We start from the raw sequence: 112137 nt of genomic DNA, 5'->3' as shown, positions 1-112137 counted from the left end.
CCTCATTATCTGAAAACGTTTACAAACCAATTATAAAACAAACCGCCCAGCTCAGGAGAGGCGGCGGTTTGCAGTCTTTTATGGCCATTTTTAATTCATTTGTAAGCGTTTCACTCCACACCGCGAAAATTCAGGTTAAAAATTGACACAACCCCCGCGTCAAATGACCGGAATCAGCTCGACGAGCTCGACAGCGTGCGGTTCCAGCGTAAATGTACAGGTCATATAGCGGTTCTCCACATCGATGTGGGTGATATGGCGACCGGGCTCTGATCTCTGCTTGATGTAATGCAGATCCTCCTCGGTCATGATAGACGGTGCACCCATTTCCACCCACACGTCAAAGCTGCTCCCGCTCGACCGGTTCAAGGAACGGCGGACGATTTTATACCTGCCGCTGTCTATTCCATCCAGCTGGAATTCCAGCTTGACGGTTCTCTCGTTTTTGAACCCGCTGTACCGGCTCGTCGGTGTTACGAACGAAGTATCCCCCAGGGCATACAGGTCATCAAAGTGGCAGTAATTGTAGCACAGAATCTGATAGGCATTCGCGCTCTTCGTCACAATATAGCCTTCGCCGCGTTCAATAAGCTGATCCCCCAGCTTGGCCAGCAGCTCGTAGGCATACATAGCCGGCTTCGGAATCCCGTATTGGGCGATCAGACCCAGCCCGCCGTGGAACAACGCAGGGGATGCCGACGTTTCTTCGATATTGTCGCTGAGCACCCAGTAGCCGAAACCCTGAATCCGGTCGAGATTATCGATCAAATTTTTCGCGATATATGCCGCCTTGTACAGCGTATCGTTGGTCAGCTCCCTGTGAAATGCCGTGGAATTGAACTCCGTCAGGTATATCTCGCGGTCCGACAGGCCTTCCTTCTCAAGAAGCTGCTTCTCCCGGGTCAGCATGTCCCGTAAATAATCCGGGTTCGGCGAAATGCCCCGGAACTCCTCCAGCAGGATGCGGTACGGCTCCAGTTTGCGCAGCTCGCTTTGTTCCTCATCCGGCTCGAAAAACCCCTCCAGATTTTCATGCGGATAAAAATGGCATGGGATAAAATCGGGCAGGCAATCCCGCTCCCGGCAAAAGGCAAAAAACCGCTCGCTGAACAAGTTGGAGCGGAGTGTTATAATCCGTCCTGGCGCCCCGATCCGCAGATTCTGCGAAATGTTCTTCATCGTATGGAAAGTCCGGGAATACAACTCGAAGTACTCTTCATCCGTTCCCGGCCAATACACCTCGAGCTCCGGCTCGTTCCAAAATTCGAACATCCAGCTCTCGACCTCCGCCGGTCCGTACCGGTTCATGCAGTGCCGGATAAAGCGGTCAATGAGTTCGCACCAGGTGTCGAGGGACTTTGGCGGGCTTGTATAGCTTCTGCGAAAATAGAGCCCTTTCTCCGGATCGGCCGCGAGCGCCGAGGGCATAAACCCGAGCTCCACAAACGGCTTCAGATGAATGGAGAGCAGAAAATCAAATAATTGGTCGACGAGCCGGAAATTGTAGGCGGGCTGCCCGTCCTCCCTCTCATGGTAAACCATCATGCCGTCATCAAAAATGCCGTGAAAACGCAAAAAGCGAAACGGGCACCGCTCCTGAACGTAACGGAGCTGCCGCTGAACGTCGGCATGAAGCCCTTCCTTGGCTTTGCCGATCGTGATCAAGTTTTTCCACGTATGCGATATCGCCTGAGTCCTCACGGCCGCATCCACCTGGCGGGTGAGCGTTGCCAGCGAATGTACTTCCCTGTCGCCCGGCGATGCGCCCCGCTCCAGGTATTGATTGATAATCCCGAGAGCGCTGGATTGATTGAACTCCATATAATTCGAAGTCGATTTTTCCTTCTTCTTTCCCGGCTCCGGCCGGTACTGTTTCCGATATTCGTTCGGCGTCACATGATATCTGTTCTTGAACGCGGAATAGAACGACTTGGCGTTCGGAAAACCGTGAAACATGGCCAAGTCGGCAATGGGGATTTCCTCTTGGCGCAGCAGATCCTCTACGGCATTTTTTAACCGAATGCTGGTCAGATAAGCCTGAAAATTCAGTCCGATATTTTCGCTGAAAAATTTCGATAAATAAGGCACGGACAGAAACTCCCGGTCCGCTATGGACTGAAGGGTGATGGGCTCACGGTAATGGTTATCGATATACGTAATAATCCGCAGCATCCGGTCCATGTACCGCTCACTGATACCGCCTTCGGACAGCGGGACCTTGAACTGCTTGACCAGGATGGAAAGAACGCCAAGCATTGCAGCCTGCATCTCCAGTTCGTACGTCTCTGTCTGCTTGTATTTGAGCTGGACCATCTCGGCAAGCAGCCGGCGCAGCCGGGAAACGGCATCGCGGGATTCCGGCCCGGACTTACTGGCCTGAAATGCAAAGGAAAAACCCTCAAAACCTGCAATATGTTCTTTCAAATAAGCGGTTGGAATTTGGTAGGTGGCGATAATGTTCATGTCCAGGCCAATGACCTCATGGACATGATGCTGGTTAATCAGCAGCACATCCCCTTCTTTGAGCGTATGGCTGACCGTGTCAATCGAAACCTCAAGCGTTCCCCGCAGCACAAAAATGATCTCAACACTGTTATGCCAGTGGCTGGGCACGTAATTCACGCTGTGCAGGGATACGTCAAACGGAAGGCTGTCATCGATCTCGAGCAGCTCAAAAACTGAATTCGCCATACTTGGGCGGCCTCCTTAACGCATCATTAGACCTAATTATAGCAGATGAACATAGTTCATAAGTATTGCTTGGTTTCAGACTAGGGCAGATGGGTTGTCAAAAGGCCTTGCTGACGGATGCCGATACGATAATTTTCTCATCCTCTGCTGTATAAATTTGTTAATCCCCCCGGTCAACAGCAACTTTTATCCCTATGTAACGTCTGGAATATGTATCCAGATATACAAGAAAGGGTTGAGATTTCGGATGAACCACAAATTTGCGTTGTTTGCCGTGTGTGCGATACTGTGCGGATCGCTCAGCGCCTGTGCCGATTCTTCGGATTCGAATCACGTTGCTACAGGGTCTTCGCCAAGCAGCTCCAGCACTTCCGGGCAGCAGCCTACCGCCGATTCGGCCGGTCAATCCGGGACGGACGGTTCCCCGCAAGCGGCCGTCATTCCGAAAGGAGGCAGGAAGATCTCCGCGGAAAAAGCACTGTACGAAATCTATTCCCGGACAGACATTGGCGATGAGGAAAAAGTTGCTCAAATGATGCGGCAAATTGCGGGGATCAATTGGACGACGTATAACCGGATCAGCGGCCAAAAGTCGCTTGAGACCGTTGAGTATCTCTATAAACAATTGGATAAGATCGAAGCCGGAGATTATCCTAACATCATCAGGGGGGAAAACGGCACGGATGGCGCGCTTACCGAGAGTTATGACGCTATCCTGGCCGAGCTGTACACGCGGGAACCATCCAAGCTCATCGAAGCGCTCGCAGGATTGGAAACTCCATCTCAAATCGAGTCCGTAGTATCCCATCTGGCTTATGGACTAAGTTATCAGGATATCGCCCAGGTCAAGGCGAAATTGGAGCAGTTGAAGCAAACCGGCAGCCTGTCCGAGGGCGAGCGAAAGGTGGCGGATCAATTGCTTGACCGGTTGGATCATCCCTACTAAAAAAGGCCGTATTCCCAAGTAGAAACCGGGAATATGGCCCGTGGAGCTGATACGATGTATGATTTTATACATGCTGAGATTGGTTCTACAGTGAGCATCGTCCCCATCAAAACTCCTCATCGATCAGATCCGCATTCACTGCCATGGCGGCTTTGCTCCCCTGACCTGCGGCAATGATCAGCTGCGAAGGCCCGAAACGGGCGGTATCGCCAGCAGCGTACACACCCTTTACGCTCGTTCTGCCCAGTTCATCCACGGCAATGCCGCCCGCCCCATCGGGCCGGCAGCCCAGCTGCGCCGCGAAGGGAGCCTTCTGTGACCAATGGGGTACGATGAAGCCTCCGGCTCGCGGAATGAAAGCACCTCTATGAAATACAACTTCCGTTAACTGCCCCCCGTCTCCCCTGAACGAATGAATCGGCTCCTCCACAACAGGCAACCCCTTGACTTGGAGCCTTTCCTTTTCCCCGGACGTCAGAACAGGCCTGCCGTTCGTCAGGACGATTAAATCCCGGCTCCAATGGTGAACCGTCTTGACGAAGTGATACAGTCCCGGCTGCTCCGACAGCACAAACAATGGCCGGTCCTGCAGCTCATAGCCGTCGCAATAAACGCAATTAAAGATGCTTTTACCATACAGCGGCTCTAGGCCGGGAATGCGGGGCAGCGTTTCGTGCAGCCCGGTAGCCAGAATCAGCGTTCTGGCCCATACTTCTTCCCGCATCGAAGTGATAACGCGGAAAGCACCGCGGGCCGGATTCACCTCCTGAGCCGTTGCCATGAACCGGCGAACGGTAGGATACCTCCCGATCTCCTCATATGCCAAGCTTCGGAATTGTTCGGGGCCGACACCGTCCCGCGTCAGATAGCCATGCGATACCCGTGTGACCCGGTTTCGCGGCTGGTCATTATCGATCAGCGCCGCCGTCCTGCGGGAGCGCCCAAGCACCAATGCTGCATTCAGTCCGGCGGGTCCTCCGCCGATGATCGCGCAGTCCCATATCATCTTAAGCGAATCGCTCCTTCCCTTTAGGCCGCCTGCCGGATGGTGATCATCCTGCATCAGGTCGCGACATTGCCGCCGGCGTCCTTCGGCTTCCCGCCACGCTCGTCGAACACCCGGATCCAGCGGTACCTGTTCACTTTTACGATCGCAACAAAGCATTTCAGGATTTGATCGCATTTGAGGCACATAAACGTAATCACCGGCGACAGATCAAACACAAACGCACACAGCGCCGAAGCTGGCAGCACAATGAGCCACATGAAAATGAAGTCGTTGTACAGGACGAACTTGGTGTCTCCTCCGCTGCGGACAATGCCGGTCAAGGCAGGCATCTGGTATGCCGTACCGACGACCGTCACCGACAGAATGGTCATGAACTGTAGGGCCAGCGTTTTGGAGCTCTCCGATATTGCATACAGATCGAGGACGACGTCCTTCACAGCAAACAGCAGGACCGCGGTCAGTACGCCGATGATCAAGTACAGCAGCTGCAGCGTTTTGCTGTAGGATATGACCTTTTCCGTATTCCCTTCCCCGATCGTCTTGCCGATGATGACCGCCGTCGCGCTGGCCGATGCATAAGTAACGACCGTGACCAGCTGAAAAATCGTGTTCGCCACGCTGTTGGCGGCGATCGCCGCCTCGCCCATATGCCCGAGGATGGCGGTCTGGGCACCCATCGATACGGCCCACAGCAGGTTGGCCATCAGCACAGGTGATCCGATCCGCAGATACTGCTTAAACAGAGACTTGTCGATGCTGTAAAAATCTTTCAGCCTAAAGCGAATCCGCTGATCGAACTTCTTCACGAAGGTGAGCACGATTACGCATTCGATCACCCTTGCGGTCAGTGTGGCGATGGCCGAACCGCTCACCCCAAGGCGCGGGAAGCCCAGGTGGCCATAAATCAGCAGGTAATTCAGGCACACATTAATGATTAAAGTGGACAGCGAAACGAGAAAGCCGATCCGCACGACCTCGACGCTGCGGAGCGCCGCCAGCAAAATGTTGGTCACCGCAAAAAATATGTACGAAAAACAGATGATCTTTAAATACTTCGCCCCTTCCGCGATCACGTTCTGCTCGTTCGTAAACAGCGACAGGCAGCCGTGCGGGAAGAAAAATACGACCGCCCACATGATCACGCTTACAGCCAGGGCGATCCGCATCCCGATGCTGGAGGCCCGTTTGATGGCGTCTATATTTTTTGCGCCCCAATTTCGGGAGGACAGGATGACCAGCCCTTCAGCCGCGCCCATGACCAGCATATGCAAAATAAACTGGATCTGGTTGGCCAGCGCAACCCCGGACAGCGCGGATTCGCTGTATCCTCCAAGCAGCAGATTATCCGACAAATTGACGCCAAGCGTGATGATATTTTGCAGTCCGATCAGCACGGTTAACCGGATAAACATGCTGTAAAACGACCGTTCACGCATCCATATTCCCATGACTTCTCCTTCTTCGATATGTCGTGTAATAAGCTGATTATATTCTCAGCCAAAAGAAGCGCACAAGGCAGGAAAACGGTGGAAATGTACAGGAAAACCATGCCCGGAATCCTCCCAGCCCGCCATTCCCCCGGATTGCTCACAATACCGCACGTCTACACCGTTCTGCACGAATGACAAAAGCGGGCTCCCATAGAGCCCGCCTTCCATCGGTTTTTCTTTCCGAATTATGCTTGTACTTAACTTACCTGCTTAGCGTCTTCAGGCTCAACGCGGTTCCAGTTCACCCTGTTTTTCTTGCGTAGCGACCAGGTAAGCAGCACGATGATGCCGATGACGACCGAGCCGATATTGACCAGGTACGCGCCGAGCGGAGAGTTGTACTGCACATCGATGAGCGCCGATGAAGACGGAACGACGACGTACCGGACCATTTCGAGCCATGCCACGTGGAAGCCGATGTTCATCCACAGATTGCCTGACAGAATACGGCACATTTGCAGCAGCGTGCCGAAGGCAATCAAGTTGATGATATAGTCTGGCGTAATTTGATCCCATGTGGCAATCCCAGCAGCTACCATGATTGCGGTGAGAGCGACCGGCGCAAGCACGAACAGGGAGACCTGCAGCAGCAGGGCGATCCAGCGCGGGAACCGCGTGTTCAAATTGCGGAACAAATAGCCGCGGAAGGAAATCTCTTCGGGAAAAGCCTCATAGAAAAAAGCGATGGCCGTATTGATCAAAATCGCAAACAACGTAGGCACGGGAAGATGCAAAGCGACGACTTCGAGCCAGCCTAAGGCGCTGCCGATCAGCAGGGAGGCTGCGGTAAGGAGCGCCAGGAAAGCTGCTCCAAGAAGAAAGTACGGCAGGCCGGTCGGCGGAGAACTTAGCCCGAGCCCGCTCCATGGCCGTCTGTCGGCATACCGCCTCAGCAAATAGATCAAGGGCACACTTATGCCTGTGGTTACGACGGCCAGAATCACCTGCAGGCCCAAAGTAGGAAAACCATAAGAGCCTGCAACCGTTGCAGCGGCCACGGCCAGCCCGAGCCCGGCGACAAACGCTAGCCAGCCGAGCACAATGCGCCAGATCAGCTGGATTCTGCCCTCTTGATCACGGAAAAACCGCAAAATGGTCTCTTTGCGGGACATGCCGGTTGATCTGAAAATGGCGGATCCTCCTTTCTAAGTAAACCGTTGTCTGTCAGAATGCTTCTATCTGACATTGATATATATAGTAAGCTCAGGAACGATGTGTTCCTCGTAAGAGACCCATTTTTTCATAGATCAATGCCATTCTGCTAGAAACGTTGCTCCGCTCATAGGCAAACACCTCCTCTGTTCCGGCCGGCAGGTGACGGATGTCTGAAGTTTTGAACTTTTGATGCGAGGCAGACTTGACAGTTAGAATGAAGAACTGGAAACTAGTGGTATAAAAGATTAAATTGTAGGGATCCTATTTAGGGCTTGCTGAACAAGATTCGTTCCATTTACACCCAACGTAAGTCTCTAAACCCAAGCAGTCTGAAAAAATGCAAAAAGAGAACCCGCAGTCGCCGCTCCAGATTCATGACCAGAAACTGAAGGGCGATGACGGTCAAACTGGTTTCGGCGCCACGCGCCCGAATGCGACCTAGGCCCAATTTGCGCTTGCCTTCTCCAAATTTTCCTTCGATCGCATTACGCTGTACAGCGTCCTGGCGCTCTTGCCGACGATCGGCGACTTCACTTTGCTCTTTCGAGGGTCTGCCGAGCTTCGGGCCACTAAGGCGAATCCCTAGCGTTTTGCAATAGTTCAGGTTGTCTCGATTGCGGTAGATTTTATCGGCTAGAATGACGGCGGGATAATACCCGAATCGTTGTTTGTACGCTTCCACCGATGCTTGCAGCGTGGTTGCCTCGTTGAAGCTGTCCCATTGTGCCGTTTCGATCCAGGCGTAACCGTCCACCAGACTGGCGGCGATTTTGGCGCCGAACTCCACGTTCGCTCCAGCTTTGCCTCGAACCATCGGACGTACATGCGGCTGTTCGATACTCACGATGCGATCGGCGACGATATGTGTTTTCTTCTCCATCATTTCGCGCTGCTGACGGTAGAGCTCCGAGATGATCAGAAGCTGGCGATAGTGTCTTTTGCTCAGTTCCGTGAGAGGCGTATACTTCACGAGGGCTTCAATAATCCGCAGATTCCGTCCCACGTAGCCAAGTTGATTTTTGATCGCTTTGCGGATCACCTTGCCCGATGCCTTGCGTTGCTTGGAAACACTCAGGTACGATTTTCTGGCTTTCTCGCGGTACGTGCGCGGCTTCTCCATCGCTCCGACATGGGGACGGTGCAGCACGTCGATGATGTCTTCCAGGATTTCACGGGCATGATTCAGCAGCCCCAAGTCAGTCGGATACTTGATGTCCGCAGGCGCGCATGTCGCATCCAGCATGAGGGTGCCCTTGTTCATGACTTCCGCTGTCGGTGCGGCTGTAGATGGCAGGACGTGTAGCTTTTTCGCCATGTTGCGGGGTTTCTTCGCCACAACAGGGGGCTCCTCGGGAATAGAGAAAGCGTCCCCTACCTCCATGGTGAGCTGCGAGCCGCCCGCGTCGTTGTCATCGTCATCGCGATCTCGCTTGGACGATTTCGGTTTCGCCTCGACCTCTCGCTCTGCTTGCAGCGCGGCTTGGGCGATCCAGTCGTTGACTTCAGCTAGGATTTCCAAGCCGAGCCGTTCCCGAAAATGCGTGAGCAGGGAGTGATGAAACGGCACTTCATCGACATACGCGGTGTAGCCCAAGAAGAACTGTAAATATGGATTTTCCTGGATTTGTAAGGTGGTCTCGCGGTCACTTAAACCAAGGCGCTCCTTGATGATGAGCGAGCCGAGGGCGATACGTGCCGAGTACGCCTTTTGGCCGATGGCTGGGGACTTGAACGAGCTCACATATTTCTCTTCTACTTTGTCCCAAGGGATGATCGCCGCAAGCTGCACCCACCGATTGGTTGGATTTAATTTTCCGCCAAAGGGCAAATAGAAGTTTTCCAACAAGTCTGCCATATCTCGATTCAGCACGAACACTTTCGCTCACTCCATCTGCAAGGTTTTTTACCGATTTTCCGTGTTTTCTTTGCAGATGAATTCGACAAAAGTGTCTCTAAACCCTTGTGAGATAAGGATTTTTTGATTATTCAGCAAGCCCTATTTAGGGATTCTTATAGAGGAGGGTATCATTATGGAGCTTCAGCTATCTGGACAAACCGCGCTTGTCACCGGCTCCACTTCCGGCATCGGCAAGGCGATCGCGTCTTCACTGGCTGCAGAAGGGGCCAAAGTTCTGATTAACGGCCGCCGTGAAGACAAGGTCTACGAAACGATCGAAGAAATCCAGGGGCGGCATGCCGGGGCAGAACTTGTTCCCGCAGTCGCCGATCTGGGGACGGAACAAGGATGCCGCACCTTGATGGAGCAGCATCCGAATGTCGATATCGTGGTGAACAATCTGGGCATTTTTGAGCCGGCCGAATTTTTCGATACCCCGGATGAGGAATGGTTCCGCTTTTTTGAGGTCAACATTATGAGCGGTGTCCGCTTGAGCCGGCATTATCTGAAACGGATGATGCAGCAGGACCGTGGAAGAATTATTTTCATTGCCAGCGAAGCCGCCGTCATGCCTTCGCAGGAGATGGCGCATTACAGCGCCACCAAGACGATGCAGCTGTCGATCTCCCGCAGCCTTGCCGAGCTGACCAAGGGCACAAACGTGACGGTTAATACCGTGATGCCCGGCTCCACCCTGACGGAGGGGGTTGAGACAATGCTCGATACCCTGTATCCTGGCGAGTCGTTAACGATCCGGGAGGCGGAGCAGCGCTTCATGCGGGAAAACCGGCCGACCTCGATCATTCAGCGGTTGATCCGGCCGGAGGAAATTGCTCACCTCGTCACGTTTATCAGCAGCCCCCTCTCCTCTGCGATCAACGGGGCCGCGCTGCGGATCGACGGCGGGTTAGTCCGGAGCGTATTTTAGTGTGAACCTTCAACCGCAAAAAAGTGCCGTTGTCCCTTCCAGAGGGAGACGGCACTTTTCATTATGATGCGGCTGCCCACGCCCAATCTTGATGGGAGCCGCAGTCATTTTATTCAGGGAGGACAATGCCAAAATACTGCCTGAACGCATCCCGCTTCTCTTCCGGTGTCCGGGGAGTGAGAATGCGCACCTCCTTGCCGGCAAAGATCCGGAACTCGTCGCCTGCGACCGTGTTTCGCCCTTCCGGTGTGCGGATAAACACCATCGGACCCTGCCTGAAAATCGATTCCGGAGCATGCTCGCACCAGAACGAGGCCATCACATAATCCCGCGGCAGTTGGGGCTCTTCGGCAAAAGAATAAATGAGCCGCCAATCCTCCCCTTTCCGCTCCATCAGCTGCCAGCCGAAGAACGGATCCCGGTCAAGGCGGTAGCATTCGGTTCCCTGCGGCTGTTCCAGATGCTCCTTGATCAGCACAGGCCTGCCGGGGACATTTCCGCCTACTCCGACATCGCACAAATACCGGGCGCCTTCGGCTTCGACCTGAAGCACATGATGCCTTCGCTTCGGAGGCAGGTTCTCCTCATCGCGCCAAAATCTGGCGAAATAGTGGGTCACGGGAAATCCCAGTTCGCCCAGCAGCCAGCCAAACAGCGCATTGAGCTCAAAGCAGTATCCGCCGCGCCGGCGCACGACGATTTTGTCGTATAGGTCCCGAATGTCAAGCGATAGGGGCACACCGTTTAAAATATCCAAATTTTCATAGGGAACGCTGTAAATATGGCAGTGCTGCAGTTCCGCCAGCGTGTCCGCCCCATTGTCCAGCTTGCCTTGAAATCCGATCCGGTCCAGATAAGCCTGAATTTCCGGCGTCGGCGATGGATGGTTAGTCACAACGAGCTACCTCCCTGCTGTTATAGTGCTGCGCATATCCATGCCGCTTCATGCAAGCATCGGAATATCAGCCATACAGCTAATTTCTATAGCAGAGCTTGGTTCACCTTCTGCTGCTTACGATATTTACTCTGTTCAATACAAAAAAGCGCAGAACTGGAGCATTACGGGGTTGCCCCCACTCCATATTCTGCGCTGTATCGGTTTAGTACTCTATCATGCCCAGCAGGCACTCCTCTTATACCGCCGTGTATCCCCCGTCGACCAGCAAGCTGGCGCCGGTGATGAAGGAAGCATCCTCGCTCGCCAGGAACAGCACGGCTTTGGCGACTTCCTCCGGCTTGCCGAGCCGTCCCATCGGATGAAGGGCGGTCAAATGTGCGGTAATCGCTTCGTCCCTGCCCTGAATGAGCGGCGTGTCGATATATCCCGGGCACACCGCATTGATCCGGATGCCCTTGGCGGCATAATCGGCTGCCATTGACTGGGTCAACAGCTTCACCCCGCCCTTGGCGGACGCATAGGCCGTGACACCCGCCTTGCCTACATGGCTGTGAATGGATCCGCAGTTCACGATCGCCCCGCCCGTGCCTTGGGCCAGCATCTGCTGGACCGCATATTTGTCGCTTAAAAATACACCCGTCAGGTTAATGTCGATCGTCCGCTGCCAGCTGTCCGACGATAACCGGTCCGCCGGTCCGTCCTTGGCGATACCCGCGTTGGCGAACAGGATGTCCAGCTTGCCGAACTTGGCGACCGTTTGCTCGACCATTCGCTGCACCTCGGCTTCTTGCGTCACGTCAGTTCTCACAAACAGCGTATCGTAACCCTGAGCGTTCAGCTCCTCTGAGAGGGTCTGGCCCCTGTCCGAAAAATCGGCGATAACGACTTTCGCCCCTTCGGAGGCAAACATCCGTACCGTCGCTTCCCCAATGCCGCTGGCGCCGCCGGTAACGATCGCTACTTTAGAATCAAATTTCATGATTGAACACGCTCCTATGAATTCACTTTAATGTACAAACTCTTAGATAGTTGCTCCTGAAAAAGTCGATTTTCAAAAATAGTTTCGGGTTGCTGGCTGGGTTGTGAGGGGGAACTTTCCCTAATGATCGGTTTCCATGTTAGTTTTGGAGCATTTTTGCCGCTCTTTGCAGGTTGTGGGTCAGAATCCCGAAGCCGACCCAGCATTTTGAGCCGACAAAGCCCCGATACCTGCTGCGGTTCAAACCGTACTTCCGCTTGAGAAGACTAATCTTCGCTTCTCCAGCTGCACGGTAACGCTGCAAGTCTTTGAACCATAATTCGTTTTCGTACTCGGATCGGGCAATGCCTTTTTTGCCCTTTCGCGGCAAGCTAGCTCGCTTCACACCAAGTTCGGTAATGGCCGTTTCGTTCTTCTTGCTTGAGAAACCGCGGTCGGTCGCTACAGCTTGCGGCGCTTTGCCGAATTGCTTGATATGCGCCTGTACAGCGGGAACGAGCAGTTCATCATCCGAGGGGTTCCCCTCGTAGACAGCGTAGCCGGTCACAAAGCCGCTTTCCGTCTCGTCGATTCGCACCTTGTAGCCGAACTCAGTTCCTTTGGCCAGCTTACCTTTCTTAATCGGTCTTGCTTCCGGGTCAAAGAAACTGACGATCCGATCTGCGATGATTCGATTGCCGGAAACGACCTGTTTGGCTTGTTCCAACAACTTGCCGGTTAGCGTGACCGCCTCGGTCAGTTTGGTTTTACTTTGTCGAAGAGCAGCTTTGCCCTTGTCTTGCAGTTTCTCGATAACGGCTTGCGCCTTGTTCACAACGTTCTCGGCTACTTCGATTACGCTCCCAGTGATCCGGTCAACTTCTTCCCAAGATTCACGGGTGCGGCGACGTAGAACTTTCGCGATGGACAGAATCTTTTCCTTGATTTCTGCCGTACGATCTTCAAAGCCTTGAACAGTGTGGGAGGCGACTTTCCGGATTTTCTGAATCGTTCGAGTGATGACTTTTACGCCATCTTGCAACAGCGTAGCGTCTGTCGGGTGATGGATGTCGGATTCCACAACCGTCGTATCCGTGCGCAATTTGCGGGTTTTCAGAACGGCTTTTTCCTCACACTGCTTTACGAGTGCGGCATTGATGTCTTCGACGATCTTGTCGCCGTAGCGTTTGCGGGCATAGATGAGCGTAGACGGGTCGGGCATCGGTTCGTCGATGGCAAACCGGCAGAACATTCGCCATGTGATGCTGTCACCGACTTCCTTCACGAGTGACTCGTAGCCCAAATTGTATTTATGCTTCAGGACCATAAGACGGATGTACTTTTCAATTGCAAGCGTAGGACGGCCGCTTTTCTTGCCTTTCGGGTGCAACTCAGTAAACGGTTGAAGAAAACGGTCGTCGTCCAGTAATTGATCTATGATTGCAAGCTCGACCGGCAACTTTCTAACAGATTCCGGGAGAATGGCATCCCAGATGGTCAATTGCTCGTCTCGAAGTTTCAACATTTTCTTCACCTCTTGGAAGGATTCCCGAGGGCTTCTGTTGAACTCCTATAGCAAAGGAATTCTTCCCTCGGGGTGTGGAACTTTGTTATCTCGTCAATAACAATTTCCATTTTGAGGTGCTGAATTCCTTTTAATTATGCTCAAAACACCCTGACTTTTTCAGGGGAAACTAGATAGCCGTTGCCCCGCCGTCGATGACAAATTCGGATCCCGTGGAATACGACGACTCGTCCGATGCCAGAAATACCACCAGATTCGCTACTTCCTCCACCGTACCGAAACGGCCCATCGGCGCTACCTTTTTACCAAGTTCGGCTTCGGACATTTGGCTCACCTCCGACGCATAAGCGCCCATGGCGGTGTTGATGTAGGCCGGATGGATCGAGTTGACCCGAACGCCTGCGGCTGCGTATTCGATCGCGGCGTCCTTGGTCATCGTCCGGACCGCACCTTTCGAAGCTCCGTAAGCGATATGGCCGGATGCGCCCGTCAGCCCCGCAATGGAGGATGCGTTAATGACGGAACCACCCTTTTGTTTGGCCATGAGCGGCATCACGTGCTTCATCCCAAGGAAAACGCCGGTCACGTTGATCGCCATCATCCGGTTCCATTCCGACAGTTCGATGTCGGCCAGCGGCTTAATGAAATAAATGCCGGCATTGTTGAACAAAATATCGATGCGGCCAAACTGCTGAACTGCGGCATCCGCTATTTCTTTCCATTCGTCCTCATTGCTGACATCATGACGGAATGCTGCAGCTTCGCCGCCAGCCTGCTTGATTTCCGCAGCCGTCTGCTTGGCGCTGTCCTGATTTATATCGGTAACGACGACTTTGGCACCCTCTTCCGCGAAGCGGAGAGCCGTCGTTTTGCCAATCCCTGCTCCGGCGCCAGTAATCAGTGCGACTTTTCCTTCGAGTCTCATCGGGAATCCCTTCCTTTCGTATCTCACATCATTATGTTAACATGTCTTGAGATTCAGCAAAATTTAAACCTATTGAATTTTGTTTAAGGAAAACTTAAAGATTAAAGGACGATGCTACATGAATACGGAAAAGCTGGAGTACTTGGTGGAGGTGGCGCGGGCAGGTTCGATTTCCAAAGCGGCCGAGCAGCTTCACGTGACGATTTCAGCGGTCAGCCAAGCCATCACCAGTCTGGAATCGGAGTGGGGGATCAGCATTTTTACCAGGTCCAAGTCCGGAGTCACCCTGACTCCCGAAGGCAAAATCATTATCAAAAAAGCGTATGAAACGCTGGAGAAATATGAGGATCTGCTGGAGGCCGCCCGCGGATTTTCGGGTACGGTCAAGGGCCGGCTGCGGGTGGCGACCATACCAAGCCCTATGTCTCTTCTTGAGCGTGTCGTGATCGAGTTCAAAAAGAAGTTTCCAGACGTGAAGCTGGAGATCGTGGAAAAAGGCTCGCAGGATATCATTGACGATGTGATCCAGGACAAAAGCGATCTCGGACTCATCATTTTGTTCAAAAACCGGTTGATCGAACGCACCTGCCTGGCCTTCGAACGGCTGCTCCCCGTGCACATGGTCGCCGGCATCAGCAGCGCGTCGCCGCTCGCCGTGAAGCCCGCGGTCGGTCCTGAAGAATTAAGGCAGCAGACCGTCGTCCTCTATAACGACGATTATGTGAAGTGGTATATGGACGACTTTCAGTCACTTTATGGCCCGGTAGACGTGCTCTTCACCACCAATAACCGGGATCTGATCTTCAGGGCGTGCATGAATCATGGCGCCGTGACCATCGGGCTCAACTTTTCGTTCATGAACGAGCCGGCCTTCCGCAAAGACAATATCGCGATTCTGGACTTCGATCTGCCGGATCACGGCCCTGTCTACCTCGGCGTCATCCAGCGCAAGGAAAAGACCCATTCGCAGGTCTCCCGCCGTTTTATGGAGTGGTTAAAACATGACTTGGAAGCATTAGGGGCATCCATGCAGTCCTAAAAGGGGTTCAACTTGAAGCAAAAGAAAAAACATCACGACATCGCGATGTTTTTTTACGGTTCATATGAGGGATTCATATCGTTCATTCCGATGAACCTCGCCCCTGAATATCCCGCAGATATTCATCCAGGCGGTCCAAACGGTCATCCCACATCGATCGGAAAGACTCAAGCCAGTGGTCCAGCTCTTGAAATGGTTCGGTACGCAGCTTAATGATTCGCCGGTTGGCGGCAGGCTGCACTTCAACGAGGCCGGCCTCGTGAAGAACCCGGACATGCTTGGATGTCTGGGGCTGATTGAGTTCAAGCCGATTCGCGATATCTCCAATGGTCAGGGGGCCGCGGTCGCGAATGAGCTCGATAATATGCAGCCGGTTAGGCTCAGCAAGCGCAGTCAATGTTGTCGTGTTCATCTTCATGCCTCCTGACCAAATACTACCACAAAGGAATATGGAGAGAAAACGAAAATAAAAACAGCCAAAGCAAGGAAATTCCTGCTGTGACTGTTTGCGTTCCAAACAATCTATACAATGGTAAGGGATTGTCTCGCCTTATTTCAAAGGCTTTTAGCGTGACCGATTCTCCGGCTTCATAGGTGCCTCCTCCGGGGAGGACGCTGCGAACCGGTCCACCCTTTCGAAAGGGAGGTGATCGGTAATCAGCTTTCCGTAATATGCGGTCCTTATGATCCCCTCTTCATCGATCAGAAACTCGGCCGGAATGCGGTGGAAATTGGCCCCCTCTTCAGGCGTAAGCGGAAAACCGGCCGCCGCCGCTTCATCTGCCAGTTCATGAACATTCGGCAGCGCTAATGTAGCTTCTGTCTTGGATTCCGACGATTCGACTCCGTACAAACTATAGATGGCGGCATTCGGATCGGCAATGAGCGAAAAAGGCGCCTGCTGCGCGCCTACATACTTGTGCAGGTTCGCTTCCTGCGATTCAAAAAACGCGATGACTTGAAGCCCCTGGCGACGCCAGTCGGGGTACCTCTGAATCATTTGATGAACGCGTAAATTGCACATAGCGCATGCCGCATTACGGAAGAACGACAGCAGCACCTTACTGCCGCGGAATTGGTCCAGCGAAACCGGATCGCCGTGCTGGTCGATCGATTGGAAGAGCGGGGCTTTATCCCCGGTCACCAGCAGGTTAGTCATACGATATTCCTCCTCATGGATCTTCTATGCATGAGATGCATGAACCCACTTTAGCAGGAAGCTCCGGATTCCTCTGTGACCAGGTCACCAAACTCCTCTTCCAGCAGCTTGCGCTGCAAAATACGGACTGTTCCCCGGCTGGTCTCGATCCACCCTTTCCGCTGAAACCGGGCAAGTGCCCTTGTCACGACTTCGCGAACCGAACCGACCTCTTCGGCCAGCTCCTGATGGGTGATCCGCACCGTCGGCGCTTCCCCTGCCGTCATTCGCAGCAGCGCTCCGGCAAGGCGGTTGTCAAGCGGGAGGGTCTGGCGCTGCTGCGTCCGTTCCACCATGCGAAGCATGCCGTCAAGCAGCCCGCCGAACACGGTGGCGCGAATAGACTCGTACTCCTGTACCCAACGCATAAAGCTGCTTTTCCGCACAAACAGCACTTCCACTTCGGTCTCGGCAGTCAGCTCACCGGGATACTCGCGCCCGCTCAGACCGCTCAGCACCAGAAGTGAGCAAATTTCTCCCGCCGTCAGTAGGTTGATGACGGATTCGGAGCCATTTTCGCCGATCACCGTAATCCTCGCAGTTCCACTGAGAAGGAACATACCATATGCCGCCGCATCATCCCGATGGAATATTCGCGATTTGGCGCTAAAACGCCGGATGAACGGCCCGGACTCCCGCCACTCCTCAGGCGAAACCACCGTCAGGCACGGAAATACCTGGATCGGCTTGTCACTCGATTGATGTGATATGCTCATGCGCTATGTTCCTCCCAAATAGGTCAACCCGATAATGACTATAGTATAGAAGATATTCGGCAGCAGCAAAAGCATGACGCAGCCGCATTCACAGGGTTAGCTGGTTCAAGCGACGGCTGGCGGAATTAAAGATAAAAAAACAGCCAAAGCTGAAATGCGATGGCTGGTTGAATAGATAAAACATGTAGGTTGCACTGTTGATCAATCACATCGGCCTGTTGGCCAATTTTTTTCCTTTAAGCATCGATCTGAAGATCAGCCTGAGCAGCGGCGGTACGGCGAAAAAGATAAACAGGGTCCGGAACAGCTGGTAGCAGGTGACAACCGACAGGTCCCCGTTCACTTCCTTGGCGATCAGCGCCATCTGATCCATGCCGCCTGGCGAAAGGCTGAGAAATGATGTTACTTCCGTAATCGCATGAAACTGGGTCAGCAGCACGCTGAGCCCGAGGGAGCATGCGATCAGCACGACACCGCTCAATATGGCGAGCAAAATGATTTTCACTTTGTGCTTCAAATTTTCCGGTTTGAGCAGCAATCCGATATACCCGCCCATCATCAGCTGCGACAAGCTCAGAACCACCGGCGGGAGCGAATATCCCTCATATCCTGATAAATTGAGCAGGATGGTGCCGATCATCGGCCCGAGCAGAAAGGCTGTCGGAAATTTGATCCGCTTGCCAACCAAAGCAAATGCGACGCATACCACCGCGAAAAGCCAGATATGCGGAAACAAGGCGGACCAATCGGCAGACAGCGCCGCAGATGCGGCTCCTGATGCATGCGATCCCGAGGTATGGAACAGCGGGCTGAAGATCAAAAGAGGCACACAGAAAATAATCATGATCAGCCGTGACACCTGAAGGAAGGTCACGACCGTCAAATCGATTCCCTCCACTTCCTCCGCCAGCGTGATCATTTGGCTCAGCCCCCCGGGAATGCTGCCCATCAGCACCGTAGGAAATGGGATTCCCGACAGAAAAGCGATCATAAAGGCGATCGCCGCAGCAACGACCAGCAGCAGCGCCGTAAACAGGACCATCGTCGGCAGCTGATGCCCGATCTGATTCAGCGTGGACAAGGTGAAAGACAATCCCATCGTATAACCGATGATGATCATCCCCGTATTGCGCACCTGCCCCGGCCAAAAGAAAGAAACGCCTTTAAACAGCTTGGAGCCGATCATGACAAAAACCATGGAGCCCAGCAGCCATGGTATCGGCATATGGATCCATTGGAAGATGAATCCGCCGATGACGGCAAACACGCAGGTCACCAAAAACCGCAGCCATTTGTTGTTCCTCAAACGGCTGTTGTTCAAGCTTGCGGTGTCTGTCATTACAGGCTCTCAGTCAGTTCAGCGATTCGCGCCCCGGCATCCCCTTGGTACAGACCGCCATGATAGCAGATGACGTTTTCGATCGGATAGGCTTTGAATTTGGTGATCGACTGCATCGCTTCGTCCATATTCGGCGTCACCGGCGGATTCGGTCCCTGCAGCTCGCCGTTGTTAACGACCATAGCGTCACCGGTAATCAATGTTTTGCTCGGCTCATGATACAAGCTGATATGCCCTGGAGTATGGCCCGGTGTATAAATGACGGTCAGTCCCCCGCCGAAAGGCAGCTTCTCTCCGTCGGCAAGAAGGCGGGTCACATTGGTCACCTTTCCGGAAAAGGTCGCCTCAAAGGCTTCAGCTAATTGGGTCGGCAGCGACTCCAGCAGCCCCTTTTTACGGTCAGCACTAAATTTAATCATTGGCTTGAGTCCGTCGATGTAGGGTTGGTCTTCCGCATGTGCATATACCTCTACGCCCTCTCCCTTAAATTGAGGCAGGCTGCCCACATGGTCGATATCCTGGTGGGTAACAATAATGGAATGAGGGGCGGCAGGATCAATCCCAGCCTGAGACATGAGCTCTACGATTTTTTCGTAGCAGCCCGGCATCCCCGTGTCTACCAATACATAGGAATCCTGATCACGGATGATTACAGGATGAATCACCATTTCCCGATCGCCCATGGAAAGGGACAGTTCCAGCATTTCGATCTGATCCGAAATTTTCATACTTCACGCCAAAGCATCTCGCTTTGGCTCACCTCCTGTCAACTTCAATATCCGCATAAAACTCGCTAGTTCATTATATGACTCCTGAGTTTTTTGTGTCAATTCCTTTGTTGACCCTTGGCGGACATCATGTCAAAATGTGTAGGGGTGGTAAGGATGGAGCAAATCAAAAAGCAGCAGATCATCAATACGGCAATGCGTATTTTTAAAGAAAAAGGATATTTCGCCGCCTCCATGCAGGACATTGCGGAAGCATGCGGCATGGCCAAGGGCAGCATTTATAAAGTGTTTCCTTCGAAAGAGGACCTGTTTACCGGCGTTTTCACCTTCGTTCACCGGACGATGTTCGAGCAAGCCCGGGAGCTGGATCGCTCGCTGCGGCTGGCGGGGGACCCGCCGAAGGAAATTTTGCGGCGCAAGATCGAATTTCAGCTTCAATACATGCTGGAAAACCACTTTTTTACGAGCGAGTTCAAAGAGCTGCCGATCACCGCTAACGAAAACTTCCAGGTGGAATGGAAAAAAAAGCGCGCCGCGTTTCTGACGTGGCACCGCGACTGCTTCTACGAAGCATACGGCGATTCCATCTCCCCCTATCTTGGGGATATCGTGGCCATCTACCGCGGCATGTCGCGGGAATATTTGTCCCATGCCGTCCAAACGGCCATCGCCTGCCCGATGGCGGAACTGGCCCGGTTTTGCGTAGACCGGATGGACGCGGTCATCCGCGACATGATCGATAAGGAGCCGGTCCCAATTCTCAAGGTGTCGAGCGCCTATTTTAACGACATCAATCCGGTAGACCTTCCGACCCGGCGGGCGAACCTGGGTGAGTTTCTGCAGTATTTTGCCCAAAAGGTCCAAGAGCTGCCACAGCCGGAGCGGATTCAGAAAGAGCTGCTGGAAGTGATCGACCTGCTTCGGCGGGAGCTGGAACAGGATAAACCGAACGCGACTTTGGTCCGGGTGTATACGAATTTTCTGGATTCCGTCGACGAGCTGAGACCTTACGTGAGGCAGCTGGGTCTCATGCTGAATCATGCGGCGGAACCGCAAAAAGACAGTCCGGATCAGGCATAAAGGCCTGACGGACTGTCTTTTTTGGTTGTATTGATGACAGGGTCATACTCCTGCAGGCTTGACTCCAATGCCTTCCGCTTCCAGGCGTGCCCGAAGCTCCCTGGCAAAGGTGATGGCATGCTCGCCGTCACCATGAAGGCAGACCGTGTCGGCCTGAATGGTCACCTCCGCTCCGTCCGCGGAAGTTACCGTGCCTTCCTTCACCATGCGGATCACCTGCCGAACCGCCTGATCGGTGTCCGTGATGAGTGCGTGGGGCAGCCTGCGGGGCGTCAGCGTGCCGTCGGGCTGATACGTACGGTCGGCGAATACTTCGCTGGCCGTTGTGAGCGCGTACCTTGCCCCCGCAGCCAGCAGCTCGCTGCCTGCCAGGCCGTAGAGAATCAGGGACTCGTCCGTGCGGCAGACAGCTTCGGCGATTGCATCCGCCAGAGGAGCGGAGACCGCAGCCATGTTGTACAGGGCGCCGTGCGGTTTGACATGATGAAGGCGCCCGCCTTCCTGTTTGGCAATCGCCTGCAGTGCGCCAATTTGGTACGTCACCAAATCCATGGCCTCCTCCGGCGAAATATCCATGTTTCTTCTCCCGAAGCCGGCCAGATCCGGCAAACCGGGATGCGCGCCGATGGCGACCCCGCGGCTTAAAGCCAGCTTCACCGTCTTCCGCATGACCGAAGGATCGCCGGCGTGGTACCCGCAGGCGATGTTGGCGGACGTAATTTCCCCCATCAGCTCTTCGTCGGCCCCGATCCGGTATACGCCGAATCCTTCCCCCATATCGCAGTTCAAGTCAATCCAACCCATCAAGCCATCCGTCCTCCTTTAATTTAAGGGCAATCATCCGGGCAAGCCGCCTTAACCGTATGCCCTGATCCATCCATAATTGTTCCGCTTCCGTCTGACTGATCTCCCTAAAGCGGAGGGTTGAACCGGGCGGTGTCTGCGCAACCACCGGCAGGTCCGCACCGGCAACCTGGGCGATCTTCGGATACCCGCCGAGCGTCTGGCGGTCAGCCATCAGAATGATCGGCTGCCCATCGGACGGTACCTGCACGGTCCCCATCGTCACGCCTTCCGATATGTATTCCTGCAGGCGGTGAAGCTGCAGCCGCGGACCTTCCAGCCGGTACCCCATCCGGTCCGATTGGGGCGTAACCCGGAAATCATGATCAAGCAGCGCGCGCCGGCTCATATCGTCGAAATCGCCGAATTGCGGTCCGCGGACGATCCGGACGTAAGGATGCTCGCTGTAAGCGGGCCTTTCCGAGGCCGGAACCGCCCACCTCACCGCATCAAAAGGCTGCGTTCCCTTTGTGGATGGATGCCGTAACCGGCCTTTGCCGGTCCCGACTGGAATGATGTCCCCTGCCTTCAGCGCCCTACCCTTCATGCCGCCGATCCCGGCACGCATATACGTGCTGCGGCTGCCAAGAACCTCAGGCACATCGATGCCTCCTGCAACAGCCAAATACGTCCGGCAGCCTGCCCTCGGCCCAGTGAATGTGAGTGTACTGCCCTTTCGGACAAAGACGGGTCTCCACATCGGAACCGGTACACCGTCCATCTGCGGCGAAAAATCCCCTCCGGTCAGGGCTACCCACATCTCCCGCTCCATGCGGACGGACATCCCCGACCAGGTCACCTCGATGAGGGCGTCGCCCTCATCGTTGCCCACCAGCCAATTGGCCGTCCGGTGCGCAAATCGGTCCATAGAGCCGGAGACGATGACCCCATACTTGCCGTAGCCTGATCTACCCAAGTCCTGGATCGTCGCCATCAGACCGGGTTTTATGACCGTTATGCTCATGACTGTGCCCCCTTGATCCGCTCGTATTCCGCCGCGTCAATCTGACGGAACCGGATATATTCCCCTCCCCGCAGCAGCGCGGGCGGATCCTGATCCGGCCTGAACAGGGGAAGCGGCGTACGTCCGATGATCTGCCAGCCGCCCGGGGTTTCCACCGGGTATACTCCCGTCTGTGTCCCCGCGATTCCGACCGACCCGGCCGAAATGGCAAGCCGCGGCGACGGTTTACGCGGCGCGGCGATCCGTTCGTCGAGCCCGCCCAAATAAGGGAACCCGGGAGCAAACCCCACCGCATAGACCAAATAGGTCTGAGCTGTATGGATGCGGACCACATCCTGAGTGGTCAGGTTGTTGATGGAGGCGACTTCTTCTAAGTCAGGGCCAAACCCGCCTCCATAGCATACCGGGATGTCGATCACCACCGGCACCGCTTCGGGCGTTCCCTGGATGTCCGCCATATAAGTTTCCAGAAGGGACTGCACATAATCCATCCGGCCGGTCTCGTGCAGCGGTAAATTTAGCTCGAACGGATCATAAAACACGGTCACGCTCGTAAACGCCGGAACGCATTCGACAAACCCTGGAAAGGGATTTGCCTCAATGCGGCGGGTCAGCGCCTGAACCTCACGGTGCAAATCTTCGCTGACCGTGTCGCCAAGGTGCACCACAACCGCCGATTCCCCTAAGGGTACGACCCTGCACGTATCGTTTCGGTTCAAGGAATCCCCTCCTTCTGTATGTATAAATCCTCATCATTTATATGATAGCAGAGTCCGTGCGGTATGCATTCGATTTTTTCTACACGCTGGCACTTCTAACTGAAGACTGAAGACCGACCCTTCAATGCAAAAAAGGCGCCTCAGGATCCCTGAGGCGACCTTGTTGTATCTGAATGCAGGACTGCATCTTGCAATAACCGTCTTGACCGGCTACTCAGCTACAACTTCACCAAGCTTATCCAGCATAATTTTAGTCCCGTGCTCGCGCATCGAGGCTGTATCCAGTCCGTCGAGAAACGCACCATGCTCGGTATATATTAATCTTGTTCCCTGTCCCGACGCCTGGAACTGCACCGACACGACCGAGATGGACATGCGGCTGCCGCCTTGATCCAACGTATACGTATAGACGATCCGCTCGTTCTCTGCAATCTCCTGGTAGACGGCATCAAAGGTAAACACCGGCCCATCCGGAGGCCCGCCGGCATTGACTTCGCGCCCCCCTACCTTAAACTCGAAGCTGTCTGCTTTCGGAAACCAGGCTGACTTCAGTTCGGGATCGGACCAGGCCGAAAATACCTTCGCCGGCGCTGCTTGATACTTGCGTTCAATAACAAATGTTTCGTGAATGACAGATCGTTCGTTATTCATGGTCATGGCCTCCCTGGATTGTTCCTATTCATTGGATCCGGCTCGTTTTCCCCAAGCGCCTCCCCGAGCCGGTCGAGGCTGCGCTCCATGCTTGTCCGTTTTTCCAAAAAGAACTTTTCCTTGCTCTTCTTCATCACTTCAAGCAGTGCGGTAAACTCGTTGACCGTCAACGTTTGGTCATGCTGCAGAAGAGCCGATACGTTTTCCAGCTCCTGCAGGAGCCGCTGCTGCAACCGGATGGTACTTCTCAGGCGGTCCATCTGGATCCGGACAATGTCGAGCGGGCTGAATTCGTTCCCCTCCACGATTTCCTTGACCTCATCCAGCGACAATCCCAGCTCTTTCAGAGACAATATTTGCTGCAATTTGGCCAAATCATGCCCGTTATAGATCCGGTGACCGGATTCGGTATGTCCGGACGGAGAAAACAAACCGATTTGATCGTAGTACCTTAACGTTCGGATCGTCAGTCCCGTCATGGCCGCCAGCTCCCCGACCTTCCACTGCGTGTTCATAATCATCCCCTAGCTTCGCGAAGACTTGTACCGGTAGCTCTAATATAAAACATTACGCAGCGTAAGGTTCAAGGGATTGCAAAAAAAAAATCGAACGGCATCATGTCGTTCGATTTCAATATTCAGCAAACATGGAAAAGAATGCGTGGTATGACTAGGAATGCTAATATGGCTGGAAATATCATTTGCCGAAAGAGCCCGCAAAGTTCCGCAAATCCCCTTAGTATTGCTTATTTCCCGCAGTTTGTTGTTCCTTATCGTCCTGCCGCTATTAGGTGCTATTGTCTTTCTACTATTGTTACTTATGATCATTCGGCGGAGCTGAGTCATGCTTTTGCTTCTTGACAATGATTTTGCTTTTATCCATGCAATTGCCGGGCCGGTTCTTCCCTTACCCTTTTGCTCATTTCTAAAGCTGGCTCTTGCTGATGAACTACTCGTGTATTGCTCGGTGAATTGCTCGGTGAATTGCTCGTGTCTTGCTAGTGTATTGCTGTTAAAATTGCTGGTGAATTGATTGTCGCGCTATATGATACGAGATCTCGCTATTGTCTGCTATGTCCTGCGGTCGCAGATTGCACAATACCATGCCCACCCTGCCTTGCACAACTCGAGCTTCTCATACGGCTCCGGCTATTTTATTCGCTTTCGTCCGTTTCTGTCTTTATTTCTAACACATTCTAACCTTTTTCTTTCCTTGCCCGTTCATGACCATCCGCTTGCCGCAGTGCGGCTCAAGGGTTTGTCCGAACGATAACAATTCTCCCGACTATTCGGGCTGCTCAAAATACTCCACCTTGACGGCATGAGCGATCAGCTTGCGGAAATAAGCCTCATCCGGTAGAGAACACTGGACCCCGGTCCCCTCGAGGTACTCGAGCGTCTGCGGGCATGCGTAGCGGTAATTGGAGTTTTTCGCGCCGTCCCCCTCCAGCTGCGCCATGGCCAGCTCCAGGCCCGCCTGGTCCTTGGCCTGCTTCGGATCGAGAAGCCACTGCTCGTATTCCTTCCAATTGGTCAAGTCGATCGTATAACCGTATGCCTGGAAGAACCGCACCATGTCTCGATAAGATACTGTGACCGGGTTGCAGATATGAAACATCCTTCCGACGGTCGCGTCCTGAAGCGCCAAGGCGGTAATCGCTTCTCCCGCATAATTAATCGGCGTCATATCGACTTCCCAGCGAACATCCGGCGCTTTTTTAAGCAGCAGCATCGCCTTAAGCATGCGGTAAAACGCATTGTTGTCGATGTTATTCTGGAATAAGCCGTTATCCGACCGGCAGGACAAATTGCCTACACGATACACGGAAGCAGCGAGGCCTTCCCGGCCGGCTTGCACGACGAGTTTCTCGGCAGCCAGCTTGCTGTTGGTATAGACGTTCTCGACGTAAGCTTCGTCATAATCGGAGCCGGCCGTGATCGAAGCCCATTGGCCGTTCAGCGCCAAATCTTCCGGAATGCCGAGCGTCGAAATAAAATGGAACCGAACGCCCGGTTTGGACTTAGCCAATGCCAGCAGACGGTTCGTGCTGTCCACGTTGACCCTGGCAAAATAGTCCGCTTCCCCGAAATGCTTGACTTCCGCACCGCAATGGAGGATGGAGTCCAGGCGATCTGCCAGCATGTCCCAAACTTCCCCGCTCAATCCTAAATGCTCCTGTTCCAGATCGCCCTGCACGGCGATGACCCGATTGTCCATCAAACGTTTGACTTCATTCCCGAAGTATCCGACCATCGTCTGTTCCAGCCGGGCGTAAGGCTCCTGCACGCCGGATGGCCGAACGAGACAATAAATCGAAGCTTTCGATTGGCGAAGCAGCTCGTACAGCAGGTGAGAGCCAAGGTAGCCGGTCGCGCCGGTCAGCAAAATATTCTCCTGCGTGTATACCCGCCCTTCGGCAGAATCTTGAGGGTAAAAGCTCAGCGGAAACTCCGCCAAATCCTGCAGCGGAACGTCCTCACCGAATGCCTCCTCGGCTGTGGACGCTTCATGGGCCAGCACTTCGATCCGGCCGGCCAATGCGGCAATCGTCGGGTAGACGAAGAAATCGTTGATCTTCAACTGCGGATAATTCGGCTTGAGCAGCACCAGGATCTCCAATATTTTCAAAGAGTAGCCGCCGATTTCAAAGAAATCGTCGTGGATGCCGATTCTCGTCTGGCCAAGCGCTTTCTCCCAGGCAGCGGCCACTTCCTTTTGAATGGCCGTGACCGGGGCTTCATACGGCGAATCGTCCTCTTCCGGCACGATCTCGAAAGCCGCCAGCTTTTTGCGGTCGATTTTCCCTGTCGGTGACAGCGGCATTTGATCCACGAAGCACATATATTTGGGAACCATATAGCCGGGCACCTTTTGGCCTAAAAATTGGGCGAGGTCCTTGGAAGCAACCGACTGCCCGTCATTTGACGTATAAAAGGCAGCGAGCACTTTGGTTCCGTCCGCTTCGGTTCTTGGAATGACAGCGATATCCTTGACGGACTCATGCTTTGCCAGATTGTCCTCAATCTCTCCGATCTCGATCCGGAAGCCCCGGATTTTTACCTGGGCATCCTTTCTCCCCCGATACTCCACCAGTCCGCTCGGAAGAAGACGGACCATATCGCCCGAACGGTAAAATTTCTTGCCCGACTCCGGCGTAATCGGATCGGTGATGAAGGCTTCCTTCGTTTTTTCGGGCTGGTTCAAATACCCCTTGCCCACGCCGACGGAGCTGATCAGGAGCTCGCCGGTAACTCCGATCGGGCACAGCTCGTCGTGCTCGCTGACAATGTACAATTCATAATTGCTCAGCGGCTTTCCGATACATACTGTCGTCAAATCGTCCGGAACCGGATAATCGACGATATGGGAGGTTGCCACCGCCGTAATCTCGGTAGGACCATAAAGATTGACGATCGGAACCTGCAGCTTTTTCTGCAGCATGCGTACGGCCTCTCCCGACAACGCCTCGCCGCCGACGATGATGCTCTTGATGTTCGCGTATTTGGGCGCATCCTCTTCAGGCAAATGGGCGGCAAGCTGGTTGAAGAAAACGGTCGGCAGAATGGCGACGCGCGTCGCCTGCTGCTCCACCACCGCCGCGGTGAAGGCGTCGATGGAGAAACGCTCCTCATCGGTGAGCAGGTGCAGCCGGCTGCCGCAGGCCAGCGATCCGAAAATATCATAGACCGACGCGTCAAAGCTGAACGTGGAGTACTGAAGAATCACGTCCTCCTCGGTCAGATCCATTTCCCTGCGCGTGGACTCCGCCAAGTTGACGACGCCTTGATGAGCGATCAGGGCTCCTTTCGGCTTGCCTGTGGAACCGGACGTATAAATGATATAGGCCAGATCATCCGGCTCAATGGCAACCGGGGATGCTGCTTCCGGGTAGGAGTCCGCTTGTTCTCCCAATGGGAGAATTTCCGGCTTCCTGTCAAAACCGGCAAGCAGCGTTTCCAGACGGTCCACATATTCAGCATGTGTCAGGATCATCCCGGTTTGCGTGTCAGCAATAATGTAGGCGTTTCTTTCATCCGGATGGGAAGGATCCAGCGGAATGTAAGCCCCGCCTGCCTTAATAACGCCAAGCATGCAAACAATCGTTTCGAGGCTCCGTTTCATGAAAATAGGCACGAACTGCCCTTTTTGCAGCCCTTTGGACAGCAGCATGTTCGCAATCCGGTTGGACTGCCGGTCAAGCTGCTTGTAGGTTAACTGCTGCCCATCTTGAGTGACGGCGATCCGGTCCGGATACTTCGCTACAGTGGAAGCCATCATCCGGACGATCGTCGGCTGTTCCGGAAGGTCCATCTGCGTATCATTCAAAGCAGTATAAGCGGCCCGATCCTCCTCCAGCAGAAAAGGCAGGCGGCTGATTTCCAGATCCGCGTTCCGCAGCGCACCGCGAACGATTTGAGCGTAATGCCTGCTGAACTTGCGCACGGTCTGTTCCCGGAACAGCTGGCGCGCATAGGCGATGCTCATCGTCCAACGACCGGATTTCGCCTGAACGTTCCAGCCCAGCCAAGCAGGGCGGCTTCCATGAACCTCGCCGTACACCGCTTGATAGCCGAGTGGCTGCCCTATCATTTCTTCAAGCTCCTGCAGACTCAAATCCGCAGCGTCCAGCTCTACCAGCTTGGCTTCGATCCGCGCATAGACCTGCCGGAACGTATCCTGTCCGCTGATCGCTGCGCGAAGCGGCAGCAGTTCTCCTTGCCGGCTCACCACGCCAAGCAGCAAATCCTGATCGGCGCTCATCCTGTACAGGAACACCGCGTAACCAGCCAGCCACCAGGCACGAGGGTTGCCCAGCTGGCTCAGTTCAGCAGCCTCTTCCGGTCCCAAGTCCAGTGCTTCCGTGATCCGCAGCAAATCGGGCTGAATTTCCCGCACCGGCTCATCCGTGTAGAGATTGAGTCCGGGCAGAGGAAGCTCGAGTTCCTGGGACCAGTATGCCTTGCTGCGCTCGCTTATCGATGTTGTGTTCAAAATGTTCAGCTCCTTCATGATTACACCCGCAATTTATCGACTAAAGTTTCCAATTGGTCAGCGACCTGGTTCATCTGATTGGCGGAATCATAAATTCTGTCAAAGGAAGCCTGCTGCTCCTGGGCGCTCGTCTTGATCTCGCTGGAAACGGCCGAGTTTTTCTCCGCCAGCTCTGCAAGCTGTTTGATGGAAGCCGTGATTTGCTCGGTTTCGGCAACCATCTGCTGCGTCGCTGCAGAAACCTCCTGAATTTGGCTCGTAACCGAATCGGTCGCGATCATCATGCCTTTAAACAGGGAGCCGGTTTCCTTAACAACCTCAATCCCTTTGGCGACGTTCTGCTCGCCTTCGCTGATGGCCTCGACGGCCAGTGCGGTCTCATCTTGAATGAAGCGGATCAGCTCGATAATTTGCGTGGCGGATCTTCTGGACTCTTCGGACAATTTTTTGACCTCATCGGCCACCACGGCAAATCCCCGGCCTTCCTCGCCGGCCCGCGCCGCTTCGATGCTTGCGTTCAGGGACAGCAGATTGGTCTGGGAAGCAATCTCCGTAATGACCTGGACAATTTGGCCGATTTCCTGGGAACGGACCTGCAGCTTCTCAATAATGTCCACGGAATTTTTAACCGAGTGGTTGATCGAATTCATCTGCTCGATAACCTGCTCAACGTTCTCGTTCCCTTTTTCCGACTGATCCTTCATCTGCATCGAAATGTCCGACAGCTCGGATGTATTGCCGGCAATCGTGTTGACGCCTGACGAAATTTCCTCCAGCGAAACGACGCTCTCCGTGATGGACGTGCTCTGCAGTGCAACCCGCTCGGACATTTGTTCAATATTTTTCGTAATGGCCAACGAGTTTTTGTTATTGTTCTCTACAGCCGAGAACAGGAACTTCGACTGCTCCGCCGACTGCTCCGATACTTTTTTAATCGTCCCTACCAGCTCGTTGATTTGGTTCACCATCGTGTTGAATTTGGCGTTAACCTGCCCAAGCTCATCGTCGCCAGCCTTCAGCTGTACGGTAAAATCGCCTTTACTGAGCTTATCCAGCGCCGTCATTAACGATTTGATCGGGGCAAACGTCCGTCTGTTCGTGTAATACTGCAGCGCCAGTACGATCACCAGCGTAATCAGCAGTGCGAACAGCGTGTTGCGCAGCAGATCATTCTGACCGGTAGAGACCAGGCTGGCATCCACGTCGATGCCCATGTAGGCGAAGATGTTGCCGCCTGCATCCTGGAACGGATACAGGACCGTGATCCATGTACCATAGTTATCTGTATATGCTTTGGTAAACACCAGTTTTTTCGTTTTCAGCATTTCGCGGACGGCATCGGCATGAATTTTAGGCTGCTCGTACAGGTCGCCCAGATGCAAATTATCTTTGGCGAACATTTCCAGCACAGCCGACGGCATCGAAATAATCGAGGTTTGATTGCCTCCTTCGAGCTCCGGCCCGAAAATATACCCTTGGGCAATATTCGGATGCGTACGGGACAGCTCGTCAAAGATACCCGTCAGCTTTTGCTGGACAGCGGCGTTGGGATCCTTAACATCCTTTGCCTGCTCGACATCTTGTACCGATACGCTCTTCACTAGGGCATCCATCGTTTTACCGGAATCCGACTGCAGCTGCTCGGTCAGGACGGTGCCCTGAATATAAAAGCTTGCGCCAATGACGACAGCCCCGGTGATGAAAATATAAAGACTGGTCAGCAGCATACTTCTGCTTACAATACTTAAATTTCTAAACCGCCACTTCTTGAAAAATTGCTGAAACTTGCTCATTCTCGTTTCTCTCCTTTGGTCTATCTCTATTATGTAATCTTGCTGGCAACGATCCATCTGGCCATACTAGAAACGATCTTGGTTTTGTACGAATCACACCTCCCCGTGGTGAAAACAGCATGTTCAGGGCAAAAAAATAGCAACCTATGGGAATGCAAACCACAGCTCACCAATTCATTGCAACTGGCTGACATATCCCGTTCGGAAGTAGTCCCTATAGCTTTGCGTCACTGCTTTTCAGCAGTTTTGCCTATGGATTTTACATGTACATTTTTATAGAAACTAATGAATAATTAGTAACTATAAATTGTTCGTTTTCCAAACCTAGTCTACCATAATTTTCATGGATATTTCCATTCTTTTCAGAAATTAACCTGCATACATCTTCATATCCAAGAGTTGATCCATTTCCGGCGTATAAATTTCGATCGGCCCCTTTGCTTTCGAACAGACCGCGAGCTTATATGGTCCTTCCATAGGGATCAGCATAAACTGATAATTGCGTGCTTGAATGTCGGGACCGCTGTACTCCATTTTTCCGTCGGGACGAACCGTGATCGTAAATGAGCCCAGCGGCTGACTTAATCCTCTGCCGATGCACTTGGTATAGCTTTCTTTGAGCGTCCATATGTCATAAAACCGGTTCAGCCGCTCTTCTTCGGTCAAGTGTTGAAGCGGTTCGAGTTCAGCGGGTGAAAAACATGATTCAGCCATTCCCGGGTTCACAGGGAGCACCTGCTCGACATCCACTCCAAGTTCAGACGGGCCGAGGGCGGCTACCACCCAATCTCCGGAATGGGAAAGATTAAAGTGAATGTCCGGTTCGTCTGCAAAGGCCGGCTTGCCAAATTCGCTGCGTATCCATGGCTTGGAAAAGGCGGCAGCAGGCTTTACTTGGTTCACCGCCCAGCGCACCATGACTTCGCCGAACAGGCTTCTTACTGCATCCCTCCTGTTTCTGATTCGTTGTACTTGTTTGGTTCGTTCGGGAGAGACCCGTTTCATAAAATGATCGAAATGCGCCGCGGAAACGTTCTTGATCCCAAGCATATACAGTCTGATCATCAAGCCCTCCTAAGCACGCAGCTCCATTCGTAATCACCAGGTCCGCTTACAGCAGCTTTTGCTACTAAAATGAAAGGTGCGAAATCTAGTGCATTTTCCCCAATTCATCGATTTGTTTAGGATGAACCTCCTACGAAAAACGAACATCCATTATTACTATTCGGCCAATTTTTCCTATTTTTTAATAGCTTCTAGCATTTGTACACAAATTGATCAACAAATTAGGTACAAACGTCTACACGCGACGCCTCTGGGGACAAGCCTCGCATCCCCTTCAGGCATAAAAAAGCCGGATCCTCGGAAACCAAGAATCCCGCCTTTACCCGTACATCACCGCTGACCCGGGGCAGCTGCGTGGGAATAGCTCTCCTACGAACGAGCCTTTCAACGAAAAAACCGCCCGGCAGCAGCCGGACGGTTGTACTTGATTGTAGCGTATTGTTTTTGGCAGGGCTGAACTTATCCTTCAGCCGTGACAAGCTGGTCGTCGAAATATACCGTTTTGCCGGTACGGGCCGACTCGTAAATGGCCTCCAGAACTTCCGTTACGACCAGCGCCTGTTCCGGTTTGACCATCGGCTCGGTATCGTTCAGAATGCTCTCGATCCAGAGACGGCATTCTCTGCCGGCTTGGCTCTCGGAATTGCCTGCGAAGTAGGCAACCCCGCCTGTCTTCAGCTCCGGCTTCTTCGTATACAGCACGCCAAGGTCCTCACCGTTGATGCGCAGGCCGTCCTTCATGTCCGCGCCGCCTTCCGTACCGGACAGGGAAGCCTGAGCTTCGCCCACGTCAAGCGTGTTGAGCGCCCAGCTCGCTTCCAGAATGACGGTTGCGCCATTCTCCATCGTAATAAAGCCGAACGCAGAGTCTTCCACCTTAAATTCTTCCGCCTTCCATGGGCCAAAAGCGTTGGCAGGGCTTTCCTTGTCGCCAAGCTTGTAGTACACGTTACCTTTGACGCTCTTTACCTTGTAGTTGTCCAGAAGCCAGAGCGTCAGGTCCAGTGCGTGCGTACCGATATCGATCAGTGGTCCGCCTCCCTGCTCCTCCTCGTTCAGGAACACGCCCCATGTCGGCACGGCGCGTCTGCGGATCGCATGCGCTTTCGCAAAGTAAATGTCGCCGAGGTCGCCTCTTTCACAAATTTGCTTGAGGGTCAGGGAATCCGGACGATAGCGGTTGTCATAGCCGATCGTGAGCTTCTTGCCGGTCCGCTTGGCGGTTTCGACCATCGCTCTAGCCTCTTTGGCTGTCTTGGCCATCGGCTTCTCACACATCACGTGTTTGCCTGCTTCGAGGGCGTCGATCGTAATAAAGGAGTGCGATTTGTTCGGTGTGCACACATGCACGACGTCAATGCTCTCATCCTTCAGCAGTTCTTTGTAGTCGGTGTAAATTTTGATCGTATCCTCTTTGCCGATTTTGCGGGCGGACTCGATGGCACGCTCTTCGATGATGTCACAAAACGCCACCAGCTCTACGTTTTTCTGGTTAACCAGGTTCGGGATGTGCTTGCCGTTGGCGATGCCTCCACAACCAACGATTGCTACCTTCAATACTCTATCGGTATTTTGCGCCATGACTCATTCTCCTTTTCATATATAAAATGGAATTGTACCCAAATTACAAAATTTCCCGTAAGTACTTCAGACTCTGACCGATGCTGTCCAGCTGCGGAATTTCATATTCCTCCTGCTCGACCGTAAACCAGTTGACGCCGTACTGCTTGCCTGCAGCCGTAATGGCACGGAAATCCATGATGCCGGAACCGATTTCCGTATTCCGCTTGTCCTCCAGGCTCTTCATATCCTTAATGTGCAGAATGGCGCAGCGCTCTTTGTATTTGTTGATAAAATCCACCGAGCGCAGTCCGGCGTGCTCCGCCCAATATGTATCCAGCTCGATGAACAGATGATCAGGGTCCGTATTGTTCACCAGCAGGTCCAGCCCATATTCGCCATCGAATTTCTCAAATTCAATACCGTGATTGTGGTAACCGAAGCGGATACCGCTCTGCTTGCAGCGTTCGCCGATGCGGTTGAACAGCTCCGCAGTACGCTTGTAACTGTCAGCGCTGTTTCTCATTTCCTCCGGAAGACCGGGACAGATGATGTAAGCGCTATTAATTTCCTGCGAATACTCGATCGTCCGATCCAGGTGATCCGTCAGCTCGGATACGCCGATATGGCTGCCGGCCGCCTGCAGGCCATACTCGTCCAGCGCTTTCTTCAGATCCGAGGCGGAAGTATTGAAATAACCGGCGAATTCGACGCCATCGTAGCCGGTCTCCGCAACCTTCCGGAGCGTCCCGAGAAAATCGGTTCCTGTCAGTTCTTTGATTGAATATAACTGCAATGCCACCTTTTCCATCCTTTGCACCCCTTCCGTTGATACAAAGTAACGATACCAAAATCCCTCGATAAGTTATACAATGAACCTATTCTAATATATTAAATATTTGTCATTGTATAACGGGAGCGTGCGAAAATGACCGAGCCTTATTTTGAGTCGAACCGCCCATCCATCGGGACGATCCACTATCCGTACGAATGCATGATCCATCAAAGCGCCGGCAGCCGCTGGATCGTTCACGCCCACTGGCACATGTATATCGAGATTCTTTATTTTCTCACGGGAAAAGCCAAGGTGTTCCTGGGAGGAGAATCCCATACCCTGAGCAAGGGCGATCTGATCGTGATCCACTCGCATGAAACCCACTCCATCTATGCGCTGGATGGGGAGCCGGTCTCTTATATCGTCATTAAATTCGATCCTGAAATTTTGTACTCGACATCCAGAACCGTATTCGAATCGAAGTACGTGCTGCCGTTTACGATGGCGGAATCGAACAATCAGCGGATGTTCGCCGAGTCCGAAATCAAGGACACGGTCGTCCCGGGCCTGGTTCGCGAAATTTATGACGAATTCACGACCCGGTCTTACGGCTTCGAGCTCGCGGTCCGGACGCTGATCTGCAGGCTCTTCCTGTGGTTTTTGCGCGAATCGAAAAACCTCGGCCTCCATTGGGATGTTGCCCACTCCCTAAAGGAGATGGACATCCAGATGCTGCAGAAAGTGTTCGAGTACATCGACGACAACTACCGCTTTGACATCAACGCCCAGGCCGCCGCGCGGATCTGCAACCTGAGCTACAGCTATTTTTCGCGCCGCTTCAAAGCGATCATGGGCAAGACGTTTACCAATTATTTGAACTATATTCGGATTACCGAGGCGGAGAAGCTGCTCCTGACCACCGAGATGACCATGACGGAAATCGCCCAGGAGACGGGATTTTCGAGCTCAAGCTACTTTATCCAGCAGTTCAAGCAGTACAAGAACATTTCGCCGAGCCAGTTCCGTAAAAAGGTCAGCAGTGAAAATGTTGAAATCCAAAACTCCCTCATCCGCAAAGATATGATATAATAGTCCGGCGCAGCACCCTGCGCTTAATTGAAGAAAATCCGCGCGTTACCGCGCGGGAGAGGTTCGCGAACTCCCTCTATAAAAAACTAAGACTGCCCTCTTTGGCCATAAAGACCGGGCTTGTTTTTTTACGGATCAGTTCAAGAATCCTCTCTCTTCTGCCGGAGTCAGGTGTTTTCCAGCCCTGCCTACCGGACCAAATCATGAAGGAGAGGTTTTTTTATGCTCAAAAACGAAAAAGCGGTCGTCGTGTTCAGCGGCGGCCAAGACAGTACGACCTGCCTGTTCTGGGCGCTCCGGCAGTTCAAGGAAGTCGAAACGGTTACGTTCGACTACGGTCAGCGCCACCGGCTTGAAATCGAATGCGCGCAGTCGATCGCCGCGGAGCTCGGCGTGAAGAACACCGTGCTGGACATGAGCCTGCTCAATCAGCTCGCCCCGAACGCACTGACGCGAAGCGACATTGAAATCACGCAGGAGGAAGGCGAGCTTCCCAGCACGTTCGTGGATGGCCGGAACCATCTGTTCCTGAGCTTCGCCGCCGTGCTGGGCAAGCAATCCGGCGCCAGACATCTGGTCACCGGCGTATGCGAAACGGACTTCAGCGGTTACCCCGACTGCCGGGATGCTTTCGTCAAGTCCCTGAACGTGACGCTGAACCTCGCCATGGACTACGACTTTGTCATCCATACGCCGCTGATGTGGCTCGACAAAGCGGAAACCTGGAAGCTTGCCGACGATCTGGGCGCCTTCCCGTTTGTACGCGAACGCACGCTGACCTGCTATAACGGCATCATCGGCGACGGGTGCGGCAAATGCCCTGCCTGCCGGCTGCGCAAGGCTGGTCTTGACAAGTACCTTCAATCCAAAGCGGAGGCGCTGCAGCCATGACCAAGACTCCCGGCGAATTCCGTATCGTGGATCGGCTGCAAAAGCTGGGGGAAGACATCCAGCCATCCGACCTGCGCTATCATCATAAGAGGGTGCTTGTCAGCAAAGAGTTTACCTTCGACGCCGCGCATCACCTGCATGCCTATGAGGGCAAATGCAAAAACTTGCACGGCCATACGTATAAAGCCGTTTTTGGGATCAGCGCCTTTCCGGACGAGGTCGGCATCACCGCCGATTTCGGCCTGATCAAGCAAATCTGGAAGGAGCGGATCGAACCTTCCTTGGACCACCGCTATTTGAACGAAACGCTGCCTCCGATGAATACGACTGCCGAGAATATAGTCGTTTGGCTGTTTGATCGGATGGAAGATGCGCTTAACTGCGGGGATTACCGAATCGAAGGCGGCCGGACCGAATTCGTCCGTCTGTACGAAACGCCGACGAGTTATGCCGAGGCGAGACGGGAGTGGATGTACGAATGAATATTCCCGTGCTTGAAATTTTCGGCCCAACGGTTCAGGGCGAGGGCATGGTCATCGGCCAGAAGACGATGTTCGTACGCACGGCTGGCTGCGATTACCGCTGCTCCTGGTGCGACTCCGCATTTACATGGGACGGCAGTGCTAAGGCGGACATCCGCCAAATGAGTGCCGCCGACATCTGGGAGGAGCTTCAGCGGATCGGCGGCGAGCGCTTCTCCCACGTCACCCTGTCCGGCGGCAATCCGGCTCTGCTGCCCCAGCTTGGCTCTCTTGTGAGCCTGCTGGAAAGCCACGGGATCCAGATAGCCGTCGAAACCCAGGGCTCCCGCTGGCAGGACTGGCTTGACGACATTCACGAAGTCACACTGTCGCCGAAGCCGCCGAGTTCCGGCATGGAGACTGACTGGGAGATGCTGGACAGCATCGTGACCCGGCTTGCGGCCAGACCAGCCGCTTACGCGTACAGCTTGAAAGTCGTCGTCTTTGACGATGCCGATCTGGCCTATGCGACCAATGTCCATGCCCGGTATCCGCAGGCGCCGATGTATCTTCAGGTCGGCAATCCCGACCTGAAACGGATGGATATCGCGGGCCATGCCGCCGACCTGCTCGCCCGCTATGAGCGGCTCATCGACGCGGTGGTCGCTTCCCCCGAGCTGAACGCGGTCCGCGTGCTGCCCCAGCTTCACGCGCTGGTGTGGGGAAATAAGCGCGGCGTTTGACCAAATCTGCAGCGGCCTTAAGCTCGCAGATTCGGGCGGATGCCAGCTGAAAGCATTTTCCTATTGAACAAATTAGAAACGATCCAGGAGGAATTACGATATGTCTGGAAGACAGCCGCACGAAATGAAGGATTTGACGCTTCTCGGCAACCAGGGGACCAAGTATGTGTTCCAATATGACCCTGAACTGCTCGAGAGCTTTGATAACAAGCATGCCTACCGCGATTATTTCGTTAAATTTAATTTTCCCGAGTTTACCAGCCTGTGCCCGATCACGGGACAACCCGATTTCGCCACGCTTCATATCAGCTACATTCCCGACCAGAAAATGGTTGAGAGCAAGTCGCTGAAGCTGTACCTGTTCAGCTTCCGGAACCATGGAGACTTCCATGAAGACTGCATGAATATTATTATGAACGATCTGATCAAGCTGATGGATCCGCGCTATATTGAGGTATGGGGGAAATTCACGCCGCGGGGCGGCATTTCCATCGATCCGTACTGCAATTACGGACGCCCGGGCACCAAGTATGAGCAGTGGGCGGAGCAGCGCATGATCAACCACGATCTGTATCCGGAGAAAATCGACAATCGTTAAGGCAATAAGCCGACATACGCAGCAGCCGCGGGATTTCCTGCGGCTGCTTTGCGTACACCTGAGCGTTTTCTTTACGCCTCCTCCTTCGGCCAGGCAGCCTCCAGCTGGATCCCGTTGTTATCAAGAAAGATGAAATTGCGAATGAGGCCCTGATCATAAATGTCCGTCATGACAACCTCGAGCTCTTGCAGCCTTTTCCGCAGCTTCATCCCGTCGGTCTCCGAATGCAGGCTAAAGGCTACATGCTGCAGCGCTCCTGGAAGAAACCGGTTCAAGCTGGACGAATTTCTGTCGGCCGCGAGCTGCTTGATCTCTTCAGAGCTCTGGCTGATGACAGCCTCCTCGTATTCAAAGAAATGAATTCCCCAAGACCGGGTATCCCCCGGCTTAATGAAGCAGTGACTTCCTCTTTTCCCGGCAGCAGAGAAAACAGGACCAGCCTCCATGCCAAGCGTGTGGACGTAAAATGCGATCGTTGCGTCAAGATCGGGTGTCACCAATGCCGTATGGTGAAATCCTTGCCAGCGGACATCAGGCGCCGACGATTGAGTTTGAATGTTACTCATCTGATCCATCTCCTTTAACACTTTAATTAGAATTCTAACTATATGAACAAAAAAAGAGGACTCGCTTCCTCTCTTCTATTAGCGGTCCATGCGCTGTACCACTCTGATCAGCAGACTCCTAAGGGATTCATACTCCTCCGTGGTGAACTCCTGTCTGACCGCATGATCGATCCGCTGCGTCAAATGCCGGGTCCGAGCGGCAAGCTCCTTGCCGGGCTCCGTCAGGTAGATTTGCTTGGAGCGCGCGTCTTCCGGATGGTCGCGGCGGTAGACCAGCCCCCGCTTTACCAGCCCGTTGATCAGACTTGTTACGCTGGGACGCTCGATCATCAGGATCGGCTCCATTTCGGACGGTGTAATACCGGGATAATGGTCGATAACTCCGAGGGCACTCCACTGCGTGTGTGTGATGCCGTATGGCTTCAACAGCCCTTCGAGCTCCCTTCTCATCGCGATATAAGCCGTCTTGACCAGGCGTCCTAGCGGGCCTGTGTCCCATTCCCAAACGTTCCCATTTCCTTGCTCGCCACTGACCATGACCAAACCTCCATTTAGTTAGAATTCTAACTACAACTCTAAATCACGCGCATGGATTTGTCAATTTCCCAGTGTCACTTGGGCCATTGTTACATACGCTATGTTAACGACGGATTTGGGAAAGGAGCCCGCCATGCTCGTCTTCATTCTGCCTTCCCTCCACCTGCGCCACGCACAATCAACCGCCTGTTCCGTACAGCAGGAGCTCCCTGATTCGAATGTCGTCGTGCTGGAACATGGCAGCCTCGGTTCCCGGATGAACCAGGAGCTTGCCTCGTACCAGGAGCCCTACTTTCTGACGCTGCACGCGGGGGAGCGGCTGCTCCCGGGTATGGATACCTTCCTGCGCACAGAGCTTTGCTATCTTCCCGAAGCGTCGGCCGGCTGTCTCTTCAGCCCTACAACCCCAGATGAGGGCGGACGCGAACGATTCCAGCAGCCCAGAGGCCCGCTGATCTGGCGAACGGACGCTGTCATGGCACCGCCTTCACCAGGTTTCACGGAAACAGCGCTGCTGCCTTTCGAATCCTACATCCTGTTAGACAAACAATACCAGCTCAACGCCGCTTTTACCTGGACTTCTCCCCGCAATTGTCCGGTGGTTCCGGCTGTCTCCTCCCCGTTACCCTGGCAAAAAAAGCGTGAGGAGTGGGAGCTGCTGCGTCCGCTGCTCGCTGCACCGATCCAGGTTGAGCCAGGGACGGACGCGTCACATAAAGTGCCGCTGGTAACCGTCCTGTTATGTACTTATAATGATGCCGATTATATTCCTTGGGCTGTCCGTTCGGTCATGGCGCAAACGCTGCCCGATTGGGAACTCTTAATCATCGATGACGGGTCGACCGATCATACGGAGCATATCTTGGATTCGCTGTATCCGGACCACCGCATCCGAACCTGCCGGCTGAAGCGCAATTCGGGCAAGGCCCATGCTCTGAATTCGGGATTGTCCATGGCAAAAGGCAGCTGGCTGCTAGAGCTCGATGCCGACGACTGGCTGTCCCCCGACTGCCTGGAACAGTTATACAGCAAAGCTAGCCTGCACAGGCAGGCAGGCGTTATATATGCCGATCACGTTCAATGGGAGGAACGGAAAAACAAGCAGCTGATCTATCAGGGCGTACGTACCGCGATTCATCCTTTCTCTACTGCCCGTGTAATCAAAGCCGGCATTCCCATTGCCCCGCGGATGTTCAATACAGCCAAGCTTAGATCGTTGTCCGGCTGGAACACCGATTCCCCGTTCGGCGGCCGTCTGTACGAAGATATCGAAATCCTCGCCAGAATGTCGGGGTCCGCCGAATTGTTGCGTGTCAATAGGGCACTGTACCATCGGCGAATCCGCCTGCACAGCATTACGCACCGCCATGCAGATCATTACCCGGAATGGCTGAGCTGGATAAACGCCGGGGACAATGGGACTGCACCGAAACCATGATCGTTTACTGAGGCAGGATGCGGACCAGCGCTACGCTGCCCGTGGAAATATTTACGCGCTGCGTCGTTGGGATATAATTAGTACTCACCGTATCCACGGCAAGTATACCGCCTGAAGAAGAAACCAGGGTGCCCTGGATAAACTGATTGGGCTGCAGCACCTCAACGTGTCTGCCAACAAAAACGGCAAGTGCTTCCTCAAAGGTCATATGCTTTCCCTCCTGAATTCACTAAGGTTATGAAACGGCCAGCAAGCTGCGGAACGGAATCAATACGTTGCTTCCATCCGGTTCAAGAACCTGGACATAGTCTTCGCCTATCAGAATCAAGGTGCCGAAAATGGTTCCTACTGGCGTTTCCAGTGTGACTCGCGTATTGATCCGCGGTGTGAGCAAGGCCACGATGCCTGATGGCCCATTACCCGGCGCTGGTTCTGGTCCTGGGGCTGGTCCTGGTCCTGGTGCAGGTCCGGGCCCTGGTGCTGGTCCTGGTGCTGGGCCTGGCGCCGGTCCTGGTGTCGGGCCTGGTGCCGGTCCTGGACCGATGCCCAAGCGGCTGTTCAGGTTGGCAACCTGCTGCTCCAGCTTGCTCACTCGAGCCGAAAGCTCCGCCACGGTACCCGCCACGCTCTCGAACTGCTGTTTTAGTTTCAACAGCCGGTGCTTGATATCATGGATCACTTTCAGAAGCGGCCACGTTCTTTTCCTATGGTGATGCCGCTTCTTTTTGTGATGGACATGTTTTCCGTAATCCTTCGTGTGTTTATTCATGAATACCAATTTCACTTGACCTACCTCCTTTATAGTCACTGGTACAATATGTAGGTAGATAACGATGGGGACCAGGCCAAGTGGAAGTTGATCAAAATGCCCAGCGGTAAGCCTTTACCCGGGCAATTTCCCTAAAAATGATCCTCTCGTATGGTGTTATACCCAAACGTAAGGCAGACCTGGTACATATTTTGTACATAGACAATCGTTTAGGGAGGAGAGTAACGCTTGAACAAACCGATGAACCGATCCAGGAAGGGATCCCGTCCATTGTCTGCCTCCGCGGCCCATAAATCAAAAAGCAATCATTCCGCCAAGCCAAAACATACCCTAGACCCGCATATAACCGCACTTGCTTCAACAGGCAATTCTCTGCCGATGGAGCCTTTTCCAGGGCAGCGCCTTGGGGCGTATTCGCCCCCTCGCTTCCCAAACACCGCTCCTCCTGCAATGGAGCCCATGCAGGATCTTCGAACAGCAAAACCCGGTCCGGATTCGGCGGTACCCTATGACATTATCCGATTTCCCGTTATTGACTGGGAGTTCCGCTGGCAGCGCCCGCAGCAGTTGTCCCGGCAGTTCGCCGCACGAGGTCACCGCGTTTTTTATATAACGACGGACGTCGTCTGCATATCAAAGGAGCACGCCGCCAGGGATGAAGTCTGCCGATATGTCAAATTCAAAAAGGTAGACCGGAATGTATGGCTGGTGACCCTCTGTGCCCATAGACATCTAAACTTGTATCAGGACCAAATGGACAAATTGGATATCCAATATTTGAAATGGTCACTGGAGCATGTCCTTGCCAAATTTGCGGTCACCTCGTATGTATCCATTGTCGACCTTCCGTTTTGGACTCCGCTTGTCACGGCGATGAACCGGCACAACATCATATATGACTGCATGGACGATCATGCCGGGTTTTCGACCAATCATGCCGACGTTATTCATCAGGAAGACCTGCTGATCCAAAAAGCAAATGTGGTGCTTACTTCCTCGCAAGTGCTCCATCAGCGCGTTCGTGAGCTGAATCCCTCATCGATTCTGGTGCGCAACGCTGCCGATGTCAGCCATTTCGCCGGCTGGGCGGGCAGCGCCCCCGCAGAACTCAGCAGCATTACCGGCCCGGTGATCGGCTATTACGGCGCGATCTCGGATTGGTTTGATATCGGTTTGATTGAAACGATGGCCCGGAACAGACCGGAATGGACCTTTGCCTTAATCGGCCATACGTTCGGCTGCAACACCTCCGGGGTGGAACAGCTGCCGAACGTCCTGCTGCTCGGGGAGAAGCCCTATGAGGAGCTTCCCGGCTATCTTCACCGTTTTGACTGCGCGATCATTCCGTTCGTCCAGAACAACTTGACCCAGGCGACAAACCCCGTCAAGCTCTACGAATATTTGGCGGCGGGCAAGCCGGTCGTTTCCACCCCTTTGCCCGAGCTGACCGAAATCGCCGCGGACATGGTGGAGATCGCGGATTCCCCTGCAGCGTTCGAGGCGGCGGTGGAGCGGGCGCTCAGCATCGAGGCTGCTCAGCCGGAAGCCGCGAGAATCCGGCGTAAATTTGCCATGTGCAATACGTGGGGGCATCGATACGAAATGCTGCATCGGGCCATTGTGCAGCATATTTTTCCGAAGGTCAGCATCGTCATCGTGACCCATAACAACTGGTCGTTCACCCGGCAGTGTCTGAACAGCCTGCTTCGGAAAGACGCCTATCCGAACATGGAGATCATTGTAGTCGATAACGGTTCCACCGATCAGACCCGTGTTCAGCTTGCGGCGTTGGCGCAGAAACCGGTGCAGACCGTCTTTTCACCCATCAATCTGGGGTTTGCCGAGGGGAACTCATTGGGAGCAAGCTGTGCCACCGGCGAATATCTGATTCTTCTTAATAACGATACGATCGTTCCCGACTCGACCTGGGTTCCCAAGCTGATCCGGCCGATGCAGGAACACAGCGATATCGCCATGACCGGACCGATGTCCAACCACGTAGGGAATGATCAGGCGCTTGACTTTTTTATCGGTGACCCCGTACAGGGAGCGGATCCCGGCTGGCTGCGGGAGTTTTATGAAAATTACCGCGGACGCATCCGCGAAACCGAACTGCTCGGATTTTTCTGTGTGGCCATCCGGCGCAGCGCATTTGAAGAGATCGGGACGCTGGACCGTCATTACGGCATCGGTATGTTTGAAGACGACGATTACTGTGAACGGGTCAAGCAAGCGGGTTACCGGATGGTGATCGTTGAAGACGCCTTTGTGTACCATCACGGCAGCGCAACGATCAAGAAGCTGAAAAGCCAGGAATATCAATCGCTGTGGGAACGAAACAAGCATTATTATGAAGCAAAGTGGACCAAGTCGTGGCAGCTGCCCAAGGGTCCGTTGAACCCTTTTAACTTGTCCGCAACCCCGGAAGAAGTCCGGGAACAGGCCGATGCTCTCTATCCTGGAGAAAAGTGGGTGCTGCTGCTTGGTGAATTGTCCTGGAGTGACGAACCTGCAAGATGGCAGCAGCTGGTGAAGCAGTTCGCCCAAAGGGACGACTGCACCGTGATTGTCTACACGCTGACATATCTTCAGCATCCAGTCGTTGGCATCCGCAAGGCCGGCCCCCGGCTCTATTTGACCAACCGGATCGATTTGTTCAGCCAGGTCAGCTTCGATTTAGCCGTTTATTGCGGGTCGCAGCAGGTGTTCGAAGAGATTCATGCCGATCGTTATGCGGTGGACAGAAAATGCTACCAGGCTAGTCAATTCGAGCCGCTGGCCGCCAAATTACCGGAAGTTCAGCTGTACGATGAGCCTAAAGCGTCCCAGATCGTTCAGCAGTCACTTGCATGATAGGCCTTTACGTCGATGGCTGAATCATTCGTTTTGAGGCAAAGAGATGTCACGATAAAGCCCTCACCCGGATCCCGGATTATTCCCGGTTCGGCAGTGAGGGCTTCAGTTCTTTTCATGCTTCAAAGGTTTGGAGTGCTCTTACCATTGCCTTTCAGCTGCTCCAAATAGCGCCGAATGACGGACGGATGCTCTCCTTGAAAAGGGACCGTGGCAATTTGGTACTCTTTATGGCTGTAATTCCAATCCGGTTCCCCTACATTGTTCAGCAGATTGACATCTCCTCTGCGGTTGTCGTTATATTTGATCCGCTTGCCAATCGCATAGTGGTAATGGTATACGTTAACGTCGGCCCGCCCGCGCGGAAGGCTCCAAATGCTGGCTCCGCCGGCCGCTTCCAAAGTGCAGTGATGCTTCTCGTCCCGGTAACGGATGCCTTTGCCGGCCCTCCACATCCGGGTGATGTCATTGGACCAGCGCTCATCCCCTGGACTGTTGACCCGAATCGTGTTCGGATCCCTCCAAAAGTTCACAAACGGAAATTGATAGACATCAACGGCGGTGTTTGCCATCAGCTCAGGCAGCAAATCCCGGAACCTGTCGTCCATCATTTCATCGATATCGAGGTTCATAATCCAGTCTCCGGTGGCCTGACCAATCAAAAAGTTCCGCACTTCCGATTCGTTCCAGTCCTCGGTATAGGGAAGACCTGTCTGCGGCATCGTAAACAGCTTGATCGGATACTTTGTCTCCAGCCGGGCAATATGCTCCAGGCTTCCGTCCGTGCTTCCCCCATCCACGATAATGATTTCATCGGCAAAGGCTGCCACGCTCTCCAGATACAAAGGAACAAAGGTCTCTTCGTTCAGGATCGGGACAATGACCGATAATGTCATAGATTCTGCTCCTTCCTTTCCTGTTCATCCCATGCTGCCCTTGTTACGAGGGAACGCCTCACAGTCAGGGCTTACCCGCCTGCTTTTTCCCGAATCAGCTCGTTCATCGACTCCCTGTCTCCGCGAGCAGCTCTGTATCGTTGAAAAAGTCTGTAATTATGCTCATAATGGGGGTTGCCCTGCGGACCTACGAAAGGATGCCAGAAATGGTACATCAGTCCGTCGAGACGGATATGCTCGCCCACCAGTGTATCCATCGTATAAGCAAAAGCCTCGTCCTCCCCGCCCCAGCCGATGAAACGCTCATCGTAACCGCCAATCCGCTCAAATGCGCCCCGGCCGACAATATTTAAGCCCCCGACGAAAAAAGCGGCATGTTCTTCCCTTGTATCCGGTTCGGTTCCCAGGGGCCAAATGGCTTCTCCCTCTATGACCAACCTGGAGACGCGCTGCGTCAGCCGGTTGATCCGGCTGAACGGAATCACCCACCGCCCCTGTTCAATCCAGCGGACTGAATCAGCCACCAGCTGTGGGTCGTAAACGATATCGCCGTCGGCAATGATGAAGATGCTGCCGCTTGCCCGGGACGCCGCCCGGTTAATCGCCCTGGATCTGCTGAAAGGTTCATCCGCGCCGATCTCCCCGATGCAAATGTCCGCCGTGGGCAAAATGTGCTTGTAAAACCGAAGGACAAAGGACAGCGCCTCATCCCTCGGCCCGCCGTCGGGCTGGTATGGAATCAGAACGGACAAATCGTCATGCATCCACATTTCACCTCCGCCTCTGATAGATTAACAGGCTGCCGGTCTATGCTTTTCGAAAAACACCGAGCTCCCGGTATTTCCCCGTGCCGAACGTATCCGCCAGCTTTTCATAATGCTTAAAACCGGTATTCTCCATCAGCATCTTCTTCTCCGTTTCCATGGCATCTCCGGATTCCCAGAAGAGCAAACTGCAGACGCTCCGGTCCAGCTGGGCAAGAAACCGCCTGCAAGCTTCCGGATCTTTCATGATGTGGTAAAAAACGGTCAGCAATAGTCCGATATCGTATTGATGCACGGCTTCAGATTCTTCAAATCGCTCCGTGATGACGGAAAATGCCGTCCGCTCCATCGCGTTCAGCTTGTGAAGGAGGGAATGGTGGTCCGGATCCGGTTCCACCCCGGTGACGTCTGCCCCTTCCCTGACAAAATGCCTGGAATAGTATCCAATGTTGCAGCCGATGTCCAGGACGCTCCGCCCTTTCAGCTTCCCTGTCCCCAAAAACCGGGCAATGTAATCCAGCCTTGTTGGATACGTCTCGTCCCGCTCACTGTGCATACTATAAAACTGTGGATGCAGGATCGGCGTGTAAATCAGCCTTCGCTGCTGGTCCTTCATCGTTTGCTCGACGTCAGCCGCTGCCGCGGAGTGAAGCCAGACCTTATAATCCTGCAGCGGAATTCGGACCGGAATCCTCCGAAAGCCAAGGCAATACAAAAAACAAGCCCTGTGATGTCCGTCCAATACGTTGAAATATCCGGCCGGATTCCATTTCGCTTTGACCGGATGATCGAAAAAAAAGTCCGATCCGCTGCGGAGCTCAGACTGCATATTTTCGTATTCCATCCGTCTTTGAATCAACAGCCCTTTACGGGACATTGGAGGGGTTATTCCCCGAGTTGCATGAATATGCTCATACCAATCCAGGTAAGCATCCGGCGCAGCCCCCGGCTCCCCGGCAAAGTAACGGTACAGTTCCCGGTGCGGAACGAGCCGCATGATGGAGATGTCGGCATACTGAAGATGGTGTTCGTACCAACGGTCAGTAAACGATTTAATCAGATGGTCGGTACGGGCCGATCGAACATCCAATTCGGTGAACAGCAGCTCAACAGGGATTTCAGTAACTACGTAATCTCTGCCGGAACCATGCCCTGTCATATGGCGCTTCCCCCCATTCGGTGTTGATTTTGACCAAAGCCTCTGAGCTTTAACCGTGCGGCTGTGCGCCCCGGAACAAATAAGTGGCAAAGTCACGGTGAATATAATCCTTGAACATGCGCTTGGAAGCGGTCGGATACCGGTCCAGCTCCTCCTCCGTCCAAACGCTGCGATGGGTTTCGTATTCGTTGCCGTATTCGGCGCCCTGCGGCCAATCAGGCCCAATCGGAACGTTCAAGAGCAGGCTGCGGCATTGCTTCAGACAGGCTTCAAGCAGCCAGATCCCGCGCTCCTTCTCAAAATGCTCAAGGACATCGCCCAGAATGATCAGATCATAGGCTCCAAGCTGCCGTTTCATCATCAGTTCATAGGCATCCCCAATATATATATGGTTGTAAAAGTATGGATGATAGTCGTCCACATTTTTCGGAAAAACTTCGACCCCCTCAATCCTCGTCTGCCATTGCTCACGAAAGACGCGCCCCTGCCAGACATCGAGAAATTCCCTGCAGAGCATGCCCCACCGGCCGAACCCGATCCCGATGTCAAGAACGCTGGACGGGGCCGCCTGCCGGATGAGTTCCACGCAATAACACAGGTTCTGCCAGTTGGATGTGCCCATGTGCTCGTCACCTCCTAAATTCCGAACAAGACGTCAAGCCAGCGTTTCACGCCCGCTTCGATGGTCCAGTGCGATTCGATTTCCGCTCTGCACAGAAGCCCGATTGCCCTTAAACGCGATCTTACCTGCAGGCAGCCGTCAATGGCCTGGATAAATGCCCCGGGATCGTCACGGTCCAAAATTAAATGATGCCCGCTGGGATGGGCTGCTTCCTTTACGTATCCGACGTTGGTGGACAGCACCGGTTTGCCGCTGGCAAAAGCCTCAAGCGCCGTCGCTCCGCCCCCTTCATTCGCCGACGTGATCAGAAGCAGGTCAATATCCCGATAGAAGCGCGGCATCTCTTCGTGCGCATATGCTCCTGCCGTTTCAACGAAGCGCACTTCCGGCCGGCCGGCAAAATGACTTTTGATCGGCTCGTACAGAGCCGCATAACGTTTGGATGCCTTTCTCGGATCTCCCGCCCACCCGATGACGAGCGGCCGGCCTTCCTGCTCCAAGGGCTCCCCGTCCGCAGGATCGGGATGGAACAGTGTATGGTCGACAAAGTGTCCGATATGGCGGACGGAAGCAGCCGGTGCCATCGCTGCGAGGCACTCGGTCAGCTTCAGATTCATCGCCCCGATCGAGCCGATGCGGGGAATCACCAGGCGTAAAAAATCGGGATCGGGTTCCGGCTTGTCAGCCCATTCACGGAACGTGTCGTAATTTTTGCTGAAATAATAATAGGAGACCGCAGCGGATGAATCGATCCGGATATGCTTAAAGATAGCAAATGCCGCCAGGCCCAGGCACATGGCGGAGATGCGGGAATATTCCCGGTTCAGCGCCTCGCTGCCCCTGCTCCCGATGCTCTCCTCCAGTTGTTTGGCAGACATGATATCCAGGCAGGGATGATGCTGTTGAATGATCTTGGCCGTCTTGCCCAGGATCCACCAGTCGACATCGTAAATAAGCAGATGCTTTTCGACCGTCCTCGCCTCCTGTCAGGCTTCTGGCCGGAATACAACCCGCCAGCCGCCGCAACTGAATTACGTCCTATACGATCATATTCCAGCGCAGAGCCGCGAGTTACGGGAGGGAGCAAAATATGGGACCGACTCCGCAAAAAAAGGCAGAAACCGCATGGGTTTCTGCCTTTTGCTCATTATTGAAGCAGCTGTTTCATTCTCTGTATGGTCTCGTCATTGTAGGGCAGGTTCACCGTGGCACGAAGATCATAAGAATCCTCCACCTGGAACGTAATATGGCTGAATTCAAGCAGCCCCACGCGCGGATGGTAGATTTTTTTTCGGCCTTCCTTGACGTTCAGCACATCATGCTGGGGCCACCATGTCCTGAATTCCTCGCTTTCCTTGTTCAAATCTTCAATCATCCCGCTCCACCATGGATCCTCAACATTGAGTCCGTATCCCGCACGAAACTGGGCGAGCCGAAGCCGGGCGTTTTTCTCCCAGCCCTCGCCCAGAAGCTCCTTCGTATAGGGAGAAACGAACATTCTCCAAACCGAGTTCCGCTCCCTCACCGTCATCTGCTCATAATCGCCGAACACGAGCCGTGCCGCCCTGTTCCAGCCGACGATATCCCAGCGGGAATTGGCCACAAACGCCGGGTGTTCCCCCTGTTCGTCCAGGAACGTCTGCAGGAGCGGACTGATCGCCATTTCCGGCTGCTGATAGTGAAACGGCAGAAGTCTTGAAGCCAGCAGAAACAGATGCTTCGTTTCATTCTCATCCAGCTGCAGCGCCCTGGCGATGCTCTCGAGCACCTGAGTGGACACAGAGATGTCCCTTCCCTGTTCAAGCCACGTGTACCAATCGACACTCACGCCAGCAAGCAGCGCCACTTCCGCCCGCCGAAGGCCGGGCGTTCTTCGTCTCCCTCCGCCGGGGAGACCTGCCTGTTCCGGAGTCAGACGGGCCCGCCGGGTCTGCAAAAATTCGGCAAGCTGGCTCGTACGCTGATGCGTTGTCTCCATGTAAAGACCCTCCATTTCTATCCGAAGTGGGCAAGATGACCGATACCTAGGAGCACCACTCCTAGGATAAACCGCTCTCTTCATCCCCGTTTCTTCTGAATATACACTATACAACACATCGATGGGTTTGAAAAAGATCATTGGAGGGGTTTATGGAATGAATGGAACATCCATCACGGCCGGGACCAAGCCGGCCAACCAAAAAAACCGGTCTTCCTGGCTGCTTGCTGGGCTGTCCCTCGGCTACTTCATCGTGCTGCTGGACACGACGGTCGTCACGGTCGCACTTCCTGCCATCCGGGATACGCTGGGCGGCGGACTCAGCGGAATGAGCTGGGTAACGGGCGCGTATACGATGGTATTTGCCAGCATGCTGCTGGGCATGGGTTCGCTGGCCGATCGATTGGGGGCAGCCCGTGTTTTCTTGGGCGGGATTGTCTTGTTTATGCTGGCTTCGGTCCTCTGCGCCGTTTCGCCTGCCATCGGCTGGCTGATCGGCTTCCGGGCGCTGCTCGGCGTCGGCGGTGCGGCACTGCTGCCGTCTTCCCTGACGATCATTGCGGAGACCTTTACGGACGCCGCCAGCCGGACCAAGGCGCTCGGCATCTGGGCGGCGGTGTCGGGCTTGGCGCTTTCCGCCGGTCCGATCATCGGCGGCATTCTGGTTGACACCCTGGGGTGGCAGAGCATTTTTCTCCTGAATATCCCGGTAGGCATCCTCAGCTGGCTGTGGACGCGGGCGAACGTGGACTTTTCGGCCCGGAAACCCGCGCCGTCCGGCATGGATCCGGCCGGTCAGCTGGCCGGCCTGCTGGGTGTGGCGGCACTGACGAGCGCTTTTATGGAAAGCGAAGACCTCGGGTGGGGATCACCTGTCATTCTTGTTCTGTTTGCCGCCGCCGCTTTGCTGATCGCCCTGTTCGTCTGGATCGAAAAACGAAGCCATTCGCCGATGCTGCCCCTATCCTTGTTCAAAAGCCGTGTGCTCGTGACCGGATTAACGGTCGGATTGCTTATTAATTTCGGCCTTTCCGGCGTGCTGTTTGTCATGACGCTGTATTTCCAGCAGCTTCATCGTTATTCAGCTATGGGGACGGGCCTTGCATTTCTTGCGCTGACGCTCCCCATGGCGGTGAATCCCATGCTGATGAGCAGGCTGATCAGCAAGTATGGAGCTGCACGCACCATTGGTACAGGATTTCTCCTGGCATGCAGCGGAATGCTGATCCAGGCTCTCCTTCCTGCAGATCCAGGGTATATTCCCACAGGAATTTCGCTGCTGCTGATTGGCTGCGGCATCTCATTCATCCTGCCGCCGCTCGTCTCCGTCGTGATGAGTGCAGCGCCGCAGGGCAAGACGGGAACGGCTTCCGGCGCGCTGAATGCCTTCCGTCAGCTCGGCGCTACGCTGGGAGTGGCGCTGCCCGGCGTCCTCATGGCCGCCGCCCCCGATTTGTCCCATGGCGTCATGAGTTCCTTGCTGCTCACAGGCATTTTGTGCCTGGCTGGAAGCGTGCTCGTTTTCCGCTATATCGGGGGCACATCAACCAGTTCGTCTCGAAACCGCTAATCGTCAAAAAGCGTGCCAGGAATTTTATTCGGTTGGCACGTTTTTTTGCTTGCAGGCCGACGTGGATTGACTTCCTCCATTTCGATATTACAAGCTTGAGGAGGAGGAGGAAGATCCTCTGCTGCAGACATTGGGGACTATCCTTCGTGAGGGTCAAGAGCAAGGCGTTTTCGGGGACTTTCACCTTTCCGTCATGTCCAACATGATTCAAGGCGCGATCGGGGAATATATGCTGAACCCGGCGGGTCATCGGTAGGGTCGACCTGGAGACCTGCAGCAGCGAACTTGTCCGTATCATTCATCGGGCCGTACGGGCGTAAGCAGGCAGGCAGCTTATTCCTCCCATACGTCTTCCAGGGGAAGCCCTTTCTCCTCTCTGGCCGCATCGACGACCGATTGAATAAATGCCGTTTTGGCCCGCGTGTAAGCATTCATCGATTCAGCGCTTCGAGCCGCCTGCATTTTAATGGCTCCGTACTCCTCTACGAGTTCCGGATGGCGGCGCAAATAATCGCGGAGCAGAATTTCATTGCGGGTATGGAATTGTTCATCATAAGGCATCAGATGAACATTGTGCGTCCAGATTCCCTCTGTCGATTTGGCAAATAAATGCCTTCCGCGCATTCCGGTCTCAACATAAGAATAGCTGGCCGGATCCAGCAGGTCTATGTAATAAGCAGCCGGACGAAACGGATTCACGCCGACGAACATATCAACTACTGGCTTGGCCTGCTGGCCGGGAATGGCCGTGCTGCCGACATGCTCGAACACGACCGCATCCAAGCCCGCTAATCCGGACAGCCGTTCTTTCTCCAGGGCAAACACTTCCGCCCATTCCGGCATATAATCCACGATTTCGATTACGCTATCCATCACACACACCTCTTTCGAATGTTTTGCCCCCAACGGCCGGAACTAAGCTGCGGCCGCTTCCGTGCCTTTCCATCATACACACCCTAACCGGCAGTTCCAACCCTGTTTTTCCAGACTAACAGCACAAAAAAAAGCCGCGCATGCGCGCGGCTCGAGCTTATTTGCCCGTTGTTAGGTTCACCGTATTGGAGGCTCCGTCCCACACGACCGAGTAACCGGATATTTCCGACATGTTGCGAAGCGGAAGCATCAGCGAATTCCCCTGGAGCCGGGAGGCGGTGATGTTTACCGTTTTGCCGTTCACGACAGCCTTGCCGGAGAGCGCCTTATGGGTAATCTTGCGATTTCCCGTGTAGACCGTCACCGTTTGAGTACTGGCGTTCCATTCAACCGTCCCGCCCAGCAGCTCGAAGCAGGCGCGAAGCGGAATGTAGATGCGGGAATCGACCATGATCAAATCCTGCTTCAGCTGAGCTTCTTTTCCATTCACTACCAGCTTACCGTCAAACGACTGCACGCCCACTGCATAGCCGTGATTTTGGGCGATTGTTTCAAAACTTTGGCTGGAGGTTGTTATTATAGCCAACGTATGCAGGGGCACCTGCTCGAACAGCCAGTGGATCTCGTCATTGTACATGCGGATGCATCCCGCGCTGACGTACTTTCCGATCGAGTTTTTGTTGCTGTTGCCGTGGATGGCGTACGTCGTCCCCATCGTCCCATTGACATTGAGGCCGATCCAACGGTCACCGAGCGGATTGCGGGGATCGCCTCCCGGGATCTTTTCCTTGTAATAGGGACGGTTTTTAATCTTGTTGACGATTTCAAACGTTCCTTCCGGCGTCAGCTCTGGCGACTTGCCCGTCGCCACCCTGAACTCCTTAACCAACTTTCCGCTGCTAAAATATGCCAGTTTATTCGTCTTTTTATTGACGATAATGAGGTCTTGCGAGGCAATTTTTGCCTCGGCCCCGGCCGGAAACATCCAGCAAAAGGATAGAACTAGAACGAGTGCTGCCGCGGCATAACGGCGATAAAGGCTGCGGACTGACAGTGGCGAACTCCCTCCCTTCAGATGATAAACCCATATTCAATATATGGCGCGGGGGCGATGTCCTACGACCGTCTTATTTCAAGCAAGCGGTTCCAAAATGTTTTGTAAGCGTTTATAATGTTCGTAGAACGGACACATTTTAGGGATTTAAAGGAGTGATGATGCTGCTGCAGTACCATATAGCCGCGATGGGAGGCCGAAAACGATGGCAAAATACCGAATCTTATTAACGTGTTTATTGCTTGTTGCTTTCATGGTTAGCGGATGTTCTAGCGGGTCTTCATCTAATAGCAAAGTGAAAACGCTTACTCTTTGGTACTGGAACCGGAGTCTGGACGATAATTTGATCAACGCGGTCCAGAAGCAGTTTCCGGGAATTCGCATCAACGCCCAAAAAATCGGGGGCGACTTCAAATCCAAGCTGAAAACGACGCTCGCTGCTGGCAGCGGCGGTCCGGATATCGTGGCCTTTAACGACTGGGTCACCGAGCTGTTCCCAAGCGCCGACCGCTTCTACAACCTGTATGATCTCGGAGCGAAGGACATCGAAGGGGACTACCTGGACTGGAAATGGCAGCTTGGGGTTACGCCAAAGGGCGAAATGATCGCCATGCCGATCGACACGGGCCCAACCGCATTGTTTTACCGTGCGGACCTGTTCGAGCAAGCGGGTCTCCCGACTGATCCGGAAGAGGTTCATCAAATGATGGGCACCTGGGAGGACTATTTCGCCGCAGGCGAGAAGCTGCAGAAGGCGCTCGGCGGCAAAGTGAAGCTGCTCGACAACATCGGCCAAGTCTATACCCAGGTCAACGCGCAGTCGGATAAAATTTATTTTGATAAAAATGAAAATTTCATCGGCGAGGATCCTTCCTCTTCCATGAAGAAGGCATGGGACCTGGCGGTCAAAGCCTCCCAAATGGGGCTGCTCGCCAATGCCAGCACGTTCTCCTCCGAGTGGAACGCCGCGATGAACAACGGCAAGATCGCTTCCTTCGTGAGCGCGGTATGGGCGAAGCAAATCCTGATGGACGCGGCCCCGGATACGAAGGGCAAGTGGCGCGTCGCAAGAGCTCCGGGCGGAGACGGCAACAACGGCGGTTCCTTCCTCGCCATTATGAAAACGAGCAAATACCCGAAAGAATCCTTCGAGGTGATGAGCTGGCTCCTGAATCCCGAAAACCAGGTGACCAGCTTCAAGGAACTCAACCTGTTCCCTTCCGCATCCAAGGCGCTCGATTCGGACGTCATGAAGCAGAAAGAGGACTTTTTCGGCGGGCAGGCTACCGGTGAAATTTTTACGGAGTCCGCGCGCAACGTGAAGCCCTCCTATTTCGGCACGAAATACGCCAACCTGAACGGGATCGTGAGCCGCGAGTTGTCATCGGTCGCCCTTCAAGGCAAAAACCCGGATAAAGCATGGGAAGATGCACTATCCAGAGTGAAAAAGGAGCTGCTGCGTTAAACGGTCATACCATCCCGACAATGGAGGTAGAGTCTTATGGGTCAACCATTACAGAAGCGAACTCAATTCGATCCCGGCAGCTCCATGCAGGTGCCGGAGCGGAAGCGGGGATTGGGGTCTGAAATATGGAAGCACCGGAAAGAATACCTGGCCATCTCCCCTTTCTATATTTTGTTTGCCGTCTTCGGCTTGTTCCCGATCCTGTTCTCGATGTATCTTTCTTTCCAAAAGTGGGACGGCATCGGCGTGATGACCTTTAACGGTCTGAACAATTATCAGTTCATGGTCACCGATCCGGAATTTTGGAAGGCGGTCGGCAACACACTTTTGATCTGGATTTATTCGACCATTCCGATGCTGTTCTTCGCGCTCATCATTGCGTTTTTGCTGAATGCGTCGTTCGTGCGGTTCCGTACCTTTTTCCGGATCGGTTACTTTCTGCCGAACGTCACTTCACTCGTTGCGGTGGCGATTGTGTTCAGTACCGTGTTCTCCAACAACTACGGACTTTTAAATTATCTCCTGTCCCTGTTCGGGATTTCCCCCGTGGAATGGCTGAACAAAACCTGGGGCATCCAGCTGGCCGTTTCCATCATGGTCATCTGGCGCTGGGTCGGTTACAATGCCATCATTTATTTGGCGGGACTCCAGAGCATACCTACGGTCCTCTATGAGGCCGCCAAAATTGACGGAGCTACCGGCATCCAGTCCTTCTTTCGCATCACGATCCCGAATTTACGGCCGATCATTCTTTTTACCGTCATTACTTCAACCATCGGTGGCATGCAGATCTTCACCGAATCGCAGGTGCTCGTCGGCAACGACGGCGGCGTCAGCGGCGGAGGTCTGACGATCGTTCTCTACCTGTACCGCGAGGCATTCGTGAACAATTACTTCGGTTACGGCTCGGCCGTCGGCTGGGGCATGTTCATATTGATTGCCCTCATCTCGATCTTCAACTGGCGGGTAGTTCAGGGCGGCGGTGCCAAAGATGAATAAACGGGGTGATACGCATGGTTAAAAGGAAGTCTTCTATCCTGCTGTATTTCGGATTGATCGTCGGACTCATCGTTTCCATCTTTCCTTTTTACTGGCTGGCCGTTATGGCCACGCGTACGACTGCGGAAATCTACAGCTTCCCGCCCAAGTTCTGGTTCGGGACGCAGTTTATCAGCAATGTGACGCGGGTGTTTCAGAACATCGATTTCTTCGGCGCGTTTCTCAACACGCTGTTTGTGGCCGGCTGCAGTACTTTGCTGGTCCTGTTCTTTGACTCCCTTGCAGGCTTTACGTTTGCGAAATTCAAATTTCCCGGCAAAAAGTGGTTGTTCGTCCTGCTGCTCGCCACGATGATGGCGCCGTCGCAGCTCTCGCTCGTTCCTTCCTTCGTCATCATGGCGAAGTTCGGGTGGGTAGGCTCCTTCAAGGCGCTGATCATTCCCGGCATGGCCAACGCCTTCGGCATTTTCTGGATCCGCCAGTATGCGGAGGAATCCGTTCCATCCGAACTGCTGGACGCCGGCCGCATCGACGGCTGCGGCTTCTTCCGGCTCTATTGGAACGTCGCGATTCCAATCCTTCGCCCGGCGCTGTCATTTCTGGGAGCGTTCACCTTCATCGGTTCCTGGAACGATTACCTCTGGCCGCTGATCATTCTAAACGACGAGCGTAAATTTACGCTGCAGGTGGCGCTTTCCTCTCTGAACGGAATTTATGTGACCGATTATGCGATGGTCATCGCGGGCACGCTGCTCGCGGTCATTCCGCTCATCATTTTGTTCCTGTTCGTCAGTAAGCAGTTTATTTCCGACATCGCTGCCGGGGCGATCAAAAGCTGACAGGCCTGCCAGTACTTATGGAAAAGGAAGTCATATGCCGGTCCTGATAAACTGAGGAACGCTGTCAAAAGAACCCTTGGCAAATGGAAAAAGGAAAACCCGCCCATCCGGGCGGGTTTTCACGCTTTTTATAAGCAGGCATATCACGGGGCCATCATCGCTTGAACACGACGTCAACAGCGATTGGCCGGTGGTCTGAAGCTTCCGTCCTGATTACCCGTTGATTCGAATGCTGAACTTCAGGGGACGTTACGATGTAATCGATTGTTTCGGACGGCTGGTCGGCCGGAAACGTATAGGCATCTTCGATTCCTTGAAAGCTGTTGACGAATAAACCGTTGGCTAACAGAGCTTCAACCTCCGAACTGCCAGGTTCCGCATTAAAATCCCCCATGAGAAGCTTGGGTCCCTTAACCGTGGAAGCCAGGTTAACGATTTCCTGTACCTGCGCCTTCCGGCTTTCGGCATCGAGTCCCAGATGCGTATTATACACATCCACATGAACTCCCCGTAAATTGACCACCGCATGCAGAACGCCCCGCTGCTCATCGCCGAAGCTGCTGAGCAGCACATTGTCAAAGCGGAGGATCGGATACTTGCTCAGGATGGCGGTCCCATATTGGCGGTTGTTCGCCTGGCCATCCGCCGGTTCCAAATCCAGATTGGCACCATACGCGTAGTGATAGCCGAGCAAGCCTGCTAATTCCTTGGCTTGGTCCTGAAAGTCGCTCCGCTCTCCGAAAAACCGGTCCACTTCCTGAAGACCAACGATCTCCGCGCCGGAATCCCGGATCACATCCGCAATTCGTTTCAGGCTAAGCTGTTCATCCAAACCGACGCCATGATGTATGTTGTACGACATCACGGTAGTGCGAATTTCCTTGCCATTCCCGTGACCAGCCGCCATGGCGCTCGTTGAAAACAATGATACGATCAGCAGACTGACGATCGATGTGATGAAGTGTTTTTTCATGATTAACTCTCCCTTCAAAGGTTAGATAACGACTTCTATTCATGAAGAAGCGATTCCGCATCGCGAAGCAGGTACTCCGCAGCGTCGGCAGATACATGTTTTCCCTTTTGAGCGTTGACTTCATGAATAAAACTGCTTACATGTTGATTCTGCAGCTTTTTCAGCAAGCTATTCGCAATCCCTCTGTTGTCAATCCAGCCGGCTTCTGCGAAACGCTGAACCAACTCCTCAAGAGCCGCGTTGCTTGTTTTCACATCAAAGTCAACGGACTTTGCGCTGGTATTCCCCGCCAAATCGCTGGCTTTCACGGTAAACGTATGCGCTCCCAGAGCCAGCTTATACATTGGCGTGTCGCTTAAATCCGTCAGAACTTTTCCGTCCAGCAAGACTTCCGTTTTCGCATTGTCAACGCCGGTCCATCGATCCGTTATTTCAAATCTCGGCTGGAATGTACCTGAGGTGAATTCAGATGTAGTCACAGGGCCGAGCCTGATTTCGGGGGCTGTCCAATCGACGGTTATTTGGCTGGCAGCCTGAAAACTTCCGTCTTCCGTCGTGGCCGTAATGACGGCTTTGCCCTCCCCTATTGCCTTCACCCGCCCTTCCGCGTCTACCTCAACCACCTGATCATCATCGGTGCTCCATTTGACTTTTTTATTGGTCGCGTTGCTGGGACTAACGGCAGCCTGCAGTGCTGCACTGCGGTCGGAAGACGCATTAAAAACGATCTCCGGTCGGTCGATCGAAATACCGGTGACGGGTACATGTTCAGGGGTATGCTCAACGATAAGCTCATTCAGCGCGATATTGCCCCATACCCGGTTCGCATCATTCACTTTCAGCCGCAGTTTATAAGCATGCACAGTCGGAAAGGTGACGGTTTGGCTTTCTTTGGTGCTGTCGTTAAGCTTCCATTCGACCGATGCACCAGGCAATGCGGTTAACCAGCCGCTGCCGTCATAATACTCCACGTCAAACTTGGTAATCCCTTGACCTATGCCGAAAAAGGTAACCAACGTGACCTTGTTGACAGGTACCGGATCATGTCCGTAATCGAGCGTGATATAGCCTGGAAAAGATACGTTAACGTCGCTTCCCCATGCCGAGTTCAAATTGTTGTCGATAATGTTTGTGATCGTGCCCGCACCCGTTGGGAAGGACGTGGTGACCATGTCTTTGGATAAATCCGGATTGTTATATAGTTCTAGTTCGTTCAGCGTGATCCTGCCGGACAGCGCATTTCCTCCATGCACCTTCAATCGGATCTTGGAAAACCGGGTGAGCGGAAACTCTACGGATTTGATCTCATTGGCGCCGTTATTCAAATCCCATGACAGATGAATATTCGTCCGGACAGGCACCCATCCTGAACCGTTGTCGTATTCCAGATCGAAATCCGTGATCCCCGATTCCTGCCCGAATCTCGTATTGAGCTTCAATTGATTGGCAGAAATGGTTTGACCGCCAAAGTCAAGCGTGATATATCCCGGAGAAGAAGGCGAACCCTCGGTAGACCAAGCCGTATCGTAAAACTTATCGTTTATGTGTTCAATAGGCTGTGAAGATGACGATCGAAATGTCGTGCTTGCGGCAGCCTGCGGTGCCAAGTCATCAACAGGTGTGCTGACCGGCCGGATCTGAACGACATCGATTGGGTCAGGCATAGAACCGGCTGGAGGCACGCTGCCTTCGTATTCGTGTGCGCCGATATCCGGAGCCTCATTGTATAACGGATTGCCGAAGTAGTCCCTGCCTCCGTTTTCATTGATGCGAATGCCTGCACCGATCAAAGGAGAATCGGCCAGCAGCTTATAACCGTCGACGGTATTCATCCCATCCGCTCCGCTGCCGGGATTCGCAAATTTCGGATCGCCGGTTACCCCATGGGCATCGGCCTGAACCAGCGTGTTCCCCCCGTAATAAGCGTTGTAGTCGAACGTTTGCCCTCTCAAATCCCAGCCTTTATCCCCGAGACTGTAATAGACATTGTTGTAATTTTTAATGTTGCGCGGAGCGCCGGAAGCCTTGGTGAAATAATCGCTCATAACCGGGTTCCCGGATGATTTGCCGACATACACCGTATTATTGTAGTTATACACGTTGTCGATCGATCCGCTGTACCGGAAAATGCTTTTCCGGTCATTCTGGCTGATGTTATACCTTACGACCGTATTGATCGTGTCATACGTATCGTTTACAAACAGCATAAATCCGCCTGCGTTATCATGGCTGTAGTTGTACTGGACGAGCGAACCGATGTTTCCTGCGTCCACGTCAAAGCCGTGACCGTCTTCAGCGCCGTTGACGCTGGCAAAAGATTCGTTGAATTGGACAAGATTGTTGTCCGAATACGCCCACCAAATGGAAGCATTCGTTGCCAGATATGTAGCCTGCCCCACCGTATTGCGCTCGACAACCGCTCCATCGGTTACGTTCCAGGCAATTCCTCCCGTTGCAGCTCTGAGGACGGTGTTGTTGGATATTTTCACACGAGTCGAAGGCGTCCAAGGCCCGTAAGGCTTCGGCACCCATGGCCATAAATCGCCCATTCCGTTACGCAGGATGCAGTTGGAACCGATGTAAATGCCATACGCATCCACGTCCGTCAGCATATTACCGTCAATCAGGACGTCGTCAAAAGCGCTGGGCGTCGTTGACCCGACCGAGTCGACAATAATTCCGCCGGATCGAGTCGTATAAGAACCGTCTACATCATGAATGTTTAAATTTTTGATATGAATATGGTGCAGCAGTCCCGCTTCTTCGTTTAAGATGTAGACGCCCCGCCGTTGTCCGCGCGGGTTTTCCCAGTCTCTGTCAAATGGCAGTGGGGAGCTGTTCGTCACTTCCAGGTTGCTGATCTCCCAATACTGCTGATTTTTCAAAAAAACAGCTTCCAGTTCTGACGTCACGCCGGCGATTAACGGCTTGCTGCCTTCCCCATACTTATCAATGATGATGGGATTTCCCTGTTCGCCTGAGCCTTTGGGCCACAGCCTGCCATTCCAGCTTTCCCCGGCTTTAAACAAAATTTTGTCACCCGGGGAAAAGGTAGTTGCATTGACTTTGTCCAATGTCTTCCAGGCAGAACCTTCGCTTGTTCCGTTATTCCCGTCGTCCCCTCCTGTACTGTCTACGTAATAAGTCGTTCCGGATGCCATCGCGGCCTGCGGCAAAGCGGTGAAGAAAGAACAAACCATGGAGACAATCAAAGTCATGCAGAACACTTTACCTCCCCATTTCCTCAAAAAGCATCATCCTTTCGTTTTATCATGTATGTAAAGCCCATTAGGCGTTACATCGTTACATTTGAAACGAATCGTATGGTCCCTGGTTCACGACGACCTTTGCTTCGGAGATGCGTTCGCGGACATAGCCCGCGTATTTATAGTCGATGTAGTCTTTGACTACTTGGTCTTTGACAGCGTCAAATGACTGATCCTTCGTTTCCGCGCTTTTTCGAGACTCGTAAAACAGTTTCAGCTGCTGTTCATCGGGCTTCCAATCGTGTTCCATCAGATGGTTTTTGACGGATACGATTGCGTTTGTCATGACGTATTCAAAATAAGCATCCTCACTGTAGGAGACGGGTCCGAAAACAACCTGATGATCGCGGATCGCTTTTTGCCTTCTCTTGTTTTCACGCTGGAGGGATTGCACAAAACTGTCCTCATCGATATCGCGCAGCACTCCCTGCTCCTGCGCAATGATTTGCTGAATTTTGATGTTCACACTTGTTTCCAGCGCTCTTTTTTTGATCATCTCTACCGGAAATTCTCCTCCGTAAGCCGTGGTCCAAAACGCAGGCGACGGCTCTGCGCCATATTTCTCATAAAAATAGCTGATGACTCCAGCTTTATTTGCAGTGATGGCTCTGCGGAATTCGTTGATGTGAACGGGTACACCGTTAACCGTCGCGATCACCTCAGCGTGATGCTTCGTCTTTGAAAACCCGGACCCTGCAGTGAATATAACGATCACAGAACCTAAGACCAACAATCCGGCAATCACCAGCCATTTAGGACTGCCAAAATGATGAATGATTTTAACCATATGCATCCCTCGCCAGCCTATTTTTTGATCATGCTGTAATCAATATCGCCTTTAATCTTTGACGTGTTATATCATTATAAAGCCCGAAAGAAAGCGCATCCATTTCTCGATCTTTACAAACCTTTCACTTTCTTTACCTCATGAATCCGGTAGTGGATACATCATCAGGGGATCTCTTAAACTTTGGATTCAACACTAAGGCCGGCTCAACGCAAAAAAACTCTAAGCCTGATCAATGATCAAGCTTAGAGTTACAAGGAGCTGGTTCCAGATCCACAAAGCGGCTATCCTAAATCCGGCTGCTCACCAAATTCAATTTCCGTCAGCTCCGTACCGTACAATTCGAAAACGACGATCTCGTTGGCCCCCTCGCGCAAAAGCGGGCCCGGCACATACAGCGTTTTTTGCGGCCCGATGTTCCAATACCGGCCCAGGTTGAAGCCGTTGATAAATACGACGCCTTTGGTCCAGCCGTTCAAGCTCAGAAAGGTGTCTGCCCGTTCGTGAACCTGCAGCTCCCCACGGTAAAAGGCAGGGCCTTGCTTCGGCTGCAGCGCGTGAAAATCGAGACCGGACAAGTCGGTTAACGGCAGCGGGTATGTCGTCCAGTCCGATAAAAACTGCCTTCCGTGCCGCACGCCCTCGGTGATCCCCTTCCTGTCTTTCATGTACGGGCCATAATTGATCCGGCCCATATTCTCCACGAGCAGCGTAAGCTGGACGCCCCCCGGCGGAACCGCGAACTCGATTTTCGTATCGGGCTCGCTGCGGTCCAATGTCCCGGCAAGTTCCCCGTTCAGATAGACCAAAGCGCGGTCGCGCAGGTCCTGAACGAACAGCTCCTCCTTAGGCCTCGGGCCGGGGATCAACGTGCTGTACTGAATAAAACCGTAATTCTGGCCGAGCTTCTCCATCGGTTCGGGATAGGGAGAGCGCACCGCCGCCGAAATCCGGTCCAGATTGCCGGCCAAGGGAGCAAGCTCCGTCATTGCCACTTTACCGTATGCTTTCTTGGCGATGGGGTCCGGCAGCCCGTCCGCTGCAAGCGGCTTATACTTTGCGATGATGTCACGAACGGCAAAATATTTGTCCGTCGGCTCACCGTTTTCGTTTAACAGCGCATCATAATCGTAGCTGGTGACCGTTGGCTCATAGCTGTCTTCCGTATGGCCGTTGGCTCCGCTCCAGAAGCCGAAGTTTGTTCCCCCATGGAACATATAAAAGTTAACAGAGGCTCCCAGGCTCAGCATTTCATCCAGAACAAAAGCGGCGTCTTCCGCGGGACGGGTATGATGCTCCTCACGCCAGTGGTCAAACCAGCCGTCCCAGAATTCCATGCACATGACCGGCGCATCCGGCTGATACTCCCGCAGCTTCTCGAAGGATTCCCGGGCACGGGAGCCGAAATTGACCGTTGCCAGGACGTCTTCCACCATCCCGCCCTGGAGCATGGCGTCTTCCGGACCATCCGAAGTAAACAGAAGCACGTCCATCCCCCGGCTGATCATCGCATTTTTCAAATAGTTCAGGTACGGCTTGTCGTTGCCGTAGCTCCCGTATTCGTTTTCGATTTGCAGCGCGATCACCGGGCCTCCCTGGGTACAGAGCAGAGGCTTCAGCTTAGGAAGGAGCACATCATAATAATCATCGACATGGTCGAGGAACGGCTGATGGTAACAGCGCAGGCGCATATCCGAATCCGCCAGCAGCCAGGAAGGCAGCCCCCCGAATTCCCATTCCGCGCAGATATACGGTGATGGCCGAACGATAACATAAAGTCCGAGGCTGCCAGCCAGTTCGATAAACTTTACCAAATCAGCGATGCCCTCAAACTGGAATTCCCCTTTCTGCGGTTCATGCAAATTCCACGGCACATACGTTTCCACGGTGTTCAAACCGCAGGCTTTCAGTTTGATGAGCCGGTCCTCCCAATACTCCGGTACGACACGGAAGTAGTGAATCGCTCCCGACAAAATTTGAACCGGCTCATCATTCATATAAAAAGCAGATCCCGAATATCGAAACGTAGACATAAGTTCCTCCTGTGGATTAGGTTGAAGGTATCGTATTAAACTGATGGCTCGCGGACGGCGTAACGCTGTTCGAACTCCTTCAAACGGATGATCTCGCCCGCAATTCTGGACTCTTCAGCGGCGAACGCCATCAGATGGCTCTGGACGGAATGGTCTGCAGATGTAAGGCCTTGAGCCTTGGTGTCCGCCCGTACCAGCTTGAGGAAATCGCTCATCAGCTTCATATCACCGCCGCCATGGCCCACATGGGGGTTAGTGTGGGAAAGTGAGGGAATAAAAAGTAACGCAGTGAACCGAAAACCGCGTCAGATCAACATTTTTGTGCGCTTAAGTGGGAATAAGAGGGAATGTTAAATAACGCAGGGGAACATGCTTTTTGTGGGTGTTTTGTGGGAAGAAAAAATAAAACCCTATCCGTTAAACACGGGTAGGGTTGTTTTCATTTGAAAATGAAATCGAATCGTAATCGCATTTATAGGCACATGCCATCTTTATGGCAACCAGCACCGGTATTTCCTCGGGATTGTCTTCATACATGATTAGTTCATCTTCATCTAGCCCAATAAGTCTCGCGGCTATGGTCGCACTTAATCCTCTGACTTTCCGGAGTTCTTTTAAACCGATTAGTGAATTATAAACCTTACATTCACACCCATTGCCCATACGATCCTAGCCCCCTATAATCTAGTTGTGTTTACTTGGATAAAACTCGGTGGTACAATTTACCTTTAAATGGTTAAAACATTGAAAGGAGTATATCTGGTTTGGAACAAATCTCCCGAGGGAGATGCTTGCTTCCTGACCTAATATCTGCACGTGGCTGGACTCAGGCGCAGTATGCAGATAAATGTGGTCGTTCACCACGTATGGTCTCTCATTTCTGTTTAAATGAAAGGGTAATGCTTCCTGAGGATATGTACATAGCTGCCAAAATCTTTAAATGCAGAATGGAAGACCTATACGAGTGGATCATTGAGCAAGATGCGGATTAGAATTCCGCACTCCCTCCGGGTGTTAAGAACAATTTGTTCCGAGTTTAGTATTATTCCAATCTGATGACCACCTCCACACAATCATTGTCGAATTGTGTCATTTCCTGTTGGGAATATATTACACCCCCGTGTAACCTTTTTAACCCCTTGTCCCATAAGTGAATCGCTATAGTTCATGCAATTTTCACAAATGTGTATTCCTCATTATAAAACAAACATACGTTCGTGTGTAGTCTTGAATTTTTTAGGTAATCGGGCGTATCATAGAAACATATGTTTGTTTAGAGGTGATAAATGTGAACCGGGGACCAATAGCAGAGACTGACAGAATACTTGTGAAGAGATATTTGGTTACTCAAATGGTTCTGACTGCCTTTGATCGGGATAAAGGGAACATCCAGAACTCTGGTTTTTTTAAAACCCCTAGCTTATATACAGACCTGATCGACAAGGCGATAGATGAAGCGATAAAGGAAATAACAAGCGTTCGCAAGGCTTTTAAAAATCGGGGAATCAAAGTATATGAGGAGCGCAAGACAAAATTAGGGGTTTCTGCTAAATTCCTCTGCCGTGGCTACCACGAACCAATGGAAATGCGCTGGGCGTTTATTACGGCGGAGGCAACGGTTTTAATGAGGCTGTTCCTGGGCCTTGACGTTGGACATTATATTAATCCATCAATCCCAGGAGATAAGGAACCAAAGTTGTTTAGCCGCGTAGATACATAAAACAGATGAATTTTATGGATATATTTACCTGGTTCTGTTAGACTATAATTGATTTTTTTATTAATCTTAGGGGGAAAAACGAAAATGTGGGCTGCTATTGGTTTAATTAGTACATTGGCTTGGATTGTATTACTTGTATTAGGGATTATTGCTTTGGTCAAGAAAAACGGTAAGGCGAAAAAATGGCTGTTTCCAGCTCTGGCGTGCTTCGTTATAATGATCATTGCTGTTATTGCGGATCCGAAACCTCAAACAGATACGGCCAGCAATAAAAATGAATCTGGTACAAAAGTAGAAACAGCGGCAGTGAAAACAGAGACACCAGAATCCAATAAGGTTGACGATAAAGAAAAGGCAGAGCAAGAAGCGAAGGAAGCGGCAGAAAAGAAAGCACAGGAAGAACAGAAGGCTAAAGAAGAGGCTGAAGCGAAAGCCAAAGCTGATGCAGAGGCAAAAGCAAAGGCCGAAGCTGAAGCGAAAAAGGCAAAAGAGGATGCTGTACCAAGGGAATATAAGTCTGCATTGAAAAAAGCAGAACAATATGCGGAAACTATGAGTATGTCAAAGGCAGGCATTTACGATCAATTGACTTCTGCATATGGAGAGAATTTCCCTAAGGAAGCTGCTAAATATGCTATCGATCATATTCAATTCGATTGGAAAGAAAATGCATTAAAGAAAGCGAAATCGTACGCAGAACAAATGAATATGTCAGATTCGGCTATTTACGAACAGTTGATTTCGGAGTACGGAGAAAAATTTACTAAAGAAGAAGCAAAATACGCTATAGATAATTTAAAATAAGATAAAAACACCCCTGCTGCTGTGTGCTGGCAGGGGCGTTTTATTGAGAGGATGTTACGCTATGAAATTTGGATTGCGTAAACCAAGCATCAAAAAACGTATCTCTGCCCGTACCAGCATCAAGAGGCAAATTGTCCACCGTGCCGGTCTCAAAATGCCCCGGGGATACGGATGGTTACGGGATCCCAAAAAGGCCGCATACAACAAGGTATACAACAAAACAACGTTTGATATATTCAAGATCATTAAAAAACTGATGAAATAAAAACAGACCCTGCCAGCGCTTATGCCAGCAGGGTCTTTGTTATTCTTTGGTGTTTCCATCCCTTTTGCTTAAAACAAGCTCAAACAGCCCCGTGGCCGACAAACCGGACAAACCGCCCGCCCACAGCCGCAAAGTTAAATCTAAGTCTGTGAATGGATATGAAACCGCACCAATCACCAAACCAATAACAAGTCCCACGACAGGAACAATATTAACAGGCATATTAATACTTTTCTTTACAAATTGAACAACAGCCAGCACAAATACGGCCAGCACCGAAGCAAAGGCCAATACAGCAGTTAAATTTGCATTATCCATAAATTGAATCCTCCTTATTCTGTCGGCATCCCTGCGGCCCGGCGCAGATGGTTAGCCAAGTTATTGAAATGCTGCATACTCTCCGGTTTACATGCTGCACGGGCCTTATACCAAGACGGTGAAAGCCAGCGGAAAATGATTTCCTGTGCATTGGATTTGAACAGCTTACCTTGGGGTAATGCCGGTTCACCGTCTACCACCGGAAGCCCAGCCGCAACGCGTAGGTTATTAGCGAGGTTATGGAAATGCGCCATACCGGTCGCGTCTCCGGCTTTCTGTGCCGCGTACCACGCCGGGGATACATATATGTCAATCAGTTCCTTGGCGGCCGCAGCAGGCATAAGCGTAACGGCAGGAGCGCACGGTGTAACGTTCATCTCGGTCGCGATGTCATAAATGAGGTTCTTCAGCGTTTTTCCACCAATCGCCAAGGCTTGGTCAATGTCCGTTTTACGGGATGGGTCAAGTTGCTTGTGGCTCGGAATGTGAGTCATGGGGTTAATGCCGAACTTATCGCAGCAATAAGCCATGTACCAAACAAAGCGTTTATACGCTTCATTGAAATCGATCTTTCCGCCGTAACAAAGTTCTACTCCCAAAGCGATGTCATTGGCATCGTCCCCAAATTGGTCATTGTCGGTCGTCACATTGTAAAGAACATGCCACGCCTTTTCCGCTGGGTCCGGGCCGGTTCCGGTCGGAATAATCTCTAATATCTTTTTGTCGTCAATAAATACCTGTGCCGATGCAGAACGGTCTTTGAGATTTTGAAAATACGTAAAGTGATTATCGGCGGGCGCCCCCGGGTTTCCCGTATCGTGAGCAACCAAAAAGCCCGGCGTTCCCGATGTTAACCGGGTGCCGGGCCGAACATTGTGGCGCTTATCAATATAGCGCCGTTCAATCTTGTACTTGTTTGGATTCATCCTTACTTGCTCCCTTCCCTCCTGCCTTTTCTTGCAGCACCAGGACCGCATTTGTTAATGCTGGCGGCAGTGGCACTCCCATTTTCCCGGCGTTTTCAATAATACTCAGTAATTCGTTTGCGATATAAAAGAAAATAACGGCATCTCTGAGGTAATGATTTTCACCAAGAACACCATCTATAACGTGCGCCACAGTGACAAACATAAACATTCCGACTTTTTTGGCAATGCCAATGTAGCCTTTCATGCTTCGCAGTTCACCATTAATATAGGCAGCCCAGAAGCCTGATAAAAAGTCAATTACAACCAAGACCAAGAGCGCGGTCATCATCCCGTTCCACCCCCCATACAAAAAGCCGGTAATGGCTCCGAATATTGCAGCAGCTCCCCCGATCTTTTCATCCATGCCCCTTACCCCCATTTCTCTCTATAAAGTAATGCCCCCGGACCACTCCCGGGGGCATAAAAATAGCGCTCCGATTATCCGGAACGCTTTTAGGCTACTGTGCCGTTGACCACTTCGGTAACGACTTCTTTAAGGTTAAACAGTTTCGGCACTTGGTCGACAGTATAAGCTCCCATCATCACCAGGCTAACCCAAACCTTAACAAGTCCACTGTCCTTTGTGTAGGTCATAATGTTCACCTCCTTTCTAGCCAGCCATTACGGCAGCTAGTGTGGCAGTCAAATCGGCAATGGCTTGCTTTAGTTCTGAATTTTCTTGTTGTAAAGAAGAAATTTTCGTTTCAAATGTCTCTCTGGCAATATAGTCGTAATATAAATCGCTTGTCTCCAAATTAATTCTTAGGTAAGCATCCATATTCGGAATTTCTTTTGGTTGTGGTATTTCTGTTTCAATATCAATTCCATTATCAACAATTTGTTCAGGGTACGGGTTGTGTATCACCGCTCTTACTTGTCCGAGTGTGTCTGTTAACTTGTCATAAATAATATACACGGTCTTTCTGACCTCCCTTCAGAATTAAGCGTAAACAAGATGACCATCCAGAGTTACGGTTGCAGATTGTACTCCTGATGTTGCTTTACTTGCCATTTCAAAAACAAAATAACCTGATGTATTACTTGCACTAAATAAGGATTGGTTATTTATAATAGTGTTACTTCCATCGTTGTAGGTTATCCTCACAATACCTGCCTTAACATCGATCATAAACGAAAATAGTAACATTGCTGCCGTGGTTTTATCGCTCGATATAATCGTTACTGCAGGACCCATTACGAAATAGAGGGATGTTATTGATTGGGCATTGTTTTGTATACAAGTGCTATTTATTGATGCCCAATACATAATGGTACTCACTCCAGATGGGACCGTGACAATAGTGGAAGACCTGACTGTTTGGCCGGCATTCGCCTGAAGACCCGTGCTAAAGGAAACATCCGCAACCCCATATTTACTAAGAGCCGCACCCTTTACTTTGCCACTGCCGTTGTGGTAACCGGCAGGAATAATCTGATCGTTGGCTGTGGGTGTTATAATCACCGCCCCTTGGTTTGGCATAGTGCCTGTTACCTTGGCCCCGGCTTTATATGCCGTTTTCCCCGTGAGAATGTCACCAGCTGTTGCGGTAGCATCTGCAGTAAACCCACCTGGAATGCTTTGCACTCCTGCAACAAGCTCATCATATGACGGAATACCATCCCCGTCAGCGTCCGCAACTGTACCTTTTACGCCAGTGACCGCGTCGCGGACCTTGCCTTTTCCGTCACTGGCTTGCTGCTTTGCCGCTTGTGCTTCTTTCATTACAAGTCCTACAGCCAATTCAGTTGCCGCGACATTCTCCCGCGTGCCGTCAGTAGCACTTGATAAAGGAATACTCACATTTTGAAGTTGTTCTGTAACCCATGTTTTTTCGGCAACCTTACTTCTTAGTTCCTCCAGGACCTTAAAGGTACGGTTCAAAATCCAGTTCCACCACCCGGCAGGCGGCTTGTCTTCCACTTCCCAGCCGGTTTGCTTTTTGGAATCTGGCGGCTCAATGCCTTCAGCCTGCCATTCCGGCAATTTTTCTGTAAATGGCATGTTATCCCTCCTATATCGGTAATGTGTAATCGTGGCCCGGCTCGTAGACCTCGCCCAGCGTTCCGCCCGTGGTCATATCTGGATCAGCCAGCCCGGTCGGTCCGGTCTCCAAAGCTCCATATTTTGAAGACAATTGAAATGTTCCGGCCAGTTCGATTTGTGCAACCCGGACGCCCGCAGCCACCGTCTTTTGAATGATTTGGCCAAACTGCATGGGAGACATGCCGACTTCGTTGAGGCGCTTAATTGGCACCCGTATTAGGGAAATGGCGGCGGGCTCTGGCTCTAATGGGTCATTGTATTTCGGCTGTATCCTGATGTCCTTATAATCACAGTTCAGTGCAAGCGCCAGAACTTGGATAATGGTGTTGATGTCCGTCTGTGACAGGTTCCGGGCAATCTTGGAATACAACAAGACGCGGTACACTTCATCTGTGGCCGCGCCGCGTGGCTGTGCTATATTCTGACCGATCCGGTCCAGTGTCGTTCCTTTGGCCTTGTCGATGCTGCGCCATTCTCGGATGGTTTCCAAGGTGTCCCCGACCTCTTTAAGTTGGCCGTACATAATACTGATCAGCTTGCCAATGTTCGAATTCGGGTCCTTGTTGAACACATCCGCAAATCGACCCAACATGTCTTTCATGCTAAACATGGCTTGTCACCTCGATATAGTCCGCTGTCGTCTGTGCGACCTGATACGGGGCAATATCGACGTTCTGACTGAGCATGTTGTCGGTACTCTTTCCAACGGTTACAGCCACGTCCTCGACTCCATCCACCGAATAAACGGCGCTGATTAGGCGTGTAAACACCACAGCCCCGCCCATAGACAACCCGTTATAGTAGCTCCCGGCAGCGTCTTCACCGCCGATATACCGAATAATGGCGTTCTTGATTTGCTCGTCCCCATCGGATGGGTACCGGTCGTTTTTCGTGACCACCACATTTACGTGAATAGGCACCTCTTCGGCATGGCTGAATTTGACTGTGTGTGGATAGCCGCCAAGGTCAAGAACCTCTACGCTGATATCTCCATAGGATTCAATGCCCCCGGACTGCTTGGAAAAGATCGTTTCGGCAACTTCCTGATCATCACCGCCTAACACATAAGCCTGAAAAGACTTTGGCGGCCTTCCTTCGGCGTCCGTCTCCATGGTGTTATTCTCGATCACAGCGGCGGCGCGCACCTTTTCCAGCCGCAGCAGCGCGCCCCGTATGGCGTCCACAGAAGCCGAACCACCACCGGCCACGGACAATTCATACCTAGAACGAAATTCCGCGTCAGTTTCTTTTTCACGGCCTCCTGTGATACGATCCGGATTTGTCACGCCTGTTACGTCAGGGTTAGGGTTAACTATCACCGTGACCATCCCGGCAGCAACATTACCAGCTTGTCCGGGTTCAATAGCTTCGATCTTCACAGAGACAGTCCCATCCGTCCCGACTGTGAAGCTATCCAACGTCTCATAGATAATCTCGGTTTCGGTCGATACACGAAATCCGGCATCTTCTGTATGTCCTGGTGTTCCTGTTATGGTCACCGAACCAGAAGCGTATTGGTCCAGGATACGTGTAATCCCAACATACGGCCCAAGACGGTCCAGGTTGTTCCCGGTAGCCATGGAAACATATCCGCTGTTGTATACGTCTTCTGCCACGCCCCATATCTTCGCCATAAACCACGCATGAATCCGCAGCAGAATGCCCAGGAAAGACCTTTCTGACGTGTTCACCTTCTCGCCGTATACTTCTTTGGCCTTGTCCTCGGCTTCCGCAATCAAGTCATCAAACCGTTTACGCTGGAATCCTTGTTCAGTCAGCACCTATATTCACCTCCCTTTGAATGACTTCGCCAGTTACGGCAGTAGCCCGGAACGTGATTTCCTGGACCCTTGTGGTCCCGTTCGGGTTAAATGTCACTTCTTCCACGCTGGCTATTCGGTCATCTTGCAGCAATCCCCGGGTGATTTCATCCCTCATTTGCTCTTGGTTCAGGTTTTTCCCAAGGAAAAGGTTGAAGTCTATACCTATGTCCGGGTTTAAAAACCACTCCCCGGCATTGGTCCCCAAACCAATCTCGCTGCATTGAGCCAGTTCTTCCGGCCCCTCAATCACGACCAAATCGCTAGAATCATCAAATACTATATCGCCATCTATCAGTTTGAAAGACTGCATCCAAGCACCCCCATTACAACCGCGTCATTGACATCATGCTGCCGGTCTGTGCTGGCCGTTGCCACCGAACCATTCAACGCATTTTTGATTTCCCGGTCCGCACAGACCACAAAGACAATATCACCTTGCTTTAAGTCCGGCTTGTAAACTTGCGGTTCGCCACCGTTGACGGTGAAACGATGTGCTAGGACTTGGGCACCCTGGATCATGGCAGGAGCATCGGCCGTGGTTTTGATTAACGGCTGCACATCGGCCGTACATTTGCCAGAGTCGTATGAAATGACCTTACATAAGAAACCTACATGTAGATCACTGAAAATCTTGTTTTGATAGCTACTTAGAATAGCCGACATTGTGCCCGCAGGATCGGTCTTCATAGAATCGCCTCCACCTCGGTTACGAAGTCGCCGGTACGGCTGAAGGTGTGGGAGCCGCTGCGGACATGCGTCCGGCCTGTAAACTGCGAATACTCTAAATCAATAACTGATGCTGTGGTTACCCGGTGTTGTAGCTGCATTTTGACATTGAACCCTTTTGTGTATTCGTCTTCGAACCGGCCCGGCGTCCCGATCAGGCCCGTATCCTTGTTCAACTTAAACACCGAATCGCCACCACGCCGCAAGTTTCGGATATACAGTTTGTTCTTGTTGATGTAAACCGAAGTCCCACAGTCCTTGCAGACCTTTGCAATGATTTCGGTAACCTGTCCTTTGGCCGTGTAGCCTTCCTGATATCGGTAATCCTGGTTCAGTTCCATTTGAGCAATCGGAAGCCCAATGTACCCGGCCATTTGCTTAATGATTTGACTTGCCAGCGTACCCTTGGCGTAGGCGATTTCCTTAACTTCGCGTTTAGAAAGGTCTTCGCTATCCAGAACATTAATGACCGTGATTTTGTCAACGCCCTCCCAAGTGGTGGACACTTTGGAAATATAGCCATGCAGCAGCAGGCCAATATCACCTTTATATCCGGCGTTCAGCATCAGGACTTCTCCGCGCTTGATATTGTTAATGGTCTTGTCGGAAAGGTTCCAGAGCTTGATTTCGGATTCATTGGGAAGTGGATCTGAGTCAAACGGCACTTTACCCACAATGTTGTAAAACTCGCTCGAGAACTTCATATTTGCCGTCATGACCTCAATCACCCGGCCAAAGTTATTCATCCTCGTCATCACCTTCAATCACATACAAAAAGACGCTCTCATTAAGCGTCTCCCACGTCACTGCTGTTTGTTTTTCGGATTCGTCTAAAGGTACAATCGGAACTTTCGGGAACCGGTTGTCCTGGACATCGTAGAACAAAGGCATCTCATAAACCAACTTTTCCCCTACGGCCAACACCTCACCGTTTTTCTCCAAATTGACCGTGAAGAAATCAAAATCCTCGTTGTAATGGACCTCAAACGTAAACATTTCATCGGCCAAAGAGATGTCGAACCGGTACGGAATGAGGTCCTTTTCTATTTCGATATAATCATAGTCCATAGTCATCACCTATGCCCATGGGCTGCCTTTCTTGAATTTTACCTTTTGGACCGCTTGCTTGGTCGTGGTCTTCTTTTTGGTCGTTTTCTTGTCTTTGGTTTTCGTTTTCGTCTCCGTCTTTTTGGTCTTTTTATTGGATTTGGTTTGCTTCACGCCGCTGTTTACAATCTTGGCCGCTTGGGCCTTGACTGGCGTTGGCAGCTTGTTCACGTAAGACGATTGTGCAACCCGGACCTCAATCAGAGTAAAAGAGAAGTTAAACCCATCTCCCGTCTGATAATCACGTGGCATCGAAAGGCCACTGATTAGACCGGTAAAAGATAGCCGCCCCACGTATTTTACGATTTGGCCTTTATCTGAGGCTTGTACTAGGAAACTTTGCATATCTGCTGCGTTTTTTCCTGTGCAGATACCACTAATCGCAAGCGTCCTTGCCTTTCGCTGTACGTGGTCGGTCATATCGATATCTTTTTCAACCGGCTGGGAAGTAATGTCCACATCAAAGTTAGGTGTTTCATTCTCGACCCAAATGTATTTTCCATCAATCGTTGCCATTATTGCACCTCCGGCATAGGCAAGCCCAATCTGCGGAACGCCTGTTCAAGTATGGCCTGCACCCTACGATCAACCTCATCGGCTACAGAGGCGGCCACATTGGCGTCACTGGCGTCTGCTCTCAGGTCAATGTTTATATTAAAGTCAAATGATCCGTTTGCCTGCCCTGTGGCTGCTCTCGCAGGCGCCAGAGCTTTTGCCGGGGCTGTGCTTGCAGAGGTCGCGACTTCTTCGCCTAGTCCGGATGATGCGGCCGACACGCGCGCCTGTGTTCCGTCGATACCTTGGGCCAAGCCCTCACCCGTGTAAAAACCAAGTTCCATCATGACCCGGGAAGGCGAGTGGATGCCCAGGACGCTTTTTACGTTGTCGGTAATGCTGTTCCCTATATCCTTCACCTTATCGACTACAGCATTTGCCATTGAGCTGATACCGTTTATCATACCTTCTATGATGTTTCGGCCAATGTCAAAAAGATTGATTCCCTTCAGAAAGCCAATGATTTGGTTCCATATGCTTTGGATCTTGTTCCATATACCTGTGAGCGAATTGGAAACGCTGTTCGTAATCCCCGTCCACGTTGATCTTAAAAAGTTCCCAATGGCCGTAAAAATGGACATGGTAAAGGATTTGATTTGGGACCAGTATTTGACGATTAACGCAACGGCCCAAACGGCTGGACCACCAAGCACAATCAGAATTGTGGTTCCCCATGTCCGGAAGAACTCTACAACGCTGTTGAAAATGTTGACAACCCATGCTATAAACCCATTCCAAACGTTGGTGAGCCAAGTACTGACCGCGCCCCAATTCTTAAACACCAGAATTATCCCGGCAATGGCTGCACCGATCAGTGCCGCCAACGCAATCCATGGAAGCCACGGTGCCATGAATGCCCATGCAGCTAACGCCCCTGCATAAAGTTGAGTAATAAATGGGACCATTAATGTTCCTACCAGTACACCAAGAACAACAACAAGTGGAGCAATGGCGGGACCGATTATGTCAAAATTCTTTACAAGAAAATCAATCCCTTTATTAACAGCCTTAATGCCACCGGCCAAGCCATCAACTAGTGCCCCGCCGAATTTTTGGAGCTGCGGGCCCGACTTTTCAAGCCACTCAGAAAACTGCGTAAGGTATGGAAGAAGCTTTTCACCTACCGGAATAAGTAAATTGGTTTGCAGTTGTCTACCGATCCGCGCTGCCGCCTCACCAGGGGTATTGAATTTGATTTGGTTTAGCTCGCCCATTTTATCCTTGGTCATATCAAACTGGCTTTGTACGGTACCCATGGCAGTAATCGTTGTGGCTTCCAGGTCCTCAAATTGAGAACCCATTAAGGCTACCCCAATGGTGTTCCTTTGCACCGGATCCTCGATATCACCAATCATCTGCATAATTTGTTGGAACGCCTGCTTGGCTTGTGGCCCGCCTGCCGCAAAGGTATGCATCATCTTATCCGCATTCAGGCCCAGCATTTGAAAGGCTTGGATTGTTGTTTTCGAACCATCCTTCGAACGGATGTTGAATTCCTTTACTGCATCCCCGACTTTATCCAGGTTAAATGCACCATTTTGAGAACCGGCCGCCAGGGTGTCGAACATCTCATTTGCGCTGAAACCCAATGACTTGAACTGGTTGGCATACTCGTTCGCCGTGTCCATTAAATCCCCGGACTTGTCTAGGCCGTTCTGGACCCCTTGCGCCAAAAGGCTCATGGCCTGATCACTCGTAATACCAAATTGTTTCATCATGGTATCCGAAGTTTTGACCGACTCGGTCACTTCAAAACCAAAAGCATCCCTTAGCAACAATGCACCCCGGGTGGTCTGTTTTAGTGCATCTCCCTGTTGCCCTGTGATCTGCATTGTCGTTGTGAGCGCCTGACCTAGATCATCCCAACTTTCACCGAAGTTCTGGTTGTAAAGGTCCGTTGCGATGGCCTTTGTGGCTTCCATTTGTTCGTTTGTGGCCCCGGTCGCCATTTGGATTTGTGACATGGAGGTTTCGAAATTCGCCGCAGCCGCTGTCGCCGCAGCCGCAAAACCGGCCATAGCAACGCCCGCAGCCGCACCAAATGCAACCACTTTGTTTTGAAGGACACCTACTTGTTTTTCGGCCTTCCTCAGTGCGCTATCCCCGATTTTGAAGCCCACGGCAAACATAAGGTTGCCTATGATGCCACCGGCCATATCTGTATCACCTCACAATACAAAAAGAGCGCCGCTTGGGCGCTCATGTTTTGGGTTTGCTTTTATTCATTTCTTGCCGCTGTTGTTTGATATGAATATCCAGTGCCGCGTTTGCCTCGGCAATGTCATCATCGTCCATAAGATCCAGGTCGGAATAGGAAATGTTCATATCCGACAGCAGCAACCGCCATTGTTGCCAGCGTTCTTTAGCCCTCCGATGGGCCTCCTTCTTGCTGATCATCGCCATCACCTTCCTGTTTATCCTGACCAGTTACGAAGGAGTACGCCGCGTTTATCACCTCGGAAAATTCGCTGTAATCCGAGAAGTCATCAATTTTGAGCTTAGGAGCCACAACAACAGACTTTAGAATTTCTTCTGCAAGACGCTCTTCCAACACAACACCATGCTTATTTTTGCTGGCATCATTGATTTTGGAGATAGTCCGCACTCCTGGGTGCTGGAAAGTGTACTCCTTACCGGATTTGGATGTGTAGTTTTTTTGTTTGAAGTTCATGGGAAATTGTCTCCTTTAATTTTGGGATTTTGGATTAAATGATGGTGTGGTCAAGCATTTGGATTTCGTATTCCCGGTCCTCGGCTTCGTTGCCATAGGTCCGTGTTGCTGGTTTTTTAACGAACGCCCGAGTAGAGGTAATGCTTTCTTTCGGGTCACCGTTGTAAATCACGGACACAGGAACTTCCTCACCGGTTACGGCCAATTTATCCAGGTAAGCCACTTGGGGGCTGGAAGACAGCAGAGTAATTGTCAATGTCGCCAGAGGGTTATTGACCTTACTAGTAATCACATCACCCTGTGCGCCGACCTTCGCCGTCTTGCTGTCCTCGTCTTTTTCCCATTCGGCCAAATCCTCGGAAAACCCGGTAATGTATACCCCGCCGACCGTGACGGTAAGATCCATTGGATCATATTGCATGGTTTATCACTCCTTACAGCTTGATTAAGCCTTTGATTTTTGATTTATGGATGGCACCGGCCAGTTCAAAAGTAAAAGACCCACCGTTATACTCGCGTTTTTCGCGGTCGGTAGGGTCTACTTGGGAACGCGTTTTAAAGGATGTGCTGTACAAAGGTAAACCGTCGTCATCGTGGGCGATCATGCCGTTCAGGTCAGCCCGGTTCAGTACCGTTTTCACCTCTGCCTCGATCTGTGCAATCCCGTTATTGTCATAGCTGATTTTCTTGGTCCGGTTGAAAAGCTTCTGAACATTCGTGCCAATGGATTGAATGATGAAATCCTCAGACTGAACAATATCGATGAACTCACCCGAAACCGTGACACCATTACTGGTCACGTTGTCTCCAGCCTTGGTTACATACGTATTGGCGTTGTATCCGTGGATTTGATCAAGCTCCGTCTTGGTAAGCTCCAATGGTTGAATACCATTCAGGTACTTGAACTTCCAAGTCAAACTTCCCGCAAGCGCCGAACCGGCACGGCCCACCCAAGCTGCTTCCGGATAATTGGACGTGTCTTCGTGGTAAAGGATTGCCGTCCGTTTGTATTTCTTTGAAAAAATGTTTCCGAGGTCTTCCAGTTTGCTTGTGCTTGCGAAAAACAACCGGGTGTCATCGGCTTCCACCGCATCCGCAATGGCCGTAATATTCGCCAATGTGCTGCTGGTAGACAAGAGATAATAAAAATCCTTGTCAAAGATGGTAGGGAGGAAATCCGCAAGCGTTGAGTCTGTTTTATACAGCATAACAGCAACTGAATCAGGCGAATCGTCCCCCTGATTAAACAGTGCAGAGGCCGCTTTGTATACCTCCGAGTTAATCGCATGATCTACAACAACATCATCCAAATCGTTATAGACTTTGAATTCCTGGCCGTTTGCGCTGGACCCTAGAATCAAGGGTCTGCCCATTCCGGTAACCGGCGTGGGGCGCTGAATTTCAATGACTACTTGCACATCATTGTTGTTCAATTTCTTCAACTCCTTTTAATATTCGCTTTTTCGATTGGAATGAAAGGCTGGTCCGTGGTATCGGTTGTTCTGATGTCCACATCAAACCCCACGCGGCGCTCCCACTCTTCCCCGATGTTAACGTCACGGTTTTGCACAACGCCGATGTCTGAGACAATCACATCCAGATCCTTTAAGGCTTGGTAACCGTCCGTTTTGAACCAGTCCCGCGCCTTCATAGCGTTGATCGAGCTTGTCGCGTTGTCGTCGGCATACGACAAAATAGAGACGGTAAAACCCACTGACTCTTCTAGGATTTGCCTGTCCCCTTCCTGGGATTTCATGATTCTTCCGCCCGGATCCGGGCCGTCTGAAATGCTATAGGTAAGAAATGCGCCTTTAGGGATGTCCCCGCCGCCGTTCATATTGATGACCGGCAGCCCAAGCACATTTTTCAAACCCTGCACCAAGGTCTTACGGATTTCATTGTACGGGATCATTGGCGATCACCTTTTTAAGAATGTATTTGTTCACATCGCTGTAATCCCGGATTTCGGGAGCGTCCACGGTATATTGGATACCCTTGTATTCGATCAGGTCCCCGGATTGGTGGAAGGATACCGTATACAAAGCCCTGTCTTCGGCTGTGTACCGGCCTCCCTCGGCCTGTTGTAGTTTGGCATCCACCGGTTGAATAACGCCGTAATGGGCTTCCCTGACCGTCTGAGAAGGTATAGGGTCCCCGTGATCGTCGTACTCTTCCGTTTTACCGGGCCGGACCAAGGTATAAGGCACGTTATACTTGCGTGTAACATCAGCAAATTGAAATCTTCGCATCACATCACCTCTTCCGTACCACGACAAATGTCAGGGAATCACGCAGTTTCTCTTCCTGCCCAACCAGGATTTTGTTGCTCCCTTTTCGCCTCGCGTAGATTGGATTAAGGGACGGCTGCCGTATTTTGTCGAAGTTTTGAAGCATTTTTTGCAATCCGGTCTGGCCCACTTTGTCCAACAAGCCGTGTGCCGTTTCATTCTTCAGAATGATTTCGTTCACTCCGGCTTTGACTAGCCTCGATATGGCCGCCTGCGCCTTTCGCTTCCCACCTGAAATAAATGGGCGCGCCGGAATGCCAGCCGCTAATGATCCGAATTCATGAATGGCTGCAATCATAGCCGTTTCGGCATCGCCGGACGCCCCGATATGCACTTCATACTTTGTCAGCTCTTCGAGTTTCTTCAGGATATCCGGCAGATAAGTTACCTCTGTAACGTTGACATTAGCCCGTCTGGTGCTTCGTCTCGTTGGCCTCGGCATCTAATCGCCTCACATATCCGGGCGGACATGGGGAGCCAGCAGCGATTTTACCGCCATCGGCATGTCCATTTGGTCCGCTGCATAAGAAACAGAAATGTCACCTACCCGTTCAGAGGTTACCCCATGTTCCCGTTGAAGGTGCTTTGCCAGCAGTATGCAGGCATATTCGATGGTTTCAGGTAGCGTTGAAGGGTTCGCCTCGGTCGCTTCTTCCGGTAGCACGTAACCGGCCATGTAAGTGATTGAAATAGTCCTGATACCTACCGGCCAGCCATCGGAACGGTATAATATACCGTCATCCAATGCCTCTATTCCATCAAGAATGTCACCATCTACATCTGCTGAAATGGTATGGACGGGGTAATTAGGGAGGCGTATGAAGCCCCCCTTTAACCCGTCAACCTTTACGGAATAGGTCTGTTTTTTGAATTTCCTTCTGCAATATTCCTCTATAAATTGAGAGGACACCATCAGAAGGGTCTTTAAATCCTCATCAGGGATGTCCAAACCGATCAGGGACTTAGCTTTCGCTAGTGTTGTTAGCATCTAGCACACCTTCCTAATCGTTTTTCTTTTCTTCCTTGGAATCTTTCTGTTCTTCCGTAACTTCCGTAATATAACCGTATTCCAGTAGATAGTCGGCGCGCTCTTTGCTTTTAGGCTCGTATTCTTCGCCGACATTGTACAGGTTCTTTGTTTCTTTGTCCCGAAATAGCTGAAGGACTTCATATTTCTTTTTGGCTGCCATAGTTTATTACCTCCTGTTTATGAGAATAGGGCGGATGAACCGCCCTTAAACTGTAGGTGCAATATCAATTTGACCGTAAACCACTGCGCCTGGATCCCAAATCTTGATGTCATCACGCATAATCGTTCTGAGGTCAGTAGTATCTCGCTTCCAAGCGTCTCCACCCTCTTTGGTGGATGCCAACTCGAAGAATTTCCGAGAGAACAGAACGACACCTTGCTTCAGGTCACCCACGATAAACGGCGCTTTGTTAGTAACCGTTGGGAGATAACGGTTAGCAGCAACAATGATTGGCAAACCTTTGTAAAGTTTGCGGCCCGGCTGAGTAATGTCATCCTGCAATAGATAACGACCATTGGCGTCTTTTTGTCCATCAAGCCAGTCGTAACCGTCCTGGTTGGTTAGAATTACGCTGCTTGCCGCAATTGCTGGATCAAGAGAAATGTTCACTGCTCGTCTCACGGCGTCCAAATCAGCAAATGCCGTTTTTGTAAAGGTATCGAGCATGCCGGTCACAAGCAAATTCCGAGTAACGACAGCTTTGCGGCCAATCCAATCCGTAATGTAAGCAATGATGTTTTGGTCTGTGTCAGCAAGCAACTCGTTAGTGATCGGCAGGATACCGGCACGCTTTTTAACTGCATACGAAATGTTTTGGAATTTCGGGTTGTCCATATCTGGAATAATTCCATATTCCTCGACCAGTTGGAACGGTGTCATGTCTTCGTTCTTTTCCAGGACGCGGCTGCCGGAAAGAGTATTTACGTTCTGGACGTTGACATATTGCGAGAGGTCATTGAAGGAACGCATTACCTTATTGATACTGGTCTGAATGTCTTTAGGAACAATCAGTCCGGCATCCCCATCAACTTGACCGGTTGCTCCGCCTTCATGCATTACCGCGCGTTGCTCGTATTCACGAATGATGCTGCGCTCTTCCGAAGAAATGCTGCGGCGACGAAGCCCCTTCAGAAACACGTTTTGATATTCTGTTTCAAGTTCTTCGTCGCTGCGGCGTTCTTGTGGGTCGTCAAGTCCTCGGCCGGGCTTGTAGTCACGCTCTTCGCCTTCTTCAAGACTGCGTTGCAGCTCAATTTTCTTTTGCAGGGAACGTACATCGTTCATCCGCTTTTCGGCATCATCCACTTTGTCCTGAGCCATGAAAGATCGCACTTCACCTTTCATCGTTTCCAGTTGTTCGAGCATCGCTCTCAATTCTTTAGTCATTGTATACCTCCGGTATAATTTAATTTTAGGTACAAAAAAAGAGCAGATCAGATTAGATCAAGCTCCATGGCTAACTTCCGCTTGCGATATTCATTTAAAGAACGTTTTTCTTCCTCTTTGAATTCTTGCAACGACCGGGCCGAAACTTCATTTGCCGGGTATGCTGGGAATGCTACAGGAGAGATTTCGAATAACTCAGCGTTTAAAATCGAACGCTTGTATACTTTGCCGCCCTCCCGATCTTCTGACGACCATTTGTCTTTGGTAACACTCATTCCAAAGGAAACTCCGTCAACATCTCCGCGACGAATACTTTCCCAAGTATCGTTGCCAATTGTGGTATTAGGCAAATCTAGTTCGAATCTTAGTTCGGTGGGTGTACTATCGATCCGAAGCGTGCCACTTTTCGTATTCCCAAGGACTTGGGAAGTATCATGTGACCACAGGCCGACCACACCCCGAGTTTTTAGACTTTCGTCGAATGCTCCCGCTGCGATCTGCTCGATAAAGGTATCACCCCAGTAATCACGCATCTCAGCACTGTCTGTATCGTACTTGATTGCCCCGGCGATGGTACGTGCCGATTCATCTCCATCAGCCTCACGAATCTGAATCTGCACCGGCAGCGCTCGAATCTCCTTCGTTTCCTTCTTCATCTTTTCCAGTTCCATCACCCCCTTTCAGATACTGTTGACCAGCGAGTTCCAACGGAATAAAGTTGCCGTTTGCATATAACCGGTCACCGCCAGGCATTGGCGGCATGTCTTCCCGTTGCCTTGCTTCATTAGGCGATAAAAAACCGCCCTGAATAGCAGTGCGGTATGCTTCATACCTCGTTTTCAGATCGGTTCTAAGGATGCTGTCAACGTTGAATTTGGCGTACAGTCTGGCGTCAAGTTCTCGATTGGTGAACAATTTGTACGTCAATTCCTGCTCATAACCGGCTAGAATAGCCTGCGTGGTATCAGAATAAAAAGAAAGCTGCATTTGCTCGACGTTATTGAATGTTCCTTGTGACAAATCGTTAAGCTGATGCATCTTGACCCCGAAAGCATTGGCGATTTGCCGGATGGTTAACTGTGTATTCTCCAAGAATTGAGCATCCGACATATTTAAAGCCATAGGGGTAAAGGTGTACCCAATCGGCAGCAATGAAATCCGATGGCTGTTCTTCAGTCCATTGGACATGGATTCGAACTGCTCACGGAAGACCCGTTTGGCATTCTCGTCCATCTGGCCGGTATATTGGATCAAACCTTTGGTTTGAAGGCCCTGCTTATAGAAATTATTAATGAAATTCGCTGATGCTGCGGCATTTTCCACGGTTACCCGTAAAAAATCCAAAGGATTGATGCCAATAAGGCCGTTTAATGTCACACTGCCCTTAAAATGAAGCATATCGTGGGCGGGTACCTTACGTTTGGTACCGTTCCCTACATCGACCTCGTACCAAAGGTCAGTTCCACTACCAAGGATGTTGTAAGTTTTGCCACTCAACACATTGGCGTCATCCACAACCACCTTCACCTTTGATGCATCAATAGGCCAAAGGGCTTTGACTTGTCCGGTTTTGGAATCGAACTCAATGTTTGCGTAAGCATTACCAAATGACCGCTGGGCCTCAATGCATTTCCAAAAGTCTGACGCCGACATATAGGGGTTTGGTCGGAGTTTTAGAATTCGGTACAGGTAGTGGTCTACCGCCTTCCCTACGCCGCTCACATCCTCCTGATACGTCTTTAACGGGAGCTTTGAAATAGCATCGCTAAGAACCCGGACACAGGCAAACACGGCATCAATTTTCAGTGCGTTCCATCCCTTGGTATTTATTGATCCCGGCGGAACATCTAAACCCAGCATTTCCAGCAGTCGCCGATCCTGTAGACCGACTTCCTCAACACTACGCCGTTCACCCATGGACCAATTCAACATTCGCTTAACCAAGCTTTGTCTTTTCACATATTCACCCCCTCCCTGTTGTCATCCCCAAAGGTTTTTCAGGAAATCTTCCTCGGCAAACTCGGATACATCGACCGTTTTTTGTGCCATCGCCAAGGTGATTTTATGGGCATCAATCACGGCGTCAACTGGGTCAATCCGTTTGGTCTTCGCGTTCGGGTCCTTATCAATCTTGATTTCTCCAAAGCTATTACTTACCGTCTTGGCGTTCGCCATTGACCATGTAAGCAGCTTATTGCGCCGGTCGTAGAAGACATTGCCCGCCTCGACTTCGAGCCTGAAATCAACCGTTGCATCGTTGAGGCTTCGGGCACTCTGCACTATCTCGACACAATCCACGCCGAATTCTTCCAGGTCACTTAAAAAGGCATCTGCATTATGTGGGTCATAAGCGATGCCTCGGAGTATCAGGTTATGTTTTCGGATCAATTCCTTGTAATGCCTAATGATGTATTTATAGTCCGTCTTGACTCCGCCCAGCGTCTCTGTGACGGTTATCAATCCCTCACGAATCCACATGTCATACGGCGCATTATCGGATTTAACATGTTCAGCAACCCTAGCGGCGGGCATGAAGCTATGGGAATCAATGAAGTATTTGCGATGGTCCCCATCATCAATCGGAAATTCCAAGCAACCTGACGTTAAATCACCGCCTGACGACAAGTCAAAAGCAAGGAAACATTCCCGGCCCTCCATGTCTTCAATCGTGGTTTCCGATTCACAAGCTTTCCAATGTTCCATGTTCATGTACTGGTTATCCGCGAATTGAACCCACTGATTGAGCGATTTCGTAAGGAAGTTTCGAAGGTCTTCACCCTGCATCTCCTTTGCCTTAACCGCTTCTGAGCGCAAACTTTCCAGGGTTTCTTCTGTCCACAACGGGTTAGCCTTCGGCCAATTCGCTTCATCCCAAACGTCATCATCTTTGTCCAGTTCGCAGATGAACACGAATTGAGTTTCATCTTGATGCAGTCCGGAAAGGATCAACTTGCAATAATTGTACAGGCGGTAGCACGGCGAATTGAGATCAAACCCGGCCGTGGTTATGACTGAAATCAGGCATTGCTTAAGCTTCTTGGTCCCGTCTGAAAGCAATTTGTACATTTGGTTGTCTTTATGAAGGTGATACTCGTCCACACTGGCGAAGTATGGCCGGAAACCGTCGATAGACTTCGTATCACGCCCGAGCGCCCGAATAATACCGTTTGAGACAGTGCATTCAATCTTTCCGGCATATTCCTTGATCCGGAACAAACCGTCTTCGTATTCGTCCCCTCCCAATTCCCGGTCAGCATTGATGAATTTGATACATTCACCCAAAACAATCCGGGCTTGCAGCTCTTTTGTGGCTGCACAATACACTTGCGGGTAGTTGTAGCCGTCAAAGTTGCCATAATATAGGGCTGGAACCGCGTTTTTCAGGGATTTACCGTTTTGCCGGGCCACCTGAACGTATGATGTCCGGAAACGCCGGTACCCTTTGCTGTTGAGCCAACCGTTCCAGCTACCAAGAATAAAGTCCTGGAAGCCCCACAAACGAAGTGGCGCCGGGTCTTCACCTTCCGCCAGAGTCAGTGATTCGGCAAATTCAATGATTTCGTGGGCTTTTTCGGCATCAAAAAAGAACGGAAATTCTTCCGTCCCCTGGCGTTCAAGATCGTTTAGGTGCCGCTGACACGCTTGAATCTGTGCTTGACCGGCCGGAATCCTTCCTTCCACTACTTCATAGGCGTACGCCGTGACCCGATCCAGCTCGGTTACCGTGTTGTATGGGTAAATATTCGGATTATCCACCACGGCCGCCCCCGAACTTGCTGAACTTGCTTTCCGGTCTCTCTTTTTCCTTCGGCTTTGGTACATTCTTCACCTTGGCAAGAGGATTCAGGAATAACCGGTCCTGCATTTTCATAAGCATGTCCATTTTCTTATTGATGGCTGTCTGCCTTTTCATTTCTGTTTCAAAATCACTCGTATCCAGGTCAAGCAAACCAAGGTATTCCGTGTAAGTCATACAATATAACGCAAGAAGGTCGATATCCGAGCTTGCCAGTATCTCAACACCTTCTTCCGCTGCTTCTTTGTATTCTTTCATGCACTGTTTCCAATGCGAGTAAGCAATGGTATTCCGTTTAATAAATTCAGGCGGTTTAACCTTGCTCAGATCGTTTTTACCAAGCTTGATTTCCGATTGCTGGCGCTGTTGTATCTGCGCTTTCGTCAACCGGTTTGGGTTACCCTCCGCGATGTGCAGAGATACCGGTTTCGCATTTCTGCCCATCAGGGCACACCTCCTTTTTCACTGAAAAATCTAAAAAACGAGTTTTTGCGCGAATAAAGGGGCGCGCGGTCTCGGGTGAAAATCCTCTCAGAGATTTGACCCGCCCCTCCCCCATCTCGCCTCATTCAATGGGCTTTGTTTTCCTCTACGTTCGTCCCTATTGGTGTTGTGTTAATCTCCCATGCTTCAGGTACAACACGCGTAGCCGCCTCTCTGAATACCTCAACGGCTAGTTCCTGTGGCATTCCTGCATCCACTGACTTCTGTATGGCCTGTCCTACCTGATAGGAGAATACTTCGAACCAAGGCTTCGCTTTGATTGATACGTTAATGTCCATTACCAAACCCTCCATCCTCTGCGGCTGTCTTCCTGTTATGGCATGACTCACATAATGGTTGCCAGTTCTTCCGGTCCCAAAATAGTTTCTTATCCCCGCGGTGGGGAATGATGTGGTCTATTACAGTAGCCGGTGTTAACTTCCCTTCATTCATGCAATGCTTGCATAGTGGATGTTGCTGAAGGTATGCAACCCTTGCCTTTCTCCACTTATGGTCGTATCCTCTTTCGGCTGCCGTTCCTCTTTGCTTGTCATAGGTGTTTGGTGGGTGGTCATCGCAGTAACCGGTTGTGGTTAGCTTGGTACATCCTGGCTTACGGCAGAATTTCTTCAGCGCCATCCTGTGTTTCCCCATTTCGTTCAACAGGCTTATACAACCATTCACAAATAAAAAAAGCCGCCATGTAGACGACATTTTTCGCAAATATTAATACTTCCAAATGTCGTTAAATGGCGAACGATTGTTCTTGATGGAATATTTTATCTACTGGTAGAATGTATATTATTAAATCCAATTCAAGGAGATGAATTATTTGTCCAACCCCGCAAGCATCACTATTGGCAACATCAAATACAACATTGGAAATCAACATTTACTAAAGCTCGATGATAATGAAAAGCTGTTGAACGCTTACCACCTATCGCGCCTCGAATTAAGGACTGGAATAAATTTGAATAGTGGCAACGTCTATTCGCTTGAGGTCATCATCTCAGGCTCTGAATCATTCACTATCCATGACAAAGATGTCGATAAAGGCGATCTAACTAGGTTTTATGAATTACTTTCAGAAAAAATAAACTTTCTCACTAAAAATCCAGAATTAGTACAAAACGTCATTGACCATCCATAGTGGTGGTCTTTTTTTTCGTTACTAAGAATAAACCGCTTTGTTAAGGCAGCGGTAACCCCTACGAACCGAACCTTAACCGCTGTAGTCACGGCGTGATAGTCGCGTATACCCTAGACAAACGGCGAGTTATTTTATGGTATACGAGCAGGAACGGTGTGAAATATATTCAGGTTATGAATATCAAGGTTTGATGCGGGCAAGGATTTGCACCTTGCATGGTAACGACTCGACCACATACCTGTGTCGTTTACCGCACCGGCCGTTTTAAGTGGGTGTGTACGTCTACCTATTCCGCCACCACATCATTAAGGCCCCATGCGAGCCTACAGTGCGTATAACGCAACATCAATCAGCCGCACAGGGTTTATATGTGAAGCGCTCGGGCATAACCGGTGTTCACCCGTCCTCATCTTATGACAAGTGTGCCGGAGCGCTATTCACCAAAAGAAAAAGGCGGCTCAATGTCCGCCTGGATACACCTCCCGTAGTGTATTCACGCCAAATATCATCTACAGGGGTGAAACGATAGCGAGGTGTTGAGACCGTGCAGTATCGTTATCTCAACATCCTACACTCTCATAATAAATCATTTATCTCCTAATGATCTGCCATTAGTCTGCCAAGTTCCTGCCACTATTTTTTTTAGTGTTCAATTTAGACTCTTTGTTTAATGCTTCGTACTTTTGGATTTCTTGGCTCGTATTAAACTCTGACCGTTCAGCTAATCTCGTATATTTTTCATCCGGGTCTTTACCGAATTGCCATGGCCTAGCTTCTCTTGTTTCAGGATAATTCTTGGTGATTACAACCTCCGCATCTTCTTTTAGCACCGGTGCGATATCCAATTTTTTAGAATCTCTTAAATTGTATTTTTTGACTTTGTACATCCCATTTTCTTCTCCCACAACATCGAAGCATTTTCCAAGTTGATCCGCATACCAATATTTATCACTGCTAGCTTTTACGATTCTAATCCACATTGTACCCGTCTCCTTTTAAGCCGTTTCATCGGTTACAAACACCTCTAGCTGCATTGCAAAAGCCAGTTTATAAAGCGCCCGTGACTTTCTCCGGTAGTAACTGCGCTCTGACAGTGCCAGTTCATTGTATACGTTGAAGTCCAATACATCCTCGTCATCTAAGTATCTCATGTTGATTATGTCCCGTTCCATCCGTTTGAGGCCACGCATGGCTATGTTTACCCGTTCATATGCTTGTCTTAGTCTGCTCTCTGTATCAACATTGAAGATAGCCACATTCTCAATTTGATTTGATGTAACGTTAGTGGACCCGTGATATCTTGGCTCATATGCTGGTGTAAGCTGCGTTTCCTTCCGGACAAATCCGACCTCTTTGTAAATCCGGGCCCGTTCTAATTCCTCTTCAACCCTGCGGCGTGTTTCATCCCGGTTAATCTCCATCAGCGCCAACTGGAACACGTCTCTTGCTTCAGCTCTCACGCGTTTCCACCCCTTTTTGCACTAATTTACTCGATTTCAAGTATTTCCCTCGTTAATTTTACCATTTGTTTGTACTTATTTACAGATATTCGAACAAGTCTGCCTGACCAGTCTTTTTAAACTCCGATGAATCAATAATAATTCCATCCTCTAACCATTTTCCCGGTGCATCATACATATAATGCGGCCAGATTGGAACACCTGCTTTTGAGCGCTGCGGGTTTTCTTTCTCGGCCTTTTCCGTCCAGACCCAGTGTGTTTGTGCTTTGACCATCATGTTACGCTTCCTCCACGATGATTAAAGATACATCATCAAAGTCCATTACTCGTATTTCTGGTACGGCCCCGGCGATTAAGTGACACCCTGCCACATCTTTAAGATCCGCATTTGTCTTAACTTCCACAACATGACCACTTTTGCAATATATCGTTACCTTGTTCATGCCTTAACCCCCTTATAAAGCTTTTCCTGTGGAATCCTTGGTGTTTCGCCTCTTTTCAGTTGGTTGTAATGCTCGAATCGTTCAAAGTGATACCGGCTGACTGGGCAACGGCCTTTAACTCCACGGTATAGATGCCATTTGGATAACAATGTATAGATGATCGTTTTCATGCTTCAGCCTCCTTATCCATTACTGGGTAAAGGGTGCATAGCAACGTTCCTGCAACTTTTCTTCTTCTCTCCAGTTCAGCGTTGTCTGAGTCAACTAGTGGAGCAAACGCTATTGTCTCAAGGGCTTCTTTTAGCTTCTGTACCTGGGCCTCTGTTTCGTACAGCCGTTTCTGTACTCTTGATAATTGCTCCATCTTTGTAAATAGTGCATTTTCAAGTATGCCTCCCCGTTCTTTCTCGGCCCAGTACGCCTTTGTCCTGGCTGTATGCTTATCAAGTAGGGATTGGTATTCCCCGATGGTTACAACGTCTTCTTGAAGGCCCTGATAGGCTAATTCGGCTATGTCCGCACGTTGTTTCTCTGCAGCGTATTGTTGGAGCCAGTATTCAAGTGCGTAAATGGTCGGCTCTGGCATTTGGTTCTCACCGTGAAACCTCGGTTGGATTCCATTGACCAACGTTTGAGCAAATTTAAAGTCTTCAACACGTTTCATATCTGCTTGCCAGTCCCGATTATCTGACATCTGATTTGTCCTCCAATAGTTCAGGGTTTTCGTATATATTGCCGATAACTTCAATATCACATGATCCACTTTTATCCATAAACTCTTGTAACATAAGCGTGTCTGAACCACTTGCCGCATAATAGCAGCCATCACTAAAAAATATCTGCCATAAATAGTTGTCGTCCGTATCAGTGAAAAAATCACCTTCATAAATATCATTTCCCTTGCGGTCTTTGAATCCGGAGTATTGCATGACCTGCGCTATATTCTGGCCTTGCGCCAACCATACAAGGCAATCCCCTGGCTTTTCGTCAAAAAGCATTTGTGGTTCGGCGTATTTATGGCCTGCATGCCACGCTCTGAATTTAATTTCGCGGTTCATTGGTTACCTCCAAAACTTCAGGATTTTCGTAAATGTTTCCAAGCTTTACCGTACCCTCGGCCCAACAATATTTCCGATCAAATTCAATGAAGTTTGAAAGCCAAAGGTAACCATCAGGGAGGCTATCTGCGACAAACATGTAGCCACATCCACAATACTGAACTTTGCAAATATGTTTCGTTTCCTCGTACTCAACCTGAACAATGTCACCATCAAATAATTTTGCTGCATCTTCGGTATCGTCATGTACGCCAGTGTATTGACCTACTGTTTCGGGATCGACTTCAGTTCGGCTATAATACTCATGATCTATGATGTAAATACCTTCTCTTGCTTTGACCAAACTTCCATATACCCAGTAACCTGAGTAAATTCCTTTGCCTCTGAATCGAATTTCACGCATCTTTGTATCCCTCCTGGTATGGATAGGCTAAGCCTTAAAGCCGTATAACATCAGCCATTTTCACTGGCGTTACTGTGTATGTGATCTGTACATTTCTTTGGTATTCTATAGTGGACCCACAACTTCCACACTCCACTGTGTCGTCATCTGCCGACCTTTCCCAAGCGTCATGGTCTATGGATCCGCAATAAGGACATGTTAAGTAATCATCATCAACATCGTCCGGTTCTGTATTAAGAGTTATTTCTTTGATTCCGCACACTTTATGTTCTGGGCTAAAAGCACACCAACGATATGTTCTTCCGTCAATTTCATAAATAGAATCTTTATCAGGTTCCTCGGCAACTTCTTTGACCAATTCCATTAAGTGATAATTTTTATCCCAGAAATGTTTCATATCGTAAATTCTCAATTGCCACATGTTTATCGCTCCTTTGTATCAGGACAGAGGCATAACCCCGCCTCTATCCTGTGTATATGAATCAAATCCAATCTTCCAAATTTTTTTCAGCGCCATTTTCTTTAACTGCAAACCACATAGCATGGTTCGCAAAGAACCAATCCTGGATATCCTTCAGAACCTGTTCTTTTGATGGTTCTTGCTTATACATTTTTGGAGTTGATACCCGCACACCATCAACTTCAAAGATAAAAACTTTTTGTATCATTGTCCTTATCCCCTCCTGTGCTAAACCTGGGTTAATTTAATGGCTTCACGGGCTCTTTGGCCCCGGTCATCATCTATTTCTGGATCCGACCAGTATCCATGGTCTTTCCATTGTTGTTCGTAATTTTCTTCATCTGCGTACCATTCCAGCGCCTGTGCTTGTGTCTCTACTAGCTGTAAGAGGTATGTGATGTATTCAGGGGCGTGGGCGATGAGATTAGCCTGTGGCATCACTCCCCATCCGTATTTACCAACGTGGCAAATATTAGGTCCGTCAGGCTTTGCTTGCACCTTCACTTCGCCATCGTCCTCCCACACTTCCCACGGCCCCGGCGTAGATGCTTCCAGCGCCTTGCGTATCTCTGTTAACTTATCCATGGGTTGCCTCCTTATTTGCAGCAGCGGTCAACCAATCGCAGTATGCCTGACATTCATCTTTGGTTTTGAAGAACATGTCGTAATGTGATTTGATTTCTGAAAACTCCTGTCCGGTATAAATGTTCCTTGGATGTATAGAGTCTGAAGCAAACGAAAATTCCATCCCGTCATATTCCCTTCCTAGTTCCCTGTACCATGCGTTTATTTTTCCGTTTTGTACTTCAAACGATGAGCATATAAATTCTTTTGGTTCATAGTAAATTTCCTGTGTGTTACAATCACATTTTTCACTAGCATCTCTACCTAATGGAGTCTTGTATTTGATGTATCTAGTGTTGTTGCATTTTTCGCATGGTCTGGGTTCTCTGTATTTGGAATATGCCCTGAACAACTCCACTCTAAAATCGCCCATCAATTCCTTAAGACGCTCCCGGCGAACTTCGTTTTTCAGATTGCGTTTCGCCATATCCAGTTCAACAACTTTTTGATTGTACTCACGCTTGATCTGGTCAAGGTTTTGTTTTACCTCCTGCAACTCTGCGTTTTCCTTGCGGAGCCGTTCCATCTCAGTTTTGTATTCTTCCTTGACTGCGTTCATAAGGGACTGCTTAAATTCATCAACCTGCATATCAAACTCGCTTGGTTCGTTGTAAAATTCATCATCGAAATCGTACATTTGTTATCGCTCCTTTTGGGTTAGTAGCCGATCATTCCGTTTAGATGCAAGGTATGATGAAACTCAATACCGTTCTAAATCGCCGTTCCGGGCTTGTTTGAATGTGTTCCGTGTCCGCCCTGGTGCCCTGAATACATACACACCATCCTCTGTTCCCTCGTAAAGCATCCGTACCGACTCGTTTTCATCCGCCAGACAATTTACCTTGAGAAAACTTTTGGCCTGTGAGCAATAGCCGCGAACATCGAAGTTAAAAGGCACTACGCTTTTGTCATCACATATTTTAGAAATTCCAAGTCTCCGGCTGGATTCATCATAGAAAAGGAACAGTTCATCATTTCCAGTCAAACCAAGATCCTTTTGCAATCTGGAATTCAGACAAATCCTTTGTTGCTTATCGATCGTGATAAAAAGGTCATCCATCCGTTTGTCGATTCTACTAATTGGTTTTAATGCTCCCATTGGGCAGCCCTCCATTTGGTTTGATAAGGTATTGTCTACGGCTAATTCTTGGACCGTACACTTTCGGGGTAAAAATTTTTGTTGCTCATACACTATGCCGTCGCCCAAATAAGTTCCGTACACTTCGTTGAGCGATTTCAGTAAATATAAGGACAATAATTTTTGTTTTTGGGACATCCAGACCAAATATTTTTAGTAGCCGGTGGATTGACGTTCAAGCTCTTCAACAATCTTTGGTTCTGGAGCGTATTTTTCGGCCCATCCTTCAGGCTTGATGATCTTTCCTTGCTCGTTGAATCGCGGTTTGCCGTCCGCGTGCAGCTTGCCCATGTTGGCATTGTGAACGATATCGAAAAATGGTTCTGGCTTTACTCCCATGAGGGTAAAAGTGCCGATTGCGAAGTAAATAAGGTCCGTCAAGGCGTCTACTTGGTCCTCTAAAGTTTTGGCTTGCATGAACTCTACAAGTTCTTCCATCATCCAAGAGGAACGGTTGAAGACTTCACTTTTGATCCCCGAATTTTTCATATTCACACATCCGGTTTCAAATATCTCGGTATATCTTTCCAACAAGAATGTCTCCCGGCTGTTGCCGCCTCTGCCTAGCGCTGTCGGCTTATCCGGCATTTCCTGATTAAATGCTGTATGGAATTCCCTTACTTGCTCGTATTGTCTATTCATAATTCCCTCCAAATTGTAAATGTTTGAACACCAGTTTGGTTTGATAGTGCGACTATACCGTGTTACGTGCATGATTTATAAAATAGCGATAATTGCGAATATACCGGCAATGATTATTACGATTGCTGCCCAATCTCTTATGGATTCTTGTTTAGGAGAGGCGGGCCGGATCCTATAACCGAATTCCGTTTTCTCGATAATGTGCCGATCCATTTGGTTCACCCTTTCAAACTATCCAGATAATCCAGCAGAAACATACCTTGCTTGACCAGTTTCGCATTTTGTTTAAACCATTCATAAGGGATGCTTTTCCGTCCGCCTTTATATTGCATATCCCATTTTTCAAGTAGGTCCTTCTTGCTTATTAGGTAGGTTTCGTTGTAATACTCAAAGTGTATAAGAGCAAATCCGATCCCCTGCCACCGCCGGATAAATTCAATTTGATGTTCTTCGAAGTTCTTGAATGGGAAACTCGAAGTACTGTTTGTGCTCTTGGCTTCAAAACAGATTGATTTCCCCTTCCAATCCCCCATGTAGTCCACCGTGCTAGGACCATCTGGAAAGGCGCTGACGATCCTTTTGCCATTCCGAATAACTTTCCATGGGGTCGATACCTTTCGTATGCTGGCGACCCCTTTGCGTTCGTACTGAGCGTTGGTATAGTTGATCATTTCCTCAAACCTCATCCCACGGTTCGCATAATTTACCTTGCTCATACGCTTGGGGCCTGCCAATATATTTTTGGTTGTTTGAAAGGTCGCTGCCGTTTCTTATTCGCTCTCTCCTTGTTGTTGCCACCTTCGGCTTCTAGTACGTACCGTCTGCCGCCTATACTGATTGCGGTTGGCACATCATTTTTCATTTTCTCAATCGTAGCTGTGACTTGCTTTGTTGAGCCTTTTTGGTCCGGTTCTTTGTCGTTTTTAATTAGACCCTTTTGCGCTTGATCCATTATTAATAGGGCGATTTCGTCAGGATCCCGTTTAAAGAAGCGTGATATCTCCAGGATGGTTTTGCCTTGCCTCCAAAGTCGTCTGAAGTCTTCTACCTCGTCCGTGTCCCAAATCATGTCTACTTCTTCCAGGGCTATATAGATTTTGTTCCGCGTCTTTTCAAATGGTCTCTCATGGATCCGTTCGTCAATGACTCCCACTCTTTTTCCCCTCCTTAAAATTTCCGTATCTGCCTTAATCCGAATGTCATAATCAAATGCGGTATTGTTAACGATCTGCTGCAACTCATTGATGGTCATACTTTTCAATGGCTCCATGTTTAACCTCCGCACAGTTTAGGATTTTTTCGAACTCCGATTCATTTAAATTCCGGTAAAGGTCATAATTGCCGCTTTTCCTCATGTTTTCAATTAGTTTGATTATGTTTTGATACGGTCTGCCGAATAGAGCGCCCATCATTACCGGTCCGTCATATTCAAAGAACTTTGCAAGGTATACCCGATCCGCCAGAGTTAAGGGTTTCATGCATACACCCTTTCTAGTTCCACGAACCGCCCGAAATTTCGCATATTGACCATTTCAGCCGTACCTACAGCGCCGTTTCTGTTTTTGGCTACAATGCACTCAATGATGTTTTTCTTCTCGGTCTCCTGGTTGTAATAGTCATCCCGATAAAGAAAGGTGATCGTATCCGCGTCTTGCTCGATGTTCCCTGATTCCCGAAGGTCTGACATCATTGGGCGCTTATCTTGGCGCTGCTCAACGCTCCGGCTCAGCTGTGCAAGGGCAATTACGGGGCAATCATTTTCCCGGGCCATCTGCTTGAGTGAGTTACTGATATAACCAACTTCCTCTGTACGGCTACCGAACCTTTTACCGCCTTGGATAAGTTGTAGATAGTCGATAAAGACGATCAGGTCCGTATGTTTCTTTTTAAGTTTGCGTACCGCCGCTCGGATCTCTTGGACGGATTGACCTGGCTTGTCGTCAATGTAAATCTTTAGTTCAGCGAGGTTTGCCATGCCCATGGTGTATTTGGTCCAATCGTCGTCAGTGAGTTTACCGGTGCGGATTAACTCGCCGTCTATGCTGCACTCTGCCGATATAATGCGGTCGTAGAGTTGCATTTCCGGTTGTTCCAAGCTGAAAATGGCTACTGCCATACCGTCTTTGCCGTTAATCACCGCGTTTTGCAGCATGAAGGCTGTTTTACCTACCGATGGACGAGCGGCAATAATGTTCAGTGTCTGTTTTTGCCACCGACCTGTAATTTTGTCCAGCGCTTTACCTATCGTGCTGACACCTGCGGATATGCCGTTGTATTTTTTGTTTTCCAACAATTCAAAGTGTTGCATGAGTCCGTCACCGATATGATTGAAGCCGCCGCCGGTGTGTACTTGATCACCAATGTTCTCTGCCAAACTCATTAGCTCAGCTGCTAATTCCTTGGGATCATCGGGAATGTCGCCGTAAATTTCTTTCATTGACTTGGCCCCGGTGCGGAGTAAATATTTATCTTTGATGATCCGTTCGTACCGGTTAAATCCTTGGACGGATGGTACAGCATCTGAAAGCTTAATCAGATACTGTACACCTCCCATGTCTGATACACGCTCTCCAAGCTTGGCGACTAAGGACACGGGATCTATCCTTTGATCGGACTCACGCATGGTTATCATGGTTTCATAGATCAACTCGTGAGCTGCGTCAAAAAAGTGTTCGGGTGACAAGATGGATTCATATATTAGATCCGGTTCTTTTAGGATGGATCCAAGCTGCGCCTGCTCCGTTTCGATACTGTGAAAACTCATGCCTTTTTCTCCTGTTGTTTTCGCTCTCGGTGTTCTTTCAGCACATTGTCAAACCATACTTTCCGGTCGATCCCCTGACGTACCCAAGGTGGGTCCACTGCATTACGTTCCCGTTCTTCCATCTCTCGTAAGTGCTGTCGGGTGCGTTCTTTCTCTCGATCGGCTTCAATCTCAGGATTAGCCCGCACTATCTCAGCGATTGAAGGTGCAAATTTGCTTGATCGTATGTGTTCCTTAGCATTCGCCCATGCATGTTCTGAATCAGCCGTTTCCAACTCTTCAATCCAGTTCTGCGCGATGTCCCGGTCAACTTTCCAGTTTGGGTAACTCGCTGCCAATTTTCCGAAAAGTTTCTTTGCATCTTCCCGTTCCAAATGGTTTACCTCCCTCAAAGATCCTTTAAGAAGTCCAACCTTCCTGGTTCTCCTTTGCTTTGTTCAAAACGTTCGTTGATCGCGTTGATGTAAAAAGAAAACGAATTTACCGAACCGCCTTCTTTGACCTTCTTGGCGTGCTTTTCTCTCATGACTTCAATTATTAAATCAGCGTCCACGTCTTTTTTTATAAGCTGCTCCACTAAAGGCCAGTCTTTAGGTTTCATCCCAAAGGTACTATGAATTTCACAATAGGCCTTTTCGATTTTTTTAAAGTCGTCCGGTTCCGTAGTACTTTCTTCTTCATTCTTTTCATTCTTATCATTCTTGTTTGTGTCCGCTGACGGTCCGCTCGTGGTCCGCGATTGGTCCGCCCGTGGTCCGTTTTCGGTTTCAGAATCGTGATAAAGCCCGTAGTTACATATGGTTATTGCGGTCCGTTTGCGGTCCGTTTTTTTGATAATCATTCCGTCTTTCTCCAGTAAGTCCAAGAAAAGTCGAAGTTTGTTTTTGCCCCAATCCCAACGCTCCATGAGCTTCAATTCTGAGGTGATGAACTGGCCGCGTTCGACCTCGACCAGTTCGTTACCATGCAGAAATCTATTGCTCTTGTGGTTGGCCATCATGATCATATCCAGCCAAGCTTCATACCGAGAGAACTTTCGTTTCTCTTGATAAATCCAATGGTCCTGGATCTTCCGGTGAAGCTTAATCCAGCCGTCCATTCCACCACCTACTTAGTGAATAGTTCCAAAACTTCTTTCTCAGGTGCGTTTCCCATTCGATACGGCAAAACGAGATAACTTGCATCCTTGAAGTACACTGGCTGCATTTTGCCTGTCATTAATATCTCGCCGTCGTACTCCTTCACAGCTAGAAGGTAACCTTCATTTACGTATGAATAAATATCATCCCGTTTGAATACCCGTGCAGTCATTCCGTTCAGATCATAAGAAAATCTTGTATCCTTGGCAGGTTCCCCTTTATTTGCTCCGTCCAGAATAGAGGTGTGATCGATAAAAACACCTTTTAAAATTGAATCTGAAAAACGATCATACCGGATGTGCATCCCTTCCTCTGGAAATTGTGCAAATATTGCATACAACTCTATTTGCACTTCTTTTGGGATCTCCTTGAATTGCGCCATCCAATATCTATCAGTTATGGTGTGGACTCCGTCATTCAGAGACCACATCATGTTCTTTCTTGATGCTTTGATCTGTTTACAGAGTCCTTTTATATTCAAACCGTTATTTTTCATTCAGCTTTGCTCCCCTCGTATAATTGCTGTCGGTATTGCTCCGCCCATTCCCGACCTTCCCGGGTATAATCAACGTAATTATGACAAGTCCCTGTATTAACTACTGGTCCACATAACATCGCTATGTCATTGGCTGTAGTGCTGCCCTCAATCTTCCAACGCCGTATTAAATGCGCGGCCTCCAAGTGCCCGATCTTTCCGCAACGTTCACACCGTCCCTGTGCCCTTTCTAACGCGGTTTGGTAGACATCAGGGGTAATCCTACCCCTCATCTTTGTTGTGGGTTTAAGACGGCGTGACGTAGGTTTGGGGGCTGGGTTAAATCCGAAGTTCATAGGATCGCCTCCTATACATGCGTCTGGTACTTCAAAATAGTCTGCAAGGCTGATACCTGTACTTTGATAGCGTCAGCTGCTTCGATACCAGCTTTGAACCGGGCTTCAGCTAAATCGCGCTGGAAAAGATATTCGGATACATTACCCTTTGCCACATCAGGAATAAGGGTTGCCTGCATACCGTCAGCTTTAAGCTTCAGCATCTCCTGGGCCAGCATAGAGCGGTAATCACGTTCAGTCTCTGCCTTTGTCTTGCCTAACTCGAAAAGCGCGTTAGCGGACTTACTGAGCCGCTGAGAGGCTTCGTGTATTTCTTTGGTTATCTCGATAAGTTCCATTAGTCACCTCAAAACGGCAGATCGTCGTCATTGTAGTCAATTGATTGTCCGGCCCCTGTAAATGGATCATTGTTTGTGCTTCTTTCGCTGCTGGATTGATTGTCGCGGTTAGACTCCAGGAAACGGACGTTATCCGCGATAACCTCAGTAACGTAAACCCGTTTTCCTTCGTTGTTCTCGTAATTACGAATCTGAATGCGTCCCTCTACTGCTGTCAGTCGGCCTTTTCGAAGATAGTTAGCGCACGTTTCAGCCAGTTGCCGCCATGTGACCACAGGAATAAAGTCCGCCTCTTTTTCACCGTTATTGTTAAATGGTCTGTCTACAGCAAGCGTGAACTGAGTTACAGCCACGCCTGACGGTGTATATCTCAGTTCAGGATCCTTGGTTAATCTCCCGATCAAAATCACACGATTAAGCATTTGCTTTTTCCTCCTTGGATGTCTTCTCTTGCAATTTATTGGTTAGCACTTGCTCCATGTCGGAGTACGACCATTTCTTCTGCGTTTGTTTTACAACCCAGTCATCAAAACCTTCCAAACTGTCATTGTTAAGAAGCTTCCACTTGGCCTTTAAAGAGCTTGGAGGTTGTTTAGGGGTGTCTTTTGGTGCTTCGTTACCTTTGCTGTTCTTTGCGTCTGGATCGTCTTCATCAGTCGGGAGGCCCAAGCTTTTCAACAGGTAATAGCGTTCGCTATATGTCAGAGCAGAACCATATGCTTTAGAAATTTCATCTTGCTGGCCGTAATAAGCCCAGGTAACGATTTCCCGTTCTTCTGGATTGTCACCATTGATCCATGTGTAAGACATTTCGCCTTTCACCACAAAATCAAGAGCATCTTTACCTTTGGCTGTTTTATAGGCATGAGTGTGATGCTCCCCCACCTGAGTAGATGGGAGAAGCAGCAAATTCAACTCATTCATTTTGTCTTTGATCTTAGAAAGAACCTGATTACCAGACACGTAAGAATATCCGTAACCTTTGGTATCTTTAGAGAATCCTTCAGCAACTTGACGAACCTGGACAATTTTCTGGTAAAGGTTCATCGGATGCTCAACCCACTTTCCCCATAAACCAATTCCACGCCGTGGAGTTTTTGGCCCGACTTCAACAGGTCCATAGCAGCCGTTTTATCCACTTCTTTTTTGACACGGATCAACTCAGAAGGAACAGCGTCGATATTGGTCACCTCAACCCTTTGCCGAGGTTTAGTAACGGACACGGTAAAGAGCATACTTTTGTGCTTATCCAGACCGAGACTAAGCATCCCGGTCTTCATAGCTTCTTTCAGACGTGTAACTTGGTTTTCAAGTGATGTTTTGCGTTGGGAGAGACGGACGGCCTCATTTTTTATGGCTTCCGCCTCTGCCTCTAAGGTTTTGATTACCTTGCAATAACCGTCCAACTTATCAGAAATAGCGCCCTCCATGCCTTGAAGCATAGCTGTATAATCAACGTCTTCGCCGCCTTCCTGGGCAAGCTCGAGCAAATCACGGTATTGTTCTGTCAAATCGTATAAGTTCATAAGGCTTTACAACCTCCTAAAAAATGTGATAATGTGTGCGTAGAAAAATTTAATTAAATGACTACTCAATGATCATGGTTGCCGCCATGGTCATTTTTCGTTTCCAGATCAACTTCCACTTGCTTTAAATCCTGTATCACCACAGGCAGATCTCGCATGAAGTGGCTAACCTCAGATATAATGCTTGCCGCCGAATTTCCTGCGGTTTGCGTTTCGTGTTGTAGGCTTTCCAACCGGTTTAGTGCTCTTTTCAGCGACTCCATGTTTCCCCTCCAATTCACGCTTGCGGCGCTTATATTCTTGATACATCATGTCGTTTCTGAAAATGAATGTTGGTCGGTCTAGCTCCGGATCCTTTACCGTTCCACCAACCAAGGACAAGGCGAAAAGGTCAATGAACTCATGACTACCTTTGCAGCGAACTTGCATTTGCATGTTTGTACTCCTCCGGTGGGTAGGCATCATTCAACAAGTCCCGCAAAGTCACGATGTCAAAGATGCTCATTAGTTTTGTTGTAGCCACTTCACTGTTCTTGTTGTAAATCTGAAATGTCTTCTTGCCTTTGTCGACAATGGCGATATCACCAGTTTTCAGCGCGATTGAAAAGATGTTCATCCTGCCCATTTGCTTTTGCCTCCTTCAAATTTGCACTTCTCCATAACAGAAGCACGAAAATTGCATCCACCATCAGCCAGGAACCGATAATGTATAACCAGATCATCCCCGGCGTCCTTCCCACTTCTTTGCGTTCTTCTCAGCTGCTGTCGTTAATGCTGCGAGCTTTTCACTTGAAGTCAGGGTGTTCCAATCTCTTGCGATAATGTTCATTTCCATTCTCCTTTATCAATGAATAGATCATCTTCTAAGGCTTCGATGGCCTCGCAGATGTTGAAACACCAATCCATATCTCCCTGCTCATACACAACTTGTGAAAGATGTTTCAGTTCATCCAATCGGCGGATGATCATGTAGTTCTGCATCAGATAAGGCACAACCACTCGCATAAACGTTTCGTCGATTTTCAGTTTTCCGTTTTTATCAAGGTTCAGGAATGTTATTTCGGCTAATTTACGATGACTAGGATGGATGGCGAATTCACGTGCTTTCATGTCCTTCACTCTCCATTTCCTTATGGTTTTCATCCTGCTCTGCGGATCGGAACCCAAGCGTCAATGTAGTTGATAACCTTTAACAAGTCTTGGCGGCGAATGTCTTTGTAACTCGGCACTTGCCAGCGGTCTTTGATTTCTTTGTACAGCTGCCGGAATAGTTCGCTTCGTTCTTCCGGATCTGGTTCTAAGTCGTAGACCCTCGTGCTAACTGCCTTTTGCAATCGCCGCTGTTCACCGCTGTTCAAAGTGATTTGTTTGTCGACCTTCTGTTCCACTTGATCAATCCTGTTTTCAAGGACCGGGACTTTGGTCATCATCTCTGCGGTTTGTTGCAACGCAATTGCCATAGCTTCGTTTGGCGTTAGTGTCGGAACATTTGATTTGATGTGTTCACGCATCCGTTCAAACTCAGCAATGTACATTTCTTTGAAACGCATTGCCTCTCGTCCCGTATATCCCATTACAAGGAGCGTGAAGCCCTTCTCGGTGATGATGTATTTAGGCATTTCACGACCTTGACCATTGATGTACGTCGACTCCTCAAAATTGAGGAGTGAAAACTCTCTGCTACACTCCATGGATTTAATATCACGAATTACGTTGTCGTGACGTTTGCCAAACACTTCAGCCACTGTCAAGCTGTCTGTAACTGTTTTGCCATTGTCGATAAATACGAGTTGGTTCATACTGTACCTCCTTGTTCTCTTTTCTGGATCCAGGTCAGCAAGGCTTCTTGTCTGACCCGGCGCACATTACCGACCTTGTAACTTGGAAGTGGGTCTTCCTCCATAAGACACCACTTCCGAACTGTTTTAGTACAAACCCCTTGACTCTGAGCGACTTGAGCAACAGTTAAAGAATCACTTAATGAGTTCATGTCTACCCTCCCCGCACTCATAATCCGGTGTTCCCGTTAAAATGGAGTTTTGTCTAATTAAATTGGACTCCTTATCAAAAAAAATATCCTCGAATCCAATTTTAACTATCCTAGAAAATTGTTTAGCAGTGCCAACGCTCATTTCTTCAGGATTTCTTTCCCATTTTACGTAAGTTTGAACATGAACACCGAGTATATCGGCCACTTCTTTTTGAGTCATGCCTGAAAGGAGTCGTGCTTTCTTGACAGTGAGCTGCATCTGATCACCTCCTTCCGTCTGCCTGTGTTCAGTATAGTCCAATTAAAATAGACCGTCAATAACAAAATCCATTTTAATTTCACTTTCATGTTGATTTTTTTCGCTATAAGATGTACAATCCAATTAAATTGGATGGGAGTGATCGATTTTGAGTATCGCAGAGAACATTAAAAAACTAAGAGAAAAATTTGATTTAACCCAACAAGAACTAGCCGAGATAGCTGGTGTTACTAATAAAGCGGTATCAGCATGGGAAAGTGGCGTATCCGAGCCAAGAATGGGCGCTATCGAAAAGATTTCCCAGCGGTTCGGTATTAAGAAAAGTAACATTATTGAAGAAGGCGGCATGGATTTACTTGATTATAAAGAAGAAACTCCAAAAACCATCGCAGCTCATTTTGAAGGTGAAAATTTCACTGAAGAAGAAATGAAGGAAATATTGGATTTCGCTAAATTCATCAAGTCAAAACGTAAATAGGGTGATTCTTTATGTTGGACAAGCTGCTCTTTGAAGCCGAGAGAGAAGGAATTCAGATCATCGAACATGATTTTGATATCAATAATCTCAAAGCTCTATACATTGATGGGGTGATTGCCCTTAATCCAACCGCTTTGACTTCATACATAGAGAAAACATGTATTTTAGCCGAGGAGATCGGTCATCATATGACCTCTTTCGGAAACATATTAGATCAGAAGTCTATTGTTAACAGAAAACAAGAAAAAAGAGCCCGCAACTGGGCCTATCATAGATTAGTACCTTTAGATGCATTTGTACGTGCTTTTGAAGCCGGGGTTAAGAATAGATATGAATTCGCAGAACTTATAGGGGTAACTGAAGATTTTTTAGAAAACGCAATCGAACGGTATAGAGAGAGGTATGGTCTTTATACTGTTTTTAATGGTATATATATGATTTATTTTGATCCAGTTGGAGTGCTGAAAGTCATTTGATTAAAGGAGGTAAACATAATGCCAAAGCGGAAAAACTCTGAACTTGAAGAAGGCGTGCGTTATCGTAATGGAAAGTATTCATTTAGATATGACATCATCGATCCAGCAACGGGTGGAAGAATCCAAAAGGAAACACCTGGTTACTCAAGCATGAAAGAATTAAAGCCTGTGATGATCAAAATTCAGGCAGAACTTCTAAATGATAGTTATGTCGAGAATAAAAACATAACCGTTAAAGATTGGATTGAAGAGTGGTTAGATTTGTACAGGGCAACAGGAAAGGTTAAACAAAGAACAATCAAGACAAGACAGGATAGTTTGTATCGACTAAGAAACAATATTGGCGGGTTGAAGTTAAAGGATGTTGATCTTGTAATTTATCAAAAGATCCTTAACGATATGAAGAACAAAGAAGGTTTAAAACGGTTAACAATTTCTTCTTTCCATACTGCATGTACAATGCTTTTTGAGAAAGCAGTTCAGATGGAATTGATCAAGAAAAACCCGATTAAATATGCTGAAATCCCATCTTATGCAAAAACAGTTGAAGACTTAGAAACCGACAGTGATTTGCCTAACTACCTGGAGAAAGAACAACTCGCACATTTCCTTCGCACCGCAGCTACTATGGATTGTCCCCAAGGTTTTCATGGTTTATTTACACTAGCATATACAGGAATGAGAGTTGGGGAGCTTTGTGCCCTTCGTCCTACTGACCGCGACCGGATCAATAAGACGATATCTATAACGAAAACTCTGTACGAAAAGATTTCATATTCCAAGATGGAGATCAACACACCAAAAAGCGTAAGTTCAATTAGGAAAATAGATGTTAGTGAAACTGTAATGAAGATTCTAGATAGGCAGGATGCTTGGCGGGCAGAATTTAAGATGTCTAGACGGAACGAGTATTATGATGGACCAGAGTTCCTTTTTGTAAACGAATATAATTATCCAGGCTGGCCGGCGAGACTTAAGTTCTTTGAGCAGTTCATGAAAAAAGTACTCAAAAAAGCCGACTTACCTACCAACTTAACACCTCACTCTCTCCGACACACCTATACTTCACTAATGGCAGAAGCAGGTGTAGATCACGAAGCAATCCAAAGATTGTTGGGACACAGAAATAATGAAATAACAAAACGTGTTTATCTCCACGTAACACAAGCCAAGAAGAGAGAAGCAGTCGAAAAACTGGATGCATTAATGAACGGACTCCTCTAAAAACGACTTGTGGGTAGATTGTGGGTAAACAATCTGCCCCACCACAAACAAATCCTTACGTATCAAGGTTTCCCGGAGATACGTGTTACCATGGCCCACATGGCCGCCCATGTCCCCGAACGTAATCCGCTCGACTTTGCCGCTGCCGAAGTGAATGATTTCGATTTCGTTTTTCTCCATCGCTCCGCGGATTTCCCCGGTCGTGCCCATCAGCTTGATCGTGCGGCTGACGTCTCTTGTAAATGCGCTCATCGTAAACGCAGCCGTGATACCGCCCTCAAACTCGAGATTCACGACCTGATGGTCGACGACATCGTTATCGCAGTGATATACGCATCTGCCGTATGGCCCTTCCTGCAGCGCTTTGTAACGGGCTTCGTAGCTCATGTCGTCACTGATGGCCGAAGTCGGCCAGTTCGTATTATCGGTTAAATATTGATCGGGCGCATAATAGAGGCATTCATCCGCGACCGGACAGCCGTCCAGACAGCGGAGCGGAGCTCCTTCAGGCGCTTCGGATGCCGTAAAGTGGCTGAGCGTGCCGAAGGAAGATACTTTGACGCAATCCGCACCGGCAAGCCACAGCAGAATATCCAGGTCATGGCAGGACTTGGCCAGAATCATCGGACTGGAGTCCTCCTTGCGGCGCCAATTCCCTCTGACAAAGCTGTGCGCTTGATGCCAGTACCCCACATTCTCATTATGCTGGATCGACATCAGCCGCCCGATCGCACCTTCTGCCAGCAAGCTTTTCAGCGTCTGGAAAAACGGCGTATACCGGAGGACATGACAGATGGAAAACACAAGTCCGGCTTGCGAAGCCATCTCCCCCATCCGGATGCATTCCCCGGGATCGGGTGACATCGGTTTTTCCAGCAGCACGTGATAGCCTGCCTGCAGCGCCTGCATGGTCGGCTCGAAATGCTGTTGATCCTGGGTACAGATCAGCACGGCGTCGGCCATCTTCGGAGCTTGGAACAGATCGTCCCAATGCTCAAAGCACATCGAATCCTCCAGCCCGTGCCTCGCCTGAAAGCTTTCCCTCCGTTCCTTGACCGGCTCCGCCACGGCAACTACTTCAAGCTCATGCGGATGCGACAGCGCGTATTCCAGGTAATTGATGCCGCGCAGGCCCGCTCCGATCAAGGCGACTTTTACTTTTTTCACGTCTTCTTTCCCCTTTCGTTATTCCTTGACGCTTCCGACGGTCATCCCTTTGACGAAGTATTTTTGCAGGAACGGATATACGACCATGATCGGCAGCGCTCCCATAAAAATCTGCGCCGTCTGCAGCGTTTTCTCGCTCAAATTTTCCATCGCTTTGATTTGTTCAATGGAGACGGACGTCATTTGGGAATTGATCGACATAATGAGCGTGGACAAATAGGTCTGCAGCGGATATTTCTCCGGTGAATTCAAGTATAAGATGCCGTCGAACCAGGAATTCCAGTGGCCAACGATCGTAAACAGGCCGATGGTCGCGATCGAAGGTAAAGAGACCGGCAAATAGATCCGCCATAAAATTCTCCAGTGTCCCGCGCCGTCGATCGTGGCCGCCTCGTCCAGCTCCCGCGGAATGGTGCGGAAGAAATTCAGCATCAGCACCATGTTCCATACGTTCAGCGCGCCCGGCAAAATCAGCGCCCAGATGGAATCGATCAAACCTGTATTTTTCACGATGATATACGTGGGAATAAGACCTCCGCCGAAAAACATCGTAATCGCAAAGAACCAGACATAGACCGTCCGATACTTAAACTGGTCGACCGACTTGGATAGCGGATAAGCCGAAATAAAGCACAGGAACATGTTGACCGCCGTGCCGAGCGCTACCCGCTCAATCGAAACCCCAAACGAACGGAAAAACTCTACCTTTTGCCCCAGGTACCGGTATGCGTCAAAGTTGAAGCCGACCGGCCACAGTTTGACCTCGCCGGCCATTGCCGCCGTATTCGAACTGAGGGACACGGACAGAAGGTGGATAAACGGAATAATGCCAAGAAGCGTAATCGCCGTCAGCAGCGCCGAATTGAAAATGACGAACATTTTTCTGCTCAAAGTTGGTTTGTGCATCTCTCTGCCTCCAGCTTAAAAAATGCGATAATTGTTGTATTTGTAAGCCGCGTAATAGGTTAGCGACACCAAAACCAAAGATATCGCGGATTTAAACAGTCCGACGGCGGCGGCAGGTCCGAATTGCTGACTGAACATACCAAGCCGGTATACGAACGTATCGATGATGTCCGCTCCCTCATACACGGTCGGGTTATACATGATCAGGATTTGCTCAAATCCGGCATTCAAAATCCCGCCAAGGCTGAGCACTCCGAGTAATATCAATATCGGTGCCATGCCCGGCAGCGTAATGTGAATCATCTGCTTCCATCTTCCCGCACCGTCAACCTCGGCCGCTTCGTACAGCGTGGCATTGATTCCGGTAATGGCGGCGAGCATAACGATCATGTTATAGCCCATCCCTTTCCAGACGTCGGACCCGATCACGATGCCGCGGAACCACTCGTTATCCAGCATGAACATGATCGGCTTCAGCCCCATTCCCGTCAGCAGTCCGTTAACGGGTCCACTCAGGGAAAACAGCTCGATAATGACACCGCCTAGAACGGTCCATGACAGAAAAAAGGGCAGAAATACGGCCGATTGGATAAAGCGGGAAAACCACCGCTTGGTGACTTCATTCAGCAGCAATGCCAGAATTAGCGGAACTAACAGGAACAACACCATTTTAATAACCGCGATCACGATCGTATTCCACAGCACCTGCTTGAAATCGGGCATGGCAAATACATATTTGAAATTGTCAAAACCAACGAACTTCGAATGAAAAAAGCCGGACAGCGGCTCAAACTGCTGGAAAGCCATGACGAGACCGGCCATGGGGCCGTAGGCATAAATCAGCGTCACGATAACGCCGGGCAGCAGCATGAGATGAAGGATATATTCCTTTTTCAGCGTTCTCACAGATGGACCTCCCCGTTCAATCGTAAACAGGAGGAATCGCCAGGACTAAAGCAGGCTCCTCCTCCCGTTTCACTTTATTTCAGGATTGCTAGCGGCAATCGCGAATCGAATTATTTCGCAGCCTGCTGACTGTACCAGTCGTTAACCTCTTTGGTAATTTGATCGCCGCCAAGGGATTTCCAGCTCTGAACGAACTTGTCGAAATCGTCCAGGGATCCGCCCAAAATGATCTTCGTAAACGCTTCCTGCATCAGCTTATCGAGCTGGGCGCCTTTTTCGACCTGCGTTTCCGTCGGCAATCCGAAAAACTCGTTGTTCACGAAAGCTCCGCTTTCCTTGATCTTCCGTGTCATCCCCCAACCGCCGTCTTTCGCCGCGCGGCTGAAGTATTGGCCCCAGTTTACGCCTTTGGAAGCATTAGCCGTGTTGCCTGCAAGGTAATCCTGAGCTGCTTTGAACACATCGGCCACATTTTTGTAGTTCTCGTCATCCAGCGTAATTTCGGTCTGCTTCGCATCGAGTGCCTTGTTGACTTCCGTGTAGATCGTATCGATCTGGGCCGGGTTATAGATCCGCGGATTAAACCAGTTATAGACATATCCGTTTTCCGCTTTGTTTTGTTCCATGTATTTCTTTTTGCCTTTTTCGATGTAGAAGTTGATCATTTTGATGGCAGCTTCCGGATTTTTCATTTTCTTGTTGACGGCATACACTTTTCCGCTCCGGATTTTAGGTACCAGCGATTTGCCCGGACCGTCCAGACCCGGAATTTGAATGGCGATCCACTCTGCCTTCGGGTCCTTGTCCACGTTCAGGTTCAGCGGATAGTTCGGATACCACCATTCCCCGTACACGATGCCGACTTTGCCTGCCGTAATGTCTTCGACAGCCTTGTTTTCGTCCTTCAAAGCGAACTCTTTGTCCAAAATGCCGTCTTTGTACCAGGATTGCAGCTTGCCAAGCGCATTCTTCACTTCCGGTTGAATCAAGCCGGGAATCAGCTTGCCGCTGCTGTCCTTGATCCAGGCGGATTGATTGTCGCCAATCGACGGATACGCCCCGAAGCCGTTAAAGAAGCCTCGCAGATCATAAGCCCAGAAGAACAGATTTTTTTGCAGCGATACGCCGTACGTATCGTTTTGTCCGTTTTGGTCCGGGTCGTTCTCAACAAATGCCTTCGCGACCTTATCCAGGTCATCCATCGTCGCAGGCGGCTGCAGTTTCAGGTTGTCGAGCCAGTCTTTACGAAGCCATAGCAGCTGCGTCGACAGGAACGGGTCCTCGAATGCAGGGATACCGAGCAGCTTACCGTCTTCGGAAAACGTCTTCATCGCAAAGCCGCCGTCGGACTCCATGTATTTCTTCAATTCCGGCGAAGCGTAATCGTTGTAAGCTGCGGTCAAATCAGCAAGCATGCCCTGCTTCTTCAGCTTTTCGAAGTTTTTCTGGTCCAGCTCCATAATGTCCGGCAGGTCGGCCGAAGCCATCGCGAGCGAGAATTTTTGCTCGAATTGGCTGGATGGAACGGTCCACTTGTACTTGACCTCGATGTTTAACATGTCTTTCAGATCTTTGAGGTAAGCATTTTGGTCAGGCGTAATGCCTTTCGGTGTCCGCGGGTCCTCTGGCGGGTTATAACCGAGCACCTCCGTTACGGTTACCGTTTCAGGGTATTTGCCAAGCGGCTCGGGCGGTGCGTCTGTGCTCTTGGTTTCTTCCTTGGATGCCGGTTCTGCGGCGGAGTTTGCCGCCGAATCGTTCCCCTGGCTCGAGCATGCCGTGAATAACGAAAGAGAAATCGTGGCGAGCAAAAGCAATTTCCATGGCTTGTGTAATTTCATATTGATGGCCTTCCCCCTTTGTATGCTGTCATCTTGTTATCGCTTCACGTCATCATTATAGATTCCGAAGGAAAGCGCTATCAATTTTGAGTTTTTTACTTTGCTTTCACTTTTTTTACTTATTTGGAGTTCCGGTATTCCTGGGGAGAAACCCCCATCTTTTTCTTGAAAAAGGTCGTGAAATAGGAATGCGAATCGAAGCCGACCCGGGCGGCGATTTCGATTAACTTCAGATTGGTGTGCTGCATCAGATGAAGCGCGCATTCCAGCTTTTTCGACTGGATGTAATCCTGCAAATTTTGTCCGGTCATCTGTTTGTAGTAACGCGACAAGTAAGACGGATTGAAATGGACATGCTCCGCAATCGCGGTCAGGGACACATCACCGGACAGATGGTGCTGGATGAAGCTCTGAATCTGGTTGATCACCCAGGATTTCATGTCTTCCTGCTTCATTTGCCCGGATTGCGGCGAAAATTCTTGATGGGCCTGCTCAATATCAATCACGATCATCTTGTGGCCAAAAGAGACTCGGGACTCCAGTGCACCGAGCAGCGCGCTGTATTGGTCGCGGATCGTCTCCCAGCCCTTGCTCAAATCGCCGGAAACGCCGAATGACACGGATGCGCCAAGCAGGCCTTCGCATTCATTTTGCACCAGTTCCAGGATCCCCTTCATATACGCCATGAATCCTTTCCAAGCCGGTGCCTCCGGATCAGGGTGAAGGAAACGGCCGAGCAGTTCCGCCTGCGGCTGAAGCAGCCACACAACGATATGTTCATCCGATATGGAGGACTCACAGGTGATCGAGTCAGGCAGGTTATTATGAAACGCTCTTTGCACGGATTCCAGCGCTTCCTGCGGTTTCAAATCCTCCGGGTTGTCGATCCTGCCGATGACTACAAATGCCGGTTCTTCCGCGTTCAGCCGGAAATCCAGCTCCTCGTACCGGGGATCGGCCAGAAGCGAAGCTGCAGGTTCCCCCTTCAGCATCCTTCTGATGCGTTCATTTTTCAAGACGGGAGCGGCGATTTGAAAATGCATGCTGGCCTTTTCTTCCCGGATTCTGCGGCTGTTCTCCTCGTCAAGCTTATGGCAGGCTTCCCCAACGGCCCGAAAAATCGGGTCGATACCCTCGGTTTTTAATATGTAATTGTCCGCACTCTTCCGCAGCGCAGCCTGCACGTAATCGAATTCGCTGTAACCGGTCAGAAAAATGATCCTGCAATGCGGCCAATAATAAGCAATTTCGTCGACCAGCTGCAGTCCGGTTTTTTGGGGCATCCGGATATCGCTGACCAAAATGTCGAGCTTCATCTTCTTGGCGATGTTCAGCGCCTGAGCGGCTGAATAGGCTTTACATACATCGAGTTCGAATTCCGTATTTTCCTGAAAAAGCTGAATCAGCCCGTTTACGATAACCGGCTCGTCATCCACGATCAACAATCGGTACATGATGCTGCCTCCTTTTATGTCTCTGGTATAATGGTCAGGTTGATTTTTAAGCCGCCATGCATGCTTCTTGACGCCGTTAAGCCGCTCTCCGGCCCGTACTTGAGCTTGAGGCGATTATTGACGTTGATCAAACCCGTGTTCTCGATCGATTTTGAATCCCTGGCGAGCTTGGTGTTCAACTGTTCAATCATGGCATCGGTAGCCAAATTCCCGTTATCTTCGACCGTCACGCACAGTTTCCCTTCCCGGTATTCCGTCCGGATGTAGACCTTTCCCTCCATCATGCCGTCTTCAAAGGCGTGCTCAAACACATTTTCCACGATCGGCTGAATGATCAGCCGCGGCACCGTGATTGTAGCGGGGACTTCCGTCTGCTCTTCGTATTCGAAATGAACCCGATTGGAAAAACGGATGCATTGAATATCGCAATAATCAAGCGCGTGACGGTATTCTTTATCGAAAGGCACCTCGTCCGCACCGCTTCTCGTAATGTACTGGTAATAGCTGCCGAGACGCTGGGAGAGCTCAGCAGCGCTGTCCGAATCGCCTACTTTGCACATCATGTAAATATTAAAAAAGCTGTTGTACAGAAAATGCGGATTGATCTGGGACTGAAGCTGCTTCAGCTGGGAGCGCTGCAGCGCTATTTTTTGCTCATAGTTATCCTCGATCGAATTTTTGAGCTTGCGTGCCATATTGTTAAAGCTGTTGAAGACGTAATGGAACTCATCCTTCGTTTTGGATTCGATCATAATGTTCAGATTGTCGGTCTCGATCATATGAAACGCCTTGACCAGCTTGGATAAGGGCCTGTGGATCATTAGATTGACGGAAAAAGAGTACAGGATCATCACGATGATCGCGATGATGAACAGGGTGTAGAACCATGTAATAAATTGGCTCAACGGGCGCGTGATCTCATTTTGATTCACATACATGATGAGCGATAAATGCAACGAACTGACGTCATTGGGTGTAATAAAATAGTTCACGCCGTGCATCTTCCGCATTTCAGGCATACTCGAATTATGCAGGCTTTCATCATCAAAAAGCCCCAAAACCGCAGCGGACTCCCCCTGCTCCTGCGCTGTCGTCAGAACGGTTCCCGCCTCTTTATCCCCGAGCAGCACTTCGGATTGCGGATACAAATTGGCGATTTCCCTCAAAGCCTCCAGCAGCTTGGGTCTGGAAATCTCGATATAAGACCAGACAGCGCCGTTATTTTCCGTTTCGATGAAAAAAATCCGGCTTCCGCTCCTATAGAACGATGGTTTGGGCGTAACGGCCATGAGCGACGAGATCAGCTTCAGCTCCTCATTGGGCGTATTGGTCACACCCGAGTCCGTGGAAATCGTTTTGCCGATGGCTCCGACGTACACGCCCGCATTCACTACATATTCGCTGGAAACGGTCAATGTCGCAAGCCGGTCCCGGACCTGATCGATCAGCTCCACCTCTTCATAATTTTCCAGCATGCTGCCCCGGAAGCTGAGCTTCTGCAGATCTTTGTCATTTAACAGCTGAAGCTGCAGGTTTCGGATAAAGTACATTTCTTTATCGAGCTGTTTGCTGTAGAAGGACGCACCTGCCAAAGATGAGTTCAAAATCGCATCCTTGGTGATGGACATCCCCTTATAGTTAAGCCAGATATTCATCGAAATGAGTGGAAGCAAAAATAAAATAAAAACGATGACGATTTTCTGATACACGTACCACCGTGATGCTTTTCCCGCAGATTGCAGCTTCATGCTCTACCCCCGTTAGTCCAATGTCGCCGATAAGCATGCCATCAGCATACTCAAAAAACTTACTTTTTTCGATAAAATTCTCGCTTTTTCCCCTGAACAATAATTCAGCAAAAACAGTCCACATCCTTCTCCGGTTCCCCTTCGGGATGATAAATGTCCTCCGTCCGGCCAAACCTGCGGACCTTTACCCCGTTTTGTCCTGTTTTATGATATAATGGATTGCTTGCAACTTAGGTTGATATGCAGGAATGGCTTCATCTCACATTTTAAATACGCTTGGAGGATAGATCGCCATGTCACCCGCTAGTCCAAATATTCATCGTCAGAATCACAGAAAAACGATTTGGCTCGTGGTTCTGTTTATTCTTATCGCCGCCATCGGCTTGTCTTATGTCAAATGGTGGCCGTACTATCAAAAAGCATTTAAAGCCGCAGCCGAGCACAGCATCGGATCGTCCATTCTAGGAGCGGGCGGATCGGCGCCTTCCTGGCACTCGGCGGTTTCCTATGCGGAGACGTACTTCAAGTCGGTATGGAAAGCGGCCGTTCTCGGCATTCTGCTTGGTTCGCTGGTCCAGGTGCTGCTGCCTGTCCAGTGGCTGTATAAGCTGCTTGGCAAA

At 50.5% G+C, this 112137-nt stretch carries 132 protein-coding genes, 1 pseudogene and 2 riboswitches; of the genes and pseudogenes, 24 read left to right on the top strand and 109 right to left on the bottom strand.

What is annotated here, in order from left to right:
- Positions 1–159 precede the first annotated feature (159 nt).
- Positions 160–2691: a GH39 family glycosyl hydrolase gene (locus BCV73_RS09340; RefSeq protein ID WP_089546880.1), complete on the bottom strand. Its 2532-nt coding sequence runs from the start codon at positions 2689–2691 to the stop codon at positions 160–162.
- A gap of 247 nt (positions 2692–2938) precedes the next feature.
- On the opposite strand from BCV73_RS09340, the gene BCV73_RS09335 reads away from it, so the two are divergent.
- Entirely contained in the window at positions 2939–3637 is a 699-nt protein-coding gene (locus tag BCV73_RS09335; RefSeq protein WP_089546879.1) for a hypothetical protein, read from the top strand.
- 106 nt (positions 3638–3743) lie between these two features.
- Here the strand turns inward: BCV73_RS09335 and BCV73_RS09330 are convergent, their stop codons facing one another.
- The 4 genes from BCV73_RS09330 to BCV73_RS09315 form a co-directional block, all read right to left on the bottom strand.
- Positions 3744–4643 (bottom strand): NAD(P)/FAD-dependent oxidoreductase, encoded by a 900-nt coding sequence (locus BCV73_RS09330; protein WP_089550174.1) that lies wholly within the window; start codon positions 4641–4643, stop codon positions 3744–3746.
- A gap of 56 nt (positions 4644–4699) precedes the next feature.
- Complete coding sequence (locus BCV73_RS09325; RefSeq protein WP_089546878.1) at positions 4700–6094, bottom strand: MATE family efflux transporter; 1395 nt, start codon at positions 6092–6094, stop codon at positions 4700–4702.
- Positions 6095–6333: 239 nt separating this feature from the next.
- Positions 6334–7248, bottom strand: a complete 915-nt coding sequence (locus tag BCV73_RS09320; protein ID WP_179231939.1) for a CPBP family intramembrane glutamic endopeptidase — start codon at positions 7246–7248, stop codon at positions 6334–6336.
- Positions 7249–7586: 338 nt separating this feature from the next.
- A complete protein-coding gene (locus BCV73_RS09315) occupies positions 7587–9167 on the bottom strand; it encodes an IS5 family transposase (RefSeq protein WP_481855787.1) in 1581 nt (526 codons plus the stop codon).
- A 154-nt stretch (positions 9168–9321) separates the two neighbouring features.
- Here BCV73_RS09315 and BCV73_RS09310 point away from each other — a divergent pair, with 154 nt between their 5' ends.
- Entirely contained in the window at positions 9322–10116 is a 795-nt protein-coding gene (locus BCV73_RS09310) for an SDR family NAD(P)-dependent oxidoreductase (RefSeq protein WP_089546877.1), read from the top strand.
- A 109-nt stretch (positions 10117–10225) separates the two neighbouring features.
- Here the strand turns inward: BCV73_RS09310 and BCV73_RS09305 are convergent, their stop codons facing one another.
- From BCV73_RS09305 to BCV73_RS09290, 4 genes are all read right to left on the bottom strand, one after another.
- Entirely contained in the window at positions 10226–11011 is a 786-nt protein-coding gene (locus BCV73_RS09305) for an arylamine N-acetyltransferase family protein (protein WP_089546876.1), read from the bottom strand.
- Positions 11012–11249: 238 nt separating this feature from the next.
- Positions 11250–11993 carry an SDR family NAD(P)-dependent oxidoreductase gene (locus BCV73_RS09300; protein WP_089546875.1) on the bottom strand — a complete coding sequence of 248 codons (744 nt, stop codon included), beginning with the start codon at positions 11991–11993 and terminating at the stop codon, positions 11250–11252.
- A 139-nt stretch (positions 11994–12132) separates the two neighbouring features.
- Positions 12133–13497, bottom strand: a complete 1365-nt coding sequence (locus BCV73_RS09295) for an ISNCY family transposase (protein ID WP_019007868.1) — start codon at positions 13495–13497, stop codon at positions 12133–12135.
- A gap of 169 nt (positions 13498–13666) precedes the next feature.
- Positions 13667–14422, bottom strand: coding sequence for an SDR family NAD(P)-dependent oxidoreductase (locus BCV73_RS09290; protein ID WP_089546874.1), 756 nt, complete (start codon positions 14420–14422; stop codon positions 13667–13669).
- A 118-nt stretch (positions 14423–14540) separates the two neighbouring features.
- Here BCV73_RS09290 and BCV73_RS09285 point away from each other — a divergent pair, with 118 nt between their 5' ends.
- Positions 14541–15461, top strand: a complete 921-nt coding sequence (locus BCV73_RS09285; RefSeq protein ID WP_089546873.1) for a LysR family transcriptional regulator — start codon at positions 14541–14543, stop codon at positions 15459–15461.
- An 82-nt stretch (positions 15462–15543) separates the two neighbouring features.
- Here the strand turns inward: BCV73_RS09285 and BCV73_RS09280 are convergent, their stop codons facing one another.
- The 5 genes from BCV73_RS09280 to BCV73_RS09260 form a co-directional block, all read right to left on the bottom strand.
- Positions 15544–15873 carry an ArsR/SmtB family transcription factor gene (locus BCV73_RS09280; protein WP_218828120.1) on the bottom strand — a complete coding sequence of 110 codons (330 nt, stop codon included), beginning with the start codon at positions 15871–15873 and terminating at the stop codon, positions 15544–15546.
- 153 nt (positions 15874–16026) lie between these two features.
- On the bottom strand, positions 16027–16620 hold the full coding sequence (locus tag BCV73_RS09275; protein WP_089546871.1) for a peroxiredoxin family protein: 594 nt from the start codon (positions 16618–16620) through the stop codon (positions 16027–16029).
- Positions 16621–16670: 50 nt separating this feature from the next.
- Positions 16671–17375: a Crp/Fnr family transcriptional regulator gene (locus BCV73_RS09270; protein ID WP_089546870.1), complete on the bottom strand. Its 705-nt coding sequence runs from the start codon at positions 17373–17375 to the stop codon at positions 16671–16673.
- 205 nt (positions 17376–17580) lie between these two features.
- On the bottom strand, positions 17581–18714 hold the full coding sequence (locus BCV73_RS09265; protein ID WP_089546869.1) for an AbrB family transcriptional regulator: 1134 nt from the start codon (positions 18712–18714) through the stop codon (positions 17581–17583).
- A complete protein-coding gene (locus BCV73_RS09260; protein WP_089546868.1) occupies positions 18714–19442 on the bottom strand; it encodes an MBL fold metallo-hydrolase in 729 nt (242 codons plus the stop codon). Before BCV73_RS09260 ends, BCV73_RS09265 begins: the two co-directional genes overlap by 1 nt.
- 156 nt (positions 19443–19598) lie before the next feature.
- On the opposite strand from BCV73_RS09260, the gene BCV73_RS09255 reads away from it, so the two are divergent.
- The gene (locus BCV73_RS09255; RefSeq protein WP_179231938.1) at positions 19599–20522 is read left to right on the top strand and encodes a TetR/AcrR family transcriptional regulator; all 924 of its coding nucleotides are present in this window, start codon (positions 19599–19601) and stop codon (positions 20520–20522) included.
- 42 nt (positions 20523–20564) lie between these two features.
- On the opposite strand, the gene BCV73_RS09250 is transcribed toward BCV73_RS09255, so the two are convergent.
- From BCV73_RS09250 to BCV73_RS09205, 10 genes are all read right to left on the bottom strand, one after another.
- A complete protein-coding gene (locus tag BCV73_RS09250; protein ID WP_089546866.1) occupies positions 20565–21326 on the bottom strand; it encodes a LamB/YcsF family protein in 762 nt (253 codons plus the stop codon).
- Complete coding sequence (locus BCV73_RS09245) at positions 21313–22329, bottom strand: 5-oxoprolinase subunit C family protein (RefSeq protein WP_089546865.1); 1017 nt, start codon at positions 22327–22329, stop codon at positions 21313–21315. The genes BCV73_RS09250 and BCV73_RS09245 overlap by 14 nt, the downstream gene beginning before the upstream one ends.
- Positions 22326–23048, bottom strand: a complete 723-nt coding sequence (gene pxpB / locus BCV73_RS09240; protein WP_089546864.1) for a 5-oxoprolinase subunit PxpB — start codon at positions 23046–23048, stop codon at positions 22326–22328. The genes BCV73_RS09245 and pxpB overlap by 4 nt, the downstream gene beginning before the upstream one ends.
- Positions 23049–23258: 210 nt before the next feature.
- The gene (locus tag BCV73_RS09235) at positions 23259–23699 is read right to left on the bottom strand and encodes an SRPBCC family protein (protein ID WP_089546863.1); all 441 of its coding nucleotides are present in this window, start codon (positions 23697–23699) and stop codon (positions 23259–23261) included.
- A gap of 2 nt (positions 23700–23701) precedes the next feature.
- Positions 23702–24214 carry a MerR family transcriptional regulator gene (locus BCV73_RS09230; RefSeq protein WP_089546862.1) on the bottom strand — a complete coding sequence of 171 codons (513 nt, stop codon included), beginning with the start codon at positions 24212–24214 and terminating at the stop codon, positions 23702–23704.
- A gap of 769 nt (positions 24215–24983) precedes the next feature.
- Positions 24984–28691 carry a non-ribosomal peptide synthetase family protein gene (locus BCV73_RS09225; RefSeq protein WP_089550171.1) on the bottom strand — a complete coding sequence of 1236 codons (3708 nt, stop codon included), beginning with the start codon at positions 28689–28691 and terminating at the stop codon, positions 24984–24986.
- A 20-nt stretch (positions 28692–28711) separates the two neighbouring features.
- Positions 28712–30484 (bottom strand): methyl-accepting chemotaxis protein, encoded by a 1773-nt coding sequence (locus BCV73_RS09220; protein WP_089546861.1) that lies wholly within the window; start codon positions 30482–30484, stop codon positions 28712–28714.
- Between the two features lie 175 nt (positions 30485–30659).
- A riboswitch (cyclic di-GMP riboswitch) is annotated at positions 30660–30745 on the bottom strand.
- Positions 30746–30853: 108 nt separating this feature from the next.
- On the bottom strand, positions 30854–31549 hold the full coding sequence (locus BCV73_RS09215) for a 4'-phosphopantetheinyl transferase family protein (protein WP_089546860.1): 696 nt from the start codon (positions 31547–31549) through the stop codon (positions 30854–30856).
- 459 nt (positions 31550–32008) lie between these two features.
- On the bottom strand, positions 32009–33130 hold the full coding sequence (locus tag BCV73_RS09210; RefSeq protein WP_089546859.1) for a Gfo/Idh/MocA family protein: 1122 nt from the start codon (positions 33128–33130) through the stop codon (positions 32009–32011).
- A 43-nt stretch (positions 33131–33173) separates the two neighbouring features.
- Positions 33174–33911 (bottom strand): sugar phosphate isomerase/epimerase family protein, encoded by a 738-nt coding sequence (locus BCV73_RS09205; protein ID WP_163873271.1) that lies wholly within the window; start codon positions 33909–33911, stop codon positions 33174–33176.
- 126 nt (positions 33912–34037) lie between these two features.
- Between BCV73_RS09205 and BCV73_RS09200 the strand changes: the two genes are divergently transcribed.
- The 5 genes from BCV73_RS09200 to queF all read left to right on the top strand — a co-directional run bounded on the left by BCV73_RS09200 (position 34038) and on the right by queF (position 37666).
- Positions 34038–34973 (top strand): AraC family transcriptional regulator, encoded by a 936-nt coding sequence (locus BCV73_RS09200; RefSeq protein WP_076167260.1) that lies wholly within the window; start codon positions 34038–34040, stop codon positions 34971–34973.
- Between the two features lie 52 nt (positions 34974–35025).
- Positions 35026–35069: riboswitch (PreQ1 riboswitch) on the top strand.
- 126 nt (positions 35070–35195) lie between these two features.
- On the top strand, positions 35196–35864 hold the full coding sequence (gene queC / locus BCV73_RS09195) for a 7-cyano-7-deazaguanine synthase QueC (RefSeq protein WP_089546857.1): 669 nt from the start codon (positions 35196–35198) through the stop codon (positions 35862–35864).
- Positions 35861–36346, top strand: a complete 486-nt coding sequence (queD, locus tag BCV73_RS09190; RefSeq protein ID WP_089546856.1) for a 6-carboxytetrahydropterin synthase QueD — start codon at positions 35861–35863, stop codon at positions 36344–36346. Before queC ends, queD begins: the two co-directional genes overlap by 4 nt.
- Positions 36343–37068 (top strand): 7-carboxy-7-deazaguanine synthase QueE, encoded by a 726-nt coding sequence (gene queE / locus BCV73_RS09185; RefSeq protein ID WP_089546855.1) that lies wholly within the window; start codon positions 36343–36345, stop codon positions 37066–37068. Before queD ends, queE begins: the two co-directional genes overlap by 4 nt.
- A gap of 100 nt (positions 37069–37168) precedes the next feature.
- The gene (queF, locus tag BCV73_RS09180) at positions 37169–37666 is read left to right on the top strand and encodes a preQ(1) synthase (RefSeq protein ID WP_076167270.1); all 498 of its coding nucleotides are present in this window, start codon (positions 37169–37171) and stop codon (positions 37664–37666) included.
- Positions 37667–37737: 71 nt separating this feature from the next.
- Here the strand turns inward: queF and BCV73_RS09175 are convergent, their stop codons facing one another.
- Positions 37738–38232 (bottom strand): VOC family protein, encoded by a 495-nt coding sequence (locus tag BCV73_RS09175; RefSeq protein WP_179231937.1) that lies wholly within the window; start codon positions 38230–38232, stop codon positions 37738–37740.
- Positions 38233–38310: 78 nt separating this feature from the next.
- The gene (locus BCV73_RS09170) at positions 38311–38769 is read right to left on the bottom strand and encodes a MarR family winged helix-turn-helix transcriptional regulator (protein WP_089546853.1); all 459 of its coding nucleotides are present in this window, start codon (positions 38767–38769) and stop codon (positions 38311–38313) included.
- 133 nt (positions 38770–38902) lie between these two features.
- On the opposite strand from BCV73_RS09170, the gene BCV73_RS09165 reads away from it, so the two are divergent.
- Positions 38903–40207, top strand: coding sequence for a glycosyltransferase family 2 protein (locus BCV73_RS09165; protein ID WP_179231936.1), 1305 nt, complete (start codon positions 38903–38905; stop codon positions 40205–40207).
- A gap of 4 nt (positions 40208–40211) precedes the next feature.
- Here BCV73_RS09165 and BCV73_RS09160 read toward each other — a convergent pair whose 3' ends face one another.
- Positions 40212–40415 (bottom strand): hypothetical protein, encoded by a 204-nt coding sequence (locus tag BCV73_RS09160; RefSeq protein WP_089546851.1) that lies wholly within the window; start codon positions 40413–40415, stop codon positions 40212–40214.
- Positions 40416–40442: 27 nt separating this feature from the next.
- Positions 40443–40991 (bottom strand): hypothetical protein, encoded by a 549-nt coding sequence (locus BCV73_RS35010; protein ID WP_179231935.1) that lies wholly within the window; start codon positions 40989–40991, stop codon positions 40443–40445.
- Between the two features lie 444 nt (positions 40992–41435).
- Between BCV73_RS35010 and BCV73_RS09150 the strand changes: the two genes are divergently transcribed.
- Positions 41436–43829, top strand: coding sequence for a glycosyltransferase (locus BCV73_RS09150; protein WP_256992790.1), 2394 nt, complete (start codon positions 41436–41438; stop codon positions 43827–43829).
- Between the two features lie 122 nt (positions 43830–43951).
- Here the strand turns inward: BCV73_RS09150 and BCV73_RS09145 are convergent, their stop codons facing one another.
- The 6 genes from BCV73_RS09145 to BCV73_RS09120 all read right to left on the bottom strand — a co-directional run bounded on the left by BCV73_RS09145 (position 43952) and on the right by BCV73_RS09120 (position 49248).
- Positions 43952–44725: a glycosyltransferase gene (locus tag BCV73_RS09145; protein ID WP_089546850.1), complete on the bottom strand. Its 774-nt coding sequence runs from the start codon at positions 44723–44725 to the stop codon at positions 43952–43954.
- Positions 44726–44796: 71 nt separating this feature from the next.
- A complete protein-coding gene (locus tag BCV73_RS09140) occupies positions 44797–45495 on the bottom strand; it encodes a galactosyltransferase-related protein (protein WP_256992789.1) in 699 nt (232 codons plus the stop codon).
- Between the two features lie 37 nt (positions 45496–45532).
- Positions 45533–46648: a class I SAM-dependent methyltransferase gene (locus tag BCV73_RS09135; RefSeq protein ID WP_089546848.1), complete on the bottom strand. Its 1116-nt coding sequence runs from the start codon at positions 46646–46648 to the stop codon at positions 45533–45535.
- A 49-nt stretch (positions 46649–46697) separates the two neighbouring features.
- A complete protein-coding gene (locus tag BCV73_RS09130) occupies positions 46698–47270 on the bottom strand; it encodes a class I SAM-dependent methyltransferase (RefSeq protein WP_089546847.1) in 573 nt (190 codons plus the stop codon).
- Positions 47271–47284: 14 nt separating this feature from the next.
- Positions 47285–48148 (bottom strand): glycosyltransferase family 4 protein, encoded by an 864-nt coding sequence (locus BCV73_RS09125; protein ID WP_256992788.1) that lies wholly within the window; start codon positions 48146–48148, stop codon positions 47285–47287.
- Between the two features lie 269 nt (positions 48149–48417).
- Positions 48418–49248 (bottom strand): helix-turn-helix transcriptional regulator, encoded by an 831-nt coding sequence (locus BCV73_RS09120; protein ID WP_089546845.1) that lies wholly within the window; start codon positions 49246–49248, stop codon positions 48418–48420.
- Between the two features lie 157 nt (positions 49249–49405).
- Between BCV73_RS09120 and BCV73_RS09115 the strand changes: the two genes are divergently transcribed.
- Together BCV73_RS09115 and BCV73_RS35735 are read left to right on the top strand one after the other, a co-directional pair.
- Positions 49406–50818: an MFS transporter gene (locus BCV73_RS09115; protein ID WP_179231934.1), complete on the top strand. Its 1413-nt coding sequence runs from the start codon at positions 49406–49408 to the stop codon at positions 50816–50818.
- Positions 50819–50948: 130 nt separating this feature from the next.
- Positions 50949–51074 (top strand): hypothetical protein, encoded by a 126-nt coding sequence (locus BCV73_RS35735; RefSeq protein ID WP_256992787.1) that lies wholly within the window; start codon positions 50949–50951, stop codon positions 51072–51074.
- A 77-nt stretch (positions 51075–51151) separates the two neighbouring features.
- Here the strand turns inward: BCV73_RS35735 and BCV73_RS09110 are convergent, their stop codons facing one another.
- Both BCV73_RS09110 and BCV73_RS09105 read right to left on the bottom strand, forming a co-directional pair.
- A complete protein-coding gene (locus BCV73_RS09110) occupies positions 51152–51691 on the bottom strand; it encodes a GrpB family protein (protein WP_089546843.1) in 540 nt (179 codons plus the stop codon).
- A gap of 157 nt (positions 51692–51848) precedes the next feature.
- Positions 51849–52676, bottom strand: a complete 828-nt coding sequence (locus BCV73_RS09105) for a L,D-transpeptidase family protein (RefSeq protein WP_089546842.1) — start codon at positions 52674–52676, stop codon at positions 51849–51851.
- Between the two features lie 412 nt (positions 52677–53088).
- On the opposite strand from BCV73_RS09105, the gene BCV73_RS09100 reads away from it, so the two are divergent.
- Genes BCV73_RS09100 through BCV73_RS09090 form a run of 3 tightly spaced genes read left to right on the top strand, consistent with a single transcriptional unit; the run spans position 53089 to position 56048 of the window.
- Positions 53089–54210, top strand: coding sequence for an ABC transporter substrate-binding protein (locus BCV73_RS09100; protein ID WP_244364728.1), 1122 nt, complete (start codon positions 53089–53091; stop codon positions 54208–54210).
- Positions 54211–54246: 36 nt separating this feature from the next.
- The gene (locus BCV73_RS09095) at positions 54247–55209 is read left to right on the top strand and encodes a carbohydrate ABC transporter permease (protein WP_373309549.1); all 963 of its coding nucleotides are present in this window, start codon (positions 54247–54249) and stop codon (positions 55207–55209) included.
- Between the two features lie 14 nt (positions 55210–55223).
- Positions 55224–56048 carry a carbohydrate ABC transporter permease gene (locus BCV73_RS09090; RefSeq protein WP_076167304.1) on the top strand — a complete coding sequence of 275 codons (825 nt, stop codon included), beginning with the start codon at positions 55224–55226 and terminating at the stop codon, positions 56046–56048.
- Positions 56049–56202: 154 nt separating this feature from the next.
- Here the strand turns inward: BCV73_RS09090 and BCV73_RS09085 are convergent, their stop codons facing one another.
- The 6 genes from BCV73_RS09085 to BCV73_RS09060 form a co-directional block, all read right to left on the bottom strand.
- Positions 56203–57021 (bottom strand): endonuclease/exonuclease/phosphatase family protein, encoded by an 819-nt coding sequence (locus BCV73_RS09085; RefSeq protein ID WP_089546840.1) that lies wholly within the window; start codon positions 57019–57021, stop codon positions 56203–56205.
- A gap of 35 nt (positions 57022–57056) precedes the next feature.
- The gene (locus tag BCV73_RS09080; protein WP_089546839.1) at positions 57057–60239 is read right to left on the bottom strand and encodes an Ig-like domain-containing protein; all 3183 of its coding nucleotides are present in this window, start codon (positions 60237–60239) and stop codon (positions 57057–57059) included.
- 85 nt (positions 60240–60324) lie between these two features.
- Positions 60325–61074: a SurA N-terminal domain-containing protein gene (locus BCV73_RS09075; RefSeq protein WP_076167311.1), complete on the bottom strand. Its 750-nt coding sequence runs from the start codon at positions 61072–61074 to the stop codon at positions 60325–60327.
- Positions 61075–61358: 284 nt separating this feature from the next.
- Positions 61359–63107 (bottom strand): glycoside hydrolase family 35 protein, encoded by a 1749-nt coding sequence (locus BCV73_RS09070; protein ID WP_089546838.1) that lies wholly within the window; start codon positions 63105–63107, stop codon positions 61359–61361.
- A 35-nt stretch (positions 63108–63142) separates the two neighbouring features.
- The gene (locus tag BCV73_RS09065) at positions 63143–63331 is read right to left on the bottom strand and encodes a hypothetical protein (protein ID WP_089546837.1); all 189 of its coding nucleotides are present in this window, start codon (positions 63329–63331) and stop codon (positions 63143–63145) included.
- Between the two features lie 193 nt (positions 63332–63524).
- Entirely contained in the window at positions 63525–63770 is a 246-nt protein-coding gene (locus tag BCV73_RS09060) for a helix-turn-helix domain-containing protein (protein WP_089546836.1), read from the bottom strand.
- A gap of 616 nt (positions 63771–64386) precedes the next feature.
- Here BCV73_RS09060 and BCV73_RS09050 point away from each other — a divergent pair.
- From BCV73_RS09050 to BCV73_RS09040, 3 genes are all read left to right on the top strand, one after another.
- Positions 64387–64827 carry a YhjD family protein gene (locus BCV73_RS09050; RefSeq protein ID WP_481855786.1) on the top strand — a complete coding sequence of 147 codons (441 nt, stop codon included), beginning with the start codon at positions 64387–64389 and terminating at the stop codon, positions 64825–64827.
- A 306-nt stretch (positions 64828–65133) separates the two neighbouring features.
- Positions 65134–65631 (top strand): Ltp family lipoprotein, encoded by a 498-nt coding sequence (locus tag BCV73_RS09045; protein WP_481855833.1) that lies wholly within the window; start codon positions 65134–65136, stop codon positions 65629–65631.
- Between the two features lie 61 nt (positions 65632–65692).
- The gene (locus tag BCV73_RS09040; RefSeq protein WP_089546833.1) at positions 65693–65896 is read left to right on the top strand and encodes a hypothetical protein; all 204 of its coding nucleotides are present in this window, start codon (positions 65693–65695) and stop codon (positions 65894–65896) included.
- A gap of 39 nt (positions 65897–65935) precedes the next feature.
- Here the strand turns inward: BCV73_RS09040 and BCV73_RS09035 are convergent, their stop codons facing one another.
- The 30 genes from BCV73_RS09035 to BCV73_RS08895 form a co-directional block, all read right to left on the bottom strand.
- Entirely contained in the window at positions 65936–66214 is a 279-nt protein-coding gene (locus BCV73_RS09035) for a holin (protein ID WP_089546832.1), read from the bottom strand.
- Positions 66215–66228: 14 nt separating this feature from the next.
- Positions 66229–67140 (bottom strand): peptidoglycan recognition protein family protein, encoded by a 912-nt coding sequence (locus BCV73_RS09030; protein WP_089546831.1) that lies wholly within the window; start codon positions 67138–67140, stop codon positions 66229–66231.
- A complete protein-coding gene (locus BCV73_RS09025; RefSeq protein ID WP_089546830.1) occupies positions 67115–67546 on the bottom strand; it encodes a phage holin family protein in 432 nt (143 codons plus the stop codon). Before BCV73_RS09025 ends, BCV73_RS09030 begins: the two co-directional genes overlap by 26 nt.
- Before the next feature lie 89 nt (positions 67547–67635).
- The gene (locus BCV73_RS35005) at positions 67636–67776 is read right to left on the bottom strand and encodes a hypothetical protein (RefSeq protein ID WP_179231932.1); all 141 of its coding nucleotides are present in this window, start codon (positions 67774–67776) and stop codon (positions 67636–67638) included.
- A 16-nt stretch (positions 67777–67792) separates the two neighbouring features.
- On the bottom strand, positions 67793–68098 hold the full coding sequence (locus BCV73_RS09020; RefSeq protein WP_089546829.1) for a hypothetical protein: 306 nt from the start codon (positions 68096–68098) through the stop codon (positions 67793–67795).
- A gap of 24 nt (positions 68099–68122) precedes the next feature.
- Positions 68123–69184, bottom strand: a complete 1062-nt coding sequence (locus BCV73_RS09015; RefSeq protein WP_089546828.1) for a tail fiber protein — start codon at positions 69182–69184, stop codon at positions 68123–68125.
- A gap of 10 nt (positions 69185–69194) precedes the next feature.
- Positions 69195–69827, bottom strand: a complete 633-nt coding sequence (locus tag BCV73_RS09010; protein ID WP_343219889.1) for a hypothetical protein — start codon at positions 69825–69827, stop codon at positions 69195–69197.
- A 1-nt stretch (position 69828) separates the two neighbouring features.
- A complete protein-coding gene (locus tag BCV73_RS09005; protein WP_089546826.1) occupies positions 69829–71007 on the bottom strand; it encodes a baseplate J/gp47 family protein in 1179 nt (392 codons plus the stop codon).
- On the bottom strand, positions 70997–71359 hold the full coding sequence (locus BCV73_RS09000; protein WP_089546825.1) for a DUF2634 domain-containing protein: 363 nt from the start codon (positions 71357–71359) through the stop codon (positions 70997–70999). Before BCV73_RS09000 ends, BCV73_RS09005 begins: the two co-directional genes overlap by 11 nt.
- A complete protein-coding gene (locus BCV73_RS08995; RefSeq protein ID WP_089546824.1) occupies positions 71341–71736 on the bottom strand; it encodes a Gp138 family membrane-puncturing spike protein in 396 nt (131 codons plus the stop codon). Before BCV73_RS08995 ends, BCV73_RS09000 begins: the two co-directional genes overlap by 19 nt.
- Positions 71733–72521 (bottom strand): phage protein, encoded by a 789-nt coding sequence (locus BCV73_RS08990; protein ID WP_089546823.1) that lies wholly within the window; start codon positions 72519–72521, stop codon positions 71733–71735. The genes BCV73_RS08995 and BCV73_RS08990 overlap by 4 nt, the downstream gene beginning before the upstream one ends.
- Complete coding sequence (locus BCV73_RS08985) at positions 72514–72843, bottom strand: phage baseplate plug family protein (protein ID WP_089546822.1); 330 nt, start codon at positions 72841–72843, stop codon at positions 72514–72516. The genes BCV73_RS08990 and BCV73_RS08985 overlap by 8 nt, the downstream gene beginning before the upstream one ends.
- 9 nt (positions 72844–72852) lie before the next feature.
- The gene (locus BCV73_RS08980) at positions 72853–73398 is read right to left on the bottom strand and encodes a phage baseplate protein (RefSeq protein WP_089546821.1); all 546 of its coding nucleotides are present in this window, start codon (positions 73396–73398) and stop codon (positions 72853–72855) included.
- Positions 73398–75593, bottom strand: coding sequence for a phage tail tape measure protein (locus BCV73_RS08975; protein WP_089546820.1), 2196 nt, complete (start codon positions 75591–75593; stop codon positions 73398–73400). The genes BCV73_RS08980 and BCV73_RS08975 overlap by 1 nt, the downstream gene beginning before the upstream one ends.
- 43 nt (positions 75594–75636) lie before the next feature.
- Positions 75637–75834: a hypothetical protein gene (locus BCV73_RS08970; RefSeq protein WP_089546819.1), complete on the bottom strand. Its 198-nt coding sequence runs from the start codon at positions 75832–75834 to the stop codon at positions 75637–75639.
- Positions 75800–76108, bottom strand: a complete 309-nt coding sequence (locus BCV73_RS08965; RefSeq protein ID WP_089546818.1) for a hypothetical protein — start codon at positions 76106–76108, stop codon at positions 75800–75802. Before BCV73_RS08965 ends, BCV73_RS08970 begins: the two co-directional genes overlap by 35 nt.
- 34 nt (positions 76109–76142) lie before the next feature.
- Complete coding sequence (locus BCV73_RS08960) at positions 76143–76529, bottom strand: phage structural protein (protein WP_089546817.1); 387 nt, start codon at positions 76527–76529, stop codon at positions 76143–76145.
- A 13-nt stretch (positions 76530–76542) separates the two neighbouring features.
- Positions 76543–77541, bottom strand: coding sequence for a DUF3383 domain-containing protein (locus tag BCV73_RS08955; protein ID WP_256992786.1), 999 nt, complete (start codon positions 77539–77541; stop codon positions 76543–76545).
- A gap of 5 nt (positions 77542–77546) precedes the next feature.
- Complete coding sequence (locus BCV73_RS08950) at positions 77547–78020, bottom strand: phage neck terminator protein (protein ID WP_089546816.1); 474 nt, start codon at positions 78018–78020, stop codon at positions 77547–77549.
- Complete coding sequence (locus tag BCV73_RS08945; protein WP_089546815.1) at positions 78004–78357, bottom strand: hypothetical protein; 354 nt, start codon at positions 78355–78357, stop codon at positions 78004–78006. Before BCV73_RS08945 ends, BCV73_RS08950 begins: the two co-directional genes overlap by 17 nt.
- A 4-nt stretch (positions 78358–78361) precedes the next feature.
- Positions 78362–78838, bottom strand: coding sequence for a hypothetical protein (locus tag BCV73_RS08940; protein ID WP_089546814.1), 477 nt, complete (start codon positions 78836–78838; stop codon positions 78362–78364).
- A 9-nt stretch (positions 78839–78847) separates the two neighbouring features.
- Positions 78848–79384 carry a hypothetical protein gene (locus tag BCV73_RS08935; protein WP_089546813.1) on the bottom strand — a complete coding sequence of 179 codons (537 nt, stop codon included), beginning with the start codon at positions 79382–79384 and terminating at the stop codon, positions 78848–78850.
- 13 nt (positions 79385–79397) lie between these two features.
- Complete coding sequence (locus BCV73_RS08930) at positions 79398–79586, bottom strand: hypothetical protein (RefSeq protein WP_089546812.1); 189 nt, start codon at positions 79584–79586, stop codon at positions 79398–79400.
- Positions 79587–79631: 45 nt separating this feature from the next.
- Positions 79632–80813: a phage major capsid protein gene (locus BCV73_RS08925; protein ID WP_089546811.1), complete on the bottom strand. Its 1182-nt coding sequence runs from the start codon at positions 80811–80813 to the stop codon at positions 79632–79634.
- Between the two features lie 47 nt (positions 80814–80860).
- Entirely contained in the window at positions 80861–81469 is a 609-nt protein-coding gene (locus BCV73_RS08920; RefSeq protein ID WP_481855785.1) for an HK97 family phage prohead protease, read from the bottom strand.
- Positions 81414–82772, bottom strand: coding sequence for a phage portal protein (locus BCV73_RS08915; RefSeq protein ID WP_481855784.1), 1359 nt, complete (start codon positions 82770–82772; stop codon positions 81414–81416). The genes BCV73_RS08920 and BCV73_RS08915 overlap by 56 nt, the downstream gene beginning before the upstream one ends.
- A 21-nt stretch (positions 82773–82793) precedes the next feature.
- Positions 82794–84527 carry a terminase large subunit gene (locus BCV73_RS08910; RefSeq protein WP_179232134.1) on the bottom strand — a complete coding sequence of 578 codons (1734 nt, stop codon included), beginning with the start codon at positions 84525–84527 and terminating at the stop codon, positions 82794–82796.
- Between the two features lie 34 nt (positions 84528–84561).
- A complete protein-coding gene (locus BCV73_RS08905; protein ID WP_089546808.1) occupies positions 84562–85053 on the bottom strand; it encodes a terminase in 492 nt (163 codons plus the stop codon).
- A gap of 125 nt (positions 85054–85178) precedes the next feature.
- On the bottom strand, positions 85179–85391 hold the full coding sequence (locus tag BCV73_RS08900) for a hypothetical protein (protein WP_089546807.1): 213 nt from the start codon (positions 85389–85391) through the stop codon (positions 85179–85181).
- Positions 85381–85731, bottom strand: a complete 351-nt coding sequence (locus tag BCV73_RS08895) for an HNH endonuclease (RefSeq protein WP_089546806.1) — start codon at positions 85729–85731, stop codon at positions 85381–85383. Before BCV73_RS08895 ends, BCV73_RS08900 begins: the two co-directional genes overlap by 11 nt.
- A gap of 193 nt (positions 85732–85924) precedes the next feature.
- On the opposite strand from BCV73_RS08895, the gene BCV73_RS08890 reads away from it, so the two are divergent.
- Entirely contained in the window at positions 85925–86242 is a 318-nt protein-coding gene (locus BCV73_RS08890; protein WP_089546805.1) for a hypothetical protein, read from the top strand.
- Between the two features lie 611 nt (positions 86243–86853).
- Here the strand turns inward: BCV73_RS08890 and BCV73_RS08885 are convergent.
- From BCV73_RS08885 to BCV73_RS08740, 30 genes are all read right to left on the bottom strand, one after another.
- Positions 86854–87222, bottom strand: coding sequence for a hypothetical protein (locus tag BCV73_RS08885; RefSeq protein ID WP_089546804.1), 369 nt, complete (start codon positions 87220–87222; stop codon positions 86854–86856).
- A 15-nt stretch (positions 87223–87237) separates the two neighbouring features.
- Entirely contained in the window at positions 87238–87702 is a 465-nt protein-coding gene (locus BCV73_RS08880) for an ArpU family phage packaging/lysis transcriptional regulator (protein ID WP_089546803.1), read from the bottom strand.
- A 79-nt stretch (positions 87703–87781) separates the two neighbouring features.
- A complete protein-coding gene (locus BCV73_RS08875) occupies positions 87782–87979 on the bottom strand; it encodes a hypothetical protein (protein ID WP_089546802.1) in 198 nt (65 codons plus the stop codon).
- 1 nt (position 87980) lies between these two features.
- Complete coding sequence (locus BCV73_RS35000) at positions 87981–88145, bottom strand: hypothetical protein (RefSeq protein ID WP_179231931.1); 165 nt, start codon at positions 88143–88145, stop codon at positions 87981–87983.
- Entirely contained in the window at positions 88142–88315 is a 174-nt protein-coding gene (locus BCV73_RS34995; protein ID WP_179231930.1) for a hypothetical protein, read from the bottom strand. Before BCV73_RS34995 ends, BCV73_RS35000 begins: the two co-directional genes overlap by 4 nt.
- Entirely contained in the window at positions 88312–88839 is a 528-nt protein-coding gene (locus tag BCV73_RS08870; protein ID WP_089546801.1) for a hypothetical protein, read from the bottom strand. Before BCV73_RS08870 ends, BCV73_RS34995 begins: the two co-directional genes overlap by 4 nt.
- Positions 88829–89203: a YopX family protein gene (locus tag BCV73_RS08865; RefSeq protein ID WP_089546800.1), complete on the bottom strand. Its 375-nt coding sequence runs from the start codon at positions 89201–89203 to the stop codon at positions 88829–88831. The genes BCV73_RS08870 and BCV73_RS08865 overlap by 11 nt, the downstream gene beginning before the upstream one ends.
- Positions 89187–89606 carry a YopX family protein gene (locus tag BCV73_RS08860; protein WP_089546799.1) on the bottom strand — a complete coding sequence of 140 codons (420 nt, stop codon included), beginning with the start codon at positions 89604–89606 and terminating at the stop codon, positions 89187–89189. Before BCV73_RS08860 ends, BCV73_RS08865 begins: the two co-directional genes overlap by 17 nt.
- Positions 89607–89640: 34 nt before the next feature.
- On the bottom strand, positions 89641–90027 hold the full coding sequence (locus BCV73_RS08855) for a YheV family putative zinc ribbon protein (RefSeq protein WP_089546798.1): 387 nt from the start codon (positions 90025–90027) through the stop codon (positions 89641–89643).
- 61 nt (positions 90028–90088) lie between these two features.
- Positions 90089–90274: a hypothetical protein gene (locus BCV73_RS08850; RefSeq protein ID WP_089546797.1), complete on the bottom strand. Its 186-nt coding sequence runs from the start codon at positions 90272–90274 to the stop codon at positions 90089–90091.
- 20 nt (positions 90275–90294) lie between these two features.
- The gene (locus BCV73_RS08845) at positions 90295–90651 is read right to left on the bottom strand and encodes a hypothetical protein (protein WP_089546796.1); all 357 of its coding nucleotides are present in this window, start codon (positions 90649–90651) and stop codon (positions 90295–90297) included.
- Positions 90644–91327: a hypothetical protein gene (locus BCV73_RS08840; protein ID WP_089546795.1), complete on the bottom strand. Its 684-nt coding sequence runs from the start codon at positions 91325–91327 to the stop codon at positions 90644–90646. Before BCV73_RS08840 ends, BCV73_RS08845 begins: the two co-directional genes overlap by 8 nt.
- A gap of 63 nt (positions 91328–91390) precedes the next feature.
- Positions 91391–91966 carry a hypothetical protein gene (locus BCV73_RS08835; RefSeq protein ID WP_218828118.1) on the bottom strand — a complete coding sequence of 192 codons (576 nt, stop codon included), beginning with the start codon at positions 91964–91966 and terminating at the stop codon, positions 91391–91393.
- Between the two features lie 15 nt (positions 91967–91981).
- Positions 91982–92470, bottom strand: coding sequence for a pyrophosphohydrolase domain-containing protein (locus tag BCV73_RS08830; protein ID WP_089546793.1), 489 nt, complete (start codon positions 92468–92470; stop codon positions 91982–91984).
- A gap of 218 nt (positions 92471–92688) precedes the next feature.
- On the bottom strand, positions 92689–93156 hold the full coding sequence (locus BCV73_RS08825; RefSeq protein ID WP_256993130.1) for a Holliday junction resolvase RecU: 468 nt from the start codon (positions 93154–93156) through the stop codon (positions 92689–92691).
- A 26-nt stretch (positions 93157–93182) separates the two neighbouring features.
- Positions 93183–93740: a hypothetical protein gene (locus BCV73_RS08820; RefSeq protein ID WP_143811840.1), complete on the bottom strand. Its 558-nt coding sequence runs from the start codon at positions 93738–93740 to the stop codon at positions 93183–93185.
- A 204-nt stretch (positions 93741–93944) separates the two neighbouring features.
- A complete protein-coding gene (gene dnaB, locus BCV73_RS08810; RefSeq protein WP_089546789.1) occupies positions 93945–95234 on the bottom strand; it encodes a replicative DNA helicase in 1290 nt (429 codons plus the stop codon).
- The gene (locus BCV73_RS08805) at positions 95231–95608 is read right to left on the bottom strand and encodes a hypothetical protein (RefSeq protein ID WP_089546788.1); all 378 of its coding nucleotides are present in this window, start codon (positions 95606–95608) and stop codon (positions 95231–95233) included. Before BCV73_RS08805 ends, dnaB begins: the two co-directional genes overlap by 4 nt.
- 14 nt (positions 95609–95622) lie before the next feature.
- Positions 95623–96333, bottom strand: coding sequence for a hypothetical protein (locus BCV73_RS35730; RefSeq protein ID WP_256992785.1), 711 nt, complete (start codon positions 96331–96333; stop codon positions 95623–95625).
- Between the two features lie 8 nt (positions 96334–96341).
- Positions 96342–96869: a hypothetical protein gene (locus tag BCV73_RS08795; protein ID WP_089546787.1), complete on the bottom strand. Its 528-nt coding sequence runs from the start codon at positions 96867–96869 to the stop codon at positions 96342–96344.
- Positions 96870–97215: 346 nt separating this feature from the next.
- On the bottom strand, positions 97216–97542 hold the full coding sequence (locus BCV73_RS08785) for a hypothetical protein (RefSeq protein WP_089546785.1): 327 nt from the start codon (positions 97540–97542) through the stop codon (positions 97216–97218).
- Between the two features lie 8 nt (positions 97543–97550).
- A complete protein-coding gene (gene ssb, locus BCV73_RS08780; RefSeq protein ID WP_089546784.1) occupies positions 97551–97964 on the bottom strand; it encodes a single-stranded DNA-binding protein in 414 nt (137 codons plus the stop codon).
- Positions 97957–98589 (bottom strand): ERF family protein, encoded by a 633-nt coding sequence (locus BCV73_RS08775; RefSeq protein ID WP_089546783.1) that lies wholly within the window; start codon positions 98587–98589, stop codon positions 97957–97959. The genes ssb and BCV73_RS08775 overlap by 8 nt, the downstream gene beginning before the upstream one ends.
- Complete coding sequence (locus BCV73_RS08770; protein WP_089546782.1) at positions 98586–99068, bottom strand: siphovirus Gp157 family protein; 483 nt, start codon at positions 99066–99068, stop codon at positions 98586–98588. Before BCV73_RS08770 ends, BCV73_RS08775 begins: the two co-directional genes overlap by 4 nt.
- Positions 99069–99133: 65 nt before the next feature.
- Positions 99134–99331, bottom strand: coding sequence for a hypothetical protein (locus BCV73_RS08765; protein ID WP_089546781.1), 198 nt, complete (start codon positions 99329–99331; stop codon positions 99134–99136).
- 143 nt (positions 99332–99474) lie between these two features.
- A complete protein-coding gene (locus BCV73_RS08760; protein ID WP_089546780.1) occupies positions 99475–99693 on the bottom strand; it encodes a hypothetical protein in 219 nt (72 codons plus the stop codon).
- A 200-nt stretch (positions 99694–99893) separates the two neighbouring features.
- The gene (locus tag BCV73_RS08755) at positions 99894–100178 is read right to left on the bottom strand and encodes a DUF7667 family protein (protein ID WP_089546779.1); all 285 of its coding nucleotides are present in this window, start codon (positions 100176–100178) and stop codon (positions 99894–99896) included.
- Positions 100179–100207: 29 nt separating this feature from the next.
- Entirely contained in the window at positions 100208–100867 is a 660-nt protein-coding gene (locus BCV73_RS08750; protein WP_089546778.1) for a Rha family transcriptional regulator, read from the bottom strand.
- On the bottom strand, positions 100864–101058 hold the full coding sequence (locus BCV73_RS08745; RefSeq protein ID WP_089546777.1) for a helix-turn-helix domain-containing protein: 195 nt from the start codon (positions 101056–101058) through the stop codon (positions 100864–100866). Before BCV73_RS08745 ends, BCV73_RS08750 begins: the two co-directional genes overlap by 4 nt.
- Positions 101042–101317: a helix-turn-helix transcriptional regulator gene (locus BCV73_RS08740; protein WP_089546776.1), complete on the bottom strand. Its 276-nt coding sequence runs from the start codon at positions 101315–101317 to the stop codon at positions 101042–101044. The genes BCV73_RS08745 and BCV73_RS08740 overlap by 17 nt, the downstream gene beginning before the upstream one ends.
- 148 nt (positions 101318–101465) lie before the next feature.
- Here BCV73_RS08740 and BCV73_RS35725 point away from each other — a divergent pair, with 148 nt between their 5' ends.
- The 3 genes from BCV73_RS35725 to BCV73_RS08725 are packed head-to-tail and all read left to right on the top strand — an operon-like array spanning position 101466 to position 103495.
- A complete protein-coding gene (locus tag BCV73_RS35725) occupies positions 101466–101795 on the top strand; it encodes a helix-turn-helix domain-containing protein (RefSeq protein WP_089546775.1) in 330 nt (109 codons plus the stop codon).
- Between the two features lie 11 nt (positions 101796–101806).
- On the top strand, positions 101807–102271 hold the full coding sequence (locus BCV73_RS08730) for an ImmA/IrrE family metallo-endopeptidase (protein WP_089546774.1): 465 nt from the start codon (positions 101807–101809) through the stop codon (positions 102269–102271).
- An 18-nt stretch (positions 102272–102289) separates the two neighbouring features.
- Positions 102290–103495: a tyrosine-type recombinase/integrase gene (locus BCV73_RS08725; protein ID WP_089546773.1), complete on the top strand. Its 1206-nt coding sequence runs from the start codon at positions 102290–102292 to the stop codon at positions 103493–103495.
- Here BCV73_RS08725 and BCV73_RS08720 read toward each other — a convergent pair.
- The 7 genes from BCV73_RS08720 to BCV73_RS34985 form a co-directional block, all read right to left on the bottom strand.
- Positions 103475–104662 carry a Gfo/Idh/MocA family protein gene (locus BCV73_RS08720; RefSeq protein ID WP_089546772.1) on the bottom strand — a complete coding sequence of 396 codons (1188 nt, stop codon included), beginning with the start codon at positions 104660–104662 and terminating at the stop codon, positions 103475–103477. The two genes, BCV73_RS08725 and BCV73_RS08720, sit on opposite strands and share 21 nt — an antisense overlap.
- Positions 104663–104680: 18 nt before the next feature.
- Positions 104681–105568, bottom strand: a complete 888-nt coding sequence (locus tag BCV73_RS08715) for a carbohydrate ABC transporter permease (protein ID WP_076167318.1) — start codon at positions 105566–105568, stop codon at positions 104681–104683.
- Between the two features lie 15 nt (positions 105569–105583).
- A complete protein-coding gene (locus BCV73_RS08710; RefSeq protein WP_084203737.1) occupies positions 105584–106474 on the bottom strand; it encodes an ABC transporter permease in 891 nt (296 codons plus the stop codon).
- Between the two features lie 110 nt (positions 106475–106584).
- Positions 106585–108315 carry an extracellular solute-binding protein gene (locus BCV73_RS08705; RefSeq protein WP_089546771.1) on the bottom strand — a complete coding sequence of 577 codons (1731 nt, stop codon included), beginning with the start codon at positions 108313–108315 and terminating at the stop codon, positions 106585–106587.
- 119 nt (positions 108316–108434) lie between these two features.
- The gene (locus tag BCV73_RS08700; RefSeq protein WP_089546770.1) at positions 108435–109769 is read right to left on the bottom strand and encodes a response regulator transcription factor; all 1335 of its coding nucleotides are present in this window, start codon (positions 109767–109769) and stop codon (positions 108435–108437) included.
- A 14-nt stretch (positions 109770–109783) separates the two neighbouring features.
- Positions 109784–111517, bottom strand: a complete 1734-nt coding sequence (locus tag BCV73_RS08695) for a histidine kinase (protein ID WP_089546769.1) — start codon at positions 111515–111517, stop codon at positions 109784–109786.
- On the bottom strand, positions 111408–111641 hold the full coding sequence (locus tag BCV73_RS34985; protein ID WP_179231835.1) for a hypothetical protein: 234 nt from the start codon (positions 111639–111641) through the stop codon (positions 111408–111410). The genes BCV73_RS08695 and BCV73_RS34985 overlap by 110 nt, the downstream gene beginning before the upstream one ends.
- Positions 111642–111810: 169 nt before the next feature.
- Between BCV73_RS34985 and BCV73_RS35720 the strand changes: the two are divergent.
- Positions 111811–112137, top strand: a pseudogene (locus tag BCV73_RS35720) (permease); the annotation flags it as partial.

It is taken from the genome of Paenibacillus sp. SSG-1 (genome assembly GCF_002224835.1).
Lineage (GTDB): Bacteria > Bacillota > Bacilli > Paenibacillales > Paenibacillaceae > Paenibacillus_AQ > Paenibacillus_AQ favisporus.
This window is presented reverse-complemented; position numbering and strand designations above follow the sequence as displayed.

Coding starts and splice junctions, on each gene's coding strand:
- BCV73_RS09340 (WP_089546880.1), bottom strand. CDS start 2,691: ATGGCGAATTCAGTTTTTGAGCTGCTCGAGATCGATGACAGCCTTCCG.
- BCV73_RS09335 (WP_089546879.1), top strand. CDS start 2,939: ATGAACCACAAATTTGCGTTGTTTGCCGTGTGTGCGATACTGTGCGGA.
- BCV73_RS09330 (WP_089550174.1), bottom strand. CDS start 4,643: ATGATATGGGACTGCGCGATCATCGGCGGAGGACCCGCCGGACTGAAT.
- BCV73_RS09325 (WP_089546878.1), bottom strand. CDS start 6,094: ATGGGAATATGGATGCGTGAACGGTCGTTTTACAGCATGTTTATCCGG.
- BCV73_RS09320 (WP_179231939.1), bottom strand. CDS start 7,248: ATGTCCCGCAAAGAGACCATTTTGCGGTTTTTCCGTGATCAAGAGGGC.
- BCV73_RS09310 (WP_089546877.1), top strand. CDS start 9,322: ATGGAGCTTCAGCTATCTGGACAAACCGCGCTTGTCACCGGCTCCACT.
- BCV73_RS09300 (WP_089546875.1), bottom strand. CDS start 11,993: ATGAAATTTGATTCTAAAGTAGCGATCGTTACCGGCGGCGCCAGCGGC.
- BCV73_RS09295 (WP_019007868.1), bottom strand. CDS start 13,497: ATGTTGAAACTTCGAGACGAGCAATTGACCATCTGGGATGCCATTCTC.
- BCV73_RS09290 (WP_089546874.1), bottom strand. CDS start 14,422: ATGAGACTCGAAGGAAAAGTCGCACTGATTACTGGCGCCGGAGCAGGG.
- BCV73_RS09285 (WP_089546873.1), top strand. CDS start 14,541: ATGAATACGGAAAAGCTGGAGTACTTGGTGGAGGTGGCGCGGGCAGGT.
- BCV73_RS09280 (WP_218828120.1), bottom strand. CDS start 15,873: ATGAACACGACAACATTGACTGCGCTTGCTGAGCCTAACCGGCTGCAT.
- BCV73_RS09275 (WP_089546871.1), bottom strand. CDS start 16,620: ATGACTAACCTGCTGGTGACCGGGGATAAAGCCCCGCTCTTCCAATCG.
- BCV73_RS09270 (WP_089546870.1), bottom strand. CDS start 17,375: ATGAGCATATCACATCAATCGAGTGACAAGCCGATCCAGGTATTTCCG.
- BCV73_RS09265 (WP_089546869.1), bottom strand. CDS start 18,714: ATGACAGACACCGCAAGCTTGAACAACAGCCGTTTGAGGAACAACAAA.
- BCV73_RS09260 (WP_089546868.1), bottom strand. CDS start 19,442: ATGAAAATTTCGGATCAGATCGAAATGCTGGAACTGTCCCTTTCCATG.
- BCV73_RS09255 (WP_179231938.1), top strand. CDS start 19,599: ATGGAGCAAATCAAAAAGCAGCAGATCATCAATACGGCAATGCGTATT.
- BCV73_RS09250 (WP_089546866.1), bottom strand. CDS start 21,326: ATGGGTTGGATTGACTTGAACTGCGATATGGGGGAAGGATTCGGCGTA.
- BCV73_RS09245 (WP_089546865.1), bottom strand. CDS start 22,329: ATGAGCATAACGGTCATAAAACCCGGTCTGATGGCGACGATCCAGGAC.
- BCV73_RS09235 (WP_089546863.1), bottom strand. CDS start 23,699: ATGAATAACGAACGATCTGTCATTCACGAAACATTTGTTATTGAACGC.
- BCV73_RS09230 (WP_089546862.1), bottom strand. CDS start 24,214: ATGAACACGCAGTGGAAGGTCGGGGAGCTGGCGGCCATGACGGGACTG.
- BCV73_RS09220 (WP_089546861.1), bottom strand. CDS start 30,484: ATGAGCAAGTTTCAGCAATTTTTCAAGAAGTGGCGGTTTAGAAATTTA.
- BCV73_RS09215 (WP_089546860.1), bottom strand. CDS start 31,549: ATGATCAGACTGTATATGCTTGGGATCAAGAACGTTTCCGCGGCGCAT.
- BCV73_RS09210 (WP_089546859.1), bottom strand. CDS start 33,130: ATGGCGCAAAATACCGATAGAGTATTGAAGGTAGCAATCGTTGGTTGT.
- BCV73_RS09200 (WP_076167260.1), top strand. CDS start 34,038: ATGACCGAGCCTTATTTTGAGTCGAACCGCCCATCCATCGGGACGATC.
- queC (WP_089546857.1), top strand. CDS start 35,196: ATGCTCAAAAACGAAAAAGCGGTCGTCGTGTTCAGCGGCGGCCAAGAC.
- queD (WP_089546856.1), top strand. CDS start 35,861: ATGACCAAGACTCCCGGCGAATTCCGTATCGTGGATCGGCTGCAAAAG.
- queE (WP_089546855.1), top strand. CDS start 36,343: ATGAATATTCCCGTGCTTGAAATTTTCGGCCCAACGGTTCAGGGCGAG.
- queF (WP_076167270.1), top strand. CDS start 37,169: ATGTCTGGAAGACAGCCGCACGAAATGAAGGATTTGACGCTTCTCGGC.
- BCV73_RS09175 (WP_179231937.1), bottom strand. CDS start 38,232: ATGAGTAACATTCAAACTCAATCGTCGGCGCCTGATGTCCGCTGGCAA.
- BCV73_RS09170 (WP_089546853.1), bottom strand. CDS start 38,769: ATGGTCAGTGGCGAGCAAGGAAATGGGAACGTTTGGGAATGGGACACA.
- BCV73_RS09165 (WP_179231936.1), top strand. CDS start 38,903: ATGCTCGTCTTCATTCTGCCTTCCCTCCACCTGCGCCACGCACAATCA.
- BCV73_RS09160 (WP_089546851.1), bottom strand. CDS start 40,415: ATGACCTTTGAGGAAGCACTTGCCGTTTTTGTTGGCAGACACGTTGAG.
- BCV73_RS09150 (WP_256992790.1), top strand. CDS start 41,436: ATGCAGGATCTTCGAACAGCAAAACCCGGTCCGGATTCGGCGGTACCC.
- BCV73_RS09145 (WP_089546850.1), bottom strand. CDS start 44,725: ATGACATTATCGGTCATTGTCCCGATCCTGAACGAAGAGACCTTTGTT.
- BCV73_RS09140 (WP_256992789.1), bottom strand. CDS start 45,495: ATGTGGATGCATGACGATTTGTCCGTTCTGATTCCATACCAGCCCGAC.
- BCV73_RS09135 (WP_089546848.1), bottom strand. CDS start 46,648: ATGACAGGGCATGGTTCCGGCAGAGATTACGTAGTTACTGAAATCCCT.
- BCV73_RS09130 (WP_089546847.1), bottom strand. CDS start 47,270: ATGGGCACATCCAACTGGCAGAACCTGTGTTATTGCGTGGAACTCATC.
- BCV73_RS09125 (WP_256992788.1), bottom strand. CDS start 48,148: ATGTCTGCCAAACAACTGGAGGAGAGCATCGGGAGCAGGGGCAGCGAG.
- BCV73_RS09120 (WP_089546845.1), bottom strand. CDS start 49,248: ATGGAGACAACGCATCAGCGTACGAGCCAGCTTGCCGAATTTTTGCAG.
- BCV73_RS09115 (WP_179231934.1), top strand. CDS start 49,406: ATGAATGGAACATCCATCACGGCCGGGACCAAGCCGGCCAACCAAAAA.
- BCV73_RS09110 (WP_089546843.1), bottom strand. CDS start 51,691: ATGGATAGCGTAATCGAAATCGTGGATTATATGCCGGAATGGGCGGAA.
- BCV73_RS09105 (WP_089546842.1), bottom strand. CDS start 52,676: ATGTTTCCGGCCGGGGCCGAGGCAAAAATTGCCTCGCAAGACCTCATT.
- BCV73_RS09095 (WP_373309549.1), top strand. CDS start 54,247: ATGGGTCAACCATTACAGAAGCGAACTCAATTCGATCCCGGCAGCTCC.
- BCV73_RS09090 (WP_076167304.1), top strand. CDS start 55,224: ATGGTTAAAAGGAAGTCTTCTATCCTGCTGTATTTCGGATTGATCGTC.
- BCV73_RS09085 (WP_089546840.1), bottom strand. CDS start 57,021: ATGAAAAAACACTTCATCACATCGATCGTCAGTCTGCTGATCGTATCA.
- BCV73_RS09080 (WP_089546839.1), bottom strand. CDS start 60,239: ATGACTTTGATTGTCTCCATGGTTTGTTCTTTCTTCACCGCTTTGCCG.
- BCV73_RS09075 (WP_076167311.1), bottom strand. CDS start 61,074: ATGGTTAAAATCATTCATCATTTTGGCAGTCCTAAATGGCTGGTGATT.
- BCV73_RS09070 (WP_089546838.1), bottom strand. CDS start 63,107: ATGTCTACGTTTCGATATTCGGGATCTGCTTTTTATATGAATGATGAG.
- BCV73_RS09065 (WP_089546837.1), bottom strand. CDS start 63,331: ATGAAGCTGATGAGCGATTTCCTCAAGCTGGTACGGGCGGACACCAAG.
- BCV73_RS09060 (WP_089546836.1), bottom strand. CDS start 63,770: ATGGGCAATGGGTGTGAATGTAAGGTTTATAATTCACTAATCGGTTTA.
- BCV73_RS09040 (WP_089546833.1), top strand. CDS start 65,693: ATGAAATTTGGATTGCGTAAACCAAGCATCAAAAAACGTATCTCTGCC.
- BCV73_RS09035 (WP_089546832.1), bottom strand. CDS start 66,214: ATGGATAATGCAAATTTAACTGCTGTATTGGCCTTTGCTTCGGTGCTG.
- BCV73_RS09030 (WP_089546831.1), bottom strand. CDS start 67,140: ATGAATCCAAACAAGTACAAGATTGAACGGCGCTATATTGATAAGCGC.
- BCV73_RS09025 (WP_089546830.1), bottom strand. CDS start 67,546: ATGGATGAAAAGATCGGGGGAGCTGCTGCAATATTCGGAGCCATTACC.
- BCV73_RS35005 (WP_179231932.1), bottom strand. CDS start 67,776: ATGACCTACACAAAGGACAGTGGACTTGTTAAGGTTTGGGTTAGCCTG.
- BCV73_RS09015 (WP_089546828.1), bottom strand. CDS start 69,184: ATGCCATTTACAGAAAAATTGCCGGAATGGCAGGCTGAAGGCATTGAG.
- BCV73_RS09010 (WP_343219889.1), bottom strand. CDS start 69,827: ATGAAAGACATGTTGGGTCGATTTGCGGATGTGTTCAACAAGGACCCG.
- BCV73_RS09000 (WP_089546825.1), bottom strand. CDS start 71,359: ATGCAGTCTTTCAAACTGATAGATGGCGATATAGTATTTGATGATTCT.
- BCV73_RS08995 (WP_089546824.1), bottom strand. CDS start 71,736: ATGAAGACCGATCCTGCGGGCACAATGTCGGCTATTCTAAGTAGCTAT.
- BCV73_RS08990 (WP_089546823.1), bottom strand. CDS start 72,521: ATGAATAACTTTGGCCGGGTGATTGAGGTCATGACGGCAAATATGAAG.
- BCV73_RS08985 (WP_089546822.1), bottom strand. CDS start 72,843: ATGGACTATGATTATATCGAAATAGAAAAGGACCTCATTCCGTACCGG.
- BCV73_RS08980 (WP_089546821.1), bottom strand. CDS start 73,398: ATGGCAACGATTGATGGAAAATACATTTGGGTCGAGAATGAAACACCT.
- BCV73_RS08975 (WP_089546820.1), bottom strand. CDS start 75,593: ATGGCCGGTGGCATCATAGGCAACCTTATGTTTGCCGTGGGCTTCAAA.
- BCV73_RS08970 (WP_089546819.1), bottom strand. CDS start 75,834: ATGATCAGCAAGAAGGAGGCCCATCGGAGGGCTAAAGAACGCTGGCAA.
- BCV73_RS08965 (WP_089546818.1), bottom strand. CDS start 76,108: ATGAACTTCAAACAAAAAAACTACACATCCAAATCCGGTAAGGAGTAC.
- BCV73_RS08960 (WP_089546817.1), bottom strand. CDS start 76,529: ATGCAATATGATCCAATGGATCTTACCGTCACGGTCGGCGGGGTATAC.
- BCV73_RS08950 (WP_089546816.1), bottom strand. CDS start 78,020: ATGATCCCGTACAATGAAATCCGTAAGACCTTGGTGCAGGGTTTGAAA.
- BCV73_RS08945 (WP_089546815.1), bottom strand. CDS start 78,357: ATGCGAAGATTTCAATTTGCTGATGTTACACGCAAGTATAACGTGCCT.
- BCV73_RS08940 (WP_089546814.1), bottom strand. CDS start 78,838: ATGCCGAGGCCAACGAGACGAAGCACCAGACGGGCTAATGTCAACGTT.
- BCV73_RS08935 (WP_089546813.1), bottom strand. CDS start 79,384: ATGCTAACAACACTAGCGAAAGCTAAGTCCCTGATCGGTTTGGACATC.
- BCV73_RS08930 (WP_089546812.1), bottom strand. CDS start 79,586: ATGGCAGCCAAAAAGAAATATGAAGTCCTTCAGCTATTTCGGGACAAA.
- BCV73_RS08925 (WP_089546811.1), bottom strand. CDS start 80,813: ATGACTAAAGAATTGAGAGCGATGCTCGAACAACTGGAAACGATGAAA.
- BCV73_RS08920 (WP_481855785.1), bottom strand. CDS start 81,469: ATGAAGAAGGAAACGAAGGAGATTCGAGCGCTGCCGGTGCAGATTCAG.
- BCV73_RS08905 (WP_089546808.1), bottom strand. CDS start 85,053: ATGGGCAGAAATGCGAAACCGGTATCTCTGCACATCGCGGAGGGTAAC.
- BCV73_RS08900 (WP_089546807.1), bottom strand. CDS start 85,391: ATGGACATTAACGTATCAATCAAAGCGAAGCCTTGGTTCGAAGTATTC.
- BCV73_RS08895 (WP_089546806.1), bottom strand. CDS start 85,731: ATGGCGCTGAAGAAATTCTGCCGTAAGCCAGGATGTACCAAGCTAACC.
- BCV73_RS08885 (WP_089546804.1), bottom strand. CDS start 87,222: ATGTGGATTAGAATCGTAAAAGCTAGCAGTGATAAATATTGGTATGCG.
- BCV73_RS08875 (WP_089546802.1), bottom strand. CDS start 87,979: ATGATGGTCAAAGCACAAACACACTGGGTCTGGACGGAAAAGGCCGAG.
- BCV73_RS35000 (WP_179231931.1), bottom strand. CDS start 88,145: ATGAACAAGGTAACGATATATTGCAAAAGTGGTCATGTTGTGGAAGTT.
- BCV73_RS34995 (WP_179231930.1), bottom strand. CDS start 88,315: ATGAAAACGATCATCTATACATTGTTATCCAAATGGCATCTATACCGT.
- BCV73_RS08870 (WP_089546801.1), bottom strand. CDS start 88,839: ATGTCAGATAATCGGGACTGGCAAGCAGATATGAAACGTGTTGAAGAC.
- BCV73_RS08865 (WP_089546800.1), bottom strand. CDS start 89,203: ATGAACCGCGAAATTAAATTCAGAGCGTGGCATGCAGGCCATAAATAC.
- BCV73_RS08860 (WP_089546799.1), bottom strand. CDS start 89,606: ATGCGTGAAATTCGATTCAGAGGCAAAGGAATTTACTCAGGTTACTGG.
- BCV73_RS08855 (WP_089546798.1), bottom strand. CDS start 90,027: ATGTGGCAATTGAGAATTTACGATATGAAACATTTCTGGGATAAAAAT.
- BCV73_RS08850 (WP_089546797.1), bottom strand. CDS start 90,274: ATGATACAAAAAGTTTTTATCTTTGAAGTTGATGGTGTGCGGGTATCA.
- BCV73_RS08845 (WP_089546796.1), bottom strand. CDS start 90,651: ATGGATAAGTTAACAGAGATACGCAAGGCGCTGGAAGCATCTACGCCG.
- BCV73_RS08840 (WP_089546795.1), bottom strand. CDS start 91,327: ATGTACGATTTCGATGATGAATTTTACAACGAACCAAGCGAGTTTGAT.
- BCV73_RS08835 (WP_218828118.1), bottom strand. CDS start 91,966: ATGTCCCAAAAACAAAAATTATTGTCCTTATATTTACTGAAATCGCTC.
- BCV73_RS08830 (WP_089546793.1), bottom strand. CDS start 92,470: ATGAATAGACAATACGAGCAAGTAAGGGAATTCCATACAGCATTTAAT.
- BCV73_RS08825 (WP_256993130.1), bottom strand. CDS start 93,156: ATGAGGTTTGAGGAAATGATCAACTATACCAACGCTCAGTACGAACGC.
- BCV73_RS08820 (WP_143811840.1), bottom strand. CDS start 93,740: ATGGAGCCATTGAAAAGTATGACCATCAATGAGTTGCAGCAGATCGTT.
- dnaB (WP_089546789.1), bottom strand. CDS start 95,234: ATGAGTTTTCACAGTATCGAAACGGAGCAGGCGCAGCTTGGATCCATC.
- BCV73_RS35730 (WP_256992785.1), bottom strand. CDS start 96,333: ATGGACGGCTGGATTAAGCTTCACCGGAAGATCCAGGACCATTGGATT.
- BCV73_RS08795 (WP_089546787.1), bottom strand. CDS start 96,869: ATGAAAAATAACGGTTTGAATATAAAAGGACTCTGTAAACAGATCAAA.
- BCV73_RS08785 (WP_089546785.1), bottom strand. CDS start 97,542: ATGGAACTTATCGAGATAACCAAAGAAATACACGAAGCCTCTCAGCGG.
- ssb (WP_089546784.1), bottom strand. CDS start 97,964: ATGCTTAATCGTGTGATTTTGATCGGGAGATTAACCAAGGATCCTGAA.
- BCV73_RS08775 (WP_089546783.1), bottom strand. CDS start 98,589: ATGAACCTTTACCAGAAAATTGTCCAGGTTCGTCAAGTTGCTGAAGGA.
- BCV73_RS08770 (WP_089546782.1), bottom strand. CDS start 99,068: ATGAACTTATACGATTTGACAGAACAATACCGTGATTTGCTCGAGCTT.
- BCV73_RS08765 (WP_089546781.1), bottom strand. CDS start 99,331: ATGGAGTCGCTGAAAAGAGCACTAAACCGGTTGGAAAGCCTACAACAC.
- BCV73_RS08760 (WP_089546780.1), bottom strand. CDS start 99,693: ATGGGCAGGATGAACATCTTTTCAATCGCGCTGAAAACTGGTGATATC.
- BCV73_RS08755 (WP_089546779.1), bottom strand. CDS start 100,178: ATGAAAGCACGTGAATTCGCCATCCATCCTAGTCATCGTAAATTAGCC.
- BCV73_RS08750 (WP_089546778.1), bottom strand. CDS start 100,867: ATGAACCAACTCGTATTTATCGACAATGGCAAAACAGTTACAGACAGC.
- BCV73_RS08745 (WP_089546777.1), bottom strand. CDS start 101,058: ATGAACTCATTAAGTGATTCTTTAACTGTTGCTCAAGTCGCTCAGAGT.
- BCV73_RS08740 (WP_089546776.1), bottom strand. CDS start 101,317: ATGCAGCTCACTGTCAAGAAAGCACGACTCCTTTCAGGCATGACTCAA.
- BCV73_RS08730 (WP_089546774.1), top strand. CDS start 101,807: ATGTTGGACAAGCTGCTCTTTGAAGCCGAGAGAGAAGGAATTCAGATC.
- BCV73_RS08725 (WP_089546773.1), top strand. CDS start 102,290: ATGCCAAAGCGGAAAAACTCTGAACTTGAAGAAGGCGTGCGTTATCGT.
- BCV73_RS08715 (WP_076167318.1), bottom strand. CDS start 105,568: ATGCACAAACCAACTTTGAGCAGAAAAATGTTCGTCATTTTCAATTCG.
- BCV73_RS08705 (WP_089546771.1), bottom strand. CDS start 108,315: ATGAAATTACACAAGCCATGGAAATTGCTTTTGCTCGCCACGATTTCT.
- BCV73_RS08700 (WP_089546770.1), bottom strand. CDS start 109,769: ATGTACCGATTGTTGATCGTGGATGACGAGCCGGTTATCGTAAACGGG.
- BCV73_RS08695 (WP_089546769.1), bottom strand. CDS start 111,517: ATGAAGCTGCAATCTGCGGGAAAAGCATCACGGTGGTACGTGTATCAG.
- BCV73_RS34985 (WP_179231835.1), bottom strand. CDS start 111,641: ATGTGGACTGTTTTTGCTGAATTATTGTTCAGGGGAAAAAGCGAGAAT.